The sequence below is a fragment of the Sphingobacterium deserti genome, from assembly GCF_000757725.1.
Lineage (GTDB): Bacteria > Bacteroidota > Bacteroidia > Sphingobacteriales > Sphingobacteriaceae > Sphingobacterium > Sphingobacterium deserti.
The window spans coordinates 1-115,343 of record NZ_JJMU01000022.1 but is presented as its reverse complement, the minus strand read 5'-3'; the positions used below and the strand labels follow the sequence as shown (position 1 = coordinate 115,343).

General features: G+C 42.8%; 108 protein-coding genes and 1 riboswitch (1 of these 109 running past the window's edge). Of the genes, 90 read left to right on the top strand and 18 right to left on the bottom strand.

What is annotated here, in order from left to right:
• The 3 genes in view from DI53_RS06920 to DI53_RS06910 are tightly spaced (each overlapping or abutting the next) and all read left to right on the top strand, a layout consistent with a single transcriptional unit that may run on beyond the window.
• Positions 1-727, top strand: partial view of a DUF4350 domain-containing protein gene (locus tag DI53_RS06920; RefSeq protein WP_052072154.1) — the 3' portion only. Its footprint begins 485 nt before the window's first position; 727 of the gene's 1,212 nt are visible here — the last part of the coding sequence; the start codon falls outside the window, past its left edge; the stop codon is at positions 725-727.
• Complete coding sequence (locus DI53_RS06915) at positions 724-1,719, top strand: AAA family ATPase (RefSeq protein WP_037497061.1); 996 nt, start codon at positions 724-726, stop codon at positions 1,717-1,719. The genes DI53_RS06920 and DI53_RS06915 overlap by 4 nt, the downstream gene beginning before the upstream one ends.
• Positions 1,719-3,047, top strand: a complete 1,329-nt coding sequence (locus DI53_RS06910; protein WP_037497059.1) for a DUF58 domain-containing protein — start codon at positions 1,719-1,721, stop codon at positions 3,045-3,047. The genes DI53_RS06915 and DI53_RS06910 overlap by 1 nt, the downstream gene beginning before the upstream one ends.
• A 60-nt stretch (positions 3,048-3,107) precedes the next feature.
• On the opposite strand, the gene metK is transcribed toward DI53_RS06910, so the two are convergent.
• The gene (gene metK, locus DI53_RS06905) at positions 3,108-4,361 is read right to left on the bottom strand and encodes a methionine adenosyltransferase (RefSeq protein ID WP_037497057.1); all 1,254 of its coding nucleotides are present in this window, start codon (positions 4,359-4,361) and stop codon (positions 3,108-3,110) included.
• A gap of 358 nt (positions 4,362-4,719) precedes the next feature.
• On the opposite strand from metK, the gene DI53_RS06900 reads away from it, so the two are divergent.
• The 25 genes from DI53_RS06900 (at position 4,720) to DI53_RS06775 (ending at position 30,193) form a co-directional block, all read left to right on the top strand.
• Positions 4,720-5,598, top strand: coding sequence for a diacylglycerol/lipid kinase family protein (locus tag DI53_RS06900; RefSeq protein WP_037497055.1), 879 nt, complete (start codon positions 4,720-4,722; stop codon positions 5,596-5,598).
• Between the two features lie 3 nt (positions 5,599-5,601).
• Positions 5,602-5,952, top strand: coding sequence for a translation initiation factor (locus DI53_RS06895; RefSeq protein ID WP_037497053.1), 351 nt, complete (start codon positions 5,602-5,604; stop codon positions 5,950-5,952).
• 435 nt (positions 5,953-6,387) lie between these two features.
• Positions 6,388-7,218, top strand: a complete 831-nt coding sequence (locus DI53_RS06890; protein WP_037497051.1) for a MotA/TolQ/ExbB proton channel family protein — start codon at positions 6,388-6,390, stop codon at positions 7,216-7,218.
• A gap of 100 nt (positions 7,219-7,318) precedes the next feature.
• Positions 7,319-7,972 carry an ExbD/TolR family protein gene (locus tag DI53_RS06885; RefSeq protein WP_037497049.1) on the top strand — a complete coding sequence of 218 codons (654 nt, stop codon included), beginning with the start codon at positions 7,319-7,321 and terminating at the stop codon, positions 7,970-7,972.
• A gap of 20 nt (positions 7,973-7,992) precedes the next feature.
• Positions 7,993-8,544, top strand: coding sequence for an ExbD/TolR family protein (locus DI53_RS06880; RefSeq protein WP_037497047.1), 552 nt, complete (start codon positions 7,993-7,995; stop codon positions 8,542-8,544).
• 19 nt (positions 8,545-8,563) lie between these two features.
• Positions 8,564-9,439, top strand: a complete 876-nt coding sequence (locus tag DI53_RS06875; RefSeq protein WP_037497045.1) for an energy transducer TonB — start codon at positions 8,564-8,566, stop codon at positions 9,437-9,439.
• 362 nt (positions 9,440-9,801) lie between these two features.
• Positions 9,802-10,746, top strand: coding sequence for a PstS family phosphate ABC transporter substrate-binding protein (locus DI53_RS06865; RefSeq protein WP_157836753.1), 945 nt, complete (start codon positions 9,802-9,804; stop codon positions 10,744-10,746).
• Between the two features lie 33 nt (positions 10,747-10,779).
• Entirely contained in the window at positions 10,780-12,519 is a 1,740-nt protein-coding gene (locus DI53_RS06860) for a tetratricopeptide repeat protein (protein WP_037497042.1), read from the top strand.
• 103 nt (positions 12,520-12,622) lie between these two features.
• Positions 12,623-13,003 (top strand): NADH-quinone oxidoreductase subunit A, encoded by a 381-nt coding sequence (locus tag DI53_RS06855; protein WP_037497041.1) that lies wholly within the window; start codon positions 12,623-12,625, stop codon positions 13,001-13,003.
• 73 nt (positions 13,004-13,076) lie between these two features.
• Positions 13,077-13,637, top strand: a complete 561-nt coding sequence (locus DI53_RS06850) for an NADH-quinone oxidoreductase subunit B (RefSeq protein ID WP_037497039.1) — start codon at positions 13,077-13,079, stop codon at positions 13,635-13,637.
• Complete coding sequence (locus DI53_RS06845; protein ID WP_037497038.1) at positions 13,630-14,133, top strand: NADH-quinone oxidoreductase subunit C; 504 nt, start codon at positions 13,630-13,632, stop codon at positions 14,131-14,133. Before DI53_RS06850 ends, DI53_RS06845 begins: the two co-directional genes overlap by 8 nt.
• A gap of 21 nt (positions 14,134-14,154) precedes the next feature.
• Complete coding sequence (locus DI53_RS06840; RefSeq protein WP_052072150.1) at positions 14,155-15,390, top strand: NADH-quinone oxidoreductase subunit D; 1,236 nt, start codon at positions 14,155-14,157, stop codon at positions 15,388-15,390.
• On the top strand, positions 15,383-15,907 hold the full coding sequence (locus DI53_RS06835) for an NADH-quinone oxidoreductase subunit NuoE family protein (RefSeq protein ID WP_037497037.1): 525 nt from the start codon (positions 15,383-15,385) through the stop codon (positions 15,905-15,907). The genes DI53_RS06840 and DI53_RS06835 overlap by 8 nt, the downstream gene beginning before the upstream one ends.
• 3 nt (positions 15,908-15,910) lie before the next feature.
• Positions 15,911-17,263, top strand: coding sequence for an NADH-quinone oxidoreductase subunit NuoF (nuoF, locus tag DI53_RS06830; RefSeq protein WP_037497034.1), 1,353 nt, complete (start codon positions 15,911-15,913; stop codon positions 17,261-17,263).
• Between the two features lie 35 nt (positions 17,264-17,298).
• Positions 17,299-18,312, top strand: coding sequence for an NADH-quinone oxidoreductase subunit G (locus DI53_RS06825; protein WP_037497033.1), 1,014 nt, complete (start codon positions 17,299-17,301; stop codon positions 18,310-18,312).
• An 11-nt stretch (positions 18,313-18,323) separates the two neighbouring features.
• Complete coding sequence (gene nuoH, locus DI53_RS06820) at positions 18,324-19,364, top strand: NADH-quinone oxidoreductase subunit NuoH (protein ID WP_037497031.1); 1,041 nt, start codon at positions 18,324-18,326, stop codon at positions 19,362-19,364.
• Between the two features lie 57 nt (positions 19,365-19,421).
• On the top strand, positions 19,422-19,946 hold the full coding sequence (locus tag DI53_RS06815) for a NuoI/complex I 23 kDa subunit family protein (protein ID WP_037497029.1): 525 nt from the start codon (positions 19,422-19,424) through the stop codon (positions 19,944-19,946).
• Between the two features lies 1 nt (position 19,947).
• Positions 19,948-20,445: an NADH-quinone oxidoreductase subunit J family protein gene (locus DI53_RS06810; protein WP_037497027.1), complete on the top strand. Its 498-nt coding sequence runs from the start codon at positions 19,948-19,950 to the stop codon at positions 20,443-20,445.
• Positions 20,445-20,774: an NADH-quinone oxidoreductase subunit NuoK gene (gene nuoK / locus DI53_RS06805; RefSeq protein ID WP_037497025.1), complete on the top strand. Its 330-nt coding sequence runs from the start codon at positions 20,445-20,447 to the stop codon at positions 20,772-20,774. Before DI53_RS06810 ends, nuoK begins: the two co-directional genes overlap by 1 nt.
• 34 nt (positions 20,775-20,808) lie before the next feature.
• Positions 20,809-22,728, top strand: coding sequence for an NADH-quinone oxidoreductase subunit L (gene nuoL / locus DI53_RS06800; RefSeq protein ID WP_037497023.1), 1,920 nt, complete (start codon positions 20,809-20,811; stop codon positions 22,726-22,728).
• 69 nt (positions 22,729-22,797) lie between these two features.
• Positions 22,798-24,243: a complex I subunit 4 family protein gene (locus tag DI53_RS06795; RefSeq protein ID WP_037497122.1), complete on the top strand. Its 1,446-nt coding sequence runs from the start codon at positions 22,798-22,800 to the stop codon at positions 24,241-24,243.
• A 14-nt stretch (positions 24,244-24,257) separates the two neighbouring features.
• Positions 24,258-25,643 carry an NADH-quinone oxidoreductase subunit N gene (locus DI53_RS06790; protein WP_037497021.1) on the top strand — a complete coding sequence of 462 codons (1,386 nt, stop codon included), beginning with the start codon at positions 24,258-24,260 and terminating at the stop codon, positions 25,641-25,643.
• Between the two features lie 196 nt (positions 25,644-25,839).
• Complete coding sequence (locus DI53_RS06785) at positions 25,840-28,332, top strand: DUF5686 family protein (RefSeq protein WP_157836752.1); 2,493 nt, start codon at positions 25,840-25,842, stop codon at positions 28,330-28,332.
• Positions 28,333-28,336: 4 nt separating this feature from the next.
• Positions 28,337-29,113, top strand: coding sequence for an enoyl-CoA hydratase/isomerase family protein (locus DI53_RS06780; RefSeq protein ID WP_037497019.1), 777 nt, complete (start codon positions 28,337-28,339; stop codon positions 29,111-29,113).
• Positions 29,114-29,149: 36 nt separating this feature from the next.
• On the top strand, positions 29,150-30,193 hold the full coding sequence (locus tag DI53_RS06775; RefSeq protein ID WP_037497017.1) for an AI-2E family transporter: 1,044 nt from the start codon (positions 29,150-29,152) through the stop codon (positions 30,191-30,193).
• Between the two features lie 6 nt (positions 30,194-30,199).
• On the opposite strand, the gene DI53_RS06770 is transcribed toward DI53_RS06775, so the two are convergent.
• Positions 30,200-31,780 (bottom strand): M20/M25/M40 family metallo-hydrolase, encoded by a 1,581-nt coding sequence (locus tag DI53_RS06770; RefSeq protein ID WP_037497015.1) that lies wholly within the window; start codon positions 31,778-31,780, stop codon positions 30,200-30,202.
• Positions 31,781-32,377: 597 nt separating this feature from the next.
• On the opposite strand from DI53_RS06770, the gene DI53_RS06765 reads away from it, so the two are divergent.
• From DI53_RS06765 to DI53_RS06740, 6 genes are all read left to right on the top strand, one after another.
• A complete protein-coding gene (locus DI53_RS06765; RefSeq protein ID WP_037497117.1) occupies positions 32,378-32,611 on the top strand; it encodes a helix-turn-helix domain-containing protein in 234 nt (77 codons plus the stop codon).
• Between the two features lie 233 nt (positions 32,612-32,844).
• The gene (locus DI53_RS20265; RefSeq protein ID WP_052072147.1) at positions 32,845-33,132 is read left to right on the top strand and encodes a hypothetical protein; all 288 of its coding nucleotides are present in this window, start codon (positions 32,845-32,847) and stop codon (positions 33,130-33,132) included.
• Between the two features lie 70 nt (positions 33,133-33,202).
• Complete coding sequence (locus DI53_RS06755; protein ID WP_037497013.1) at positions 33,203-34,060, top strand: M48 family metallopeptidase; 858 nt, start codon at positions 33,203-33,205, stop codon at positions 34,058-34,060.
• On the top strand, positions 34,026-34,568 hold the full coding sequence (locus DI53_RS06750; RefSeq protein WP_037497011.1) for a stage II sporulation protein M: 543 nt from the start codon (positions 34,026-34,028) through the stop codon (positions 34,566-34,568). The genes DI53_RS06755 and DI53_RS06750 overlap by 35 nt, the downstream gene beginning before the upstream one ends.
• Complete coding sequence (locus DI53_RS06745; protein WP_037497009.1) at positions 34,565-35,113, top strand: hypothetical protein; 549 nt, start codon at positions 34,565-34,567, stop codon at positions 35,111-35,113. The genes DI53_RS06750 and DI53_RS06745 overlap by 4 nt, the downstream gene beginning before the upstream one ends.
• 163 nt (positions 35,114-35,276) lie before the next feature.
• Positions 35,277-35,759 (top strand): hypothetical protein, encoded by a 483-nt coding sequence (locus DI53_RS06740; RefSeq protein ID WP_131555184.1) that lies wholly within the window; start codon positions 35,277-35,279, stop codon positions 35,757-35,759.
• Between the two features lie 81 nt (positions 35,760-35,840).
• Here DI53_RS06740 and pgi read toward each other — a convergent pair whose 3' ends face one another.
• On the bottom strand, positions 35,841-37,487 hold the full coding sequence (pgi, locus tag DI53_RS06735; RefSeq protein WP_037497004.1) for a glucose-6-phosphate isomerase: 1,647 nt from the start codon (positions 37,485-37,487) through the stop codon (positions 35,841-35,843).
• A gap of 130 nt (positions 37,488-37,617) precedes the next feature.
• Between pgi and prfB the strand changes: the two genes are divergently transcribed.
• Positions 37,618-38,701, top strand: a protein-coding gene (gene prfB, locus DI53_RS06730; RefSeq protein WP_117624860.1) for a peptide chain release factor 2 whose coding sequence is annotated in 2 segments (ribosomal slippage) — positions 37,618-37,677 and positions 37,679-38,701 — 1,083 coding nt in all. Because the reading frame shifts where the segments join, the coding sequence is not laid out codon by codon here.
• A 52-nt stretch (positions 38,702-38,753) separates the two neighbouring features.
• On the opposite strand, the gene dcd is transcribed toward prfB, so the two are convergent.
• Positions 38,754-39,290: a dCTP deaminase gene (gene dcd, locus DI53_RS06725; RefSeq protein WP_037497001.1), complete on the bottom strand. Its 537-nt coding sequence runs from the start codon at positions 39,288-39,290 to the stop codon at positions 38,754-38,756.
• A 173-nt stretch (positions 39,291-39,463) separates the two neighbouring features.
• Between dcd and DI53_RS06720 the strand changes: the two genes are divergently transcribed.
• A complete protein-coding gene (locus DI53_RS06720) occupies positions 39,464-40,111 on the top strand; it encodes a 4'-phosphopantetheinyl transferase family protein (protein ID WP_037496998.1) in 648 nt (215 codons plus the stop codon).
• Here the strand turns inward: DI53_RS06720 and DI53_RS06715 are convergent.
• Positions 40,101-41,213, bottom strand: coding sequence for a tetratricopeptide repeat protein (locus DI53_RS06715; protein ID WP_037496996.1), 1,113 nt, complete (start codon positions 41,211-41,213; stop codon positions 40,101-40,103). The two genes, DI53_RS06720 and DI53_RS06715, sit on opposite strands and share 11 nt — an antisense overlap.
• Positions 41,214-41,606: 393 nt before the next feature.
• Here DI53_RS06715 and DI53_RS06710 point away from each other — a divergent pair, with 393 nt between their 5' ends.
• Positions 41,607-43,727 carry a carboxy terminal-processing peptidase gene (locus tag DI53_RS06710; protein WP_117624859.1) on the top strand — a complete coding sequence of 707 codons (2,121 nt, stop codon included), beginning with the start codon at positions 41,607-41,609 and terminating at the stop codon, positions 43,725-43,727.
• 387 nt (positions 43,728-44,114) lie between these two features.
• Here DI53_RS06710 and DI53_RS06705 read toward each other — a convergent pair whose 3' ends face one another.
• From DI53_RS06705 to DI53_RS06690, 4 genes are all read right to left on the bottom strand, one after another.
• Positions 44,115-45,395, bottom strand: coding sequence for a sugar MFS transporter (locus DI53_RS06705; RefSeq protein ID WP_037496991.1), 1,281 nt, complete (start codon positions 45,393-45,395; stop codon positions 44,115-44,117).
• A 244-nt stretch (positions 45,396-45,639) separates the two neighbouring features.
• Complete coding sequence (locus tag DI53_RS06700; protein WP_037496989.1) at positions 45,640-46,068, bottom strand: hotdog fold thioesterase; 429 nt, start codon at positions 46,066-46,068, stop codon at positions 45,640-45,642.
• Positions 46,049-46,591 (bottom strand): DinB family protein, encoded by a 543-nt coding sequence (locus DI53_RS06695; RefSeq protein WP_037496987.1) that lies wholly within the window; start codon positions 46,589-46,591, stop codon positions 46,049-46,051. The genes DI53_RS06700 and DI53_RS06695 overlap by 20 nt, the downstream gene beginning before the upstream one ends.
• Positions 46,572-47,834 carry a sensor histidine kinase gene (locus DI53_RS06690; RefSeq protein ID WP_241462387.1) on the bottom strand — a complete coding sequence of 421 codons (1,263 nt, stop codon included), beginning with the start codon at positions 47,832-47,834 and terminating at the stop codon, positions 46,572-46,574. Before DI53_RS06690 ends, DI53_RS06695 begins: the two co-directional genes overlap by 20 nt.
• Before the next feature lie 77 nt (positions 47,835-47,911).
• Here DI53_RS06690 and gltX point away from each other — a divergent pair, with 77 nt between their 5' ends.
• Positions 47,912-49,432, top strand: coding sequence for a glutamate--tRNA ligase (gene gltX / locus DI53_RS06685; RefSeq protein WP_037496986.1), 1,521 nt, complete (start codon positions 47,912-47,914; stop codon positions 49,430-49,432).
• Positions 49,433-49,502: 70 nt separating this feature from the next.
• Here gltX and DI53_RS06680 read toward each other — a convergent pair whose 3' ends face one another.
• A complete protein-coding gene (locus DI53_RS06680) occupies positions 49,503-50,759 on the bottom strand; it encodes an NAD(P)/FAD-dependent oxidoreductase (protein WP_037496984.1) in 1,257 nt (418 codons plus the stop codon).
• Positions 50,760-50,886: 127 nt separating this feature from the next.
• On the opposite strand from DI53_RS06680, the gene flxA reads away from it, so the two are divergent.
• The 28 genes from flxA to flxY all read left to right on the top strand — a co-directional run bounded on the left by flxA (position 50,887) and on the right by flxY (position 77,227).
• Positions 50,887-52,404, top strand: a complete 1,518-nt coding sequence (flxA, locus tag DI53_RS06675) for a flexirubin biosynthesis tyrosine ammonia-lyase FlxA (protein WP_037496983.1) — start codon at positions 50,887-50,889, stop codon at positions 52,402-52,404.
• A complete protein-coding gene (gene flxB / locus DI53_RS06670) occupies positions 52,404-53,138 on the top strand; it encodes a flexirubin biosynthesis SDR family reductase FlxB (RefSeq protein ID WP_206538007.1) in 735 nt (244 codons plus the stop codon). The genes flxA and flxB overlap by 1 nt, the downstream gene beginning before the upstream one ends.
• Before the next feature lie 8 nt (positions 53,139-53,146).
• On the top strand, positions 53,147-54,373 hold the full coding sequence (locus DI53_RS06665) for a beta-ketoacyl-[acyl-carrier-protein] synthase family protein (RefSeq protein WP_037496979.1): 1,227 nt from the start codon (positions 53,147-53,149) through the stop codon (positions 54,371-54,373).
• Complete coding sequence (locus tag DI53_RS06660) at positions 54,366-54,620, top strand: phosphopantetheine-binding protein (RefSeq protein ID WP_037496977.1); 255 nt, start codon at positions 54,366-54,368, stop codon at positions 54,618-54,620. The genes DI53_RS06665 and DI53_RS06660 overlap by 8 nt, the downstream gene beginning before the upstream one ends.
• A gap of 9 nt (positions 54,621-54,629) precedes the next feature.
• Positions 54,630-55,517: an LpxL/LpxP family acyltransferase gene (locus tag DI53_RS06655; protein ID WP_037496975.1), complete on the top strand. Its 888-nt coding sequence runs from the start codon at positions 54,630-54,632 to the stop codon at positions 55,515-55,517.
• A 9-nt stretch (positions 55,518-55,526) separates the two neighbouring features.
• On the top strand, positions 55,527-56,432 hold the full coding sequence (locus DI53_RS06650) for a hypothetical protein (RefSeq protein WP_037496973.1): 906 nt from the start codon (positions 55,527-55,529) through the stop codon (positions 56,430-56,432).
• Position 56,433: 1 nt separating this feature from the next.
• On the top strand, positions 56,434-57,567 hold the full coding sequence (gene darB, locus DI53_RS06645; RefSeq protein ID WP_037496971.1) for a dialkylresorcinol biosynthesis protein DarB: 1,134 nt from the start codon (positions 56,434-56,436) through the stop codon (positions 57,565-57,567).
• Positions 57,567-57,995 (top strand): hotdog family protein, encoded by a 429-nt coding sequence (locus tag DI53_RS06640; RefSeq protein ID WP_037496968.1) that lies wholly within the window; start codon positions 57,567-57,569, stop codon positions 57,993-57,995. Before darB ends, DI53_RS06640 begins: the two co-directional genes overlap by 1 nt.
• Positions 57,995-58,456 carry a hotdog family protein gene (locus tag DI53_RS06635; protein ID WP_037496965.1) on the top strand — a complete coding sequence of 154 codons (462 nt, stop codon included), beginning with the start codon at positions 57,995-57,997 and terminating at the stop codon, positions 58,454-58,456. The genes DI53_RS06640 and DI53_RS06635 overlap by 1 nt, the downstream gene beginning before the upstream one ends.
• Positions 58,457-58,461: 5 nt before the next feature.
• Positions 58,462-58,866, top strand: coding sequence for a flexirubin biosynthesis protein DarG (gene DarG / locus DI53_RS06630; RefSeq protein WP_037496962.1), 405 nt, complete (start codon positions 58,462-58,464; stop codon positions 58,864-58,866).
• The gene (darH, locus tag DI53_RS06625) at positions 58,866-59,861 is read left to right on the top strand and encodes a BtrH-related acyltransferase DarH (protein WP_037496960.1); all 996 of its coding nucleotides are present in this window, start codon (positions 58,866-58,868) and stop codon (positions 59,859-59,861) included. Before DarG ends, darH begins: the two co-directional genes overlap by 1 nt.
• Positions 59,858-60,610 (top strand): ABC transporter ATP-binding protein, encoded by a 753-nt coding sequence (locus DI53_RS06620; RefSeq protein ID WP_037496957.1) that lies wholly within the window; start codon positions 59,858-59,860, stop codon positions 60,608-60,610. Before darH ends, DI53_RS06620 begins: the two co-directional genes overlap by 4 nt.
• Positions 60,603-61,883: an ABC transporter permease gene (locus DI53_RS06615; protein WP_037496954.1), complete on the top strand. Its 1,281-nt coding sequence runs from the start codon at positions 60,603-60,605 to the stop codon at positions 61,881-61,883. Before DI53_RS06620 ends, DI53_RS06615 begins: the two co-directional genes overlap by 8 nt.
• A complete protein-coding gene (locus DI53_RS06610) occupies positions 61,858-62,304 on the top strand; it encodes an acyl-CoA thioesterase (RefSeq protein ID WP_037496951.1) in 447 nt (148 codons plus the stop codon). Before DI53_RS06615 ends, DI53_RS06610 begins: the two co-directional genes overlap by 26 nt.
• On the top strand, positions 62,301-63,404 hold the full coding sequence (locus tag DI53_RS06605) for a beta-ketoacyl synthase N-terminal-like domain-containing protein (RefSeq protein WP_037496948.1): 1,104 nt from the start codon (positions 62,301-62,303) through the stop codon (positions 63,402-63,404). The genes DI53_RS06610 and DI53_RS06605 overlap by 4 nt, the downstream gene beginning before the upstream one ends.
• Entirely contained in the window at positions 63,398-63,997 is a 600-nt protein-coding gene (locus DI53_RS06600; RefSeq protein WP_037496946.1) for a beta-ketoacyl-[acyl-carrier-protein] synthase family protein, read from the top strand. Before DI53_RS06605 ends, DI53_RS06600 begins: the two co-directional genes overlap by 7 nt.
• A 53-nt stretch (positions 63,998-64,050) precedes the next feature.
• A complete protein-coding gene (locus DI53_RS06595) occupies positions 64,051-64,308 on the top strand; it encodes a phosphopantetheine-binding protein (RefSeq protein ID WP_037496944.1) in 258 nt (85 codons plus the stop codon).
• Positions 64,308-65,507: a beta-ketoacyl-[acyl-carrier-protein] synthase family protein gene (locus DI53_RS06590; protein WP_037496941.1), complete on the top strand. Its 1,200-nt coding sequence runs from the start codon at positions 64,308-64,310 to the stop codon at positions 65,505-65,507. Before DI53_RS06595 ends, DI53_RS06590 begins: the two co-directional genes overlap by 1 nt.
• Positions 65,504-66,565: a beta-ketoacyl synthase N-terminal-like domain-containing protein gene (locus tag DI53_RS06585; protein WP_037496938.1), complete on the top strand. Its 1,062-nt coding sequence runs from the start codon at positions 65,504-65,506 to the stop codon at positions 66,563-66,565. The genes DI53_RS06590 and DI53_RS06585 overlap by 4 nt, the downstream gene beginning before the upstream one ends.
• On the top strand, positions 66,559-67,332 hold the full coding sequence (locus tag DI53_RS06580; RefSeq protein ID WP_037496936.1) for a polysaccharide deacetylase family protein: 774 nt from the start codon (positions 66,559-66,561) through the stop codon (positions 67,330-67,332). Before DI53_RS06585 ends, DI53_RS06580 begins: the two co-directional genes overlap by 7 nt.
• Entirely contained in the window at positions 67,322-67,948 is a 627-nt protein-coding gene (gene lolA2, locus DI53_RS06575; RefSeq protein WP_037496933.1) for a flexirubin biosynthesis/transport protein LolA2, read from the top strand. Before DI53_RS06580 ends, lolA2 begins: the two co-directional genes overlap by 11 nt.
• On the top strand, positions 67,926-68,549 hold the full coding sequence (gene lolB2 / locus DI53_RS06570) for a flexirubin biosynthesis protein LolB2 (RefSeq protein ID WP_037496930.1): 624 nt from the start codon (positions 67,926-67,928) through the stop codon (positions 68,547-68,549). Before lolA2 ends, lolB2 begins: the two co-directional genes overlap by 23 nt.
• Positions 68,550-68,559: 10 nt before the next feature.
• Positions 68,560-68,940, top strand: a complete 381-nt coding sequence (locus tag DI53_RS06565) for an ApeI family dehydratase (RefSeq protein WP_037496927.1) — start codon at positions 68,560-68,562, stop codon at positions 68,938-68,940.
• 2 nt (positions 68,941-68,942) lie between these two features.
• The gene (locus tag DI53_RS06560) at positions 68,943-69,428 is read left to right on the top strand and encodes a hypothetical protein (protein ID WP_037496924.1); all 486 of its coding nucleotides are present in this window, start codon (positions 68,943-68,945) and stop codon (positions 69,426-69,428) included.
• 8 nt (positions 69,429-69,436) lie between these two features.
• Positions 69,437-70,618 (top strand): DUF2062 domain-containing protein, encoded by a 1,182-nt coding sequence (locus DI53_RS06555; protein WP_037496922.1) that lies wholly within the window; start codon positions 69,437-69,439, stop codon positions 70,616-70,618.
• Positions 70,618-74,286, top strand: coding sequence for a 1-acyl-sn-glycerol-3-phosphate acyltransferase (locus tag DI53_RS06550; protein ID WP_037496920.1), 3,669 nt, complete (start codon positions 70,618-70,620; stop codon positions 74,284-74,286). Before DI53_RS06555 ends, DI53_RS06550 begins: the two co-directional genes overlap by 1 nt.
• On the top strand, positions 74,255-75,799 hold the full coding sequence (locus tag DI53_RS06545; RefSeq protein WP_037496918.1) for a phytoene desaturase family protein: 1,545 nt from the start codon (positions 74,255-74,257) through the stop codon (positions 75,797-75,799). The genes DI53_RS06550 and DI53_RS06545 overlap by 32 nt, the downstream gene beginning before the upstream one ends.
• Before the next feature lie 120 nt (positions 75,800-75,919).
• A complete protein-coding gene (flxY, locus tag DI53_RS06540; protein WP_241462386.1) occupies positions 75,920-77,227 on the top strand; it encodes a flexirubin biosynthesis putative acyl-CoA ligase FlxY in 1,308 nt (435 codons plus the stop codon).
• Positions 77,228-77,241: 14 nt separating this feature from the next.
• Here the strand turns inward: flxY and DI53_RS06535 are convergent, their stop codons facing one another.
• Positions 77,242-80,118 carry a DEAD/DEAH box helicase gene (locus DI53_RS06535; RefSeq protein WP_037496916.1) on the bottom strand — a complete coding sequence of 959 codons (2,877 nt, stop codon included), beginning with the start codon at positions 80,116-80,118 and terminating at the stop codon, positions 77,242-77,244.
• Positions 80,119-80,212: 94 nt separating this feature from the next.
• Positions 80,213-80,998, bottom strand: a complete 786-nt coding sequence (gene dapF, locus DI53_RS06530) for a diaminopimelate epimerase (RefSeq protein ID WP_037496914.1) — start codon at positions 80,996-80,998, stop codon at positions 80,213-80,215.
• A gap of 216 nt (positions 80,999-81,214) precedes the next feature.
• Between dapF and DI53_RS06525 the strand changes: the two genes are divergently transcribed.
• From DI53_RS06525 to DI53_RS06505, 5 genes are all read left to right on the top strand, one after another.
• Complete coding sequence (locus DI53_RS06525; protein WP_037496912.1) at positions 81,215-82,765, top strand: Do family serine endopeptidase; 1,551 nt, start codon at positions 81,215-81,217, stop codon at positions 82,763-82,765.
• Between the two features lie 83 nt (positions 82,766-82,848).
• Positions 82,849-83,292 (top strand): low molecular weight protein-tyrosine-phosphatase, encoded by a 444-nt coding sequence (locus tag DI53_RS06520; RefSeq protein WP_037496909.1) that lies wholly within the window; start codon positions 82,849-82,851, stop codon positions 83,290-83,292.
• Between the two features lie 147 nt (positions 83,293-83,439).
• Positions 83,440-83,787: a hypothetical protein gene (locus DI53_RS06515; RefSeq protein ID WP_037497104.1), complete on the top strand. Its 348-nt coding sequence runs from the start codon at positions 83,440-83,442 to the stop codon at positions 83,785-83,787.
• A gap of 4 nt (positions 83,788-83,791) precedes the next feature.
• A complete protein-coding gene (locus DI53_RS06510) occupies positions 83,792-84,559 on the top strand; it encodes a peptidylprolyl isomerase (RefSeq protein WP_241462385.1) in 768 nt (255 codons plus the stop codon).
• Positions 84,559-85,323: an exodeoxyribonuclease III gene (locus DI53_RS06505; RefSeq protein WP_037496907.1), complete on the top strand. Its 765-nt coding sequence runs from the start codon at positions 84,559-84,561 to the stop codon at positions 85,321-85,323. The genes DI53_RS06510 and DI53_RS06505 overlap by 1 nt, the downstream gene beginning before the upstream one ends.
• 9 nt (positions 85,324-85,332) lie before the next feature.
• Here the strand turns inward: DI53_RS06505 and DI53_RS06500 are convergent, their stop codons facing one another.
• The gene (locus tag DI53_RS06500; protein WP_037496905.1) at positions 85,333-85,758 is read right to left on the bottom strand and encodes a 6-pyruvoyl trahydropterin synthase family protein; all 426 of its coding nucleotides are present in this window, start codon (positions 85,756-85,758) and stop codon (positions 85,333-85,335) included.
• 109 nt (positions 85,759-85,867) lie between these two features.
• Positions 85,868-87,037, bottom strand: a complete 1,170-nt coding sequence (locus DI53_RS06495) for an alpha-hydroxy acid oxidase (protein ID WP_037496902.1) — start codon at positions 87,035-87,037, stop codon at positions 85,868-85,870.
• 132 nt (positions 87,038-87,169) lie between these two features.
• A riboswitch (SAM riboswitch) is annotated at positions 87,170-87,274 on the top strand.
• A 73-nt stretch (positions 87,275-87,347) separates the two neighbouring features.
• Between DI53_RS06495 and metE the strand changes: the two genes are divergently transcribed.
• The 5 genes from metE to DI53_RS06470 all read left to right on the top strand — a co-directional run bounded on the left by metE (position 87,348) and on the right by DI53_RS06470 (position 96,387).
• The gene (metE, locus tag DI53_RS06490) at positions 87,348-89,660 is read left to right on the top strand and encodes a 5-methyltetrahydropteroyltriglutamate--homocysteine S-methyltransferase (RefSeq protein ID WP_037496901.1); all 2,313 of its coding nucleotides are present in this window, start codon (positions 87,348-87,350) and stop codon (positions 89,658-89,660) included.
• Between the two features lie 139 nt (positions 89,661-89,799).
• Complete coding sequence (locus DI53_RS20455; RefSeq protein WP_169741988.1) at positions 89,800-89,976, top strand: hypothetical protein; 177 nt, start codon at positions 89,800-89,802, stop codon at positions 89,974-89,976.
• 219 nt (positions 89,977-90,195) lie between these two features.
• The gene (locus tag DI53_RS06480) at positions 90,196-90,567 is read left to right on the top strand and encodes a hypothetical protein (RefSeq protein WP_037496899.1); all 372 of its coding nucleotides are present in this window, start codon (positions 90,196-90,198) and stop codon (positions 90,565-90,567) included.
• 124 nt (positions 90,568-90,691) lie between these two features.
• Positions 90,692-91,795 carry an efflux RND transporter periplasmic adaptor subunit gene (locus tag DI53_RS06475; protein WP_037496897.1) on the top strand — a complete coding sequence of 368 codons (1,104 nt, stop codon included), beginning with the start codon at positions 90,692-90,694 and terminating at the stop codon, positions 91,793-91,795.
• 29 nt (positions 91,796-91,824) lie between these two features.
• Positions 91,825-96,387, top strand: a complete 4,563-nt coding sequence (locus tag DI53_RS06470) for an efflux RND transporter permease subunit (protein ID WP_037496896.1) — start codon at positions 91,825-91,827, stop codon at positions 96,385-96,387.
• A 106-nt stretch (positions 96,388-96,493) separates the two neighbouring features.
• On the opposite strand, the gene DI53_RS06465 is transcribed toward DI53_RS06470, so the two are convergent.
• From DI53_RS06465 to DI53_RS06455, 3 genes are all read right to left on the bottom strand, one after another.
• Positions 96,494-97,180: a response regulator transcription factor gene (locus DI53_RS06465; protein WP_193790637.1), complete on the bottom strand. Its 687-nt coding sequence runs from the start codon at positions 97,178-97,180 to the stop codon at positions 96,494-96,496.
• Positions 97,181-97,199: 19 nt separating this feature from the next.
• A complete protein-coding gene (locus DI53_RS06460) occupies positions 97,200-99,017 on the bottom strand; it encodes a sensor histidine kinase (protein WP_037496894.1) in 1,818 nt (605 codons plus the stop codon).
• A gap of 396 nt (positions 99,018-99,413) precedes the next feature.
• Positions 99,414-100,376: an isopenicillin N synthase family dioxygenase gene (locus DI53_RS06455; RefSeq protein ID WP_037496893.1), complete on the bottom strand. Its 963-nt coding sequence runs from the start codon at positions 100,374-100,376 to the stop codon at positions 99,414-99,416.
• 286 nt (positions 100,377-100,662) lie between these two features.
• On the opposite strand from DI53_RS06455, the gene DI53_RS06450 reads away from it, so the two are divergent.
• The 7 genes from DI53_RS06450 (at position 100,663) to DI53_RS06420 (ending at position 108,695) form a co-directional block, all read left to right on the top strand.
• Positions 100,663-101,112: a MarR family winged helix-turn-helix transcriptional regulator gene (locus DI53_RS06450; protein WP_037496892.1), complete on the top strand. Its 450-nt coding sequence runs from the start codon at positions 100,663-100,665 to the stop codon at positions 101,110-101,112.
• 32 nt (positions 101,113-101,144) lie between these two features.
• Positions 101,145-103,571 (top strand): 3-hydroxyacyl-CoA dehydrogenase/enoyl-CoA hydratase family protein, encoded by a 2,427-nt coding sequence (locus tag DI53_RS06445; RefSeq protein ID WP_037496891.1) that lies wholly within the window; start codon positions 101,145-101,147, stop codon positions 103,569-103,571.
• Positions 103,572-103,618: 47 nt separating this feature from the next.
• Positions 103,619-103,978 carry a four helix bundle protein gene (locus DI53_RS06440; protein ID WP_037496890.1) on the top strand — a complete coding sequence of 120 codons (360 nt, stop codon included), beginning with the start codon at positions 103,619-103,621 and terminating at the stop codon, positions 103,976-103,978.
• Between the two features lie 157 nt (positions 103,979-104,135).
• Positions 104,136-105,308 (top strand): acetyl-CoA C-acyltransferase, encoded by a 1,173-nt coding sequence (locus tag DI53_RS06435; RefSeq protein WP_037496888.1) that lies wholly within the window; start codon positions 104,136-104,138, stop codon positions 105,306-105,308.
• Between the two features lie 50 nt (positions 105,309-105,358).
• The gene (locus DI53_RS06430) at positions 105,359-107,137 is read left to right on the top strand and encodes an acyl-CoA dehydrogenase family protein (protein ID WP_037496886.1); all 1,779 of its coding nucleotides are present in this window, start codon (positions 105,359-105,361) and stop codon (positions 107,135-107,137) included.
• 375 nt (positions 107,138-107,512) lie between these two features.
• Positions 107,513-108,064 (top strand): RNA polymerase sigma factor, encoded by a 552-nt coding sequence (locus tag DI53_RS06425; protein WP_037496884.1) that lies wholly within the window; start codon positions 107,513-107,515, stop codon positions 108,062-108,064.
• Entirely contained in the window at positions 108,054-108,695 is a 642-nt protein-coding gene (locus DI53_RS06420) for a hypothetical protein (RefSeq protein ID WP_037496880.1), read from the top strand. Before DI53_RS06425 ends, DI53_RS06420 begins: the two co-directional genes overlap by 11 nt.
• Before the next feature lie 42 nt (positions 108,696-108,737).
• Here DI53_RS06420 and DI53_RS06415 read toward each other — a convergent pair whose 3' ends face one another.
• Positions 108,738-109,112: a DUF3127 domain-containing protein gene (locus DI53_RS06415; RefSeq protein ID WP_037496877.1), complete on the bottom strand. Its 375-nt coding sequence runs from the start codon at positions 109,110-109,112 to the stop codon at positions 108,738-108,740.
• Positions 109,113-109,182: 70 nt separating this feature from the next.
• Here DI53_RS06415 and DI53_RS06410 point away from each other — a divergent pair, with 70 nt between their 5' ends.
• From DI53_RS06410 to DI53_RS06380, 7 genes are all read left to right on the top strand, one after another.
• Positions 109,183-110,343, top strand: a complete 1,161-nt coding sequence (locus tag DI53_RS06410) for a THUMP domain-containing class I SAM-dependent RNA methyltransferase (protein ID WP_037497098.1) — start codon at positions 109,183-109,185, stop codon at positions 110,341-110,343.
• A gap of 4 nt (positions 110,344-110,347) precedes the next feature.
• A complete protein-coding gene (locus DI53_RS06405; protein ID WP_037496875.1) occupies positions 110,348-110,998 on the top strand; it encodes an HD domain-containing protein in 651 nt (216 codons plus the stop codon).
• Positions 110,999-111,077: 79 nt separating this feature from the next.
• Positions 111,078-111,839, top strand: coding sequence for a glycerophosphodiester phosphodiesterase family protein (locus DI53_RS06400; RefSeq protein WP_037496872.1), 762 nt, complete (start codon positions 111,078-111,080; stop codon positions 111,837-111,839).
• A gap of 79 nt (positions 111,840-111,918) precedes the next feature.
• On the top strand, positions 111,919-112,752 hold the full coding sequence (locus tag DI53_RS06395; RefSeq protein ID WP_037496870.1) for an endonuclease/exonuclease/phosphatase family protein: 834 nt from the start codon (positions 111,919-111,921) through the stop codon (positions 112,750-112,752).
• A gap of 112 nt (positions 112,753-112,864) precedes the next feature.
• A complete protein-coding gene (gene pepT / locus DI53_RS06390; RefSeq protein ID WP_037496868.1) occupies positions 112,865-114,127 on the top strand; it encodes a peptidase T in 1,263 nt (420 codons plus the stop codon).
• A gap of 55 nt (positions 114,128-114,182) precedes the next feature.
• A complete protein-coding gene (locus DI53_RS06385; protein WP_037496866.1) occupies positions 114,183-114,746 on the top strand; it encodes a nitroreductase family protein in 564 nt (187 codons plus the stop codon).
• Between the two features lie 102 nt (positions 114,747-114,848).
• Positions 114,849-115,295, top strand: a complete 447-nt coding sequence (locus DI53_RS06380; RefSeq protein ID WP_037496865.1) for a copper resistance protein NlpE — start codon at positions 114,849-114,851, stop codon at positions 115,293-115,295.
• Positions 115,296-115,343 lie beyond the last annotated feature (48 nt).

The window sequence follows — 115,343 nt, the reverse complement described above, 5'->3', positions numbered from 1 at the left end:
CAAAGATCTGGACTATCCTGGATTGTTTTATGAGATTGATTCCGTGGGTATAAGTAGGGTGGGCTATTTTAAAGCTGAGGATCGTGAGATTCCCAATTTTGTGGAGGTTAAACGTAAGAAAGGACGATTTTTGCTGCATTTGGAACCTCTAATGTTTACAAACTACTACATGTTGAAACAGCAGAACTACAATTATGCCGCTTCGGCCCTAAAACTATTGAGTCGGCGCGAAGTTTTTTGGTATGATGCGCTGGCCAAGAGCAACGATTCGGCTCGGACACCATTACGAGTTTTATTGCAGAATGATGGCTTACGTCAAGCGTGGTACATCTTGTTATTTGGCTTGCTACTATTCTTGCTGTTCCGTAGTAAACGTGAGCAGATTGCTATCCCGATTGTCGAACCGGAGAAAAATCTGTCGAAAGAGTTTGCAAAGACCATCGCGACACTCTATTACGAGAGCGGAAACCCTGGGAATTTGGTGCAAAAGAAAATAGAATACTTTTTGTACGACCTCCGAGTCAATTTTCTGTTGGACACGTTGGCACTGGAGGAGCCTAGTTTTTCGAAACAGCTCGCCGCAAAAACGGGAGTTCCACTTGCAGATTGTATCCAAATTATAACACTTGTCATAAAGTACCGAAAAATTACCGCTACGACGGATCGAGAACTGATTGATGTAAATAAACAGATAGAAGAATTTAAAAATAAAGCCAACATATTATGAGTGAAATAGATAGTAAATATGCACCCGATTTCGAAAACAGGATCGACTTGACTGTTTTAGAGGCGAAGATGGCAGCGGTTGCATCGGAAGTGAAAAAAGTGATTGTGGGGCAAGATGATGTGATCCGTAAGTTGCTTATATCCATACTAGCGGCAGGCCATTCCTTAATAGAAGGTATGCCGGGAGTTGCCAAAACATTGACCGCCAAGCTAATTGCAAAGAGTATCCATGGGGATTTTAAACGAATTCAATTCACTCCAGATTTAATGCCATCAGACGTCACAGGATCGTCCATTTTGGATCTAAAAACAAATGAATTTCGGTTTATTAAAGGCCCTATTTTTGGAAACATCGTTTTGATTGACGAAATCAACCGATCACCGGCCAAAACCCAGTCGTCGCTGTTTGAATGTATGTCGGAATATCAGGTTACCGTTGATGGCACCACATATGTAGTTCCGCGTCCATTTGTCGTTTTCGCTACTCAAAATCCAATTGAACATGAGGGAACGTATCGTCTTCCTGAAGCACAACTTGATCGTTTTCTATTTAAGATAAATGTCGGCTACCCGATCTTTGAAGAAGAGATGGATATTCTTCGTGAACATCATGCGCAAAAGGCGAAGTCTAAGGAAGATCTTGTGCAGGCTGTCGTGAGTATTGAAGAACTTCTGCATTTTCAAGATCTGATCAAACAGGTTTTCGTGCATGAGGAGGTATTTACTTATATCGTCCATGTAATCTTTAATACACGGTCCAATCCAAATCTTACATTAGGAGCTTCGCCTCGGGCTTCTATCGCATTGCTGGAAGCTTCCAAAGCCTGTGCAGCGCTGCAAGGCCGAGATTTTATAACACCGGATGACGTAAAGTACGTTGCACCTAATGTATTAGGTCATCGCGTCATGTTGACTCCTGAAAAGGAAATGGAAGGCTTCACGAGCGATTATATCGTTCGACAAATTGTAGATAGTATAGAAATACCACGATAATGCGCTTCATACGGAACCTGTATATTACCAATCTATTTTTTTATGGCGTCTTATTCTTCGCCACATGTTTCGTATTGTCATTTTTTATTAAAGCGTTGTTTATTGTTGTCTCTATCCTTTTTTGGATTTTTATAGCAGCTTGCGCTTGGGATATTTTTGTTCTTTACGCGCGTAAAAGCGGTGTTGGTCTCGCACGGGACTACCCGGAAAAGCTGTCTAACGGCGATGAAAACGAACTCGCTATCATGGTGCAAAGCTTTTATCCGCTGAAAGTGGTGGTACGCCTGTTGGAAGAGTTCCCTGTGCAACTTCAGTTGCGCGATATCAGCTTTTCCTTCGCGTTGCCTGCGAAACGGGCAAAGCGTCTCAGCTATACTGTACGGCCTACTAGCCGCGGCATCTATGTGTTTAACCGTTGCCATGCCTTAGTAAAGCATTTGGGGCTTTTCGAGCGTAAATTTACGTTGCAGGAACCCCAAACGATAGCTTGCTATCCCTCATTCATACAGATGCGGAAGTATCAACTTCTAGCGACAACAGACCGTTTGGTTGAACTTGGGATAAAACGGGTGCGAAAAATAGGAGCGACATTGGAATTTGACCATATTCGCTCATACGTTAGGGGAGATGAATTTAGACACGTGAATTGGAAAGCTACGGCTAAACACAAAAAATTGCAAGTTAACCAATATCAGGAAGAACGATCGCAGCCTATATATGCCTTAATAGATTGCGGAAGGGTGATGCGAATGCCCTTTAACGATCTTACATTGTTGGACTACGCAATTAATTCGACCTTGGTGCTCGCCAACGCGGCCATAGTTAAGGAAGACAGGGCGGGCATGTTGACATTCTCAAAAGACATAGGAAACCATGTGCCGGCTGAAAAGCGGAATAACCAGATGCAGCTTATATCGGAAAAGCTTTACGGGATTGAAACAGACTTTCAAGAATCTGAATTTGGAAACCTCTACGCATTTTGCAACCGGCATATTAACAAACGCTCCTTATTAATGCTGTATACCAATTTTGAAACTACAGATGCGTTAGCCCGGCAAATGCCATATCTACGTATGTTAGCCAAAACGCATATTGTGGTGGTGGTTGTATTTAAAAATACGGAGCTTATTGCGATGTCGAAAGAGAATGGAACAAAATTAATCGACGTTTATAACCAAGTCATTGCGGAAAAGTTTGTGTACGATAAAAATCTGGTGATCCAGGAATTGAATAGACAAGGAATTCAAACTATATATACGTCTCCCGAAGATTTGACAATTAACGCTATAAATAAGTATCTAGAGATAAAGGCGCGGGGGCTATTGTAAGAATGAAAAAAAGCAAGGTCAGCGCGGTTTTCAGACGCTGACCTTGCTTACTTTACTTTATTACAGCGAGAATGCTGTCTTAATTTTTTCGACGTAGTCTAACTTTTCCCAGGTGAATAATTCCACTTCCACAGTTTTAGTTTCTCCAGTGGAGCTCTCGAAGGTTTTGCTTACTGTTTTCGGGGTTCTGCCCATATGTCCATAAGCGGCTGTCTCTGCATAGATCGGGTTTCGTAGACCAAGACGGGTCTCAATGCCGTAGGGAGTCATGTCAAAAATCTCTGCAATTTTAGCAGAAATTTCACCATCGGTAAGATCTACTTTGCTGGTTCCATAGGTATTCACATAAATTCCCATAGGATCCTTAACGCCGATTGCGTAAGAAATTTGCACTAGAATTTCATCGGCAACGCCAGCCGCTACAAGGTTTTTGGCAATATGTCTTGTGGCGTAAGCTGCAGAGCGATCTACTTTCGACGGATCTTTTCCTGAGAAAGCACCTCCACCATGCGCGCCCTTGCCACCATAGGTGTCGACGATAATCTTACGTCCGGTCAAACCGGTATCACCATGCGGGCCACCAATTACAAATTTTCCGGTAGGGTTCACGTGAAACTTGATGTCCTCACTAAACAAGGCTTGAAGCTCCGGTTTCAACTGCGCTTTTACGCGGGGGACCAATATGTTTTTTACATCTTCCGTTATCTTATTCAGCATTTCTGCTTCAGGAGCGAAGTCGTCGTGTTGGGTCGAGATAACAATCGTGTCTATGCGCTGCGGCTTATGGTCATCACTATATTCAAGCGTCACTTGCGATTTTGCATCAGGACGCAAGTAGGTAATCTCTCCATTTTCGCGACGTAAGGCCGCTAGCTCAAATAATAGACGATGTGCAAGGTCTAGCGCAAGAGGCATGTAGTTTTCTGTTTCGTTGTTCGCATAACCAAACATAATACCCTGATCACCGGCTCCTTGCTCCTGTTTTGTTTTACGATCGACGCCTTGATTGATTTCAGCAGATTGTTCGTGAATGGCCGATAGTACACCACATGAATTTGCCTCAAACATGTATTCTGATTTTGTATACCCAATTTTTTGAATGACAGATCGCGCGATCTTTTGAACATCCAAATAGATTTTCGATTTCACCTCTCCAGCTAACACCACTTGCCCGGTCGTAACCAAAGTCTCTATGGCTACACGGGAATCTTCATCCCAGGCCAAAAAATTATCGATCAAAGCGTCAGAAATTTGATCTGCTACTTTATCTGGGTGCCCTTCGGACACCGACTCTGAAGTAAATAAATATGCCATTAAGCGTTTTTTTAGATTGCGATAGCAGGAGAGATGCAACGAAAGTGGAAAAACAGAAATTTTGGTTTTAGCACTTTTTTACTGTGGTTGCAATCTCCTATGACATTTTTCAAATATGCCATACGCAAATCAGTCCACATTTTTGTAAGCAAAAATACAAACCTTTCCCTTATAAAGAAAACTGAAGACAAAAATGTTTTGTAAAAGCAGTGCCACATTTGGCGCCGCAGGATGCAGAAGTATGGCTCAGTTAATGTGCACATAGGATATAAGAGCTACGGAAATAAATAAACGGCAGACCTTTGTAAATTGATGGTAGCAATTCTATATCTTTATAACCTTAAAATGGAAGTATACGATGCGTCAGCGTAAACGAATTTTGTTTGTCGTAAATCCGATATCGGGCGGTAAGAAGAAGACTGCCTTTAATAAACAGGTGTTGGAAGTTCTTGATCTGGAAAAGTTTGATCCTACCTTTAAAATAACGGATCACCCCAATCATGCTTATGAACTGGGTAAATCTGCCGTAGTAGAGGGGTATGATGCGGTAGTCGCCGTAGGAGGCGATGGCACGATCAATGAGGTGGGCTCAGCTATTATGGGAACCGACATGCCGCTAGGAATCATTCCAGAAGGCTCTGGAAATGGCTTAGCACTGTACCTCGGAATACCGCTCAATGAATCGGCAGCACTTCGACGCATCAACAGATTTGAAACGGTAGACGTTGATACCGGCGAAATTAATGGCCGTAACTTTTTCAATATTGCGGGCTTAGGCTTTGATGCTTCTGTTAGCGACCATTTTGCGACAGAAAATATCCGCGGGCCGGTGGGCTACTTGCGCTCCATTATGAATGTGCTAAGTGACTTCAAGCCAAGCACCTATACACTTGTCATCGATGGGAAAGAGTATAAAAAAGAAGCTTTTATGATCAGCGTAGCAAACTCTCCACAATACGGTAACAACGCGTATATTGCGCCGCAAGCCTCTATTACAGATGGTATCTTGGACGTTTGCATCGTGCACAAGTTTCCCCTTTATTTGCTGCCAAAAATGGTGTTTCATTTGTTTACAAAAAGTGCGGATCAGTCCGAGTATGTGGAGATACTTCCCGGCAAGAATATTAAAATTATTAGGGATGAGAAAGGTCCTGTGCATGTCGACGGCGAGCCTGTAGAGATGGGCAAAGAGTTAGAAATCGCGATAAAGCATAAGTCCTTAAAAATTATTTGTTAAAACATGGCAAAACAAAAAAAGCAACGATTTGAAGGTATAGTCTATTCTACCGCAAGCGATTTTGACTATGTTGAATCCGCACCATCGGGTGAAGAGTCAACATTGCCGAACAATCAGCAGTGCTTGAAAGTCCTCCTCGATAAGAAGGCGAGGAAAGGAAAAATTGTTACAATTGTAGAAGGTTTCACTGGAAAGGACGAAGACTTAAATGATTTAGCAAAAGAATTGAAACAAAAATGCGGCGTCGGGGGTTCATCAAAGGATGGGGTGATCTTGATTCAGGGAGATTTTAAAAATAGAATATTTGAAATCCTGAAGACATCAGGATATGGCGTGAAATTGGTTGGTGGTTAATTAGTTACAACCGGTTGCTTTGATTTGTGCGATGTTATAGCTGTCGAATGGCGCGCATCGATAACTTTAGATTCGACACGATTTGAACCCTAAAAGGCCTAATTAACCACTAAGTGAACACTTACTTATTTTTGGCAGTTAATGATTTTTTAATTTGCATAAACCAAAAAAAATAGTTTTCATTGTAAAATATATCGCATTAAACGGCGTTAAAGCATGAGGCGACGATGTGTTAGGAAGGAGAGGAAACCGCTGATGGTTTATCTAATATGGAGCCTATTGAAAGATGTATAAATTAATGCAGAGAAAATTTTATTTTTAACACAAAACAGTATATTTGTTTTGCTTAACAGCAAGATAGATGGCAATACATTGCACAAATTGAATTAAACAGTAATATTAAACAACAGTAAAAATCTAAAAATTAGTAAAAAAATGGCAAACGCACCAAAAACTACTACTCCTGCTAAGAATGAAAGCGGAAATTCAGGTAATTTATTTGCGAGTTTAGCAATCATCATTTGTTTCATCGTCGGTTACGTGGTATGGGCATATGTTATGGGAAGCCCGTCAAATTTCTTGGAAGAAAACCCTGAAAACCAACCTAAACCAGGAAACTATTTGGGAATGGTTTATCACGCTGGTGTAATCGTACCTGTGTTGATTGGTTTATTCTTAATGGTATGGGTATTCTCTATTGAACGTTTCCTTGTTATTGGCAGAGCAGCTGGAACAGGTAACGTTGGTAACTTCGTTAGAAAAATTCAGTCATTAATCAATGGTGGTAACATTGATTCAGCTATCGCTGAGTGTGACAAACAAAAAGGTTCTGTAGCAAACGTTGTGAAAGCAGGTTTGTTGAAATACAAAGATGTTTCTGCTAATACAGGATTAGACGCTGAAAAATCAGTTGTAGCTATCCAAAAAGAAATTGAAGAAACAACTGCATTAGAAATGCCTATGTTGGAGAAAAACATGAACGTTATTGCAACGTTAGTTTCTATCGGTACATTGACAGGTCTATTAGGTACGGTAACAGGTATGATCAAAGCCTTCTCCGCCCTTGCAACAGGTGGTGCTCCAGATTCAGCTAAATTAGCAAACGGTATCTCTGAAGCCTTGATCAATACGGCTACAGGTATTGCTACTTCTACATTCGCTATCATTATGTACAACATTTTGACTGCAAAAATTGACAACTTAACTTATTCAATCGACGAGGCTGGTTTCTCTATCGTACAAACGTACGCTGCAAACCACAAGTAGGCACAAATGATTTTTTTTTCAAATTCTTTTATGGAATTTGTTTGGAAAGATCATCATTAGTAAAAGGAATAAGAATTGTTAATTAAAGAAGTAAACAAAAATGGGTAAAGCAAAGATTAAAAGAGCCAGTACCTCCATCGACATGACGGCGATGTGTGACGTCTCGTTCTTGCTTCTTACGTTCTTCGTATTAACGGCTACAGCTCGTCAACCCGAAGTGTTGGTAGTGGATACCCCACAATCAACTACGCCAGACAAACTACCAGACGATAACCTTGGTGTTATCTCGGTAGCTGAAGGCAAAATTTTCTTCGGCGTGAAAAATCCAACAGTACGCGAGATTACGTTAAAGAATATGTCGCAGAAGTACGGTGTTGCGTTTTCTGCACAGGAATATGAGAAGTTTAAACAACTAGACGAGTTTGGCGTTCCGATGAAGAATTTGCGTCAATTGCTTTCACTGCCGAATGAACAACGCAAGGAGAATATTCAGCCTGGTGTTCCCGTGGACAGTACGGAAAATGCATCGAATGAATTGTATTCTTGGGTTCAGGAAGCTCGGAAAGCTACAATTGAGTACAATCGTTCGCGTGAAGGAGAGAGAGATTTTGTCGATCCAGGACCAATGAAGGTTGCTATCAAAGCCGATGCAAATGAGAAGTATCCAATCGTTAATTTGATTATTGAAACGCTACGTAACCAAAAGCAGAACAAATTTAGTTTTGTAACTGGACTACGTGCTTCAGAGCAATAATCGTATCACTAAAATAGAAAATGGCAGAATTAAATCAGGATAGTGGTAAAGGAGGCAAGGGCGGTAAAGTAAGGGCCAAGAAAGCCGGTGGTAAGGTCGATTTGACCGCCATGGTAGACTTAGCATTCTTGTTGATCACCTTCTTCATGTTAACCACGTCATTAAATAAACCACAGGCGATGGACGTTGCGATGCCTGATAAAAATAAGATGGATGCGAATGACAATCTAGAGATTGCCGATAATCGTTCTATCACGCTTTTATTAGGATCCGACAACAAGATCTCTTGGTACTATGGACAATTAGCCAAGCCAATTTATCCACCAGTAACGGTAGATTATGGTAAAGAAGGCATTCGTCAGGTTTTGCTAAAAATGCAAAAAGAAGTACCAGCGCGTTCTGGCGGTAAAGATTTGATCGTCGTAATCAGACCTAGCGAGAAATCCGTACAACGTAATCTAGTCGATATTCTAGACGAGATGAAAATTGTAGACGTAAAGCGCTATATGATTTCTAAGATCAATAATGACGAAATAGAGGTGTTAAAACGCGATGGTCTATTCAACGACTAATTGCATAATAAAGTAAAATATGTTTGGTTCTAAATTAGATATATTCAAAAAAGAATGGCTTGACGTCGTTTTTGCGAATAGAAACAGAGAATATGGTGCCTACGATTTGCGCAAATACGCGCCAAAGGCGACCAATATCGGTCTACTCGTGATCGTTGCAAGCGTTCTTGTTTTGAGTGCTCCAAAAATGTTTAACATTAAGGTTTTTCCAGATAAACCTGTAGAGGAAGCTCCAGTCATTACGGAGGTTACCCTAGAGGATTTGGATATTCCGGAGCCAGAAGAAGAAGAAGAACCTCTTCCGCAGGAAGAAGAGCCACCTCAACGTATTGCTCAGGAACCGCCAGCAGAAGACTTGGTGCGTTTCCCAGAGCCGAAAGTGGTGCCTCAGAACCAAGTAAAGGAAGAGGTTGTTTCCCAAGAGGAAATTAAAAAGGAAAATAAAACACCTGCGCGTATTACGTTGAAAGGTACTAAAGGGGCTGCCGGTGTACCGACAGGTGAATTTGGACCTAAAAAGGTGGAAGGACAAATTACCGGAAGTGCGACAGGCGATCCTGACGGCGGAGCTAGTGATAAAATCTTTACCGCGGTAGAGGTAAATCCAGAGCCAATTGGCGGTCTTGCTGCCTTTCGTAAATGGGTAGGTGATAACTACACATATCCACAAGGCGCTATTGATGCCGGCGTGAAAGGACAGGTAGTTGTATCTTTCGTTGTTGAGCGCGATGGTAGCTTAACAGATGTAAAAGTGGTGAAGGATTTGTCATACGGTACAGGTCAAGCTGCGGTGAATGTGTTGAAAAAAGCGAAAAAGTGGAAGCCAGGTATTCAAAATGGTCGTCCCGTTCGTGTTGCTTACACATTGCCTATTACATTAAACCTTCAACAATAATATGAACGGTTTGCGTAACAGCACAAGAAAATTTAGTCAGAAATCGCCAACCCAGCGATTTCTGTCTATTTTAGGGCTAGCGATGTTTGCCTTTTATTTCACGCTAGGGATGCTGATCATCTTTTGGACTGGATTCCCTATCGAAATAGATCCCACCTACAAGAAATTATTCGGCATTCTACTTATCGTGTATTCCTTCATGCGTTTTGCGCGGTTATGGCAAAATAATTTTAGACAATAATCTTCCAAGCGGATTAAACTTTCTAGGGTTTTCGATAATCTAACTAGTAAGTGAGACAACCATCTTCGGGTTTGTATAGTTAATTGAATAACAAATTGGGTAATAGATAGACACAATGATCATGAAAAGCATCATAAAGGTATGTGTAGTTTTTGGGCTATTGGTAGCTGCGTGTTCTCCAAATAGGCAAGACCAAGATCGCTTGGCTGACCCGGGACGCACACGCGAGGAACAAAGTCAAGAAGACATTCTGGTTGGTACGCTTTCTGTCGCGGTAGACGAGTCTGTAGCACCTTTGTTAAAAGAACAGGAGGAAGTATTTTTATCGGCTTATCCAAACGCAAAGCTCAACTTCATTACTAAACCCGAAGTGCTGTCGATACGCGAATTGGTGTCCGGAAAAGCAAGCGTTGCGATTTTGGCTAGACCGCTAAATGACGAGGAAGAGGCCTCATTCAAACAGCGATCCATCACGCCACGTATCTTCCCCGTTTGGTCAGATGGAATAGTTGTAATCAGCAATACTAAATCAGCGGATACAAGCGTTACAATATCGTATTTAACAAATGCCATGCAAGGAAAGAGCTCGGATAACCGAAAGATCGCGTTTGATAATATCAATTCGAGCAGCTTTCGATTTTTGCGTGAGCTAGGTAAGATGGAGAAGGTTGCATCCAATTTCGTTGAGGCTGGAAGTGGAGCAAAAAGTGTGATGGAAGCCGTGGCACAATCGACGGATAAATTAGGTATACTGGGCTACAACGAATACAGAGATTTGATCGCATCATTTCCAAATAAAAATAATATTCGTATCTTGAGCGTGCAGAATACGCTTGGCGAGAAGGCTGATAACAGATTTTATTTACCAAATCAATCGACGATAGCCGCTGGACAGTATCCTTTGCAACGTACGTTTTATGTATTGAATTATCAGCCGAACTTGGGTTTGGGAATAGGATTCTCTGCTTTCTTAACAGGGGATCGCGGGCAACGTATCGTGCTAAAGGCAGGCCTAGTGCCAGCGACAATGCCAGGACGGGAGATCATCGTGCGGGATAATATTTAACAATAGAAGAATAAAATAGAACACAAATAGATTATGACAAACAGCAAATTATTTTTAAGTCTATTATTGGCTGGAACAATTGGTTCTGTAAGCGCCCAAAGCTTAAAAGATGCAAAAGCTGCGTTGACAGCTGAGCAGTACGATAAGGCAAAAGGGATTCTTCAGAACTTGGTGGAGAAAAAGGCAAAAGATGGGGAGAATTATTTCTACCTAGGCAAGGTTCACTTGATCAATGATAAAGTTGACTCTGCAGCTTATGTGTTCAACCAAGGGTTGACAAATGCTCCTAAAGAACAATTAAATAATGTAGGGTTGGGTATTGTTGACTTAATGAGCGGCAATCAAAGTGCAGCAGAGACAAAGTTCGCCACAGCGGTATCTGGATTAGGTAAAAAAGATTATTTGCCATTGTTATATATTGGTGAGGCCTACATCGATGCGCCTAAGCCGGACTATACAAAGGCGATCGAATACCTGACGCAGGCAAAAGCTAAAAATGCAAAAGACGCGACGATTCTAGTAGCTCTTGGTGATGCGTATGCCGGTTTAGGTGAGAGCAGCCAAGCTTACGTTAACTACCGTGACGCAGAATACATGGATCCGGCATTACTGGCACCAAAAATCGGTCAAGCGGTTATCTCTAGAAGAGCGCAAGCCTATGATGTTGTGTTGGAGCAGTTGACTGCATTGACACAAGAGCACGCAGAGTATGCTCCTTTATACCGGGAGTTGGCCGAGACGTACTACCTTTCATCGCTTAAAGCACCAGAAGAACAGTACCGCGAGATCAACCAAAAAGGTGTAGATAACTACAAAAAATACCTGGAATTGACAGGCGATAATTCTGTTGAGGCAAAAACACGTTATGCTGACTTTTTGGTTTACTCTGGTAACTATGCAGAGTTGAAAACCGTAGCAGAAGAGTTAGCAAAAGCACCAGGTGTAGATGCGAAAGTATACCGTTACTTAGGATACATAGCCTATAACCAAGATAAAGATTACGCGAAAGCAGCGGAGTATATGAATACTTTATTCTCGAAGGTTCAGCCAGAGCGCTTAATTCCTCGTGATTATTTATATGCTGGTTTAGCTAATTTAAGTGCGGGTGACGAAGCCAAAGCTACCGAGCTTTTAAAGCAGGCTGTGGAGAAACAAACGGAAGATGATAACTTGGAAACAGAAATTGCTGAATCGGCATTTGCTAACTACCAAGATGGTGACGTAGATAACGCAATCAAGATCTTCCGCGTGGTAGCTGTTGACACCGCTTCAGATTATTACTACGATGCAAATTACTACTTAGGTGTAGGACAATACCAAAAAGGATCTAGAATAATTTCTCCGGCAGAAGGTGAAGAAGTTACTCCTGAAGTAGGGCAGACAAAGTTAGCAGAAGCGAAGCCGCTATTGGATGAGGCTGTGAAGGCATTAGGCAATGTGACAGCTGCTACTAAACAAGAAGTAAAAGACAAATACCTTGTGAATGGTCTTTATTTCAAAGGATTATCGGAGTTAGCATTGGATAATGTGGTTTACGATCCGGAAAATGTAAAAGGCTTATACTTAGATTCGTTTAATCAATTATTGGAAGTTATTAAGGCTTCTGGTAAATCAGACGAAACGACGAACTCTTACATAGCAGATGCCAACAACTATATTGGTTACTACTATTATTTCAAAGGCGATAATGCGAAAGCAAAAACTTATTTCCAGGAGACGTTAAAAGTAAGACCAGATGACGAAATTGCAACGCAATTTGTAGATCAGCTATAGTATTAAAATACCATTAAAATTTAAAGGGACTGCTTGCAGTCCCTTTTTTTATTGGGAAAAAATGATATATTTGTTATTGAGAACAGATAATAAACTAGTAATTATGGAAAGTGTAAACCTAAGTAGCACTCCAGTAGATTATATACCTATTTTATTACAATTAGGTGTAGCCGTTGGATTCGGTGTTTTGACAATTATCGGAACCCATTTAATTGGGCCTAAGGTTCGTACAGAGAACAAACTAGGCTCTTTTGAATCAGGGATTGAGGTAGTTGGGAATGCTCGTCATCCTTTTTCTATTAAGTATTTTCTGGTTGCAATCTTGTTCGTCATATTTGATGTGGAGGTTATATTTATGTACCCTTGGGCGGTGAATTTTCGCGAATTTGGTTTCGAGGGCTTAATAGAGATGTTCATTTTCATGGGCTTATTGCTATTGGGCTTTATCTACGTTATCAAGAAAAAGGCATTAGACTGGGATTAAGTTCCCTGCTGGTCTGTTAAAAGGCCGTCCCCCATCCATTATAAACTGAAATATACATCTAAAAAGGAAAGCCATGAGTAAAGTGACATTGGCGGAAGCGCCTCCAGGCGTAGAGGGATCAGGATTTTTCGCAACAACATTGGACAAAGCTGTTGGCTTGGCAAGAGCAAACTCGCTATGGCCACTGCCCTTTGCTACATCCTGTTGTGGAATAGAATTTATGGCCACAATGGGCTCGACCTATGATTTAGCACGTTTTGGCGCAGAGCGGCCTAGTTTCTCCCCTCGCCAAGCAGATATGTTGCTCGTGATGGGAACCATCGCCAAGAAGATGGCGCCGGTATTGAAGCAGGTGTATTTGCAGATGGCTGAACCGCGCTGGGTAATTGCTGTCGGCGCATGTGCCTCCAGCGGTGGAATATTCGATACTTATTCTGTTTTGCAAGGAATTGATGAAATTATTCCGGTAGATGTGTACGTGCCGGGTTGCCCACCGCGGCCAGAAGCCATACTAGATGGTGTTTTAAAGCTACAGGATATTGTTAAAAACGAATCGTTGAATCGTCGGAATACGCCGGAATATAAAGCCTTGTTAGAGAAGTACGGTATTGCAACAGATAACGGAAATGGATAAACTGGATAACCACATTATACTCGACACACTTCAGCAAAGGTTTGGAGATGCATTTACAGTTTTAGGTGAGCCGCATGGTCTTTTAACAATTTCTGTTGCAGCAGAGCAAATCATAGCGTTCCTGGAATTTGTTAAGGATGATGCTACTCTTCGATTAAACTATTTGACGGATATTACGGCGGTGCACTACCCAAAGCAAGAAAAAGATTTCTGCATCGTCTATCATCTGCACAATATGTTGCATAATATGAGACTCCGTATTAAGGTATTGGTCTCTGGTCCAACGCCAACGGTGCCAACGGCAACCGTGCTATGGAATGGAGCCAATTGGATGGAACGGGAAACATATGACTACTTTGGAGTGGTGTTTGACGGGCATCCGGATTTGCGAAGAATTTTAAATATGGACGAACTCGAGGTTTTTCCGATGCGAAAAGAGTATCCGCTGGAAGATCCAAACCGTGTTGATAAAAAAGACTTTTATTTTGGACGTTAAACCTGTAATGAGACTGCAAAAATGAGTAAACCTATTACGAAGATCACTCCAAATGCCGATGTATTCTATGATAATGATCCGCAAGATGAGCTAATCACGCTAAATTTGGGGCCAACCCACCCAGCTACACATGGGGTATTTCAAAATGTCTTGCAAATTGACGGGGAGCGAATAGTAAGCGGTGTATCCACCATCGGCTACATACATCGTGCATTTGAGAAGATAGCGGAGCATAGACCCTTTTATCAAATAACACCTCTGACGGACCGGTTGAACTATTGTTCTGCACCTATAAATAATATGGGTTGGCACATGACCGTAGAAAAGCTATTGGAGATAGAAATACCGAAGCGCGTTCAATACATGCGCGTGATTGTGATGGAGCTTGCTCGCATTGCTGATCATATTATTTGCAATGGGATCTTGGGTGTTGATACCGGAGCATTTTCTGGCTTTCTTTATGTGATGCAGGAGCGGGAATTTATTTATGAGATCTTTGAAGAAATTTGCGGCGCTCGTCTTACCACCAACATCGGTCGTATCGGTGGCTTCGAACGTGATTTCAATGAAGTTGCCTTTCGCAAGATCCAAGAATTTTTGGAGCGTTTCCCTCCAGTACTTAAGGAATTTGAAAATCTTTTTGTTCGTAACAGGATATTTATTGAGCGTACTTCTGGCGTCGCTACGGTGACACCTGAAGAAGCGTTGAGTTACAGTTGGTCTGGGCCTATTCTTCGGGCCACAGGCGTTGACTATGATGTTCGGGTCGTTGATCCGTATTGTTCGTATGAAGAGTTTGAGTTTGATGTTCCAGTAGGAACATCTGGCGATGTCTACGACCGATTTATGGTTCGAAATGAAGAGATGTGGCAATCGCTACGTATCATTGAACAAGCGTTGGAAAAAATAGCAAAGGAGCCCAAAGGCGTTTTCCATGCCGATGTCCCTGCTTTTTATCTTCCTCCGAAAGAGCAAGTATATACTAATATGGAAGCGCTCATTTACCATTTTAAGATCGTGATGGGGGAATGGGAAACACCGCAGTCAGAGGTATATCATGCTGTTGAGGGAGCAAATGGTGAATTGGGCTTTTATATGATTCATGACGGTGGCCGGTCACCATACCGTTTACACTTCAGAAGACCATCTTTTATCAATTACCAAATGTTTGCCCCGATGAGTAGCGGCATGCTTATATCTGATGCGATAATTAACATGAGTAGTCTAAACGTAATTGCAGGAGAACTAGATGCTTAGTATCCAAGAAAATATGACGGTAGAATTCACACCGGCTCTGCTAGATAGCTTTGCTGATGTAGTATCTCGCTATCCTGAGGGAAAGCAAAAGTCTGCGCTACTGCCTATTCTACATTTGGTGCAAGCGGAGTTTGGTTGGTTGAGCATCGATGCGATGGACAAAGTAGCGTTGTTTTTGCGAATAAAGCCCATCGAGGTATATGAAGTTGCAAGCTTTTACACGATGTATTTTTTGCAGCCCAAAGGTAAATACGTTTTGGAAATCTGCAGGACAGGACCATGCTGCTTAGTTGGCGCAGAGCGAATTATGCAACATATTGAAAACAAGCTAGGTGTAAAGGAAGGAGATGTTACAGCAGATGGACTATTCTCTTGGCGAGGTGTAGAGTGTGTAGCTGCTTGCGGTTTTGGGCCTGTACTACAAATTGGTCCGGAATACACGTTCTATGAGAATCTTACAGAGGAAAGTATCGATAGTTTGATAGACGATCTGAAACAAAAGGCAAAAAATCAATAAGAAATGGCACGTAAGTTATTACTGACACATATTGATGTTCCCGGAATAAACACATTTGAGGTTTATAGGCAAAAGGGAGGATACCGCGCTGTTGAAAAGGCGTTGAAGACACTATCTCCAGACGATGTCGTGGAGGAGGTAAAAAAGTCTGGTCTTCGCGGACGAGGTGGAGCTGGCTTTCCTACCGGGATGAAATGGAGTTTTCTTGCTAAACCCGAAGGTGTGCCACGTTACTTGGTTTGTAATGGCGATGAATCCGAACCGGGCACGTTTAAGGATCGCTTTTTAATGACAAAGATACCGCATGCGTTGATTGAAGGCATGATTGTATCTAGCTACGCTTTAGGTGCGAACACATCCTATATCTATATACGGGGCGAGATGATGCCGCAGATAAGGATTGTCGAGCAGGCAATTGCAGAAGCAAAAGCTGCCGGATTTCTAGGCAAGAATATACTAGGCTCAGGTTATGACTTGGAGATCTACGTTCAGCCAGGGGGCGGTGCTTATATCTGCGGTGAAGAAACGGCGCTCTTAGAATCGCTGGAGGGCAAACGCGGAAATCCTAGGATAAAACCTCCGTTTCCTGCTGTTGCAGGTCTTTATGGATGTCCGACAGTAGTTAACAATGTGGAATCAATCGCTGCTACAGTGCCGATCGTAAACGATGGGGGCGAAGAATATGCAAAAATTGGGATCGAGCGCAGTACTGGGACAAAGCTTATCTCGGCTTCGGGCAACATAGTGCGCCCAGGAGTATACGAGATCGAATTAGGGTTGCCGGTAGAAGAATTCATATACTCGGATGATTATTGTGGGGGTATCGCAAACGGCAAACGCCTCAAAGCAATTGTTGCGGGTGGCTCGTCTGTGCCTATTTTGCCGACTAATTTGGCCATGACAACAGCCAAGGGAGAGGCGAGGCTGATGACTTACGAATCACTGGCAGATGGAGGCTTCGTTACTGGAACAGCAATGGGATCCGGCGGTTTTATCGCCTTTGATGAAGATCAATGTATTGTACGCAATACATGGAACTTTACGCGATTTTACCATCATGAAAGTTGTGGGCAGTGTTCGCCGTGTAGAGAGGGAACGGGTTGGATGGAAAAGGTGTTGCACAAAATTGAATACGGACATGGCGATATAAGTGATATAGAGCTATTATGGGATATCCAGCGAAAGATAGACGGGAATACTATATGTCCGCTCGGCGACGCATCAGCATGGCCAGTAGCAAGCGCGATACGCCACTTCAGAGACGAGTTTGAATGGCATATTTTGAATCCAAGAGAGTCGCAGACCCGAAATTTTGGATTGGCGCATTATGCAGATCCACTGGTACCTGTTGTTTAGTAAAGTTTTGTACATAGTAATGTAAGAAAGAAACGATGGCTGAAGAAGGAAAATTTAAAGTTACGATAGATGGCATCGCATTAGATGTGGCGCCAGGAACGACTATATTAAACGCTGCTCGTCAGATCGGAGGCGATATCGTACCACCAGCTATGTGCTACTATTCCAAATTGGAGGGCAGCGGTGGCAAATGTCGCACTTGCTTGGTGAAAGTATCTAAGGGGTCTGAGAAGGATCCGCGGCCAATGCCAAAGCTTGTGGCATCTTGTCGCACGACCGTGATGGATGGCATGGAAGTCCAGAACATCACATCGCCAGATGTGGTAGAGGCACGTAAGGGCGTGGTGGAGATGCTATTAATCAACCATCCACTCGACTGCCCGGTTTGCGATCAGGCGGGTGAATGTAAGTTGCAGGATCTAGGGTATGAACATGGTGCGGATCAAACACGCTACGAGTTTGAAAGACGAACATTTGAGCGGATAGATATCGGTGATAAAATACAACTGCACATGAATAGGTGTATTCTGTGTTATCGCTGTGTATATGTCGCGAATCAATTGACAGAAGGAAGGGAGCATGGTGTGATACATCGGGGTGATCATTCCGAGATTTCTACCTTTATCGAAAATGCACTTGATAACGACTTTATCGGGAACGTTATTGATGTTTGTCCGGTAGGAGCCTTAACGGATAAGACCTTTCGTTTCAAGAACCGGGTTTGGTTTACAAAACCAGTTGAGGCACATCGTGATTGTCCATCATGTTCGGGTAAGGTTACGCTATGGTATAAGGGTGAGGAAGTTTTGCGTGTCACTGGACGAAAAGACGAATTTAATGAAGTCGATGAGTTTATTTGCAATACCTGCCGTTTTGATAAAAAGAAGACGGCGGACTGGACGCTGGAAGAGCCTACGCCGGTTGATAAACAATCGGTAATAAATGCTAATCATTACGAAAACTTTGCACCGCCTGCGGTGATCAAAGAAGATGCGAAGCTACAAGCCGCTAATGTGGAGCAGCTTGCTCGGGTTGAACGGTTAAAATAAAATACAGGAACATGGAAGGAGCATTTATTTTAGAAAAATTAATTTTGGTGGTCATCGTATTTACCGTTTCACTCGTCATTGCCATGTATTCCACCTTGGCAGAGCGGAAGATCGCGGGGTTTATGCAAGATCGTTATGGCCCGAATAGAGCGGGCTTTGGAGGGATTTTACAACCGCTATGTGATGGAGGAAAATTTTTCTTTAAGGAAGAAATCATTCCGGCCGGAGCACACCGCTCATTATTTATTTTAGGCCCCACACTGGCTATAATTACAGCTTGTATCAGTTCTGCAGTTATTCCCTGGGGGCAAACGCTGGATATCAACGGCCGCCAAATAACCCTGCAGGTCGCCGATATCAACGTCGGCGTATTGTATATCTTTGGCGTTGTGGCTTTGGGAGTATATGGCATTATGCTAGGTGGTTGGGCATCTAACAACAAATTTTCCCTGTTAGGCGCTATTCGTGCAGCTTCACAAAGTATAAGCTACGAAATAGGGATGGGGCTATCTATCATTGCCTTGTTGATGGTTACGCAAACACTATCTATGGGTGAGATTGTCGCTCAACAGTCGGGGTTTGTAAACTGGAATATTTGGGTGCAACCGCTCGGTTTCCTGATCTTTATGACCTGCGCGTTTGCTGAGTGTAACCGTGTGCCTTTCGATTTGCCGGAATGTGAAACAGAGCTTGTTGGGGGATACCACACGGAGTACTCCTCCATGAAGCTAGGGCTTTACATGTTTTCCGAATATATCAATATGTTCGTTTCTTCGGCCCTGATGGCCGCACTTTATTTCGGGGGATACAACTTTCCTTTTATGAATGATCTTGGTCTCTCTCAAAATTGGATTACGATTTTGGGTGTGATTGCATTCTTTATAAAAATTTTCGGATTCATTTTCTTTTTCATGTGGATACGTTGGACGTTACCGCGTTTTCGCTATGATCAATTAATGAATTTGGGTTGGAAGATGTTGATTCCGCTCGCTATTGCTAATATCGTCTTAACAGGCGTAATTACGATAGTTAAAGACACATATTTTTCATAGGTGAAGGATAGCAAAACAGCAGTGAAGTAACGTTATGCAAGATTAAAAAAGATAACTATGCAGTCATTATCAAATAGGAAAAAGGTTCTCGAACAGAAACCCATGAATTTTTGGGAGCGCATGTATCTACCAGCGATCGCAAAAGGATTGGGGATTACGATTCGTCATTTTTTTAAGAAAATTCCGACCGTGAAATATCCGGAAGAAAAACGCCCTTACTCGAAGAATTTCAGGGGGCAACATTCCTTAAAACGTGATGAAGCTGGGCGGGAGCGATGTACAGCCTGTGGTTTGTGTGCCCTTTCTTGTCCGGCAGAAGCGATCACTATGATTGCGGCTGAACGCAAAAAAGGCGAGGAGACACTTTATAGGGAAGAAAAATACGCGGCCGTGTATGAGATCAACATGCTGCGCTGCATATTTTGCGGACTTTGCGAAGAGGCCTGTCCTAAAGAAGCCATTTATCTAGATGGTCCCCATGTGACAGCAGAATATCTACGTAAAGACTTTATCTATGGAAAAGATAAGTTGGTAGAGCCTGCGTTCGATATTAAAAAATTAATCCAAGATAAATCAAATTAGGATGTCTATATTTTATTTGGTGGCTTTTTTGGCTATAATTTTTGCACTGATGACCATATTTACTAAAAATCCAGTGCATAGCGTTTTGTATTTGGTCGTTACCTTCTTTACGCTCACCATCCACTACATTTTGCTCAACGCGCAGTTTCTAGCGGTTGTAAATTTCATCGTGTATATGGGGGCCATCATGGTACTATTCCTTTTCGTTCTTATGCTCTTAAATCTAAACGAAGAGAGCGAACCCATGAAGTCCAACTTGGTGAAAATCATGGGGGCGGTAGCTGGGATGTGTTTGATAGCTACTTTTTTGGGTGCGTTTAAAGTGATCACGCCAGATAATGAGATGGTTGTTGGAAATGCGGAGATTGGCTTGGTTAAAAACTTGGGTAAGGTATTATTTAATGAATTCTTGTTGCCTTTTGAGATATCCTCTATTTTGTTGCTTACCGCAATGATAGGTGCTGTTCTATTGGCGAAAAAAGATCCTAAAAAGGTATAATGGAAAATTTTGTCACGCAAATGCAGGGCGTACCGCTCAATCACTACATCATATTTTGCAGCATCATTTTCGCTATCGGGGTTACAGGTGTGTTGATCCGGCGAAATGTGATCATCATTATGATGTCTATCGAGCTGATGCTAAATGCTGTAAATCTACTTTTAGCAGCCTTCTCTGTGTACCGAGGAGACGCGAGTGGGCAGGTATTCGTTTTCTTTATTATGGCTTTAGCGGCAGCAGAGGTTGCCGTGGGTTTGGCCATCATCATTATGGTTTACAGAAATACGAAGTCTGTTGATATTGAATCGTTAAGCAAACTTCGTTGGTAATTGAATTATAGACTTTATAGCTTAAATAAATAGTATGTCTGAATTAATTTGGCTTATACCACTCCTTCCATTTTTTGGATTTGTCATAAATGGCTTCATAAGAAATCGTGCACCTAAGGCTTTGATCGCTTTGATCGGTTGTGGAACGGTCCTTGGATCTTTCGTACTGAGTGTGTTTGGTTATCTGGAGATTGCAAAAGCGCGCGAAGCTGGCGAATTAGCTGCAATCACTACTTCCTTGTTTGAGTGGTTTTCAGTGGGAAATATACAAATCGCGATATCCTTTCTATTAGATCCTTTAAGTGCGATTATGTTGCTAATTATCACTGGTGTGGGATTTTTCATTCACCTCTACTCCAGTAGCTATATGGCTCATGATGCAGGTTTTGGCAAATTCTTCGCCTATTTGAATCTGTTCATCTTTTTTATGACGATCCTAGTGTTAGGCTCCAATTATTTGGTGATGTTCATTGGTTGGGAAGGCGTAGGGCTTTGTTCCTACCTCTTGATCGGGTTTTGGTTTAAAAATTCTTCCTATGCTTCGGCAGCGAAGAAAGCTTTTGTGATGAACCGTATTGGCGATTTAGGATTCCTATTGGCGCTCTTCTTTATTTTGGAAACGTTTGGCAGCTTGGAGTATACCGCGGTATTTTCAGAAGCTGCCGGTATGGCGGTGGGCGACTCTACACTTCTCGTTATCACCTTGTTGTTGTTTGTCGCAGCGACTGGAAAATCCGCGCAGATTCCACTTTTTACTTGGCTGCCTGATGCGATGGCCGGCCCAACCCCAGTTTCGGCTTTAATCCACGCGGCAACCATGGTAACGGCGGGTATTTATATGGTTGTACGATCAAATGTGCTTTTTACGCTCTCCCCGTTGTCTATGGAAATTATGGCTGTGGTAGGGGCAGTTACCGCATTTGTAGCCGCGTTTATAGCGATTACGCAAAATGATATTAAGAAGGTATTGGCCTATTCAACGGTATCGCAGTTGGGCTACATGTTTTTAGGGTTGGGAGTAGGAGCCTTCACAGGCGCCTTTTTCCACGTCTTAACACATGCATTTTTTAAAGCGCTACTTTTTCTTGGTGCGGGCTCTGTTATACATGCTCTTCATGATGAGCAAGACATGCGAAAAATGGGGGGCTTGCGGAAGGCTCTACCGATAACTTTTGTCACAATGCTCATCGGGACCATCGCAATAAGCGGCATTCCGCCCTTCGCAGGGTTTTTCTCCAAAGATGAGATCCTTGCCCATGCATACCAACATCATCCTATATTTTGGGTGCTAGGCTTTATCACCGCACTCTTCACAGCTTTCTATATGTTCAGGTTGCTTTTCTTGACTTTCTTTGGGGAGTTTCGTGGCACAGAAGAACAAAAAAGAAAACTCCATGAATCGCCTTGGCAAATGACAACGGCTCTTTTGGTATTAGCCTTCCTATCGATCGTTGGAGGATTTGTAAATGTTCCTGAGGTATTAGGCGGTGGACAAAAATTGGCCGGGTTTCTTGCTCCAATTTTTGCGAACAGCGACACCCAAGCTACAGGTATGCACTTGAGTCATATGACAGAATATGTATTAATGGGCCTTTCTGTTTTGGCAGCCCTCATGATGGCATTATGGGCCTACGTGAAATATGTTAAAAACAATAAGGTGCCTATTGCCGACAATAGCCAACACGGAATACTTTACAAGCTTTCTTACCATAAATTATATGTCGATGAATTGTATGATACCGTTATCGTAAAACCCTTGCGCGGGTTGTCGCTTTTTTTCTTCAAATATGTCGATAGGATGGGTATTGACGGGTTTGTGAACGGCGTTGGCGATTTCTTTATCGGATCAGGTAAAGGGATTCGGCTGCTACAAAGCGGGCATATTGGGTTTTATATTATTATGATGGTTTTTAGTGCCGTCGCTATTTTGATTTATGGAATATTGCACATTTAAAAAAGAGGATTGCCTGAGCACACAAATAAAAATGCTTAGCTTTTAGACTTACACATTATGAACTTGTTGATGGATAACCTATTTATTTTATTGTTGATACCCATTGTCTCGGCGCTCATCTTAAGTTTTGTGAGACAAGCATTGCCAGCGAAATGGATTGCTTTAGCTACGTCGTTATTTTCGTTGGGGTTGTCTATTCCATTCCTCGTTTCATTTGTTTCTGATGCTTCGATTCAATTTGAGCAAAGTTGGACATGGATCGCATCATTGGGGGTAGATTTCCATATCGGTTTAGATGGGATAAGCATGCCTTTGCTTATATTAACAAATGGCCTTATTCCCTTGATTATTTTAGCATCATTTAAGAAAGAATACAAAGGTGGGTTCTACGCGCTTGTTTCTTTTATGCAGGCGGGCCTATTGCTGGTATTCTTTGCACAAGATGCATTCTCCTTTTACGTGGGATGGGAAGCAGCACTTATCCCTATTTACTTTATATGTGCCCTTTGGGGTGATGGTGATCGTATTCGCGTTAATCTGAAGTTCTTCATCTATACATTTTTAGGAAGTTTATTTATGTTGATAGCCTTGATTTATTTGTATAATCAAGGTACCGCACGGAGTCTCGAATGGGATGCGCTTACCTCATTGCAGCTCTCTGAAAATAGCCAGCGGTGGGTATTTTGGGGATTTCTTTTAGCATTTGCAATTAAAATTCCTATTTTTCCATTTCACACTTGGCAGCCTGATACGTATACACATGCACCCGCGGGCGGAACAATGTTACTCGCAGGTATTATGTTGAAGATGGGTGTCTACGGGTTAATTCGGTGGTTGCTGCCTGTTGCCCCTTTTGCCGTTTTATCATACAGTACAATCCTGATGGTTTTATGCGTTATCGGGATCGTGTACGCGTCAATTATAGCCTTTAAACAACAGGATGCAAAACGATTAATAGCTTACTCTTCTATCGCACACGTGGGGCTTATCTCTGCCGGAGTTTTCTCTTGGCATAGTGAAGGACTGCAGGGTGCAATACTGCAGATGGTAAACCATGGCTTAAGCGTAGTGGGGTTGTTTTATATTATCGATATAGTGCAGGAACGTACAGGTAGCCGTGAGCTTTCTTCCTGGGGTGGCTTAGCAATCCAGATGCCGAGACTAGCAATCGTTTTCCTCATTATACTAATGGGCGCTATTGGGCTCCCGCTTACAAACGGTTTTATTGGTGAGTTTCTGTTGCTAAAGGGCGTTTTTGATTTTGGGATTTGGTATGCTGCTTTCGGCGGGCTAACATTGATTTTAGGCGCGGTTTACATGCTGCGGTTCTATCAAAAATCTATGTTGGGCCCACAACATCCCGAGGGGAAAAAGGTGTCCGATATTGCAGGAAATGAATTACTAGTTCTCAGTGTAATCGCTTTTTTCACCTTGCTATTAGGTGTGTGGCCACAAGCAATATTAGATTTATCAGAAGCATCAGTTACCAGTTTATTAAATAACATTAAATTTTAGCGATTGAACGTACTATGGGAGCGATAATTACATTAGGTATATTGGGAATTTTAGTATTATATCTCGGACTCTACAAAGCTAAAAATGCACTGCTTCCGACGACGATCATCGGGCTTTTGGTCGCACTCGGATTCTCGTTGTCGTTATGGAACACTGATGCAACAACGCGCTATCATGGCATGGTGCTATTTGACCGCTATGCTATAGCGTTTTCCGCGTTACTCATCGTCGTGACAATACTAATTTTGCTCCTTTCAAAAGAATATTTTCGAAGTATCAGCGATAATATCGCCGAATATTATTGTCTGTTAGTCTTTTCGCTGATGGGCGCGTTATTAGTGGCTGCCTATCACAATTTTGCAATGCTTTTCGTTGGGATTGAAATTATGTCTGTAGCACTCTATATTCTAGTAGGGATACGTAAAAGCGATTTCGCGTCAAATGAAGCTGCCCTCAAATATTTCCTGATGGGTGCTTTCTCGACCGGTTTTTTATTGTTTGGTATTACCTTAATTTATGGCGCAGCTGGAACATTTGATCTAAGCGGACTACGAGAATATGTGCTGTCATCGACAACTCTGTCGCCGTTGTTTTATGCAGGAATATTGCTTATGCTTTGTGGATTATGTTTCAAAGTGGGGGCGGCTCCTTTTCATTTTTGGACCCCCGACGTGTATGATGGCGCACCGATATTGGTAACAACTTTTATGAGCACAGTAGTAAAAGTAGCTTCATTTGTCGGTTTCTTTCGTCTTTTCAGTATGGTCATGGTTCCGGTAAGCGAGTTTTGGACCCCCGTCCTGCTTATAATTACGATCATTACACTTTCCATTGGTAATATCACGGCGTTATTGCAAGTAAGCTTTAAGCGGATGATGGCCTATTCTAGCATTTCCCATGCAGGCTATATGCTTTTTGCGATCGTGTCGATTGGCCCTTCGTCGGCTTCTAGTATATTCATGTATGCAGTGGCCTACAGCTTCGCTTCAATCATCGCCTTCGCGGCATTAATTTTGGTTAAACGAAAAACAGGTTCTGATCAATTTGAGTCGTTCAACGGATTAGCCAAAAGAGAGCCGATGTTGGCAATTGTATTAACCATAGCCATGTTGTCGCTAGCCGGCGTACCGCTGACTGCAGGGTTTATCGGCAAATTTATGATGTTTAACAACGTGATGGGAAATTACAACATCATGCTATTGGTTATCGCGGTGATCAATGCGGCGATAGCCGTTTACTATTACTTGCATGTGGTGGTGAATATGTATTTCAAAACGGGTGAAGAGCAAAATCCAGATCGTATTGCCGTTTCCAATAGTTATACAATAGTGTTAGGGCTAGCTGCCGTTCTCACGATCGTATTTGGGGTCTATCCGGACATTATCATTAGCCTGATCTAGTGAGATTACGCGTAGCTCGTTAAAATAATCATAGGTACTTATAATTTGCTCACTTCGGTGAGCTTTTTTATGCGCTATACGTTGAAATTGGTTTTTTTCTGTTTTTTGTAATTTCATTTCTATCTTATATTACAAATTGTATCTTTATACGGGGCCACTTTTAATTATGCGGATATACAGGTTATTAGCGATTGTTATGTGTTTGTTTTGTACCTGTGTTACGCAGGTGCAGGCGCAACAGATGATCGAAGGTACCGTGTCTGATAAGAGCAGTGGAAGCATGATAGCGTTGGCAAGCGTTTCTATCGTTGGTGTGGCAGAAGGCACCTCCTGTGATTCCAGCGGTCGATTTCGATTAGTGACAAATAGGAAACCGCCGTTTCAACTTCTCATCTCCGCTATTGGGTATAAGGATGCAATTGTAGACTACAAAACTGCCCAACACCATCTTCGCGTCGAGCTGGAAAACAATGAGCAAGTAATTGACGCGGTTGAAATATCGCGAAAGGTAAAATACAAAAATCGTAATCCAGCCGTAGATCTCATTCAGCAAGTGATAAAAAACAAGCGTCTTAATCGTTTGGAAAATCAGGCGCCTTTATCCTTCAAGCAGTATGATAAATTGCAGTTCGGCATGGTCAACCCTCCACAGGGATATAAAAAAGGGTTGGGCCCTATAGGTTTTGTTTTTGACAATGTCGATACCACAACTTTACCAGGCAAGAAATTGCTGACCATTTTTATGCAGGAGCAGCTTAGTGATGTGTATTCTAAAAATAGTCCAAAGGCGTTTAAGAAGCGTGTGAAATCTATCAAGCAGACTGACTTCGATCCGCGTTATATAAATAACCATAATATACAATCGTATTTATCCTATCTTTTTCAGGATGTAGAGATATATGATGAGAATATTTTTATGATTAACAAGCTGTTCTTAAGTCCCATCGCAAATAACGCTCCGGTTTTCTATAAATATTACATTACCGATACCGTTCAAACTGCCGAGGGACGTTTTATTCAGCTTGCTTTTGAACCAAGAAATAAGACCGACCTGTTATTAAGTGGAAAGCTACAAATCACTATGGACGACCGTTTTGCGGTACAGCTTGCCGAATTGCGAACGAATAAAGAGTCGAACCTTAATTGGGTAAATGATGTAAAAATTGAATTGATTTATCGTCCAAACCAGCAGAGACACATGTTTCTGGAAAAGAGTCATGTCAATATTATTTTTGGAACCGGTAAACGAGATGCGGTTTATGGACAAAAAACATCTTTAAATTACGATTATGATTTTTCTCCGACCCTTACCGATGACGTTTTTACTGGCGCTCCGACGGAGGTGCTACCGTCTGCAAAGCAAAATGATGGGCTGGTTGCTCAGCAACGACCAATACAGCTTTCACCAGTCGAGGGGCGCGTATACAGTAACATCGATTCGCTCAATAATAACAGGACCTTTAAAACGATGCTTGCAGTGGGCTACTTGTTGGGGCTTGGCTATTACCCGGCTGGCCCTGTGGAGTTTGGTCCGTTGGAATACGTTTACTCCCGAAATAATATTGAGGGAAACCGCATTCGGATAGGTGGTAGAACCACGGCCGCACTTTCCGAGAAAGTGTTTATAGAAGGATATTTGGCCTATGGCATGCGAGATAGAGCATTTAAATATTTTGTGCGGCCTTCTGTATCACTAAATGGCGAATCGGTAGCAAAGTTTCCTGCACATTATATTCAAGCTGCCGTGCAGCGTGATATATTTGATCCGGGTAGAAATCTTGGCTTCAGAAAAGGGGATAGCTTTTTTCAGTCTATCCGTAGAAATCGACCGACTAAATGGATGGATACGGAGGCTTATCAATTAACGCATTTGATTGAATTCGGCAATCACATCAGTTTATCCAGTTCTGTTATCCATCACCAGCGCCGTGCTATTGGTGATTTGCGGTTTATCTCATCGTCTGATGCTGCTGTGTCTATGCCCGAAATAAATACCAACGAATTGCAATTTATTTTGCGTTGGGCACCGAATGAGAAATTTTACTACCGAAACCTATCACGTAACACTATTATTGAGAAGTATCCAGTCTTTAATCTACAGTACAACCGGGGGCTGGATGGTTTCCGTGGAGGCGATTATGCTTTCGATGCATTACGTGCATCTGTCTCGAAGCGGTTTTTCCTTAAGCAGTTGGGTTTTGCTGACTTCACTTTGGCTGGGGGAAAGATTTGGGGGACGCTTCCTTATCCGTTATTAGAAATTCCTGATGTCTTTCGAGAAGAGGATCGGCATGTGATCGATTTTACGTTGATGCGCAGCACGGAGTTTGTCGCTGATGAATACGTTAGGCTTTCGGTAGAGCATAAATTGGAAGGCTTTATTTTTAATAAAATTCCGTTGATCAAGCGCCTAAACCTCCGCGAGATCTGGGGCGTGAAGATGTTTTATGGAAAATTGGCAGATAATAATAATCCTTATGTAAGCGATGACGTCATTCGATTTGACCAAAATGCCGAAGGACAGACGTTAACGCACGTCATGGATAAGTCGCCATACTGGGAAGGAAAGGTCGGAATTGATAATATCTTCCGAATATTGCGCGTTGAATATGTGAAGCGGCTAAACTATTTAGATTTGCCGGATGTGCAACGCGATGCTTACCGTGTTAGTGTGCACTTTAACTTTTAAACGAATGGAAAAATCAACAAATTTTTTATTGGATATAGCAGATAAAACAGCTTATCTGACAATCAATAGACCAGAGAAACTAAATGCTTTAAATAGGGCAACATTAGAGGAATTGGCAACGATTTTGGCGAAGCTAAAGGGAGACAGTAATGTCCGTGGCGTGATCTTGACCGGCGCCGGCGAGAAGGCTTTTGTTGCGGGGGCTGACATTGCTGAATTTCGTGACCTTTCTGCAGACGACGCACGTCATTTAGCTGCTAGCGGACATCACGAAGTTATGGATGTAATTTATAATTTTCCGAAACCCGTGATAGCGGCGATAAACGGGTTTGCGCTTGGCGGCGGTCTTGAGCTCGCTTTAGCATGCCACATAAGAGTGGCCAGTAGCGCAGCGAAAATGGGATTACCAGAAGTATCCCTCGGCTTGATTCCTGGCTACGGTGGTACGCAAAGGCTTCCGCAGCTTATCGGTAGAGGTAAAGCACTGGAAATGATTCTGACTGGGGAAATGATGTCCGCGGAAGATGCGCTGCAGTGTGGGCTGGTGAATTACGTTGTCGCCCCAGAAGCATTGGTAACTACCTGTGAGCAGCTGTTGAAGAAAATTTACGCTAAATCATCTACTGCAGTTTCGGCTGCAATTTCTGTTGTAAATATTGGCTTAGTAAAACCTGAGGAGGGCTACCTGGCCGAAATTGATGCGTTTGGAACGGCCTTTTCAAGTTTGGATTTTGAGGAAGGGGTTTCTGCATTTCTGGAAAAGCGAAAACCAAATTTTTAAGCATTTGTTCATATAGTTGATAGAGCTATTAACTATATGAACCATCCTGTATTTTCCCAAAAAGAGCGCAATATTATAATTCTTATAATCGTCATTGCGTTAGGTTTGATTTTACTTTACGCCACGCGAGGTATATACGGTGCCTTCCTCGGCACGTTGGTGATGTATACGCTATTTAGAAAGCTCAATATCTTTTTGATAGAGAAATGGCGATGGCCAAAGCCACTATCGTCAGTTGCAATTATTCTGGTATCTATCGTCATCATCATTTTGCCGTTTTTTGGCATAGGTAGTATGCTGTTAAAGAAGGCCATAAAACTGCAGCAAGATCCGGCCTGGATTACACAAATGATTGATGCCATAAATGGCTTTGCTGGGGATAAGCTCGGTAAGCCCGATCTCGTAAAAGAGCAAATCGAGGCGAGTGCAGCTTTCTTCGGTGGTTTATTAACATCGGTTTTAGGGGGTGCTGCAAATATCTTTATTGAAGTCACCGTTATGTATTTCATTTTGTATTTTTTATTTGTCAACTACCGTGGTTTTGAACGAGGAGTTATTCATTACATGCCTTTTGATGAGCAACAAGCGTCTATATTTGGTACGGAGCTCAAAAACATAACCTATTCCAACATTGTTGGGCAAACAGTTATTGCTATTGTACAGGGAGGTTGTTTAGCTTTAGGTTTTTGGTTTTTTGGCGTGCGCGATGAATTATTTTGGGGCGTGATTTGTGCGATATTGTCGTTTGTCCCTTTATTGGGGCCGCCGCTTATTTTCGTTCCTGCCGCATTGATACTTCTTTCGCAAGGGCAAAGCTGGCAAGCGGTAGGTTTACTCGTTTGGGGGTTTGGGCTTGTGATTAATATCGACAACGTATTGCGATTTATCATAAATAAGAAGGTGGGCGATATCCATCCATTGATAACCGTTGTTGGCGTCATCATTGGCTTACCTTTGTTTGGGATAATGGGTTTGGTATACGGTCCGTTGTTGTTAGCGTATTTTCTGATCGCGGTTAAGATCTATAAAACCAACAAGCGCCTTTCTTTGAGAAAGGCGCAGTTGGAAGATAGGCAGTAGTCTAGCTTAGTAGCCCACACCTGTACGGCGCGGCTGACGTATTGCTGGCCAGGTGTTTTCACCCCGCGTGCCGCCCGTAGGCATAACACGTTGTTCTCTATTGACAAGTTCATCCTCTTGTGCCGCCATATAAGCCATCACCGCCGTTAGAACGACGTTGTAGCGTAAATCATCAAAGACAAGCTTATCATAGGTATCTAAATTTGTGTGCCAAGTGTTATTAAAGTATCCCCATGATAACGAGCTGAGCATAAAAGCCGGAATTCCGGCTGCCACAAAAGAGGCATGATCAGAGCCACCACCACCGGGATTTCCGGGGAAAGTGGTCTTAATATCCTTCGTGATGTGGTTAGGAACGGCTTGCATCCAGCGACCAATAAAGTCGTAGGCATGAACAAAGCCAGAACCATTTATATTCTCCACGCGTCCGGTACCATTATCGAGGTTGAAAACAGCCTGTGTTTTTTCTACAATTTCAGGATTATCTAACACAAAGGCTCTTGAACCGTTCAAACCTTGTTCTTCACTACCCCAAAGGCCAATCAAAATGGTACGTTTCGGATTTGGGAATACTGCTTTTAGAACACGGGCGACTTCCATCATAGCGAGTGTACCTGTGCCATTATCAGTTGCGCCGGAACCACCTTCCCAGGAGTCTAAATGCGCAGATAATATGACATATTCATTTGGCAGCTCTGTGCCTTTAATCTGCGCGACAGTATTAAAAGATGGAACGTTTCCTAGATCTTTCGAGCTGGTCTCGATTTTTACTTTTGGAATGATTCCGTTCTGCGCCAAGCGATAAAGTAGGCCATAATCTTCTAATGATATATCTACGGAAGGCACCTTTTTGGTTCGTGCGCCAAAAATTTTATTTGCACCAAATTCTCTAGACCAAAAGCTAGAAAGGATGCCTAAAGCTCCGGCATCTTCTAGCTTCGCCGGGATAGAATTAGCAGAGTACCCTGTTTTAGCGATATTGGCGTTGAAGATGCGGACCAAAGAATCACGCTCATGTTTCATTTGCTCGAACGATTCTGGCCGGGCATACTTTTCCCAATCGTGATCCGGCCTTCCTGTTGGTTGGTACATGGAAGTCATCACATACTTTCCCTTCGCTTTGGGGAGCCAAGCTGCGAAGTCAGTGGAGTCTTTGAATGTAGGTAAGACGATCACCTCACCTTCTATTGCCTTGCCCTTAGTGCTTGGACTCCAGGCAAGCTGTGTACCTGCAAGCGTTTTTAAGCGAGGGGATGTCATGTCGATATGCGATATACCGCGTTCCCAGCCGCGCCATTCGCCAAATTGCTGTTTCTCTGCCTCGATACCCCAACTTTGAAAGGTTTTTACTGCCCAATCATTGGCTTTGTTCATTTGTGGTGTTCCTACAAGCCGAGGGCCAACAACGTCCAGTAATTGGAAGGCTAGATTCTCTAATTGCGAGTTTTCGTTGGCTTCTTTTACAATTTTTTGAACAATTGGATCGAGCTGCTGCGCTTCTTGCCGGCCGTATTGCCCGAAAGATGAGCCGCTAGCAAGTAAAGCAAGAGCGCAGAGAGTAATTCGCAATTTTTGATGTGTTATCATGAATGTGTTGATTAGTTGTCGCTTTAAATCTCGCTATTTTTTGTGAAAAATGCGTTCTGTGACTAGATTTTTACGATCCTATAATAAGATAGCGCGCGTTCTGTACACTAGAGCAACCAATTCTTACGCAAATAACTTGATAATGTGGGATTCTAAAATTTTAGCTTACCAAGATCACTTAACGAGAAATAGCCAAGTTTAGGACGGTGTTATAATTAAATTTTTGGTTCGCTATTTAACAAGATCATTCGCATCCGTGTTTTGACCAATTAGGTTAACCAAAATGTCTTTTGTCTTCTTCGTTGATTTTTATTGGCGGAATATTAAGTAGAAAATATGTTGAATTATTTTGCTGAACTAATTCTTATAAGATAATTAATTGACTTAATTGCTATTTTTCGCTATATTTAGTTCATTGGAATTTACTCGTTTAACTCTTGCTTGGTTTGTGTGTGCGGTATGTTGAATGAAATGCTTGGTAATAAAGACATTTCGTAAACTGATTTATCGCACCAGCGAAGCAGATAGAAAACAAACGATTTTTATCTCAGAAACCCGATTGCAGAAGTGTGAATAGCCAAACGCAAATACTGAATTATGAATAAGCAAGATAAGAATTGTATCAACAATAAAATTGCGGCGACGATCCGTGTTGAGCGTTTTAGGAGAGGCTATAGCCAAGAATTTATGGCTTTACAACTGCATATTTCTCAGAATGCCTACTCTCGAATAGAACGTGGGGTAACGAAGCTGGATATAGAACGGCTAGATGCGATAGCAGCACTGCTCGGCGTTACTATCGAGTTCCTCTTAAAGGAAGGCAAAAATTAGGGTTTTCTTACAGCCCTTTATACCATAAAAAGTGATTCAACATCATCGATAATCCAACTGGAAGCTAGGAGAGCAAGGAGAATAGCAGCGTCGTAAAGTGTTAACCATATTTTGTTTAATTTAAAACCATAGGGTTTAGAGGTTTTTCTTATTTCTTTTTATTCTTGTAGAGTCAACTGCGCAGAGTGGCATCGAGTTATTAACAGAGTTCGTTTATTTTAAGTTAGATAAAGATGAAAAAGAATTTTAGGAATATTTTCATGCTTTTAGCACTCATAGGTGGTTTGGGATATGTGTCTAAAGGTCAGCATACCACAAATCTCGGATTAGCTGTTGTAAAAAAGGTTTTTCAGTCTGAAAACGAGTATGCGAAAACAGCCGGCACTGCAATAGGAGGTGGGGCAGGTGCTGTCGCAGGAGCTTGGGCCGGTACTAAAGCTGGGGCAGCAATTGGAATGATAGGAGGTCCTGCAGGAGCGGCAATAGGTGGCGTTCTTGGAGGCACGGCTGGAGCACTATAAATCATTAAGCCGCTACGAAAAGCAAGGATTGTTCGGTTCTTGCTTTTTGTAATGTTCAACAGCTCATAGTATGCAATTTATTATTGAAATAAATCTTGTTATTCTTATTGTTTCCGTTTTTACCCGGCTCATGTTTTTAGTGCTCAACCCACATGAACGTGTTGCCACTTTTTTTAGAAAGACTGCACTAATCAATCTTGTAATAGAATTCTTCTTTAATTTATTTGCGTTATGTGTTTTGATTTCCTGTTGTAAGCTAGTTTCGTCTGTTTTTGCCCTCTCTTCCGAATTCCAATATATCCTCTATTTGAGTGTGGTGTCAGTTATTGTTCACTTTTATTCCTATTTTTTTTATTATACAATTGACACCTATCTCAACAAAAAGAAGGAAATAACGGGGCTCTTTTTGGAAGCAAATTTGGTTAACCGTAACATCAGCGTATATGAATACGATGACAAAGAATTTAACGCCTATTCTACCGGGGTGTTTTCTAATACAAGGCAGATCCTTTTTTCTAAAAAGCTATACGAGTTATTAAGTAAAGAGGAGCGATATGGAATAATTATGCATGAGGTTGCTCATTTCGAACATCATGATTTGCTTAAGAGGTATATGTTACAAGTGGGATTAACAATGGTGTTTGCTTTTTGCATGTATTTCGCAAACCAATATGATGTAATAGACGAATATTTGCTGACAGCCATTATGGGGGGATTGTACGGTGGATTAAACGTCGTCCTAGTCGGTCTGATTTCGAAGAAACAAGAGCATGCAGCAGACATGTTCTCCCTTCAATCAACCGGTAAACCTTATGTAATAGACGCCTTAAAGCGGATAAATACAGCTACTCAAGGAATGTTAAACCAAAAATCATTAAGCTACCCAACCCTAGATGAAAGAATTCAATTTATTAAAAAATATTCCTAAAACGTCGATTAGCTTTGTTTGTATAATCTTCGGAATATTTTTAGGTAATCAATTCCGATTAAATGATCAAGTCGTTTCGGTCAACCAAAATATATCTGCTGACGATTTAGGCCTTATTCGGACAGTCAATCTTTTCTTGAAAATTTTTTTAACAAATTTAACTCTACTTTTGGTTACTATATACATCGGCTTTTTTACTGGAGGCCTCTTAACTTTGGTAATATTAATTTTTAATTCTATCAATTTGACTTTTGTTGCTAACGAAGCAAAGTTGGTTATGTCTAATACGGATTTACTAGTCAAATTTCTTTTTCATGGATTGTTGGAGGTATACACATTTCTAGTTGCAGCAAATATTAGTTTTGGTGGCTGGCAATACTATCGTAGAGCTGTTGAAAACGATTGTTTTGATAAAGATCTGTTGCCAAGAAATAAGTACACATACATTTTGATAGGGTTTGTATTTGTTTCAGCTTTTTTGGAGGTTATCAATATTAACTATTTATGATAAAGCAAGGATTGGGTACTATTGCATTTTTCATACTGACATCGATGGGGTCGATGTTGTATAAAAATTACTTGATCACCGAAACAATTGCAGAATCTGACAAGCTTATACACGTTATGGCAGCTTTTAGTTCTTTCTTTACGGTGTCATTTGCTTGCATTTTTTATGTTCTAATACTCTTCCTAGGTAGATTGGGTACAAAGTTATGTGGGCAAAACATAGCAAAAGGCGACCTTTTTGAAGTATTGGTCAGTTTTTTTATAGTTTTGAGTAGCTTCGAGATCTTTAAGATTGCTGTACATCATACATGGCTCAAAGACAGCTTAAGATTTATCGTCCTCGATGAAGCTTTTAAACACGACTTGGCAGCTACAACATGGGGTATGTATTTAAAGTTGACTCAATTATTTTCTTTAATTTTTTTAATAATTGTTTGTTATGTAAGGCTTAGAGAACTTAATTACTCTGTAAAAGTGTCAGCTATCTTTATTTCTTTCATCATGTTTGGGTTAGGTGTTTATTCAATACCAGATTTTTTTATATAGAGGTGATTGGCTGAGCGCCCCGTAACACGATATCCTTTATCGGCATTATCTTTTGCATAAGACGGGCAGTACTATGACTAACAACAACCCGGGTACAAGAGTACATAGCAACTAAAAGATAACTTCAATATCGAAAATAGTAAGTAGGATTAAAAGTAGAACAATGAAAAGAACACCACTAATTTTTTTACTATCCCTGATGTCGCTCAGTATATTTGCACAACATCGGAAGTTTGGCTATGTTGAGTTAGGTGGCACAAGTGTTTTTACTTCGCTGAATTTCGACATGCGATTTAATAAAGAGAACCCGGATGGGTTAGGCTTTCGTGCGGGAGCAGGGAGTAGTTTTGGCGCATTTGATATTGATAAGATTTATACTGTTCCGGTAGGGATTAACTATGTCATTGGCAAAGGAAAGAGCGGTTTTATCGTAGGGGGAAATAGTGTTTTTGCAATAAATGGTGAGCCGAAGGGAAGAAAATCCGAAAATTTCAAATCCGTTATATTTTCTGCGGATGTCGGTTATAGATATACCCCTACGGGTAATGGTTTCGGCTTCCAAGCTACGTACACGCCGCTTTTTAATACAGTGGACGGCACAATGCCTTTTTGGATTGGCGTAGGGATAGGGTATTCCTGGAATTAAAAAGAGGGCTATCTGCTTAGAAGCAGATAGCCCTTATTGCCAAATACAAAAATAGACTTTTATAATAGGGAAGATAATAGTTTACCGCCAAGCCTTATACTGGTTGATCAATCCATTGGTAGAAGCATCATGTGAGCTTACGTCATTTTCATCAACAAGTTCTGGAAGGATGTTGTTGGCTAGTTGCTTACCCAATTCTACACCCCACTGATCAAAACTGTAAACGTTCCAGATGACGCCTTGGACAAAGATCTTGTGCTCATAAAGGGCGATAAGTGTACCGAGCGTGTAGGGCGTTATTTTTTTGATAAGGAAAGAGTTTGTCGGCCTATTGCCTTCAAAAACTTTGAAGTTCTTCAATGCCTCGATTTCTTGTGCAGATTTGCCGGCTTTTTGCAATTCGGCTACTACCTCCTCTTCATTTTTTCCATTCATCAAAGCCTCCGTTTGCGCGAAAAAGTTAGATAAAAGGAGTTGATGATGGTTTCCTAAAGGATTAAGTGAAATTGCTGGAGCAATAAAATCGCATGGGATCAATTTTGTGCCCTGATGGATAAGTTGGTAGAAAGCATGCTGACCATTTGTACCGGGCTCGCCCCAAATGATTGGTCCTGTTTGATAGTCGACCCGATTGCCGTTCCTGTCGATGTATTTACCGTTACTTTCCATGTCGCCCTGTTGGAAGTAGGCTGCAAAACGGTGCAGGTATTGATCGTAAGGTAGGATAGCGTGGCTTTCAGCGTCAAAGAAATTGTTGTACCAAATGCCTAGCAATGCCAATACAACGGGGATATTTCTCTCGAACTCGGTATTTTTAAAATGCTGATCAGCGGTATGAGCTCCTTTTAACAATTGTTCGAAGTTTTCAAATCCAATTCCTAGCGAGATTGATAGTCCAATGGCAGACCATAGCGAGTAACGGCCACCTACCCAATCCCAGAACTCAAACATGTTTTCCGTATCAATACCAAATTCGGAAACCCCTTTCTCATTGGTGCTCAAAGCTGCGAAGTGCTTCGCAACATCTGTCTGTTCGGCACCGGAGGCTAAAAACCACGCCTTTGCTGAAGCCGCATTGGCCATCGTTTCTTGTGTAGTGAACGTCTTTGAAGCAATCAAAAACAGGGTTGTTTCAGGGTTCAATCCCTTTAATGTTTCTGCGATATGCGTACCATCCACATTGGACACGAAATGCAAGTTCAATCGTGTTTTGTACGATTTCAAAGCTTCTGTAACCATCACGGGACCCAAGTCTGAACCGCCAATACCGATGTTCACCACATCCGTGATTTCTTTGCCCGTAAAACCTTTCCAACTGCCGGATAGGATTCTGTTGGTAAAATCCTTCATATGGGCCAAAACAGCGTTGACTTTTGGCATGACGTCTTCGCCATCCACTAACACAGCATCGTTGGATTGATTACGCAATGCTGTGTGTAGCACTTGCCGACCCTCTGTTTTGTTTATTTTCTCGCCGTTGAACATGGCGTCAATAGCTTTATCTAATTGACATTCTTTTGCGAGTTGAATAAGTAGTGCGAAGGTTTCGTCGGTGATTCTATTTTTAGAAAAATCGAGTAAAATGTCTTCGAGTTGGGTAGAGAATTTTTGAAAGCGATCTGGGTCTTCTTCGAAAAGTTGCTTTAAAGATTTTTCATTGACCGAAATGTAGTGATCGGCTAAGTATTTGTAAGCTTGTGTGGTCGTAAAGTCTACGTTTGGAAACATGATTGATGATGTTGTTTGTACCAAAGATAAGTATTGAAACAGTCAAATTTAAATTTTATGGGAATAGCTTGTATGTAAAGATAACCAACGCGCGATTACGTTTTTCCGTTTTTACTTTCTATTTTTGGCTATGACCAAAGAACAGATTCAGGACTTGAGGGATAGAGTTACGTCCCTAAGGAGGCATCTTTGACATTGATGCCAAGAAAGAAGAAATAGCTAAGAATACAGAGATAACATTACAAGCCGATTTTTGGGATGCTCCAAAGGCTGCTGAAAAGGTTTTACATGAGATAAAGAACCTGAAAGTATGGACGGAGCATTTTGATGAGGTTGCAGCAGCTGTGGAAGATGCCGGCGTGATGTATGAATTCATGCAGTCTGGTGATGCTACGGAGCAAGATGTAGAAGGGCAATATCAAGATGCTTTGCATCAAGTAGAAGAACTGGAGTTTAAAAATATGCTCAGTGCTGAGGAAGATCAGCTTGACGCGATCCTGCAGATCACAGCGGGTGCCGGCGGTACCGAATCATGCGACTGGGCGGCAATGCTGATGCGGATGTATATTATGTGGGGTGAAAAGCATGGGTGCAAAGTAACGGAGCAAGATCATCAGGAAGGCGATGTGGCCGGTATAAAGACGGTAACATTACAGTTTTCGGGCAATTTTTCCTACGGCTACTTGAAAGGGGAGAACGGCGTGCACCGGTTGGTGCGAATCTCTCCGTTTGATTCGAACGCTAAACGTCATACCTCATTTGCCTCTGTATATGTTTATCCACTGGTAGATGATAACATAGAAATAGAGGTTAAAGATTCCGAAATCGAATGGGATACGTTTCGCTCGGGCGGCGCAGGTGGACAAAACGTCAATAAGGTAGAAACGGCTGTTCGACTACATCATAAGCCTACTGGTATCATTATCAAAAATCAGGAGTCGCGTTCTCAATTGCAAAACAAAGAGAATGCACTTCGATTGCTGAAATCACAGCTTTATGAAATAGAGATGCGGAAACGGCAGGAGGCTACAGCTGCAATTGAGGGTTCTAAGAAAAAAATAGAATGGGGATCGCAAATCCGCAACTATGTTTTACATCCCTATAAGCTAATCAAAGATCTACGAACAGGTACGGAAACATCAAATACGCAAGCCGTATTAGATGGCGATTTGGATGAATTTTTAAAATCTTACTTGATGGAATTCGGCGGCTAAAGCCTTATAGCCTAAGAGTAGCGGTTTGCTCGACAAACCGCTACTCTTTATATTAAAAAGAGTTTTTCCACATCATGCTTTCGACAGGGCGGATTGTCTTATTATTATACTTCGCATTTCCCTTACTGTTGTATGGCGTTTCAATGTCACCTTCAACAACAAAGTAAATGAGCTGTCCAATCGGCATTCCCGCATAAACACGTACAGGTTGTGCAGCAGAAATTTCCAATGTCCATGTGTTGCAAAATCCCACATCACCCTTGCCCGCTGTAGCATGTATATCGATGCCCAAACGTCCTGTACTGGATTTTCCTTCCAGAAAAGGAACATGAGCGTGCGTTTCTGTATACTCCAATGTTACACCTAGATATAGCGTTCCGGGCTGGAGTATATAGCCTTCCTCAGGTATTTCAAAGTGTTCAATTTCGTTGTGTTTTTTTGCATCTAGTACCTCACTTTTGTAAGTCGCCAAATACTTTCCTAGATGGACATCGTAAGAATTTGTTCCTAAGCATTTTCTGTCGAATGGCTCAATAACGATCATTCCGTTATCAATCTCTTCTAAAATTCTTTTGTCTGATAATATCATGTGTAATACGTCAAGATCCTCGCTCTCAGGTTATGAAAGAGGACTTCAAAAATACACTATTGCTTCAATTTCAGCAACTTTAACTGTTAATTTTGTAGCATCGATTTCATTCCTACGAATCTTCGGATTTTTAAACATATATTGGTCTTTAAATCATTAATAACACTTTTTATATGGGGCTAGTATATCTCCGGGAGTTGAATAGCGATACGAAGTTTGCCATTTGGAAAATTGAAGAAACAGTTGAGGAGCTGTTGTGCCGAATACAACTTGATGAAAGGGAAAGGGCGAAACTCGAAAGTTTATCTAAAGGCAAGCGCACGTTGCATTGGTTAACTACGCGTGTTTTACTCCGTTATCTGTTAAAAACAGAAGATTACATCTCTTGTCCCTCAGATGAAAATGGAAAGCCTTTTTTGCCGGACTACCCCTTTGAGATTTCCTTGACACATTCGTATGAATATGCAGGGGTATTGATGAGTGGAAAAGGTAAATGCGGTATAGATTTAGAAATCATAAAAGATAAGGTACTGCGCATTAAAGAAAAGTTTCTAAAACCGACTGAACTCGCTTTCATAAAGGAAGATAATGTGGAGCAACTGTATGCCTGTTGGTGTGCAAAAGAAGCGGTGTACAAACTTCAGGGCAACAAGGGCGTGTCATTTTTGGATGATATGACGATACTGCCATTTCAATACAAACCACAAGGTGTCATGACGCTTCTGTTACGAAAAGAATCGAAATCTTTCGCCTTCCAAGTCTATTACGAAAAGTTCCAAGACTACATGCTTGGCTACGTTGTTGAAGGTCTTAATCCTTAAATAATTCCAGGCGGAGATTTTGGTACCGCTCAAGGGCATCTTCTGCTTTATTCAGATCAAGCTGTTGCATGTATATTTGGCCTAGCTTATCTGCTATTGCCAATTGTAACAGCTTATTATCTTCTGTTTCGGCTAGGGCGTTCGCTTGGATAAACTCTTTCTGAGCAACCCTATAGTTTTGCTGGTTAAATTTGGAGAATGCTAACATGTATTCAATCTCCGCTAATTCACTCATGTAATTTTTGCTCTTAGCCAAATCTCTTGCTTGAATTAAAAACCACTGCGCCTCCGTATGTTTATTTTGCATTTGGTAAATTTTTGCCAAGCTTTCCCAGGCGATAATCTTTCTGTCGTATGCTTTCGCCCGATTAAGCAGTGGTATTGCTTTGCGAATGATATTGTTTTCGGCAGAGCGGTAATCCTTATCATGTGCCTGTATCAATGCAATTTTGACTAGTGAGTTCGCTTGCTCGACAATGCTTTGTTGTTTCATAGCACTTTTATAAAACGCTTCTTGAAAAAACCCAGCTTGTTGTATATTTTTATCAAATAGATAGAGATTACCCAGATTATACTGTATGATAGCAATGTCTACAGTATTTGTTGTTTTTTGTGCATGCTGTAGTGCGGTTTGCAATAACCCGAGTGTCTGCGGAACAGATCCATCGCGAAGTGACGCCGCTGCATAGGCATGTAGAATTCCATAAGCGGTATTATAATTCCCACGCTTTAATTCCTCTTGGATAAGTGTGTTCCAAGCTAAGGCTGAAGAGGGCTGTGGAGTCAGCAAATATTGAATATTAGAGAAATTACTGGTCGGTTTAAAGTCCTCCAAAAGTCGTTGAAAATCTAGCGCGCGGTCGATACTATCTTGAAAGTCTACTTTGGCTGCGTAGGAGTCTGTCAATAATTCCTGTCTGGTACGAGGCGCGGGCAGTACGTACACAGCCGGACCAACCCCATTGAATTTCGTGTCGTATTTCGTGATGTAGCCTGCCGGATCCAAAGGCACACTTTGTTCCTGTGAGATGGCTGGTAAAGCTACCGTAAGTAGCAGCATGATAGAAGATATATGGATGGCGTATTTCACGAATGATTGCATAGTAAGATCTTTTGCTGTTTTTTCAAATGTATAAAAAGTTTCTTACAGCAGTTGTGATCAATACGGGCAGTTCCATAAAAATCAGCTAGATTAGCCGGCCAGTGAGCATGCCGGTCGCAAATGGAGGAGGGATTTAACTTAGTTTAACATCTAGCGGATAGGAAGAAAAAAGGGGCTTAACACTGTTGTAATCGAATATTTACACAAAGTTTGGCTAGATATTTGGTTATCTGAACGTAATTTAATTCGAAATCGGTATCTTAATGAAATTATTTTAAAAGACAGCCGTTATTTTATAGTTCGTTTTCAGTATTTTTAGCGGAAGGAAAGCCCGGTTAAGGGGCTTAGATACTGAAAATATTGCAGTAAATGTGTTTAAATAAAATCTCTTATATGTTTAAGAATATTGTATTTGGTCTGGCATTGATTTCTGTCGTTGCCTGTGGATCAAAACCCCGTGTGAATTTGGAGGAAGGGATGTTGGAATTGAAGCCATCTGCCCAGCATCAGGTGATTGCTTCGGAAGTGGCTAATCTTTTAGAGAATTACAGCTACAAGAAGGTGCCCATGACAGACTCACTGTCGCGTATTGTCTTTGCTAATCTGCTAAAGTCGATGGATCAAGGGCGCAACTACTTGTTGCAATCTGATGTAGATGATTTTAAGCAATTTGAAAATACCATCAGTCAGGATTTTAGAAAGGGAGATTTATCTGCTCCGTTTTATATCTTCAATGTTTACTCCAAGCGTTATTTGGAAGCGATGGAATATGCGCTCACCCAAATTGATGCGAAGCATGATTTCAATGTGAATGAGAACTATGTCGCTTACAGGGAAAAATTGCCTTATTTCAAGAGTGATGCAGAGTTGAAAGATCAGTGGCGCAAGCGAGTAAAATATGATTTATTAAACCTTCGTTTGACAAGCACGGAAAAGGATTCCGTGGATGTGGAAAAACATAAGGAAACATTGCGTAAGCGTTATCAAAATATTATATCGCAGGCAAAGAAGACAAATTCCAACGATGCTTTCCAGCTCGTCATGACATCGCTAACAGATGCTGTTGATCCACATACCACGTATTACAATCCATCATTCGCGCAGGCATTTAATGAAGGCATGTCCAATACGTTTGAAGGCATTGGGGCGCGACTGCAAATGGAAAACGAAATGGTTACTATCAAGGAAATTATTGCTGGCGGTCCGGCATTTAAAGACAAAAGCTTGAATGTCGACGATCGGATAATTGGCGTCGCACAGGGAGATGGCGAATTTGACGATATTATCGGCTGGCGTTTGGATGCTGCGGTAGCAAAAATTAAAGGACCAAAAGGAACGACGGTACGTCTTAAGATTATTCCGGCCGGAAAAGAGTTGACAGCACAACCAAAAATTGTGGACCTAAAACGGGAGAAGATCGTGTTGGCTGAAGAATCTGCTCAAAAAGAGATCAAACAGATTAAGGGCGAAGATGGTAAAACCTACAAAGTCGGTCTTATCAAGTTACCCAAGTTTTATATCGATTTTGATGCTTACCGGAAGCGTGATCCTAACTATAAAAGTACCACACGGGATGTGCGTCTGATTTTAGACACGCTTCGTCAGGAGAAAGTTGATGCTGTTGTGTTGGATTTACGCAACAATGGTGGAGGTTCTTTACAAGAGGCCATAGAATTGACCGGATTGTTTATTGATAAGGGGCCTGTCGTGCAAGTCCGTGACGTGCGCGATAGGGTTGAAATAGATAGTGACGAGCAAGCCGGGGTTTCTTGGGATGGTCCATTCGGTGTGATCATTAATCGTTTTTCGGCGTCGGCATCTGAAATTTTCGCTGGAGCGATCCAGGATTACGGAAGAGGTGTTGTACTTGGTTCGCAATCGTATGGTAAAGGTACGGTACAATCGGCCATTGAGATGTCTCGTTTCATTAGCGCTACCAATAAATTATTATTGAAAGCGAAAGGCGAAGATAAAGATCCAGATACCCCTAATGGAGCGCCGGAGTTTGGACAAATTAACATCACGATGGGTAAGTTCTACCGAGTGACAGGTAGCAGCACGCAACACCGAGGCGTAACGCCGGATGTTGTCTTCCCAACGCAGTACACAGCAGAAAAGTTTGGCGAAAGCTCGGAACCATCTGCACTGCCTTGGGATCAAATTAAGCCATCCTCTTTTAAACGGGTGGCAGATTTAGCGAGCGTGAATGAAAAGCTGAACAGCATACATCAGGCGAGAATGAGTAAATCACCTGAGTACAAATATCTGTTGGAAGATATCGATGAATTTACAAAACTTGACTCTCTTCAGGAGATCAGTTTAAACCAGGTTGAATTGCAGAAGGAACGCGATAAAGCAAAAGCAAAAAACCGATCACGAATCAATCAGGGGCTTCAATTACGTAATCTTCCACTTTGGAAAGAGGGAGAACCACAGCCGAAAACAGATTTTGATTTCGTATTGGATGAAAGTATGAATGTCATGGCCGATATGATAAATTTGGTCAAAAAATAATATTCTGTTGAAGACGGAGTTATATTAAAGGGAGTTGCGCGAGCAGCTCCTTTTTTGCAGGTGTACACATCCTATGGGAACTTGTAGAAGAATAGTGATAGCCCGCAGTGCCCACACAACTATAAATAGACCTTGTAAAGTTCACACACGAATGCTTCTGGTTTAGTATTGAAGCCGAGACCAATGCCCTACATTTCTTCACATCTTTTTTTAGTAAACACCCACATTTGCCCACTGATTTAAACTCTTGGAAATGGTATATCGGGTGTTTAGCAGGGAAACTTAGGGAAGCATTTGTGGCAATGCAAATGAAAACCCGATGTGCTAAGCTTCAAATCACTAAGCGCATCGGGTTAATTTTAGCACATCTAGAATATTATTGCAGGTTTACTTTCCCGCTTTGTGGCCTTTTACTGCGAAAAACAGAATGTATAGATACGCTGGTATCATGGCGTAAAGAAAAGCATGTTGAAAATCGATCTGTAAAGAATCTTTTAAATATCCATAAACTAATGGCCATATAGCGCCACCTGCGATTCCCATAATCATAATGGCTGATCCTGTTTTTGTGAATCGCCCTAATCCTTTAATTCCTAAAGGAAATATTGCGGGCCACATCAGGGAGTTCGCGATACCCAATAGAGCAACGAAAATAAAGGATATAGTGCCGGTCGTAAACACGGAGATTGCCGTGAAGAGAATTCCCACGATGGTACAAATACGAAGCGCAAATTGCTGCGATACATATTTCGGGATGGCGATAATACCAACAATGTACCCCACTAGCATACAGACAAGAGTAAATGCAGTAGCATAGGTTACAAAGAAACTGCTCACATTTAATTCTCTGCCATATACCCCGATAATATCTCCGGCCATAACTTCCACCGCAACGCAGAAGAAAATCGCTAAAGATCCAAGGAACAGATGAGGAAATTGAAATACACTAGTTTTTCGAACCACAGCAACCTGTGTTGGATCAACCTCTTCTTCCGCATCTACATCAACCTCTGGTAAATTGGTGAATTTTAGGAATACGGCAAATGCCACGAATATTACGGCCAAAGAGATGTATGGCGTGTGTACTCTTGCTATAAGCACATCCAGAATAGCGTTCTGCTCTGCTACGTTTGTCACAGCTTCTAGTTGTGCCGTTACCTTGCCTGCATCTTTCAGGAACAATGTGCCAAAAAGGATAGGCACAATAATACCGGCCGTTTTATTAAAAAAGCCGGCAATTGAAATGCGCTGTGCAGCGCTATCGATCGGGCCAATAATGCTTAAATAAGGGTTGACAGCCGTTTGTAGCAGCGCCATTCCCGAGCCTTGTATAAAGATGCCTGCAAGGAAAAGCCCGTAGCTTCTGTTGTCTGCCGCAGGTATGAATATCAAAGATCCCAGTCCTAGTATAATCAAGCTGACAACCAACCCATTCTGAAATCCAATTTTTTTGATAATCCAAGAGCTTGGTATCGCGAGGAAGAAATAGGCGATGTACGAAGCAAAAGTGACGAAAAAAGCTTGTAAATCCGTTTCTAGGTTACAGGCAATTTTCAGAAATGGAATCAGTGTACCATTAGCCCAGGTTATAAAGCCAAGAATAAAAAAAAGTGCACAGCAGATCGCCATGGGGCGGAACTCAGTTTTTCCGGTAGGTGTTGAACTCATTTTTTAATTTGTTAGTCTTTGTGTGTCGTGATACGGTAAGTGCCTACGCACTTTTTGTTTATACAAGACTAACAAAATATATTGACATTTAGAATAGGGAGCGATGATCAAACGGTTGTTCTATGTAAAAAGTTAGAGAGACTACGTTGGGCGGAGTCTCTCTAAAACCTAAACCGTATCATAAAACCAATTAATGGTATTTGTATATAGTACAATGATGCAGCTAATATTGTTTTAAAAAAAATTATTTTTTTTCGATGATTGCTACAGTCAGCCGCGATACACAAATTAAGCTTTCTTTTTCATCTTTTATTTTGATATCCCATACATGACTTTTTTTTCCCAGATGCAGCGCTGTGCAATACGCAAATAAGGTGCCTTCACTAACGGATCTGAGATGATTTGCATTAACTTCCATGCCTACACCAGCATAGTTTTCACCCTCTACGACGAGGTTAGATGCTACGCTTCCCACGGATTCAGCTAGTACGACAGATGCGCCGCCATGTAAAATGCCAAAAGGCTGCTTTACCTTGTCTGTTATGGGCATACTTACCACCAACATATCATCGTGTATTTCGGTAGCTTTTATCCCTAGATAACCGGTCATGTAGGTGTTGAAAATAAGATTGATCTCCTCGATCGAATGTTCTTTAAACCAAATTCTCTGCATGCTCTTTGCTTTCGTTGTTTAAGTATCGCTCCTGAAGGATGATGCGGTGATGCGTAAGATGTCCCGCAATGACATACAGGAAAGCTTTTACTGTAACTAGGCGGCCAGATGCCATTCCTTTCCGGGATAGTTCAGTTTCGTTGAAAGTGTCGAACAGGAGCAGATGGGATTTGCGTAAAAAACTAAACTCTTCTTTTATGCTCTCGAAAGAGCGTTCATTGTGCCGCGCATTTTGCACAAATTCGTCCTGTTCAAACGGAGCAAGTTCAGTCATGTCATTCCGGGCAAAGCGTAACGCGCGGTACGCCATGACGCGTTCGGTGTCAAGAATATGGCACAAAACCTCCTTGACGCTCCATTTTCCTTCTGCGTATTTGTAATCACCCTTGTCTTCAGGTATTCCTTGTATAAATTCTGGGAAAGTCGTCAGCTGTTCCTCAAGCTCCTCTATTACGGAGCCGACTACATTTTCAACGTAATCTGTGTATATGGTTGGATATTCATCAGACTTGAGTGGGTTCATATCGAAGATTGCTTTTAAGTATAATTCTAAATGTTGTTCCTTTACCTAGTTCTGATTCCTTTACAAATATTTGGCCTTGATGATAGTCTACCATGCGCTTTGTTAAGCTAAGACCCAATCCCCATCCGCGTTTTCTTGTTGTAAATCCGGGTTGAAAGACAGTGTCAAAATTAGATTTTGGAATACCTCTTCCCGTATCGCTAATGTCTATAAAAATTTCCTCTTTTGCAATGTTATCGATAATGTTAACCGTTATTTTTCCTTCGGACTCAATTGCATTAACAGCATTTTTCAATAAATTTTCGATTATCCAGTCGAACAAAGGCACGTTTAGTTTCGCCTCCACGGTTTGGTCGCCCGTCAGTTGGAAGGTGATTTTTTCGCTTGTACGAACGCGGAAGTACTGTACAAAATCTTGTATGACCGGGAAGACCATGTGGCTATTTAGAGTTGGCGTAGAGCCGATTTTTGAAAATCTATCGGCGACGATCTCTAGTCTTTTTACATCCCGTTCCATTTCGTTCAGTATACTATCATTTTCCGCATCAAACTTTGTTCTTACAAGTTCCAGCCATCCCATCAGGGATGAAATGGGCGTGCCTAGTTGGTGAGCAGCTTCTTTTGCCATACCCACCCAAACGAGATTTTGTTCTGTTTTCTTAATGGAGTTAAAGACCGTGTAGGCAATTATTAAAAATATAGCGATTAGCGATAATTGCAAATAAGGGAAAATCCGGAGCTGCCTCAAGGCATCAGAATCGCGGTAATAAACCGACCAAATTTCCCCGGTGTCAAGATGAAGATCTATCGGCGCATGGTTGCGCTTCATTCTCGCAAGCTGCTTTTCAAAATAGATCGGATCGTAAACAAGTTGATGATCTGCGGAATCTTGCAATTCCTTAATATTCGTTTTTGTGGAATCAAGACCGCGCCAAAATATGATATTGCCTTTCTCGTTAGTAATAATTGCCGGTATAGATAAACTATCCCGAACAGCATAGACAAAACTTATAAATTGGTCGTCAACATCGGGCATGGTAACAATGCTTCGTGTGCTCATTGCCCAGACCTCTGCTTTTGTTCTTTCCGATTGAGAGAGGCTTTTCACAAGGTAATTCGTATAAAACATGGAAGCACCAGCAATCAGGGCCGCAAATGTGAAGAGAAATACCTTCCACCTTTGCCTGGCCTCGTATTGATAAAGACGGTCCTTATTGATGATCATGGCATGCAAAATAGACATTTTTTAGGATTCCAAAAAGAAGAGGATGGATTAAGTGTGATGTTCTCTTTCAAGTAGAATTGTGTAGTTTTGTGTTTATGAGTTTGCAAAGAAAAGTTAGGGTGCGTTTTGCACCTAGTCCAACAGGCGGTTTACATCTGGGAGGTGTGCGCACCGCCTTGTTCAATTATCTTTTTGCGCGCCAGCATCATGGCGATTTTATTCTGAGAGTGGAAGATACGGATCAGACACGCTTCGTGGCTGGTGCAGAAGCATATATCTCCGAATGTTTAAGTTGGTGTGGGATGACGCCAGATGAGAGTCCTGAAAATCCGGGCCCATACGGCCCATATCGCCAGAGCGAGCGAAAGCCTTCTTATCGACAATATGCCGAACAGTTGGTAAATGCTGGCTATGCTTATTATGCTTTCGATACCGCAGACGAACTGGATGAACAACGTAAGATACAGCCCAATTTTCGCTATTCACATGAAAATAGATTGAGTTTGCGAAACTCGTTAAGCTTATCTTCCGAAGAAACAGAAACGCTACTACGTGCAAATACGCCGCATACCATCCGTATTAAGATGCCGATCGATGAAACGGTGTACTTTGATGATTTGATCCGCGGTCGCGTTTCTTTTGAAACAAATCTCGTCGATGACAAGGTGCTTTTGAAGGCTGATGGAATGCCGACGTACCATCTGGCCGTCGTCGTAGATGATAAAGCAATGCATATTTCACACATTTTCCGTGGTGAAGAATGGTTGCCTTCGGCGCCCGTTCATATCCTCTTGTGGGATTATTTGGGCTGGAAAGCAGAAATGCCGCAATGGGCGCACTTGCCACTAATTTTAAAGCCCGATGGAAATGGTAAATTAAGCAAACGCGACGGCGATCGTTTGGGATTTCCCGTTTATGCGATGAATTGGGCGGATGCGAAATCAGGAGATCTCATAAAAGGCTTTAGAGAGATGGGATTCTTGCCACAAGCCTTTGTGAATATGTTGGCGTTGTTAGGTTGGAACGATGGAACCGAACAAGAAATCTTTAGCATGGAGGAGCTTATCGAGAAATTCGCTATCGAACGGATCAGCAAAGCGGGAGCAAAGTTCGATTTCGAGAAAGCGAAGTGGTTCAACCATGAATGGATAAAGCAAGCCACAAATGATCAGCTCTTACCACAGATCAAAACAATTGTTGCCGAACATAGCGACAAAGATGTGTCTGATGATTATTTGGAGGCTGTTCTTTCTTTAATTAAAGAACGATTGACGTTCGTTGAAGATTTCTGGACGCAAGCGTCTTTCTTTATCGATAGGCCTGCATCTTATGATTTAGATGCCGTAAAACCAAAGTGGAATACAGAGAAAACGAGTTTTTTTGAATCGTTAGCACAAGCGTTTGAGAAACTTGAAACGTGGGAAGCTTCGGAGATTGAAAAATTTTTCAAGGAAAGAGTTTCGGCTTCAGGAATTAAACTCGGCGAGTTGATGATGCCTTTCCGAATCATGTTGGTTGGTGGGAAATTTGGACCCGATGTGTTTAACATCACGCAGCTACTAGGTAGGGATGAAGTTGCCGCACGTATATCTTTAGCGCTGCCTCAATTGCGGTAAAGAAATTTCATGCTTAAATAAAAAAACCGCGGTGCTTAAGTGCCGCGGTTTTTGTTTGTTTTGCATCCATCTAAAGCATATCATGCGAAAACGTCTCGTTGTTTTCTAGCATGTAAGCCATCGTGCGGATGACGCGATCATGTTTTTTAACGAATGGGTTTTCTTCGTTCCACACATAACCCGCGAGAACGGCACAGATCTTTCTTTTTACATCTTGGTTTTCGGGTCGATGAAAGAATAAGGTCTGCAAATTTCCCGTGTACCATTCTCGTACATAGGTCGTAAAGACATCAATACCGCGCTGCATATAGTCTGCAAATTCTACTTGCCAATCAACAGTTTCTCCGTTGAGCTGCCTGTACGCCAGTTTTGCCGCCAGAATCCCTGATTCTGTAGCGAAGCATACGCCAGAAGAGAAAACAGGATCTAAAAACTCCGAGCTATTGCCCGTAAGGGCGAATCCTTCGCCAAACATTTTGCTCACCGCCGCCGAATAGTTCTTTAAGTGAATAGGCTCGAATTCGAAGTTGGTATCGGCAAAGCGTTTTACATAAAAATCGGAAAGAAGAATCGCTTTTTTCAGTGCCTCCTCGGTTCCGGAATCCCCTTTTAGCTTTTCTATAAAGTCTGTATGCGCCACTATGCCTAGGCTTGTAAGTCCATTTGAAAATGGAATAACCCATAGCCAAACCTCGGTGTCTAACACATCAAAAGATATTTGTGTGCCTTCCACACCTTTTGGACGATTGATATCTTTTACGTGGGAAAAAATAGCAGAATGCGGATTTAGCTGCGATGGTTTATCCAGCTGTAGTAAACGAGGTAGCACGCGACCATAACCACTGGAGTCGATCACAAATTTCGCACGAATCTTCGCCACGTTGCCTGCTTTATCTACGGTGGTTGTTAAGGAATCACCGCCCTTAAATTCTATTGCCGTCACGGTTTGTTCAAAAGCGATATCGACACCCCTGCGCTGTAGCTCCTGTGTCATAGCGTGATCAAAATCAGCTCTAGGGATTTGCCAGGTGTAATCCCAGCCATCTCCAAATTTATTGCTGAAGTCAAAGATGCTGATGACTTCTCCACGGATAAATCGTGCTCCGGGTTTTTTCTGGAAATTTTGCTCTTGCAATGCCTCGATGAGCCCTGCTTCTTCAAAGTGGTCCATTACGCGAGGTATAAGGCTTTCACCCACGACGAGCCGGGGGAATTTAGATTTCTCGATAACCTTCAAACGCACATCTTTTTGCTGCAGATAACCCGCGGCAACGCATCCAGAAGGACCAGCGCCGATAATTAAAATATCTACTTCCTCGATATTCATATAGGTAACAGATTACTATTAAATTATATTACTTTTGCAGGTGTCTAAATACCACACAAATGTAAGAGTTATATTTGTGCTTTTTTTGGACGATAATCTAAAAAAATAGAAAAGAACCAGCAATCAGATGATTTCAGTTGATAAAAAACTTACCTTATCTCAAGTTTATGAGGTGCTATTTAATGATGAACCGCTTCGTGTACATAATGAGGTAATCGACGTTGTTGAAAAGAGCCATTTGTTTTTAAAGGAGTTTGCTGCGAATAAAATAATTTATGGCGTAAATACCGGCTTCGGCCCAATGGCACAGTACCGTATTAAGGATGAAGATACGCATCAATTACAATACAATTTAATTCGTAGTCACGCCGCTGGAACAGGCGATTTGCTTTCGCCACTTCAAGTGAAAGCCGCCATGTTGACACGCCTTACTAATATTTCGAAAGGAAAAAGCGGTGTGCACAGAAGTGTCATCGATTTACTGCAGGAATTTATAAGCCAGGATATTACTCCGGTTATTTTTGCGCACGGCGGTGTAGGGGCGAGCGGCGACTTAGTGCAACTTGCTCATTTGGCCTTGGTTTTAATCGGCGAAGGCGAAGTATTGTATAAGGGCGAGCGAAAACTTACCTCGGCAGTTTTTGAAGAATTAAATTTAACGCCGATCGAAGTTGTGGTTCGCGAAGGGCTTTCCCTAATTAACGGAACCTCTGTAATGACGGGGATTGGTTTGGTAAATTTCTTTTATGCACGAAAACTTTATGATTGGTCTATCTGGCTAGCTTGCACAATGAATGAAGTTGTAAAGGCACATGATGACCACTACTCTAGCACACTCAATGGGGTAAAACTTCACCAAGGGCAGCAAGCGGTAGCTGCGGCTATGCGTGAACATCTAGCGGATAGCGCGCTTATTAAAAAGCGAGAGGAAGATCTATATTCGGGAAATAACCAGGAGGAAATTTTTAAAGACAAAGTGCAGGAGTACTATTCTTTGCGCTGTGTACCGCAGATTTTGGGTCCGGTATTGGAAACCATAACACAAGCAGGGCAAATTCTAGAAGACGAATTGAACTCTGTTAGTGATAACCCTATTATTTCTGTCGATGATAAAAACGTATACCACGGTGGGAATTTCCACGGTGATTATATTTCGCTGGAAATGGATAAATTGAAGCTTGCTGTTACCCGTTTGACGATGTTGTCTGAACGCCAGCTAAATTATTTGATGAATAGCAAGATAAATGAAATTTTGCCGCCGTTCGTGAATATGGGCAAGCTCGGCTTCAATTTCGGCATGCAGGGCGCTCAATTTACTGCTACTTCCACCACAGCTGAAAATCAAACGCTTTCTACTTCGATGTACGTCCATAGCATCCCGAATAATAATGATAATCAGGATATCGTCAGTATGGGAACAAATGCCGCTATAATTGCGCACAAAGTCATTGTCAATGCCTTTGAAGTTTTAGCTATTCAAATGATATCAGTATGTCAAGCCATTGATATATTAAATTATCAAAATTTTGTATCTTCAAAAACGAAAATGGTTTATAATGATGTTAGAAATATCATTCCTGCGTTTTCTGATGATAAACCGCTTTACCCAGCAATACAGCAGGTAAAAGAATATTTGATGAAATAATGATGAAAAGTGCATTGGTAACAGGGGGATCGCGTGGCATAGGTCGTGCAGTTTGTCAGAAATTAGCTATCGAACTAGGCTATCACGTGCTTATAAATTACAAAGGAAATGATGCAGCAGCAACAGAGACTTTGGCTTATATTCAGGCCGCAGGCGGTTCTGGAGAACTTCTGAAATTTGATGTGAGCAATGCGAAAGAAGTGACCGATGTACTCGGCACCTGGTCAGAGCAGAATACGGATGGTATTGTGGAAGTGATTGTTAATAATGCAGGCATTGCGAAAGATGGCCTATTTATGTGGATGACTCCGGAAGACTGGTCTTCCGTTTTGCAGATTTCTCTACAGGGCTTTTACAATGTCACAAACTTTTTTATCCAAAAACTGTTACGTAACAGGTATGGTCGTATTATCAATATTGTGTCTATATCGGGCGTGAAGGGTACTGCGGGTCAGGTAAACTATTCTGCGGCGAAAGCCGGAGTGATTGGCGCTACGAAAGCATTGGCACAAGAAGTCGCTAAGCGTAACATCACCGTGAATGCGGTAGCGCCGGGCTTTATCCGGACAGATATGACGCAAGATATGGACGAAAAAGAGCTCACCAAAATGGTTCCGCTGAACCGCTTTGGGGAAGCGGAAGAAGTTGCTGATCTTGTCTGTTTTTTAGCATCAAAAAAATCAGGATATATCACAGGCGAGGTGATTAATATAAATGGTGGAATCTATTCATAAGATAGCACATGAATAAGCGCGTGGTGATTACGGGGATGGGGATCTATTCCTGTATCGGAACAAACTTAGAAGCAGTTAAGCAGTCCCTATTCGATGGAAAGTCAGGGATTGTGGTTGACCGGGAGCGCTTAGATTTCGGATTTAAGTCGCCTTTAACCGGTATGGTACCCGCCCCTGATCTGAAGAAAGTTTTAAGTAGGCGACAGCGGATAAGCATGGGCGAGGAATCTGAATATGCTTATATGGCCACAGTGGAGGCACTCCGTAATGCGCATTTGGACGATGAAAGTATTCTTAAGCGCGAAGTGGGCATTCTCTATGGGAACGACAGCGTGTCAAAAGCCGTAATTGATGCAACTGACATCGCGCGGGAAAAGAAGGATACACAGCTGATCGGTTCTGGCGCTATTTTTAAGTCAATGAATTCGACGGTCACCATGAACTTGGCAACTATCTTTGGGCTATCTGGTGTTAATATGACGATTAGTGCAGCCTGCGCAAGCGGCTCACATGCTATAGGTTTAGGTTTTATGTTTATCCAGCAAGGATTGCAAGATCTTATTATCTGCGGCGGCGCACAAGAAATTAATCCCTACGCTATGGCAAGTTTTGACGGGCTCGGCGTGTTTGCAACAGATATTGATCACCCTACGCAAGCCTCGCGACCGTTTGATAAAAAACGGACAGGGCTGGTACCAAGTGGGGGAGCGGCAACCGTTATTCTGGAAAGCTATGAGTCTGCCGTCGCGCGCGGCGCACCGATTATAGCGGAGGTGCTGGGCTATGGTTTCTCTTCGAATGGCGGACATATATCTACGCCAAATATCGAGGGACCGGCGAAGGCAATGCGAAGAGCCCTAGAGCAAGCCAATGTAAAACCGGAAGATGTCGATTATATCAATGCGCATGCTACTTCTACGCCAATCGGCGATGCCAACGAAGCAAAAGCTATATTGGAAGTTTTTGGGAGTAAACCTTTCGTAAGCTCGACAAAGTCAATGACGGGGCACGAATGCTGGATGGCTGGATCATCAGAGATCGTTTATTCGACACTTATGATGCAGCATGGCTTTATCGCACCATCCATCAATTTGGATGAACCTGATGATGATTTGAAAGATATAAATTTTGTTTCGCACACAATAAAACAAGAATTTGATATATATTTGTCTAACTCATTCGGATTTGGAGGAACCAATTCTGCGTTGGTAGTCAAGAAATTTAATAATGAATAATAAGGTGAGCATACATCAAAAGATAAACGAAATATTGATTGAGGAGTTTGAGGTTGATGAGGAGGTTATCAATCCTGATGCATCTTTGAAAGAATCGCTTGACCTAGATAGCCTAGACTATGTTGATTTAGTTGTTATAATAGAGTCTAATTTTGGCGTAAAGCTCGTTGAAGCTGATTTTGCAGAGATGGTGACATTCCAGGATTTTTATGATGTGGTAGATCGTAAAATAGCGGCAAAAAACTAACAATTTACAATGAGCCAATGGGACGGAAAATCTAAAGGAACACTCCTAGGCTATAAGATATTTGTATTTCTCATAAAAAAGGTAGGTGTCAGGGCTGCATATGCACTCCTGCTCTTCGTTTCCCTTTATTATTTTCTCTTTAATCCCAAAAGTTTCCGAGCTGTATACTATTACCTTCGCCACCGCCGGGGCTACGGTTTTTGGACTGCATTTTGCTCTGTTTATCGGGTGTATTTTGTGTTTGGTCAGACCATTATTGACAAAGTGGCTATTTCCGCAGGACTAAGGAATCACTTTACATACGAGTTTGATGGTATTGAAACATTAAAGGATGCGCTGGATGACAAGCGTGGTGGTATTTTAATATCGGCGCACGTTGGCAACTTTGAAATAGCCGATAAATTCTTCGCCGACATTGATTTTAATTTCCAAATCAATTTGGTGACGGTTGATCAAGAGCGGACGATCATCAAAGATTATCTGCAAGGTATAAACGGCGAATCATCGGTGAAATTTATCAATATCAAAAACGATATGTCTCACGTGTTTGAAATTGCTGATGCTTTGTCTAACAATGAGCTGATATGTTTCACCGGCGATCGATATTTCGAAGGCATGAAGACACTGGAAAGTAGCTTTTTGGGTAAGGAAGCATCGTTTCCGGCAGGCCCTTTTCACATTGCTTCCCGTTTAGCCGTGCCGGTAATCTTTGTGTATGTGATGAAAGAAAAGAATTTACATTATCATCTGTATGCACGGCGCGCCGAGGACGTAAAGCGTAGAGATCCACAGTCTTATCTAGATGCCTACCGAGTTAGTGTGGAGCAAATGTTAGAACGATACCCACTACAGTGGTTTAACTTTTTCGATTTTTGGTCATCGAATAGGAGCAAGTAAAAAAGAACAATGAAAAGGGTGCTTTTTATTTATTTTTCCCAATCTGGACAACTTGAAGAGATTGCAAAATCTATTGCGAAACCTTTCCTTGCGGATTCGACTGTGGAGGTAGACTTTTATGAAATAAAAATGGTGCATCGCTTTCCTTTCCCGTGGACATCTGATGCGTTTTTCAATACCTTCCCAGAAACATTTGCCCAACTTCCAGAGGAAATACATCCGCCCGCGGCCCACTTCCTTGAAACATCCTATGATCTGGTTATTCTTCATTACCAAGTTTGGTATTTGACGCCGTCTATTCCTATTAATTCATTTTTGAAAAGTGGCTACGCAAAGCAGATGCTGACAAACCGGCCGGTAGTGACCGTGAGCGGAAGCCGAAATATGTGGGCTTTAGCGCAAGATAAGATTAAGATATTACTGCAGGATAACGAAGCGCTGCTGGTTGGCAACATTGCCTTGACAGACCGCCATCATAATCTCGTATCTGTTATTACGATTGTAGATTGGATGTTTTCCGGGAAAAAAAGAAAGGCTTACGGTGTTTTTCCGAAGCCAGGCGTTTCCGAAATAGAAATACAGGGTGCAGATAAATACGGGAAAGTAGTATTAACATTCCTAAAAAAAGGTATTTTTGAAGGTTTGCAAAAGCAGTTGGTGCAACTGGGCGCGATAGATTATCGGTTTTTTTTGGTCTCCATGGATCAAAAAGGGAACAGAATGTTTAAAATTTGGTCTTCCCTAATTCTCAAAAACCCGAAAAAAAGACGTCGCCTGATCAGCCTATTTAAATACTATGTGGTGTTTGCCATCTATGGAATTTCCCCGATAGTTTATCTCATAGAGCTGTTACTTTATCCACTTTTATACTTTTTGAAGTACAGAAGGGAAAGACAGCATTACGAAGGAATTTAAAATGAACGAAGTTTACATAAATAAAATAGCGAAATTTCTACCTAACGCTCCTGTTGATAATGATGGCATGGAAGCTTTTTTGGGGAAGATAAATGACCGCGAATCTAAGGCCAGACGAATTGTACTGCGCAATAACGGTATAAAAACCCGCTACTATGCACTAACAGAAGCCGGCGAACCCACGCATACAAATGCAGAATTGACCGCAGAAGCGATCAAGGCGCTGTTTGATGAAGAATTTAAAGCTACAGATATGGAATTACTATCCTGCGGCACATCTTCACCGGATTATTTAATGCCGTCGCACGCTGTCATGGTTCACGGTGTTCTGGGAAATCGAAATGTGGAAGTAAACTCTGCCGCAGGAAACTGCTGTGCAGGAATGAATGCACTGAAATTTGGCTTTCTATCCGTAAAATCTGGGAATACTAAAAACGCCGTTTGTACAGGTTCGGAGAGAATGTCTTCATGGATGGTTGCGGATCATTTTAACAAAGAAGTAGAAAATCTAAAGCAATTGGAGCAACAGCCCATTATCGGCTTTAATAAAGATTTTTTGAGGTGGATGCTTTCTGATGGAGCGGGAGCTTTCCTTTTAGAGAATGAGCCGAAAGGTGAGATGTCTCTTCGGATTGACTGGATGGAGGGGTACTCTTACGCTCATGAATTGGAGGTGTGTATGTATGCCGGGGGCGATAAAACCGAAGATGGTTCCTTGAAATCGTTTTCTGACTATACCTCAGAGGAATGGCTGTCGAAATCGATATTTGCAGTGAAGCAGGATACCAAGCTGTTAGATAAGCATATCCTAGCCAAGGGTGTCGATAGCATGAAACTGGCCATGGAAAAAAATGGCATAAGCCCTTCAGATATTGACTACCTATTACCACATGTATCGTCACAATATTTTGTGGACGGCTTATACCAAGGCTTTGCCGAGGCAGGTATTGAGATAGAGCGGAGTAAATGGTACATGAATTTGCGTGATGTGGGCAATGTTGGCGCTGGATCAGTGTATTTGGTGTTGGAGGAGCTTTTCCGCAGTGGCAAATTGAGAAAAGGGCAACATATCATGTTGTGTGTACCAGAGAGTGCCAGATTTACGTATGCTTACGCTTACCTAACTGTTTGCTGATGAGCTTGCCGTTGACCGGGCCTACGCTCCTAAACCTTATTCCGCAGCGCCCACCCATGGTGATGGTATCTAGTTTGGAATCGTATTCCGAATCTGATCTTACCTCAAGTTTTCTGGTCGAAGCCGCCAATATACTGGTAGAGGAAAACGTATTGGTGGAGAGCGGTTTATTGGAACATATGGCGCAATCTGTAGCATTGCACACGGGCTATGGATATTACTTGCGCGGCGACACAGCTCCTGTAGGGTATATAGGCGCCATGCAGCAGGTGGAGATTTTAGCTTTGCCCGCAGTGGGACAGCGAATTTACACGGATGTACAAATCCTTCAGGAATTTATGGGTGTCACTTTAGTGGAAATAATTACTAAATTAGATGAAGTGATCATTGCCAAATCGCAAATGAAGACGGTAATCGCAGGAACATAATGGCTGAATACGTATACAATACCCTTATTCATATCGAGGATTTTCTTCCGCATAGGCCGCCCATGCTTATGGTTGATTCTATTTTGGATATTTCAGAAAACCATGTGGTCTGCAGCTTTGTTGTTCAGTCGGATAATATTTTTTTGGAAGACGGTTTTTTCCAAGAAGTGGGTTTAATGGAAAACATGGCACAAACCTGTTCTTCCATTGTTGGGCAGCGCTTTTACAGCGCGGACTATGACCCGATTTCTGACAAGAGAATCATAGGGTTTATCTCCGGAGTGAAAAACATGACCATTCTAAAACTACCGTTAGTTGGCCAAAGGATTTTAACCGAGTCAACGCTGACATCCAAATTTGATGGCGATGATTACTCCATTTGCACGATGGTCGTTCAGGCAAGGCAAGAAAGTGAGTTACTGTCGACAGCAGAGATAAATTTATATTTAAAAAAGCAGTAATAGCGATGAAAAAATCAGAAGTACCTCAAGACAATGGGCGGGTGTTTGAAAAAGGATCGAGGGAGCTCTATTATGCGCTTGATGAAGATGGGCAATATACCACGCAGTTGAGCACGGGCTGGGATGCAAAAACTGTTGTTCAAGATCAAACAATGCTCGTGCTGCAGGAACGTATTGACAAAGCTCAGCAAGATGTGCGCGACGGTTTGGTAAGCCCTATCGTATATTTTATGGAGCTGCGACGTATGGACTGGCAGTTGTTGTCCGATTATACCGGGTTTTGGAAATGGCGCGTGAGACGCCATGCTAAGCCGTCCGTATTCCACAAATTGAATGATCGAATGCTTGCTAAATATGCGGACACATTCGATATTAGTATAGAAGAATTAAGAAATTATAAAGGCGATTAATGCAACTGAATTTTGAACACCAAATAACGGCGCATTGTGAAAACGGCGTTGCATCCAATCTACTTAAAAATAAAGGGCTTCCTATTAGTGAACCCATGGTTTTCGGTATCGGATCTGGACTTTTCTACGTGTATCTACCCTTTCTAAAGGTCAATCACGCTCCAGGTTTAAGCTATCGCCCTGCTCCGGGCTGGATTTTCAACCGCTTGGCAAAAAGATTAGGACTTAAGATCAAAAGGCTCAAATTCTCTGACAAAAAAAAGGCGCAGCAAGCGCTGGATGAGAACCTGGCCAATAATATCCCCAGTGGCTTGCAGGTAGGGGTTTACCATCTCCCGTATTTCCCGGAAGACTACCGTTTTCATTTTAATGCCCATAATCTTGTGGTCTATGGGAAGGAAAATGGAAACTACCTGATTAGCGACCCGACAATGGAAGAGGTGCACACGCTTACGGAAGCGGAATTGGAGAAAGTCCGTTTTGCTAAAGGAGTACTCGCACCAAAGGGTCATATGTATTACCCGATATATATTCCAGCGGAGATAGACTGGGAAAAGGCTATAACAAAAGCCATAAAAAAGACCTGCAGCGACATGTTAGCGCCGGTACCGATCATCGGCGTTCGCGGTATGCGCATGGTGGCTCGTGCCATCAGAAACTGGCCGAAAAAAGTAGGGGTAAAAAAGGCGAACTACTATTTGGCACAAATGGTACGTATGCAGGAAGAAATCGGAACAGGTGGTGGCGGCTTTCGCTATATATATTCAGCATTTTTGCAGGAAGCTGGCCAAAAGATAAACAAGCCTGCTTTGACGGTGCTTTCGCAGGAAATGACAAATATTGGTGATTTGTGGCGGGACTTTGCTGTAGCCGCTTCTCGCGTGTATAAAAACAGAAGCAATCAGGACGATGTATACAACAAGCTTTCCAATGATTTGCTGCATTTGGCAGATTTAGAGGAAGCGTTTTTCAAAAAATTGAGAAAGGCAGTTTGAGCGAGGCCGTTATACATATCGACAAACTTTCTAAAAAGTACCGCGGTGCCGACAGTTTCGCCTTGGAAAGCTTAAGCTTAGATATCTTTCGCGGCGAAGTTTTTGGGCTATTGGGACCCAATGGTGCCGGAAAAACAACCCTTATCTCTATTCTTTGTGGTTTGATCAGCCCGAGTTATGGTTCATTTACGATCCAGGGATTCTCCTATGGGAAATCTGCGACACAGCTTAAAGCATCAATAGGCATAGTACCGCAGGACTTTGCATTGTATCCATCGTTAACAGCGAAGGAAAATTTAATGTATTTCGGTGCTATGTATGGCCTTAAGGGAAGGCATTTGTCGACAGATGTTGATCATGCCCTTGAAAGCTTGGGACTTACCGCGCATAGCAATAAAAGAGTAGAGACTTTTTCTGGAGGGATGAAAAGAAGGGTCAACCTACTCGCAGCCGTACTGCACAAGCCTGCCGTGCTTTTTTTGGACGAACCAACCGTTGGTGTAGATGTTCATTCAAAAAAAGCTATTATGGACTACCTCCAAAGGCTGAATGAAAATGGAACAACTATAGTTTACACATCCCATCATTTGATGGAAGCGCAGGAATTCTGTACCCGTGTGGGGATCATCGAATCCGGGCAATTGTGGCGTATCGGTACGCCAGATAGCTTGATCTCATCTATTCCCGGGGCGAAGAGTTTGGAAGATGTGTTTATCGATCTTACGGGAAAGGGCTTTCGCGATGTCTAAGTTCCTTATGTCTATCCGCAAAGAAATGCTTTTGTTAGCGCGCGATGCCGGTGGTATTGTGATTCTTTTCGTTATGCCCATGATCCTTCTTTTGGCGGTTACTATGGTACAGAGCGGCTCCTTCGATTCGCTTTTAGGCAGTCGTATGGAAGTGCTGTTGGTTGATAATGACGGCGGGGATATCGCTAAACGCATCCAAGAAGACTTTAGTGAAGATGAAAATTTATCTTTGGTAACCATACTGGATGGAAAACCCATCGAAGAGTCGGTTGCAAAACAGCTCGTACATGAGGGGGTTTATCAGCTAGCAATTGTTTTGCCGCAGAATTTAAGCAAAGACCTGCATGTACACGTCAAGCAAAACGTCGATAAAATCTTAGCGGAGTTTGATTTCAGCGCTGATAGTACTGTAGCAAAGCCTAGGGCGGTAGTAGCAAAAGAAATCAAGCTATACTTTGATCCGGCAACGCAGGCTTCCTTTAAAACGGCGGTTAAGATGTCCATCGACAAGATGGTGTCTAACATTGAGTCACAGTCGATCTATAGTACCTTTCAGAATGAGCTGGGCGAGAGTGATCATACGCATTTTCAGGAACAGCAATTCATCTCGTTCAAGGAAGTTACCGATGCTGAAGATGATGTTAAAACCATTCCCACTGCTGCTCAACATAACGTACCAGCTTGGGCTCTTTTTGCTATTTTTTTTATTGTTGTCCCCCTTTCCATCAATATTGTGAAGGAAAAATCTCAGGGAACGATGGTACGTCTCAGAACGAGCCCAACGTCCTATGCACTTTTTCTATGTGGGAAGACGGTTAGCTATGTTTTAATAAGCCTGATACAGTTTTATCTGATGCTACTTGTCGGCATTTACGTTTTTCCATATATCGGGCTGCATCCCTTCCTGGTAGAGGGTCAATTTTTCTTACTAAGTCTTATTGCGCTCTTTAGCGGTTTAGCTGCTGTGGGTTTAGGTATATTAATTGGTACAATAGCAAGCACGCAAGAGCAATCTGCTCCGTTTGGAGCCACGCTTACCGTAGTTTTGGCTGCTTTTGGTGGTGTTTGGGTGCCTGTATTTTTAATGCCTTCAATTATGCAGAAGCTCGCCGTGTTATCGCCAATGAATTGGGGTTTGGGTGCCTTTTACGATGTCCTACTCCGGCAAGGTGGTTTAACATCAATCTTTCCTGCCATAATTTTACTATTTTCGTTTTTCGTACTGACCCTACTTATTGCCGTAACCTATGATAAAAAGAAGAAAACCATATAATGTAAAAACTGCGTTGACGGAAAGCGTTACCATTCCCGTGCGCTTTAGTGAGGTAGACTCCTTAGGTATAGTTTGGCATGGGCATTACATTTTATATTTTGAACAAGGTCGCGAGGCATTCGGAAAGAAATACGGGATAGACTATCTGACCGTTCAGCGGATGGGCTACACGACCCCCATCGTAAAATCTACCTGCGAGCATAAATTACCACTTCGCTATGGAGAGCAAGCGCGTATTGTAACTTCTTTCTTCGATACCCCAGCGGCTAAGTTGATTTTTTCCTATCAAATTTTTAATGAGCAGAATGACTTGGTTTGTCAAGGGGAAACCGTACAAGTATTTTTGGATCACGATAATAACTTGGTTTTAAATACGCCGGACTTTATTGGCGACTGGAAAAGAAAGGTGGGTTTGCTTTGAGTTTTGGAAGCGCCGTATATATCCATGATTTCAATTGCTTCACCGCATTGGGGGAGGATGCTGAGGCGAACTGGGCATCGATTTTGGCAGGCAATGGCGGAATCAAAGCCCATAATATTGGGTTTCTAAGCGAAGTGTACGCGTCGAAGATCGATTTTTCTACGATTGCAGTGGACGAGGCAAGTGAAGAAACCCGGTTGGAGTATATATTGTCGCAGGTTATGGCTCCCATTTTAAACAATCACAAACCCTCGCGACGGACGGCATTGGTATTGTCATCCACAAAAGGGAATATCAGCTATTTAGAAAGTGGCAAAAAAAAGGAGGCTGAACTTTATCGATTGGCAAAGAAGCTGTCGGTAAAAGCCGGCATAGTGACGGAACCGATCTTGGTTTCACACGCTTGCGTTTCAGGCGTCCTAGCTATTTCTGTGGCGAAAAGGCTGATCCAAATGGATCAATATGACGAAGCTATTGTTTTGGCCGGTGACGAATTGAGCGCATTTGTGCTGTCGGGATTTCAAGCGTTTCAAGCAGTAAGCCCATTTCCTTGTAAGCCTTTTGATGCAGATCGCGCTGGCGTTTCATTGGGGGAAGCAGGGGCATGTTTATTCCTATCGCGTGATTCAAGTATGTTTAAAATCCTCGGCGAAGGGGCAATCAATGATGCGAACCATATTTCTGGTCCATCCCGTACAGGTGAAGGCTTGTTTAGAAGTGTTCAGGCCGCACTGGAAGAAGCGAATGTAGAGGCTGATGCAATAGAATTTATTGCGGCACATGGTACAGCAACAGCCTATAATGACGAAATGGAAAGCATCGCTTTTAATCGTTTAGGACTATCAACGGTTCCTCTAAACAGCTTAAAAGGATATTTTGGTCACACCCTTGGTGCTTCTGGCCTACTGGAAACAGTGATCACGCTAAAAAGTATGCAGGAAGGGGTATTAATTCCTACGTTAGGCTTTGAAAAATTAGGGACGTCCCAACCGCTCAACGTTGTCGAACGGATAACGAAAAAAACGGTTAGACGTGTGTTGAAAACAGCTTCTGGTTTTGGCGGGAGTAACGCCGCAATACTGATCGAAAAGACATGGTAGAAGAAACTTACATAGAAAAAGTGTGTATCGTGCGCGCGAATAGCATTGTCGTAGATACAGTGCCGCGTTTTTCTTCCGATGACTCACTGTTTGCGGAATTTTCCAAACAGGCTTTCCGACAGATAAACCCGGAATATCCAAAGTTTTTTAAAATGGACTCCCTCAGTAAACTTGCTGTACTAGCGGCGGAATATCTGCTAGAGGGGCAGCCTATAGATGATTTGGCTTTGGTTTTGGCAAATCGATCTGGAAGCTTGGATACCGATGTACGCCATCAGGAATCTATCCAAAATGAACAAGAATACTATCCGAGCCCTGCAACATTCGTGTATACATTAGCGAATATATGTGCCGGCGAGATAAGCATACGGCATGGATTGCAAACGGAAAATGCTTTCTTTATTGCCGAAGACTACCCCATTAATACCGCGCGATCATACACCGAGTACCTGCTAAAATCAGGGAAGGCAAAGCGTGTGCTATGTGGCTGGGTCGAATTTTTTGAAGAAAAGTATGATGCTGTTTTGTATATTGTTTCCCCTAAAGGGACAAATAAACACAGCGCAGAAAATATTAAAAAGCTGTTTGAATAGGCCGATTTAAATCGGTTATTCCACAGCCGAATGACATTATTTATAGATTAGAAATGGCAGAGTTAAAAGAAGAATTAAAAGGGAAGATCATTGAAGTGTTGAATCTTGAAGATATCGCTGTTGCTGATATTGCCGATAGCGACCCATTATTCGGCGAAGGCTTGGGTTTAGATTCTATTGACGCATTGGAGTTGATCGTGTTGATGGATAAAGAATACGGCATCAAGTTATCTGATCCGAAGCAGGGTAAATCAATCTTTCAATCGATTGATACCATGGCGGCCTACATCGCAGAAAATCGTACCAAGTAATGGCGGTAGCGGGCGTTGCCATCACTGGAATAGGGATAATTTCGTCGATAGGAAAAACTATCGAAGAGAGCCAACATGCACTATTATCTGGTACACATGGCATATCTCGTATTAAAAATGTAGAGACCAAGCAGAAAGAACGTATTTGGGTAGGGGAAATTAAATATTCCAATACGGAGCTTGCCGATCTTTTGCATCTACCGGCAGGCCATAATTACACGCGAACGGCGATGCTCGGTTGCTATGCCGCAAAAGCAGCAGTAGACGCTTTGGGAGGTTGCGATATGGGCGCTTACAAGACTGGTCTCATCTCCTCCACAAGTGTAGGAGGAATGGATTATACAGAACGTTACTTCTACGATTACTTGGAAAATCCGGCCTTGTACCCCTACATCACGACGCATGATGCTGGCGACTCTTCCCACAAAATTGCAGACTATTTGGGAATTCAAGGTTTGGTGACGACAATAAGTACAGCCTGCTCATCGGCCGCTAATGCCATCATGATGGGGGCACGCTTGATAAAAAGCGGTCGGTTGGATCGGGTAGTTGTTGGTGGAACTGATGCATTGAGCAAATTTACAATCAATGGTTTTAAGACCTTGATGATCTTGACCGATGAGCTATGCCAGCCTTTCGACCAAAATCGTAAGGGCCTAAACTTAGGAGAGGCTGCCGCTTATCTTGTGTTGGAATCAGAAGATGTTGTGCAGAGAGAGCATCGTAAGCCATTGGCTTACCTGACTGGTTATGGCAATGCAAACGATGCATTTCATCAGACGGCATCCTCGGAAGATGGGGAAGGGGCGTTTTTAGCTATGCGAAAAGCGCTTACCGTTGCGGATTTGGCTCCCTCGGACATCGATTACGTGAATGCGCATGGCACAGCAACGCCCAACAATGACCTTTCGGAAGGACGAGCCTTACAACGTATTTTCTCAGCCAATATGCCGCTCTTCAGCTCGACGAAGGCTTTTACCGGGCATACATTGGCCGCCGCCGCTGCTATCGAGGCTGTTTTCTGTGTATTAGCACTACAGAAGCAAATCATTTTTCCAAACCTTAATTTCAAGACACAGATGGAAGAGCTTGATTTTTCTCCGCAAACAGAAGTGTGCCAAGCGAGCTTGACGAATGTATTATCCAACTCATTCGGTTTTGGCGGTAATTGTTCATCCTTAATCTTTTCAAAGGCGTGAAAAAAAGTAGATACATCAACGGAATAGGAGCGGTGACAGCGCAAGGAATATGGCGAACAGATTTTTTTACCGAATCGCAGCCCTTACAGCAAGCTGTTAATGCCGCACAGCAGCCATCCTATAGAGAGCTGATTAGTCCAGCTATGGCGCGACGCATGTCAAGAGGAATCAAAATGGGGATATATGCTGCGCAGCAAGCACTTGATGAAGCGCAAATCGATATCCCTGACGCGATTATCACAGGTACGGGGTTAGGATGTTCCGAAGACTCGGAAAAGTTTCTGCGAAACATACTGGATAACGATGAAGAGTTTTTGACGCCTACTGCTTTCATTCAGTCCACGCATAATACGGTAGCGGCTCAAATTGCTTTACGTTTAGGGTGCAAAGGTTATAATTTTACTTATGTCAACCGTTCGGTATCTTTTGAATCTGCATTGTTAGACGCTTCCATGCAGCTGCAAGATGCGGAAGCCACTGATATTTTAGTAGGTGGGGTGGACGAGGTCTCAGATCATACCTTTCGTCTTTTGCAGCTTGTGGGACATATTAAGCCATCGGATGTGCATGAAACGATTCATGATAGCAACAGTCCAGGAGCAAATTACGCGGAGTCCGCCACATTTTTCACGCTGTCACAACAGAAAACGGCATATTCTTATTGCGAAGTTCAGGATATCAATCTTCAAAATAAATTATCGCAAGGAGATCTTGCTGCGTTCACAAAGGAGTTTTTAGAACGGAATGGCTTGCATGCTGGTGATATAGATGCGCTTGTACTGGGCTATAATGGTGATAAGGAATTTGATGGATGGTATGATATTTTTGAATGCATTTTCCCGTCAATCCCCTCCATTTACTACAAACACCTTATCGGGCAGTGTGACACCAGCTCCGCTTTTGCAGTAGCAACAGCCGCCAAACTGATAAGGGAGCAGATTATACCAGCAATTATTCAACGAAATCAAGTGACGTTAGACAGGCCCCTTCGAAACGTGTTGCTTTACAATCAGTTTCGAGGTGAAGACCACTCCTTGGTACTTCTACGATCATGCTAAGGCATAGGGTTCTATTTCCCTTTTTCGTCATTTCTAATGGAGTTGCTTTTATTTATGGAATAGCGTCGGGAATATGGTGGGTGTTCATTACCACGATTTCATTGGCACTTGCTGTCACGGCATGGGGCGCTTTCGACATCCGTTTAGGTTACTTCATCGCAACGAAATTCCGAAAAAAAAATCCACCGAAAAAGGTAGTTGCATTAACATTCGACGATGGTCCATCGCTTTACACGAGCGAAATCCTCCATCTTTTAGCCCTTTACAAAGCAAAAGCTACTTTTTTTTGTATAGGCCAGCAGATCAAGCAACATCCCGATATTTTTAAACAGATTCTGAATGAGGGACATAGTATTGGAAACCATACCTACAGCCATCCGCAGCGTTTTGGCTTTTTAAACGCAGAGCAGATAATCGATGATATAAAAAAATGTGATGCCATTATGGCGAAGTTAGTGGGCCATACGCCCGCCTTATTCCGCCCACCATTTGGCGTCACTAATCCTTCGGTCGCAAAAGCAGTCGAATTACTGAATAAGCAGGTTATCGGCTGGAGCAATCGTTCTTTGGACACCGTTATTGCTGATGGGGAAAAAATCTATGAACGAGTGAAGTCGAAGGTTCGCTCTGGCGATATTATTTTATTGCACGATACGTCGCAGCGCACTGTTTACGCATTATCGAAGCTCATGATGTATTTGAAAGCTGAAGGTTATGCCTGTGTTTCTGTGGATGATTTGTTAAATTTGCAACTGTATGAAGACTAGCGTATTTTATTTTTTTCTATTTATCGCTCCATTTTTTCTGAGTGCACAGACACGACAGATGACCGCGTCGGAGGTAAACACTTTTCAGCAAAAGCTTAAGAAGACGGCCGAGGTGAAAAGTTTGTCTGCTGATTTCATTCAGTATAAGCATATGAGCTTTATGAAGAAGCCTGTGGAATCTGCAGGGAAGGTATACGTGAAGCAACCAAATAAACTAAGTTGGGCTTATGTCAGCCCGTTTCAGTACAAAATGGTGTTTAAAGACGGGAAAATTTTTATCAATGATCAAGGGGATAAGAAAACACTCGACCTTGGCAATAGCAAGCAATTTGAAAAAATCAGTAAGTTAATCTCTTCCAGTATGAAGGGGAGTGGCTACGATGAAAAAGAGTTTGTCGTAACGTATTTCAAGAAAGGTAATGCAGACATGGTCAAACTACGTCCGAAAATGAATGACGCGAAAAAATACGTAAAAGAAATCGAGCTTTTATTCTCCACAAAGGATGAGCAGGTAGAAGAGGTAAAACTGATAGAACCTTCGAATGACTATACGCGCTTTGTTTTAAAAAATCGAAAAATAAATACAACAATTGATGATGCGGTTTTTAATTTATAGTGTAGCCCTTCTTGTTTTGTCAAGCTCCTGTGCGACATTTAAATTTCCAAATGCCGTAGGTATGCGTGAATCGACGCAACAAGAGTTAAACAACTTCTACTTAGACACTACACAAACCTATGTGTACCGATTCAAGATGCAGGCGTTTAAGCAAGCGCAAAACGGAAATTTATTAATAGAAGCAGTATCGCCAGAAACGCACCGAATTGCTTTGGTAAGCGATTTCGGTCAGACACTTTTTGATATGAGCATCTATCCTGAGCGGTATGATGTGCATTATGTGATGCCTGACATGAATAAGAAGTTGCTTTTGAATGAGGTGGCTGATATCTTTCGAACGTTGACAACTCGCCGCTACGCAGAGTCAGCACTTTTGTTTATGGACAAGCAGCATTTTCCGGTGTATGTGGTAGGCGATAGCTATTATACCCTACAGGAGAGACACGTGGCGCAGATCTTGCAAACGAAAAATGGCAAAGAACGATTTAAGGTAGCCTTTTTAAACGTGGAGCAACGTATTGCAAAAAGTATCCACGTTACGCATAGCAAATATCCTATCACACTGGATTTTGAATTAGACAGGAAACAAAGTAATTTATAAAACGCAAAGCATGAGTTTACTACAAGGATTCTATGAAATTGAGCAATTTGTCGAGCAAGAAGCGGGTAAGCATGTGGCATCAGTGCGTCTAAATCCGCATCATGCTATTTTTCAAGGTCATTTTCCCGGAAATCCAGTAACGCCGGGAGTATGTATGATGCATATTATAAAAGAGCTCAGTGAACATATTGTAAACCGGCCGCTATTTTTAAGCAAATCTTCCAACGTTAAATTTATGGCGCTCATTAATCCGGAACACAATCCGCTGTTGCGCTTGGAGCTAGATCTTAGCGAAGGAGATGATGGTACATTAAAGGTAAAAAACGTGACCACCTTTGGCGATACTGTGGCATTGAAATTGACAAATGTCTACAGAAATAAGGAAGCATAGCCATGAAAACGATATTGATAGCTTTTCTAATGATGGTATCGAGTGGGGCGGTAGACTTAACTGCTGTAAGGAAGAACTTTGAAGAAGCGAAGGGATCCAAAGCAGCAACAGACAACCTATACAATTCGCTGCACAGCTATCGCGAAACAGATCCGTTGCTTATTGGGTACAAGGGCGCTTCGCTTACGCTGAAGGCGCGGTATGAACAGGAACGTTCCGAAAAGCGCGCGATGGTAGCGCAGGGGATAAGGACATTGGAAGGGGCTATAAAATCAGCACCGAACAATATAGAGCTTCGTTTGATACGGCTAGCCGTACAAGAAAATTCTCCTAAAATTCTGAAGTATAAAATGAATATGCAGGAAGACAAACAATTGATATTAGCTCATTATGCCGCACAAACTGTGGAAGTAAAGTCTATAATCAAGCGTTATGCTAAGCAATCCACGTTTTTTACCGCAGAAGATGGTCAAAAATTAACGAAATAGCGTATCTGATGAGCGAGGGAGTGGTAATAGAATCCAAGAAAGAGCAAGCTGTTGTCATTATTGTACCTACCTATAATAATGAGAAAACGCTTACGCGCGTTTTGGATGGTATTCTTTCTTTCACAGATAATATTATTGTCGTCAATGATGGTTCTACAGATAACACCGCTAATATTCTTCTTCGGTACAAGCAGTTGGATGTCATTGCGTTTACGCAGAACAAGGGAAAAGGAGCCGCTTTACGGGCGGCTATCGCACGCGCGCGAAAAGAGGGGTACGATTACGCCATTAGTATAGATTCTGACGGGCAGCACTTTCCGGCAGATATTCCTGCGTTTCACGACGCACTACAACAGGCCACAGAACCTGTACTATTAATTGGTAGCCGAAATATGAATCACGACTCGGTTCCACGTAAAAGCAGCTTTGGCAATCGATTTTCAAATTTTTGGTTTTGGTTCGAGACAGGAATAAAACTTACAGATACGCAATCGGGATTTCGTGCATACCCACTGCATGCTATTTCCAAGAAGTTCTATACCAATAAATTTGAGTTTGAAATAGAGGTCATCGTGCGGGCGGCCTGGCGTGGTATTGAGGTGAAGAATATTCCTATCCAAGTGCTCTATGATCCTGCAGAACGTGTTTCACATTTTCGGCCTTTCAAGGATTTTACGCGTATTAGCATCTTGAACACCGTGCTGGTTTTTTTAACCTTTTTCTACATTCTTCCGCGTAACTTTTTTAGAAACTTCAAAAAAAAAAATCTAAAAGATTTTATTAAACAGAATATTTTGGGAAGTCAGGACTCCCCAGAGAAGAAGGCGCTTTCAATAGGCCTTGGTGTTTTTATGGGTATTGCTCCTGTATGGGGCTTCCAAACGGCACTCACCATCACATTGGCGGTATTTTTACGATTAAATAAAGTATTGGCGTTCGCTTTCTCCAATATCAGCTTTGCTCCATTTATTCCTGTCGTTATTTATGCTTCATTGCTTGTTGGCGGTTTACTTTACCCATCCGACACTACGTTGGATTTGGATCGCATCACATTGGACACCGTGAAATCCCACCTTTGGCAATACATCGTTGGCAGCATCTTATTGGCCGCGGGCATGTCCTTATTGATCGGCTTCTCCAGCTATTTTTTCATGCGTGTTAATCAGCAACGTACGATTTCAAGCCGATAATGGAGAAGGTATTTTACCATATTTATGCAGCCGTACAACGGCGTAAGGTTCTTTCCGGGATTTGTGCGCTTGTCTTTTTGATGGGCTGCAGCCTATTGGCTGCGCAGATTCGCTTTGAAGAAGATATCACGCAGATACTTCCAAAAAATGAAGATTCGGACGATCTTTCCAGAGCGTTGAAACAACTCAATTTTTCCGATAAAATTACGGTCATTTTCGAAAGGCTCCCTTTATCGCATACCAACAACCTTTCAGCGATGGCAGGCTTGTTCGTAGATTCCTTATCGAACGATAGCACGTTTGTGAAAGGTATCTCGGGAAAAGTCGGCCAAGATGAGATGGAAGAAAGCTACGATTTTTTATACCGAAATCTGCCGTTTTTCTTAGATACAGCAACGTATCTGACGATAGAAGGGCGTTTACAACCCGACTCCATAGCGCACCGGACGGCGGCAAACTATCGCGCCTTAATATCGCCTACAGGCTTCGTCACAGGGCGCTTTGTACAAAAAGATCCCTTGGGGGTAGGCTTTTTGGCGTTGGAAAAGCTAAGACGCCAAGGTATAGGCGAACATTTTATCCTTCTTGATGGCTACGTGGCCAGCAAAGACAGCAGTAAAATTTTGCTCTTTCTAGACCCTATTTTTCAAGGTGCCGACACGGAGCACAATACAAAGTTTGTGACCTTCCTCGAGTCACTTCGAGAAAGCCTAGAAAGGAAATTTGAGGGACAATCCATAGCTTACTATGGTTCCACCTTTGTCGCCGTGGCAAATGCCAAACAAATCAAACATGATATTACCACGACAGTACTCATATCTACGGCTGTTCTTATGGTCTTATTGGTGTTTTTCTACAGAAAGATATACATCCCTATCCTGGTATTTATACCAACAATTTTTTCCGTCGCCTTTGCATTGGCCTGCCTGTACTTATATAAACCTGTTATCTCTGCAATATCACTAAGTATCGCCGCCGTGCTGGTGGGAATTACGATCGATTATACCCTGCATGTGCTTACGCATTTCAAGAAATCTGCAGATGTCAAGGCGCTATACAAGGAGCTGACACGGCCATTGTTGATGAGCGGCGCCACCAATGCAGTAGCCTTTATCTGCCTGCTTTTTGTTCACTCGTCGGCACTTATTGATCTCGGCATATTCGCATCGATCTGCATTTTCTCATCTTCCCTATTTACATTGCTGTTAATTCCGCACCTCTACCGACCAAAGAAGGAACTGCGATATAATTCGCTGATCGATAAGATTGCCGCATTTTCGTTCGAACGGAACAAACCGCTTATCGTGACCTGTATCGTGCTATTACTCGTCAGCGTCTTTACAAGCAGCCGAGTGGGTTACAATAACAACTTAGCGGCATTGAATTACATGCCTGAAAATTTGCGGAAAGTCGAAGCAAAACTGGATTCCCTCATGAATACCTCGTCCAAGTCGCTTTATCTTGTGGCCGCTGGTGGTAGCTTTCAAGAAGTAGCCGCGAAGGCCGATCAACTTCATCTTTCTTTAGCAGCAGCGCAAAAGGCCGGGGAAGTATTAAATTATTCGGGTTTGACAGCCTTGCCGCTTTCTGAAGACTCCCAACGTAAGCATGTCCAAGTTTGGGAGTCTTTTTGGACAAAAGAGCGGATTTCCACCCTTCGATCACACCTTATTGCCTCCGGTCAGCAATATGGCTTCACACCAGATATGCACGACGAATTCTATGCACGCCTTAGCAACAAGCAGCCAAAGCTGACGTTTGATGGCTTGATGGGAACTAATTTTTTGGGGGCAAGCGAGTTTGTTGCTGCTCGGGATGGCTTTTACACGATATCTACTTTAGTAAAGGTAGAACCTGATAAGCGAGATGCATTCTTAAAAGAAGTCGAAAAAAACAATGATGTATTAGTTATCGACCGACAAAATCTAAATGAACGGTTCTTAGGGCAGTTACGAGACGACTTCAATCGGCTTATCGGCTACTCCTTCATTGCCGTACTACTTATCCTTTGGGTGTTTTTCCGCCGTGTAGAATTGGTGTTGCTGAGCGCCATCCCTATTGCGTTGACAGGTTTGATGACTGCGGGGCTAATGGGCCTTTTTGGTTTGGAGTTTAACATCTTTAGTGCCATTGTGTGCACGCTTGTTTTCGGACACGGTGTCGACTTTAGCATTTTTATGACGGCGGCGCTACAAAAGCAGTATAGCACCGGCGAAGATGAATTGCAAACCTACCGAACCTCTATATTACTGGCAGTACTGACGACGGTACTGGCTATCGGCGCGCTAATATTTGCGAAGCATCCCGCTCTATTATCTATAGCATCGGTATCCCTTATCGGCGTCTTCGCGGCAGTGGTCATCACCTTCGTCTTTTACCCGATCCTGTTCCGCTTCTTTATATCAAATAGAGCCAAGCAGGGCAAATCCCCCTTTACGATCACAACGCTACTTTTTTCGATCATTTTTTTCGTGTATTATGGTGTTGGCACAATAATTCTTTCGTTTTTATGTCGGACACTTTTAATGGTTCTGCCCATATCGCCGCAACGAAAAGACCAGACTTTTAGAAAAATAATGGCACTCTTTATGAAGTCCGTCTTGTATATGGATCCGCGCACAACCCATAAGATCTGGAATCCATACAACGAATCATTTAGCAAGCCAGCGGTAATTATAGCAAACCACAGCTCTTTTTTAGACACCTTGTCGTTGGGGATGCTTATCCCGAAAGGAATTTTTTTAGTAAATGATTGGGTTTGGAACTCACCGATTTTTGGCCGAGCTGTAAAAGCTTTAGGCTTCTATCCCGTAAGTCAAGGTTTGGAAAACGGGAAGGATGTTTTAAAAGATAAAGTAGCAGCAGGCTATTCACTCATTGTATTTCCTGAAGGCACACGGTCGTATACGAATGTGGTGAAGCGTTTTCATAAAGGAGCATTTTATCTTGCACAGGAATTTAATCTTGATATAGTTCCTGTTTATTTATTAGGAAATGGCGATGTATTGCCTAAAGGCGACATCATGATTTTTGGGGGCGCCCTCAATCCCGTGATTGGTGAACGTATTTCGCCAAACGATCCACGTTTCGGAAAAGGCTACGCGAGTCGCACCAAAAGTATAAATCGCTACTTCCGGAATCAATATCCAGAATGGCGTTACAAGATCGAAGATGCTAGTTATTTCAAAAAAAGGATACTACTCGCGTATTACTTTAAAGACGAGGATATTTTGGATGCTGTAAAGACAGATTTTGCGCAGTATGCGGCGTGCTACCATACGCTTCGCGCACTCGTTCCCAATCAAATTAAAATTGCCCACTACTCGGATACCTACGGACATTTTGACTACCTGCTATCGCTGCAACATGGTTTGCGAAAAATTCAGGGACTTATTCAAGACGAGGAGAAGCGTTCCGTCGCGGAGAGTATCTATTGGAGGCAGCAACGGCCGGTGAAGTTTTCAGCTGTGGAGGCGTGCGATGCACAGCTATTGGTGGTACATCCTGATGCAGATCTATCAAATTTTCCGATTGTTCTATTGGAAAAATTTCAAGAAATATATACTTTTAAGGAAGAAGCGTTGCTACAAAACGAGGGCTGGAAATCGGTAAGCCTAGATGCGACGCTGATACGCTATGAAAAACAATCCGGATCAAGAGAAGTATGATGTCGTCATCGTTGGTAGCGGCTTGGGTGGCTTGGTCACGGCGGTCACGTTAGCGAAAGAGGGTAAGCGAGTATGTGTACTGGAAAAAAACAACCAGTTTGGTGGAAACCTGCAGACTTTCGCTCGTAACAAAAAGCTATTTGATACAGGTGTACACTACATCGGCGGACTTGCTCCCGGACAAAATCTCTACCAGTATTTTTCTTATTTGGGCATTATGCCGCATTTGCAAATCAAGCAGATGCCTGTCGTTTTTGACCATGTTGTATTTGGCGACACGCCTATTCGCTATCCCATTGCTCAGGGCTACGCCGATTTTATAGATGCCCTTGCCGCTTACTTTCCGTCTGAGCGCGATACGCTTATTCAGTACGTTGAAGATTTGCAATATACCTGCCATGCCTTTCCATTATATTATGTAGAAGATGGAGAAGGGTATAAATCAGCGGTCATGCAGCAGAGCGTGAAAGCTTATATGGAGGAGTTGACAAAAAATGAGACACTGCGTGCGGTGTTGATTGGGAATAACTTTTTATACGCTGGAGATGACGATAAAACGCCTTTTTATGTGCATGCGCTTGCTGTAAACTCTTACTTGCTTAGTGCATATCGTTGCGAAGTCGGCGGAAGCCAAATCAGCAAACTGCTTGTTAAAGAATTGCGGAAACTCGGTGGAATGGCTTTCAAACGGGAGGAAGTTTTATCTGTGGAGTTGGACCAAGGAAAAATTACGAGCGTGACCACACAATGTGGGAACCGCATTAATGCAGATCTATTTGTGATGAACATCGATCCTAAGCGTGCGTTGCAGCTCATCGGAAGATCTCATTTCAGAAGCAGCTATTTTGACCGTATTCAGAACCTGCCAGTTACCACATCTTGCTTTAGTTTACATCTGGTCCTCAAACCGAAAGAACTGCCATATCAAGCACAAAACCTGTATTATCATGCGAGCATCGCTTCCGTGTGGAGAGCCACGCGCTACGAACAAATAGATTGGCCGAACATGTTTATGCTGTCCATGACGGCAGATCCGGCGGAGCCTGATTACGCCGATACGGTGACAATCCTTACCTATATGCATTTCGACGAGGTGAAAGCATGGGAGCATAGTTTCAATACCGTGGTGAGCCCTAGTTGGCGGGGCAGAAGCTATGATGAATTTAAGGAGAACAAAGCACAACAATTGTTGAATAAAGCCAAAGGCTTTGTGCCGGGCCTGAGCGAAAGTGTTGCCCAGCAGTACATCTCAACACCCTTATCTTATCGGGATTACATTGGTGTGCATAAGGGAAATTTATATGGCCATGAAAAGGACGTAAATGACCCGTTAAAGACCTTTATATCCCCTAAAACAAAAATAGAAAACCTCTATATGGCAGGCCATGCTGTGTATATGCATGGGATACTCGGCGTCACGGTGGGCGCTTTGGAAACCTGTTCAGCGATATTGGGAAAGTCATATCTATTGAAAAAAATCAAAGCAGTAACAAATGGCGAAATAGATATGTAATTATGCGCACGGAGATTTTTGGTATGATGTATATAAGAAGATTTTTATATCTTCACGCAGCATGTGTTTAGCGGGTTTTTGATAAAAATCCTGAGCTTCATGCCCAGGCTAGCAAAAAAAATGAAAATGGAAGAAATGGCGATGGAGAGGCAAACAGCTGTTGAGATAAAAGCTTATCAGGAAGAACTGTTGCGTAGGCAGCTACACTATCTGAACGAGAAATCGCCGTATTACCAGGCGCTTTTTGCTATGCACGGGATTGAGGTGTCGCGTATCCAGACACTCGAAGACCTCTCCCGTATCCCTACAACAAGCAAAGACGATATTCAGCAGCATAACGATCAATTCTTCTGTGTGGATGCTAGCGAGGTGATTGATTATTGCTCCACATCGGGAACTTTAGGGCGCCCCGTTTCCTTTGGGCTTACAGAACACGATTTGGAGCGTTTAGCCTACAACGAAAGTCGTTCCTTTCGAACAATAGGGATTCAAAAAGGAGACATTGTGCAGCTTATGACAACAATGGATAGAAGATTTATGGCCGGACTGGCTTATTTTTTAGGCCTACGTAAGCTGGGAGCAGGCATTTTGCGTGTGGGATCTGGTGTTCCACAGATGCAGTGGGATTCTATTTTGCAGTATAAGCCGCGTTTTCTGATTGCCGTTCCGTCTTTTCTGCTGAAGATGATTGAATACGCAGAACAGCACGGTATAGACTATCGTAATAGTAGTGTTGAGCGTGTGCTCTGCATCGGCGAGTCTCTTCGCGACCAGCATCTTCAAGACACCGTCTTGACGAAGCGTATTCAAGAAAAATGGCCAATACAACTACATTCCACTTATGCTTCTACAGAAATGGGGGCTGCATTTACCGAATGTGAATTTTTTCAGGGCGGACATGTGCACGAGGATCTAATCATTACCGAAGTGCTTGACGAGTTTGAAAATCCCGTCCCCGATGGCGAGAGCGGCGAGTTAGTGATCACCACGCTGGGTATTCAGGGAGTTCCATTGCTGCGGTTCAAGACCGGTGACGTGGTAAAGCGTTACAGCGAGCCTTGCGGCTGCGGACGGAATACCTACCGTATCGGCCCAGTCGAAGGGCGTAAACAGCATATGGTTAAGTATAAAGGCACCACGTTATATCCTCCGGCCATGCATGATCTTTTAGCAGGATTCCCGCAAATCGAGCAACATGTTATTGAGATACTAGGCAATGATATTGGCACGGACGAGATTGTTGTTTATATCAGCGCAAAAAATCAGTCCGAAGAACTGCTATCTGATATAAAAGACCACTTCCGCGCAAAGCTTCGCGTTACGCCGCGCATAGAGTGGCGTGGGGCGGAAGAATTACAAAAGATTATATTCAATCCGTTAAGCCGGAAGCCAATCACGTTTATTGACAAACGACAACTCGACGCTTAGATCAAAGCGCGGTCTTATCTCAGCAGTTCTTGTATATCCTCTGTAGAAAGCGATTTGACGAAGCTTTCTTCCGTTGTTATCAGTGCAGATGATATCGCTTTTTTTCTGTTTTGAAGCGCTAATATTTTTTCCTCCACGGTATCTTTACTGATAAATTTATAGATGAACACGTTCTTCGTTTGGCCGATACGGTGTGAGCGGTCTACAGCTTGCTGCTCTACCGCTGGATTCCACCAAGGGTCCAAGATAAAAACATAGTCGGCTTCGGTGAGGTTGAGGCCTACCCCACCCGCTTTGATAGAGATCAAAAAAAGATTGGTGCCCGGCTTCTCTTTGAACGTGGAAACGGCCTCGGCGCGATCCCGAGTGCTCCCGTCAAGATAAGCGTAAGGCATGCTTTTATCATCGAAATACGTTCTAAATAAATGCAGGTGCTTCACGAATTGAGAGAAGATCAACACTTTGTGCCCTTCTGCCGAAACAGAATTGATCATCTCGATCACGGTTTCAAATTTACCTGATGAAAGGGTTTCATTCTCGCCGATCATGTTAGGGTGGTTCGCAATTTGCCGTAATTTCGTTAACCCCTGTAGCAAGATAATTTGATTGCCCTTTCCATTTTGCTTCAACGCATTGTCGAGTATGGCGTTGCGGTATTCCGATTTCGTGCTTTCATACAGCTCCGCTTGTTCATCGAGCATCTCGCAGTAAATCGTTTGTTCCGTTTTTGGAGGCAGTTCTTTTGCTACCTGGTCTTTCGTACGACGTAAGACAAACGGCTTGATAATCGCTTGCAAACGAGTAGCTTTATCTTCATCCTTCTTTTTTTCTATCGGCGTCACAAATTCCTTCTGAAAATAGCTGTACGATCCCAACAAACCAGGGTTGGCGAAATGCATTTGCGACCAAATGTCGCCCACAGAATTTTCTATTGGCGTACCACTCAGTGCTAGCTTGTTGCGACTTTTTAAAGCTTTTATCGCTTTGAACGATTTAGATGTTGGGTTCTTGATATGCTGACTCTCGTCCAGAATGATGTAGTTGAAAAAAAACTTGCTAAATAGTTGCTCATCACTACGTGCGATACCATACGTGGTAATGATTAAATCAAAATGAGAGAAACCGAATGGATCGCGTAACCGATTGCTGCCGGCATGTATCAACAAGCGAAGGCCGGGCGCAAATCGCTCCGCTTCTTTTTGCCAATTGTAGATGAGGGATGTAGGGAGGATCAAAAGCGATACTTTTGTATGTTCAGTTTTTTGCAACATCTCCTTTTGTTGTTGAAGCAAGGCCAAAGTCTGGACAGTCTTTCCTAAGCCCATATCGTCCGCAAGGCATCCTCCAAATTTATAATGCTGTAGAAAATGAAACCAGTTGTATCCGGCTCGTTGGTAGGGGCGTAGTTCTCCTTTAAACGACTGTGGGAGCGGTGCTTCATCGATCTGATCAAAATTTAGTAACTGCTCCAACTTCCGATGGAACGAAATCTGCGTATGTTCGGAGATTTCGTACAGCAACCCGATATGGGTTTTGCTCAACTTTAAGCTGTCCTTTTTTGTGGTAAACTGAAAAAGGTGCTCATACTGCGAAAACCATTCTTCAGGGATAATAGCGATTTCGCCAGTAGGCAGTTTAAACTCCCGAATTTTATTGAGGATATGTTCTCGCAACTCAATAAAGGGTACCTCATGTATGCCGAAAAAGGCTACGGCGTGAATATCAAACCAATCATTGCCCTCTTCAATGCTAATCTCAAGTGTAGTCTTTCCAATGATGATACGTTTGTCGCCCTTTGCCTGCTTGATGAGAAAGCCTGCAGCGAGCAATTGTTCTTCATGGGTATTAAGCCATTCTAAAACACTGGTTTTTTCTTTTGGGAATATGTAGCTGCCGAATAAGGCATCCTTTTTTTGCAAGCCCATCTGCTCAATGTAGCTGATCTGCTTTTGCTCCCAAGCCAACGATCGCTTTATGCGATGGAAAATGTAATCATCCGTTTCCTCAAGATGCTCTAGCCTTACGGTGACCGGGTGTTCGGCGCCGGATGAAAATTCATAAGGGCCGTAGAAAAAAGAGAGTTGCACAAACGATTCTCCTGAAGCCACATAGAAGAGTTTCAAAAGCGGTGTTGCATTTTCCTTGTGGGTTTTTATCGTAAACCCCTCCGCGTAAACATTATGCTTTTCAATCAACCCTGTGACAAAGGTTTCAAAGTATTTTTTCTCCGTCGATCGCGGCACAGCAATGTAACGTTTGTTGAGAAATGGACTTAGTTTCTTTCCATCAATTTCTTGATCAAAATGATACAAAGTATTTTCTACAAGCAACCAAGCTTGTTTATTTACGATGACCTGCGCCCCTTTATACATGAAATCCAGACGGTTCTCCTCATGTTTCAAAGTCGGGAAGTAACGTGTTTCCTCTTCATTCCGGCGAAAGTGGAAAAGCACAGAGGTGGGTTGTGTTGCGATCTGTAATGGCTGATCTGCCGGGTATCCATCCTTACTCATTAAAAAAAGTGGTTTTCCCGAAAGTAGCTGCAATACAGCAAGCATCTTTTGCTCAATTTTAGGGCGAATAAAGGCAAAGATTTTTTGATCAAATATTTTTCCGAAAAAGTCCACGGGACGCATGGCCTTTTTATTGTAGCGCTTGATGATGTTCGTCTGTTCGATCTCATCAAGCATTTTAATCAGTTGATAATCCGTCTCATCCAATGCACTGGCAAAGTCCTTCGCGGTGTTGGTAAAGATACGCTTATAGCTCAACGAGTACGATCCATTAGGATTTAACTGGACAATGTGTGGTTCGATCAAAAACCCCAAGTAGGGATGTTCTCCTAAAGCGTATACTAATTTGAATGGTAATTTATTATCAACCTGTTGCATTAAATAAAATAGAGCCCCTAAAAAAAGGCTCTAATATACATAATTTGGCGAAAAATGCCTGCTACTTTTACTAAAGCAACGCATTTTTCCGATGTTACCGTACTATTTCTCCATTAAAAACAAAATCTGCCGGACCTTTCAAACGTACGTTGGTAAAATACGACCCTTCTTTTCTGAAACTGATGTACAGCTGCCCACCAAGCACACGAATAGGTATTTCCATATCGCCTTCCAATTGGTTGTGCACCGCGACAGCCATCGCAGCCGCGGTGGCCCCTGTGCCACAGGCTAGCGTTTCATCTTCCACGCCACGCTCGAATGTACGCACGAGGTAACCATTTTCCTCTGCTTCAATAAAGTTGACGTTGATGCCTTCTTTTCTGTAGTTGTCATTGTTTCGGATGGCGTAGCCTTTAGCATAAACGTCCATTTCACCCAGGTCATCGACGAATGAGACATAATGAGGAGAGCCTGTATTGAGAATATAGGCTTCGCCATCTTGCTTTACTTCTTGCACATCGATCATGCCTAGATCCACTTGACTCGCGGATATTTTGGCATCGTGGGTTCCGTCTACTGCCATAAAGGCAGTTTTGCTATCTATTATGCCAAGATCTCTGGCAAAAGCGACGATGCAGCGGCCACCGTTGCCACACATTGTCCCCTCACGACCATCCGCATTGAAGTACAACATTTCAAAATCAAAATTTTTTATATCTTGAAGAAGCATTAATCCGTCCGCTCCAATCCCAAATTTCCGATCGCACAGTTTTTTTACAAAATCTATATCTTTAGGCCCGAAAACATCCGATCTATTGTCGATTAGGATGAAATCATTGCCAGCTCCCTGGTATTTTGAGAAATACAGTTTTCCACTCATTTGCTTGAAATTTTGGATTAAAATTAATATTCTTGTTACAAAAGAAGTTTAGATTGTTAAATCATGTTAAAAGATTCATGTCAGCGTCTTAGTTAACATTTTTTAACTGCCAAAAGTTGACACGGCATTTCTAATGGTATTACATTTGACCTAACCTTTTAAGCAACGTAAAATTAAAGATTTTTTTTAATATAAAGATTTATAGCAAATAGTAACATGAAGAAGATAGGAGTAAGTTTATTGACTGCTTTCGTCGGTGGAGCGGTAGCAATTGGGGGGTATAAGATTTTTGAGAATAAGCAGATGGAGAAAATGACTTTCGAAGACCAACAGAAAGTCTATTTTGCGAACAATCCAGGAGCAGAGATTTTGTCATCGACGGGAAACCCTGATTTTACGCAGGCAGCCGCTGCGGTGTCTCCAGGGGTGGTTCACCTTAAGGTGACAATGTCCGCGCGCAACTCGCAGCGTGGTGGGGGCGGAGGTTCGCCATTTGATATGTTTGAAGAATTTTTTGGGATGCCGCAGCAGCGTCGTGCGCAGCCTCGCCAGGCTATGGCTTCCGGTTCAGGCGTATTGGTATCTCCGGATGGGTATATCGTTACCAACAACCACGTCGTGGAAGATGCTGATAAAATAGAAGTGCAGTTGACTGATCAGCGGACTTTGGAAGCGAAAGTTATAGGTCGTGATCCAGACTTCGATTTGGCGCTAGTGAAAGTTAACGCGAAAGATCTGCCCTTTGTTAAATTTGGCGATTCGGACAATGTCCGGATCGGGGAATGGGTTTTAGCGGTTGGTTATCCATTAAGCTTACAATCTACAGTCACCGCTGGTATTGTTAGCGCGAAAGGCCGTCAAATTGGAATCTTAGGCGAGCAGGGGCAAGGCCAGGGGTCACCTTATGGTTACGGGCAACCGCAAGAGCCTTTGGTGCGCACAGCGGTAGAATCGTTCATCCAGACAGATGCCGTGATCAATAAAGGGAATAGTGGTGGTGCATTGGTGAATGCACAAGGTGAACTTATCGGTATTAACGCCGCGATTGCATCTCCTACAGGTGTATATGCGGGCTACGGCTTTGCGATTCCGGTGAATTTAGTTAAAAAGATCGTTAACGATTTCAAAAAATTCGGAGCAGTACAGCGTGGCTATGTAGGCATTAACTTCCGCGAGATGGATGCTAGTATCCGTAAAGAATTCAATTTAGAAGATGTTAACGGCTTGTATGTTTTTGATACCGTAAAAGAAGGTGCAGCTGCGGCGGCAGGGATCAAAAAAGGCGATATCATTACTAAAGTTGATGGCGTAATGATCCGGTCTTCAGCAGATTTACAAGAACGCGTGGCAAGATTGAGTCCAGGCGACAAATTGAAGCTAACCTACAAACGCGATGGTAAAGAGAAGGATGTTAACCTAACGTTGAAAGCGCAAGAGGCGAAGAAGTCTGCCGAAGACGAAGCCAGCAGTAAAAGCGCAACGGAGATTTTCAACAAATTAGGAGCAAGCTTCACGCCGGCGTCTGATGCGCAGAAAAAGAAATTTGGTGCTAATTCGGGTGTGGTTATTACGCAGGTACACCGCGGTGGCATGTTCGAATATTTCGGCGTAGAGAAAGGATTGGTGGTGACACATGTTAATGGTAAACCGGTGAACAACGTTGACGATGTGGAGTCGGCATTAGCCAGTACAAAACGTAACATCGTGCGTATTACAGGCGTCTCCGAAAGCGGAACAGTAGAATTTAACTTTCCCATTGAATATTAATTGAAGATTTGGTTGATTAGATTAAGGGTAGATCGCGCGAGTGGTCTGCCCTTTTTATTTCCAGAATATACTAATTTAGGAGAATGAAAATTTTAATGGTTTGTTTAGGTAATATTTGCCGTTCACCGCTTGCTCATGGTATATTGGCGCACATGATTCACGAGAATGGTTTGGATTGGACGGTAGAGTCTGCGGGTACCGGTGATTGGCACGTTGGACAAGCGCCAGATAGGCGATCTGTCAGCGTCGCCAAAAAATATGGTGTAGATATATCCGCGCAGCGCGCAAGGCACTTTGCTCAAGCTTTCTTCGATCAATACGACTATATTTTTGTTATGGATGACAAAAATTACAGCGATGTGCGATCACTAGCTCGAGACGAAGCAGATCTTAAAAAGGTAAAAATGTTTTTGTTGGAAGGGATTGTTCCTGATCCTTACTTTGACGAAACCCAATTTGAACCTGTTTACCAACTTATTGCAGACCGCTGTCAAGTGCTTATTAACGAGCTGCAGAGCGAGAACTAGGTAGTAGCAGGGTAAATATGACGAAGATCCGGAATCTTTCCTGTCGAGTTCGTCGTGTCTGCTCGCATGTGACGGTCGAAAGTCTTTAATAATTTCCTACTTTTGTTTGCAGCCCGCTGTATTGGGGAGGCTATAGGAAGTGAAAAAATGAAAATAGCAGAAGTAAATAAAAAATGGAGCGAGTTGCAGCGCACATTAGCGACGGAATTCGATATGGATACGCCAGATTTAAAGGTCGTCTTGTTTTTAATTGGCGTGCAAGAGCTTGGGAAAGGTCCACAAACCTTTTCAAAGCGGGAGAAGGAAGAGCTTATGCATATTGCAACCTGCAGACTGTTCAGTGCGATGGGTTTTTATGAACTCCGGGGATTGGACGAAGAAGGGTGGCCGCATTGGGAACTTGTTAAACCGATTCCGAACTATACGCTGCTGGAGCAGGAACTTATTATAAAATCATTGATAGTCGACTATTTCGAAGATACCTATACCTTTTAAACAAATGATGAATCAGCATTTAAGAAAAATTTTAACCTTCGTTTTTACGCTGCTTGTTGGAGGCGTAGTCTTCGCAAAGACCCCTGTTTTTCACTATGTAGTGATTAAGACGGATAAGGGTACTTGCTTATTGAAGCTATATAACGAAACCCCTAAACACCGCGACAACTTCGTTAAATTAGTTGATAGCGGATATTATGATAGCCTTCTTTTTCATCGCGTTATACACAACTTTATGGTGCAGGGTGGCGATCCCGACTCCCGATATGCTGCTGAGAAGCAAGCGCTAGGAAATGGAGGGCCAGATTATACTATACCGGCTGAAATGCAGGAGGGCTTGATCCATAAAAAAGGGACTATCGGCGCGGCGCGCGATGATAATCCTGCCAAACAATCATCTGGATCACAATTTTACTTCGTGCAGGGGCGTGTGTTCAGTAATGCTGCGCTTGACTCCTTGGAGCAATTCCGGCTAAAAGGAAAAAAGCTTAGTGATGCGCAACGCAAAGCATACACCACGGTTGGGGGCACGCCACACTTGGATGGAAACTATACCGTTTTTGGCGAGTTGATGAATGGGGTCGAAACTATAGACAATATCGCCGCGGTAAAAACGGATGAAAAAGATCGACCCATCCGGGACCTGCGTATGTCGATGAAGTTGTTAACACGCCGGGAAGCACTGAATCTAGAACGTGAAGCCGCTGGCTTGCCGGCAAAGACTGGTGTGCTTACGCGATTTTTTGATCTATTTTCTTCAAAAAGATATTAATGAAAGTTATTACCTATAACGTCAACGGCTTGCGCGCTGCTTTGAAAAAAGATTGGCTAGGCTGGGTGAAGACGATAAATCCCGATGTTATCTGCCTGCAGGAGATTAAAGCGACTCAAGATCAAATTCCGGAAATCCTATTTTTAGAACAAATGGGGTACGAGCACTATTGGTATCCGGCGCAGAAAAAAGGCTATAGCGGTACAGCTATCTTCACCAAGATCGCGCCAAATCATGTGGAGTATGGTTGCGGTCATGAAGACTACGATTTCGAAGGCCGGATGATTCGTGCTGATTTTGATGATGTCTCCGTGATGAGTGTGTACTTCCCTTCCGGAACGACCGGCGATACCCGACAAGACTTTAAATATAAGTTTCTAGCAGATTTTCAGGATTATAGCGATAAGCTTCTAGTAGACAAGCCTAATCTCGTGATTTCTGGAGATTATAACATCTGTCATCGGGCTATCGATATCCACAATCCAAAATCAAATGCCAATAGCTCGGGTTTTTTACCTGCGGAACGCGAGTGGATGGAAAATTTTATCAATTCCGGCTATGTTGATTCCTTTCGACATCTACATGAAGATCCACACCACTACACCTGGTGGAGTTATCGTGCAGGGGCTAGAGCGAGAAACTTGGGTTGGCGCATTGATTATAACATGATCTCCAAGCCCCTTCAGGAGCGTTTAGTTGCTGCGGAGATTATACCCACCGCAATACATTCCGATCATTGCCCAGTGTTACTCGAGCTTAGATAGCTCGAGCCGTTATAAGCTGCGTGTATACGTGGCCGAGCATTTTGCTGTTTCTTCAACCTTGCACGAAAGCAAAGTCACGGCATGGGGCTGTAGTTGTTGCGGGCCAATTTCTTCAACAAGATAACGCGCTATATTTTCCGCGGTAGGGTTAAAGGGAACAATCACGAGGCTATCTTCCGTAAGTGCTTGCAGCTGCGGTAGTAGCTCATCTTCCTGCCAGATTAAAAATTTATGGTCGAAATGTTCTTCGAGCCATGCGCATAATGTTGATTTTATCACAGAAAAATCAACCACTCTCCCAACTTCATCCAGTTTTTCTGCGGCTACCGTAAAATGTATACGGTAGTTGTGTCCGTGTAGAAAGCGGCATTTTCCTTCATGCCCCACTACACGGTGTCCACAGGAAATATCGTGGTATCGTTCAGCAACTATCATGGTGCAAAGATACAAATAGATTTTTAGGGGTGGGGATACAAAAAAACAGCATGTATACGAAATATCATCATTCGCATACATGCTGTCTCCGTTCTAGGAATTCCTATAGCTATTTTTGAATAAGGCGGCCCGGAAATTGACTGATATTTTCCAGAGTCAATTGTTGCATCACTTGGTAAAGTTGTGCTTTAAAAAGGTTGATGGTATGTTCTGCACCTTCATCGCCCAGGGCACCTACGCCATACATAAACGGCCGCCCCATAAAGTTAAAGTCAGCCCCAACTGCATGTGCTCTTGCTAAATCCACGCCCGAGCGTATGCCACCATCCAACATGATTTTCGTTTTGCCAGTATACAATGGGTTTTGCGCCAATCGAATTAACGAATTGATGGAAGATTCACCGGCATCAATCTGTCGCCCACCATGGTTTGATACAATAACGCCATCCACGCCAATATCAATAGAAGCTTGCATATCTTCTTCTGTCGTGATACCTTTCAATACCAATGGGCCTTTCCAAATATCGCGTATTGCCTTCACTTTCTCGACATTTACCTTCCCAGTGAAGGTGCGGTTCATAAATTGGCCCAGCTGACTTAAATCTAGCCCTTTTTCCATGTATGGTTTCAATGTCGCAAAAGACGGAATGCCGTGTTGCAGGGTTTTGATGCCCCATAAAGGTCTTAGCATAGCTTGCACCACATTTGCTATATTCATTTTGGGGGGCATAGAAAGTCCGCTTTTTATCTCCCTGTAACGTAATCCAAAGGATGGAACATCTACCAGCACTACCAATACCGGACATTCTACCTCCTTCAAGCGACGGAGGATGTCATCCCGCAACCTGTCTTCAGTAGGATGGTAAAGCTGAAACCATGCTTTGCCATCTGAAACTTCTGCAATGCGTTCGATGCTGCTTGTAGAAACCGTACTTAGCGTGTATGGGATGTCATGTTTAGCCGCTGCTTTTGCTAGGATTTCCGGCGCATTAGGCCACATCAGCCCTTGGAGGCCGATGGGTGAAATCCCAAATGGGGCGCTGTAGCGTCGTCCGAACAATTCCACGGACATGTCAATGTCGCCCGCTACGTGTAAATATTGTGGTTTAAGTAAGATGTCGTCAAAATCGCTTTCGTTTCTTACGAGGTTCAACTCTTCATTCGCCCCGCCTTCCAAATAGTCAAATGCAAACTTAGGAATGCGCGATTTTGCCTTGATTTTTAGATCTGCAATGGATGGATATCTTGGATTGTACTTATAGAGAATCTTCTTACTCATGTAAACGACGGTTTAAATTATAGGAGCCGAATATACGTACTATTCATGAAAATACCATCCTGTACAGGTCGGTCTTCCCTGATTTCGATAAATATTTTTTGTTATATTGAAATTTAATGTATATCTTAGCACCGCTTATAGAGAAAGGCCGAGGGAATAGACCCGCTGAAGCCTTAGCAACCTGTCACTAGACAAGGTGCTACATTCTACTCCGGATAAGCTGGGGAAAGATAAGCTGAGATCACTAGTCCTAGTGTCCTTCTCTCCAAGCAGCAATATTTAAGGAAAGAAAAATTTAACAAACACATTTATGTTATTAACAAACAATTTAGGATATCCTCGCGTGGGTGCTTTCCGCGAATTGAAGAAGGCTAATGAAGCATATTGGGCGAAGAAAATCAGCGCTGAAGAATTATTGCAAGCTGCGCTTAAAATTCGGGAGAGCAACTGGAAAACACAGCAAGATGCAGGTATCGACCTGATCCCTTCCAACGACTTTTCGTTTTATGATCAAGTATTGGATTTGTCGTTGACAGTAGGGGCTATTCCAGCACGTTATAACTCGCTATTGGATAAGATCGACCGTCAGTATAATTTGGACTTGTACTTTGCAATGGCGCGTGGTTTCCAAGAAGAGGGTGTCGATGTTACGGCGATGGAAATGACTAAATGGTTTGACACCAATTACCATTACATTGTTCCGGAGTTTACGAAAGGTCAAACGTTCAAATTAACATCCGAAAAGTTTTTAAACGAGTATAAAGAAGCAAAATCATTAGGTATCGAAACGAAACCGGTATTGATTGGCCCAATAACTTACCTTTTATTAGGTAAAGAAAAAGAAGCTGACTTCAACAGAATCGATTTAATAGATGCACTATTGCCTGTTTACGAAGAGATATTGGCAAAATTGGCAGAAGCAGGTGCACAATATGTGCAGATAGATGAGCCTTTTTTGGCCTTGGATATCGATGCGTCAACGCGCAGCCTTTACGCTACAGTTTTCGAAAAATTGGCAGCAGCAGCGAAAGGTGTGAAATTAATTGTTGCTACCTATTTCGAAGCTCTTCGTGATAACGAGGAAACAGCATTAAACCTTCCTGTTCACGCGCTTCACCTTGATCTTGTCCGCGGTGAAAACCAACTGGACAGCGTTTTAGCGAAAGTTCCTGCGTCATTAACGCTTTCTCTAGGTGTCGTTGAAGGTCGGAATATCTGGAAAAATGACTATGAGAAATCGTTAGGAAAAATTAAACAAGCTGTGGATGCTTTAGGTGCTGACCGCGTTTGGGTTGCGCCTTCATCATCGTTGTTGCACGTGCCTTTCGATTTAGATAATGAGGATAACGAAGAATCATTACCAGCAGAGGTAAAAAACTGGTTAGCTTTTGCGAAGCAGAAATTAGCGGAAGTTAAAGATTTAGCTGTATTGGCTGATGGAGAAGTTGACGCAAAGACAGCTGAACGCTTTGAAGCAAATAAAGCAGCTGCTGAAAGCCGCCGTACTTCACCTTTAATCCACAAGCGGGAAGTAAAAGACCGTGTGAGCAATATTACCGATGAGGATGCGAAACGTACCTCCGTTTTCGCCGCACGTAAAGAAGCGCAACAAGCGAAATTTAACTTGCCATCCTTTGCGACAACTACTATCGGTTCATTCCCACAAACCAAAGATGTACGTAAGTGGAGAGCAGACCTTAAAAAAGGTGCTATCAGCCAAGAAGCGTATGATAAAGAAATTGCGGAAGAAACAGAAAGAACGATTCGTTTACAAGAAGAACTGGATATCGATGTATTGGTACATGGGGAGTTCGAACGTAACGACATGGTGGAGTACTTTGGAGAGCAATTAGCCGGCTATGCCTTCACCAAAAATGGATGGGTACAGTCGTACGGTTCACGTTGTGTTAAACCGCCGGTAATTTATGGCGATGTTTACCGCCCAGAAGATATGACCGTTCGTTGGTCTGCTTATGCGCAATCATTAACTAGCCGCCCTGTAAAAGGAATGTTAACAGGTCCGGTTACCATCTTACAATGGTCATTCGTTCGTAACGATCAACCGCGCTCTACGACAACATACCAAATTGCTTTGGCGATTTTGGATGAGGTGCAAGCTTTAGAAAAAGCAGGGATCAAAATTATTCAGATTGATGAGCCTGCAATCCGTGAAGGTCTGCCATTGCGTCAAGCAGATCAGCAAGATTATTTAAATTGGGCGGTTCGCGCTTTCCGCGTTTCTTCGTCCAATGTAGATGACGATACGCAGATCCACACGCACATGTGTTATTCCGAGTTTAACGATATCATTGAAGATATCGCGGCTATGGATGCTGATGTAATTACCATTGAGACATCGCGTTCCCAAATGGAGCTGTTGGATGCATTCGCTGCTGATTTCAAATATCCAAACGATATCGGACCGGGTGTTTACGATATTCACTCGCCACGTGTGCCTAGCACCGAAGAGATGGTAGATTTATTGCGTAAAGCAAAAGCTGTAGTTCCTGCAGAGCAGCTTTGGGTAAATCCAGACTGTGGTTTGAAAACCAGAGCTTGGCCAGAAACCAAAGCAGCGTTAGAATCGATGGTTGAGGCTGCAAAAATCTTGCGCGCGGAATAACATCGGAATTAGTATTTATAAAATGAGCAACAGCCTGAAGTTTTACCTTTCAGGCTGTTCTTTTTTTTTATATTCGATACAAATAACGCTTTCTGTGCAACATTTTGCCTTTGCCGTTGTTCTTTATAAAAAAATTACGATGAAAAGATTCTCTTATTTTACGGTGTTTGCTTTTGCAATCACGATGTTAACAAGTTGTCAACTTATAGGCGACATTTTTAAAGCAGGAGTTTGGTCTGGGGTTATCCTAGTGGTCGTGGTCATCGCGGTTATTATTTGGATCATAGCGAAAGTTGCCGGCGGCGGAAAACGCTAATAACAACTAATTCAAACAGCAGCACTACTAGCCCACTGTTGAAACGTTATGTTTCGAATCTCCCACCAAAGCAAAAGTCAGCATAAGTCGTGGTTGTCAGGATTATCTAGACCGGACAACCACGATGTAACATTTTTTTGACTCATCCAGTCTCCTTTTAACAGGTTTTTTACAAATAGACGTTGCTAGCTTGCGACAGGCTTATTAGCTTTGTCAAGCATGTTACACAAATTGATTCATTATTTGGTTTTGTTGAGCTATTTAAATATCCTCGGATATGAAGCCAGCGCAAATATTCCCGAAATTGAAGATGATTATCTTTTAAACGGTGAATCACTTTTGGAATTCGTGTTAGATGACGTCCTAGACCTGCCTGTCGATAAAGAGACGGATGACGTAGAAATCAGGTACGAAGAATATCGTGCTATTCCTTATTCAGATTATATCCTCCCTATATTTGTACTTATTTTGGGTACCCTGTTTTTGTTCAGGCCGCCTACCCAAGATCAGAAACATCCTGTATATGATGCGAAAAAGCGTCAAATAATTCCCGGTTATTATGCCTTCCTGTATCGGTTAAAACCATTCTAATCACGTGCTATTCCGAATAGTTTCCTAATTCTAGGTTTAGCTTTGAACGTCAGCGTAGAAAGCTGGGTTTGAATTTTTTGGGTTTGATGCCCTGTGTGATTACATGTTTTAACAAAAAAAGTAAATGAATAAATATTTCTTGTTTTTCCCTGTGGTGGGGATGTTTTGGCTATTAGCCGGTTGCAATGGAAAAAGTGCTGAAAATAAATCTACGTCTTTACGCGAAGTACCCGTAGGTGGTTTGATATCCATGGATACCACTATCTATCAATATTATATAGCCGATATACAGGCCGCCCGCAATGTGGAGGTTCGATCTCGATTAAGCGGCTTTTTGGAAGAAATTTATGTCGATGAAGGCCGGATGGTTAAAGCTGGGCAGGTGCTATTCCGGATGAATGATGAAGAGTATAAAGCTGATCATGCAAAGGCACAAGCTGCTTTAAATACAGCAATCGCTGAAGCGAAGAAGGTGGAATTAGAAAAAGAACGCACGAAGAAGCTCGTCGAAAAAGATATCGTCTCGACAACGGAGCAGGAGCTTATCGCTGTGCAATACAAAGCGGCACAATCCAAAGTGGAGCAGGCAAGAGCCGTAGTTAACCAAACGGGGACTCGACTGGCGCGGACGCTGATTAGAGCTCCATTTAGCGGCCGGATTAATCGGATTTTGCTTAAGGCCGGATCGTTGTTAGAAGAAGGTGCGCTGATAACAAGCCTATCTGACGTCAGTGATTTAAATGTTTATTTCGATATTTCTGAAGCTGAATACCTTGCACTCGCTACCGACTCAACATTTAGCAGTAATACATTTAAACGTAAGGTAAAGCTAGCTTTAGCCAATGGGCAAGAATATCCGCATACGGGCGAGGCGCGTTTGGTGGATAACGAATTTGAGCCGACAACAGGGTCAATTTCGTTGCGGGCGAAATTTCCAAACGAAGCGGGGCTGCTTAAACATGGCGCTTCCGGTAAAATTGGGGTGCCGATTTCCACGGGGCTTACCCAGTTCGTTCATCAGAAGTCGGTTTTCGAGATTCAGGATAAAGCATATGTATACGTTGTGACGGACGATCAAACAGTAAAAATGAAACCATTTATTGCCGGCCAGCGCGTAGGACATTATTATATCGTTGCGGACGGTCTTGATAAAAATGACCGTATCGTTTATGAAGGCGTGCAAGGTCTTCGCGATGGTATGAAAATAAAGCCTATAGCACAGAAATAGAAGGTTACACATTTTACGAGTTTTAGTCTATGTTCGAAACATATATAAGAAGACCAGTATTATCACTGGTTATATCCATATTTATTACTTTGCTGGGCTTACTGGCGTTGTTTAGTTTACCTATTACCCAGTTTCCCGATATTGTTCCACCCTCTGTCGTTGTCACAGCAAATTATACAGGAGCCAATGCCGACGTAAGTACAAACGCGGTCGCCATTCCGCTTGAGAAGGCGATTAATGGTGTTGCGGGGATGACCTCCATGAACACCGTAACAACAAATAATGGTACAACACTGATTCAGGTTGCTTTCCAAGTAGGGGTAGATCCCGATATTGCGGCGGTGAACGTGCAGAATAGGGTGACCACCGTGTTGGATGAACTTCCTGAGGAAGTTATTCGAGCGGGTGTGACCACCGAAAAGGAAGTAAATAGTATGCTGATGTATCTGAATATTTATACGTCAGATGAGACGGCCGACGAACGCTTCATTTACAACTTCACGGACATCAATATTTTAAAGGAGCTGAAACGTATTGAAGGTGTGGGTTTTGCCCAAATCATGGGGATGCGCGACTATGCCATGCGCGTTTGGCTAAAGCCAGATCGCTTGGCAGCCTATCAAATTTCTACCGACGAGGTGATTGCATCTTTGCGTCGCCAAAATATAGAGGCCGCTCCAGGACAGACGGGTATTAGTTCAGATAAGACCACGAACATGCAGCAGTATGTACTCCGTTATCCCGGCAAATTTTCCGAGCCGGAGGAGTATGCTAATATCGCTATCCGTGCAAATACAGATGGATCCATCATTCGCGTGCGGGATATTGCCGATGTAGAGTTTGGGTCATTAGATTACGAGATGGTGTCAAAAACAGATGGACGTCCGTCTGCCTCCATCATGGTGAAACAGTTGCCCGGATCCAATGCGCAGGATGTTATCCAGCGTGTGAAGGATCGTATGGAAGAGTTGAAGACAACAAACTTCCCGTCAGGCATGACATATACGATGGGCTATGATGTATCCCGTTTTTTGGATGCTTCAATTTCAAGTGTTGTGAAAACCTTGATCGAAGCATTTATCTTGGTATTCCTCGTTGTTTTTATATTCCTGCAAGATTTTCGCGCAACAATTATTCCCATTCTTGCCGTTCCAGTCAGTTTGATTGGCGCATTATTTTTCATGATGATGATGGGTTTCTCCATAAATCTGTTGACATTGTTTGCACTGGTTTTGGCCATCGGGATCGTGGTGGATAATGGAATTGTGGTTGTGGAAGCAGTATATGCAAAAATGGAAGAAGAGCATCTCCAACCGATGGAAGCAACCTTAGCAGCGATTAAAGAAGTGGGCGCAGCAGTTATTGCTATTACGTTGGTCATGTCCGCCGTATTTGTGCCCGTAGCCTTTTTATCAGGCCCGGTTGGGATATTTTATCGACAATTCTCCTTAACGTTGGCATCGGCTATCGTCATTTCTGGAATCAATGCATTAACGTTAACGCCGGCTTTATGTGCCATAATTCTTCGTTCTCCACACGATAAAAAAGAGTCAAACAGCTTATTGTCACGATTTTTTAGACGATTCAACGCCGCCTATGATAAAACCGCTGGACGATACCGTAGCCTTTTAGCAAAGATTGTCGGCAGGCGAGTAATAACGATAGGTCTATTGGCCACTTTTTTTATTGCGACTTGGGGTGCCAGCAGCGTTTTGCCATCCGGCTTTATCCCTACGGAAGATCAGGGTATGATTTACGTTAGCGTGACGACGCCGCCAGGCGCTACTGTTGATAGGACGGAGAAAGCACTGGACGAGGTCGATGTCATTGCAAGAAATTTGGAAGCTGTGGAGACCGTGTCCACTTTAGCGGGGTACAGTATCCTGACGGAGGTTTCCGGAGCGTCTTACGGAATGGGAATGATCAATCTAAAAGCTTGGGATCAGCGTACCCAAACAGTCGATGATATGATCAACGAGCTTCGGCTCAAAACGGCACACATTGCCGATGCTGAAATTGAATTTTTTCCACCGCCTACCGTTCCTGGGTTTGGTAATGCTTCTGGATTTGAATTGCGGTTATTGGACCGAAGTGGAAATGAAGATCTGGGAAAGACAGCGGAAGTATTGGATAAGTTTTTGTCAGATCTGGCTGCGTCGGATGCGATAGAGAGTGCTTCGTCCGGGTTTGACGTATCATTTCCGCAATACATGTTAAATATAGACTATGACTTGGCGGCAAAAAAAGGAATCTCCGTGGAAAATGCGATGAATACATTGCAAACCCTGATGGGTAGTTTTTATGCCACTAATTTCATACGCTTCGGCCAGATGTACAAGGTCATGGTACAGGCTGATCCTAACTACCGGCAGACACCAGAGGACGTCCTCAAATTGTATCTGAAGACCGCGGATGGCGAAATGGTTCCGTATTCTTCCTTCATTACGATGAAAAGAATTTATGGACCAGAACAAATCACACGATACAATATGTTTACATCGGCCATGATCACGGGGCAACCTGCACCCGGATTTAGTACGGGGCAAGCTATTGAAACGGTTCTTAGCATCGCAGAAAACCTTCCTCAAGGCTATTCAATAGAATGGTCAGGGATGACACGTGAGCAGGTAATTTCTGGCGACCAAGCCGTCTATATCTTCGCGCTTTGTCTGGTTTTTGTCTATCTGTTGCTTTCTGCCCAATATGAAAGTTTCCTATTGCCACTACCCGTCATTCTATGTTTGCCGGCTGGGGTCTTTGGATCTTTCTTATTCTTGAAGCTTTTTGGTTTGGAAAACAATATTTATGCGCAAGTAGCTTTAGTCATGTTAATTGGTCTGTTAGGTAAAAATGCGATACTTATTGTAGAATATGCTGTATTGAAGCAAAAGCAAGGGATGGGAATAGTTCAAGCATCCATTGAGGGCGCGTATGCTAGGCTTCGCCCAATCCTGATGACGTCATTTGCCTTTATTGCAGGTCTGATTCCGCTGATGCTTGCTTCGGGTGCTGGCGCCATCGGTAACCGTACAATCGGTACCGCTTCTGTTGGCGGGATGATCATCGGTACCCTGTTAGGTGTAATTATTATTCCGGGATTATTTGTCCTTGTTTCTAGAGAGAAGAAGAAAAAGAAAAATATTCCAGCGGTTGCCACTATTTTACTTCTCTTGGGCTTCTTCGTATCCTGTAATGTTCCCAAACAATTGGATAAGCCGCAGGCACAATCGCTGCCGAAAGGCTTTTCCCATGATAGTCTGGCTGCAGATATGGATAGTGCTACGGTTGCGCATCAGCCTTGGGAGGCGGTGTTTTCTGATGTAAACTTGAAAATGCTTATCGATTCAGCATTGATTTACAACTATGATTTGCAGCAAGCGATTAAGCGGATAGAGATTGCGCAAGCCAGTTTCAAGCAGCGAAAGGCAGCACTTCTGCCCAGCTTAGATCTTGCCGCAGAGGCTGGCTTACGGAAGTATGGATTTTACACTGAAGCAGGTATTGGTAACTACGATTCCAATTTTTCGGAAAACCTGCGGGATGATGAGAAAATCCCCGAGCCAGCAGTTCCAGATTATTTCATTGGCGTGCGAGCGTCTTGGGAGCTGGATCTCTGGGGGAAACTAAAGAGCCAGAAAAATTCTGCATTCAACTCATTATTGGCAGAAAATGAAGCAAGAAGGCTCATTGAAACCGAGCTGGTGACCAACGTTGCATCGGCTTATTACGACTTGTTAAGTTTAGATGCCAAAATTAAGGTGTTTGATAATAACATCGAGCTGAATGAGCGCGCGTTGGAGATCTCTGTTTTGCAAAAAGAAGCTGGAAGAACATCGGAGTTAGGTGTTCGTCAATTTACCGCGATTGTGGCTGGCGCAAAAGCAGAAAGAGAGAAGGTAAAGCAGGAGATTGCGATATTAGAAAATCATATCAACTATTTGGTAGGCCGCTATAATCAGCCTGTTGAGCGTTCAGCGGATGGCTTTGCGAATAAGCGATTGTTTGAGAAGCTGGATGTTGGTACCCCGTTTCAGATGTTGGCCTCACGGCCAGATATTAGGGAGGCATCTTTTCTATTGTTGAGCGCCGAGCAAGATGTCAAAGCTTCCAAAGCTTCGTTTTTGCCTACGCTAGTTTTGTCGCCTTATATGGGCTTGCAAACATTTAGTTTCAGTAAATTGGTTGATTTCGATAAGTCGTTAACCTATGGCTTACTTGGCGGATTGACGGCGCCTCTGTTCAATCAACGGCAGTTGAAAAGCCAGTATGAGACCTACAAAGCGACTTACGGACTAAGTTTCTTGGAATATGAAAAGCGCGTTTTGCAAGCGTATAATGAAGTTTCTAATGCGGTGAATACACAGGAGTTTATCCAAAATAGAGAGCAACATATCGAGGATCAGGTTCTTGCGTTACGCGGAGCGGTGGATGCCGCGAATGAGCTATTTATAGCGGGCAGGGTTTCGTACCTGGATATTATTACGGCACAGAAAGACGCGATCGTTGCAGAGATTGATCAAGTTGAAATCCAAAAGGAAGAACTCTTGAACGAGATCGTGATTTATAAAGCACTCGGAGGCGGTTGGCGATAAGTCATAATAACAAAAATGAGCGCGGTTTTTTGCCGCGCCCATCTTTCGTTTATTTTTTATAAATAGGGATCTCAATAGTTCCTATTTCTCATTTTGGACTGTTCTGTTAGCTTACCAAAAGCTTATAACCCTTTCCATGTACATTGACAATTTCCACATTAGGATCTTCTTTAAGGTATTTGCGAAGCTTACTTAAGAAAACGTCCATACTTCTTCCCGTAAAATAGTTATCATCGTGCCAGATTTTTACCAACGCTTCTTCGCGAGTCAGTACATCGTTCTTATTCAGACACAGCAGGCGCAATAGCTCCGCCTCTTTGGTTGATAGCTTCTGTTGCTGCCCTTTATAGGAAACGATTTGGCTGGTGTAATCGAAATAGTATTCGCCAATCTCAAATTTATCGGCCACTTCCTCTTCTTTGTCTTTTGAAACTCTCTTTAGCAAAGCATTTATACGGAGCAGCAATTCTTCAACGCGGAAAGGTTTGGTGATATAATCGTCACCGCCAAGCTCAAAGGCTTGTGTTTTATCTTCCATCATTCCTTTTGCTGTTGCATAAATGATAGGAACTTTTTTGTCCATTTTCCGGACGTCTTTGCCTAGAGAAAATCCGTCCTTCTTTGGCATCATCACATCAAAAATGCACAGCTCAAAAGTTTCTTTGCGGAAAGCAGCGAGTGCCTCGTCGCCATCTTGGCATAACGTAACATCGAATTTTCCTTTAAGTTCCAAATAATCTTTAAGAAGTTCACCAAGGTTTGGATCGTCTTCCGCTAATAATATTTTTTGCATATAAATGTTCAATTTAAGCCTAATTCAGCGTAGTCCCTTTCAAAGGAAAGGATAGCTCAAAGATTGTGCCCTTGTCTTTTTCGCTCTTCACCTGAATTTTGCCATTAAGTCGTTTTACAATGTCATTAACATAACTTAAGCCAAGACCAAATCCCTTCACATTGTGCACATTCCCTGTTGGGATACGATAGAATTGGTCGAATATCTTTTCTTTTTGATCCTTTGTCATTCCCATTCCTTTGTCGGCAATGGTTATAACAATGTTGTTTTTGGAATTAAAAGTTTTTACCGTTATGTCCGGAGTTTCTCTGCTGTATTTGATGGCATTGTCAACTAAGTTAAAGAATACGTTTGAGAGATGCAATTCATCGCCTGTAACTAAATCGTTAACTGCGGCCATATCGGTTGTTAACGTTCCGTTTGCTTTTTGGAGCTGTAAAGCCATACTATCTAAAACGCCAGATACCACCTCGTTTATATGTACATTAACTTTTTCGATTTTTAGATTTTCTTTTTCCAAGCGTGCGATATTAAGAACGCGCTCAATATGATTCCCTAAGCGCACATTTTCATCATAAATAATATTAGCCAAACGATTCACGCGGCGTTCGTCCGATGATATTTCGGGGTCTCGTAACGATTCACTGGCAATCATTATGGTCGCAACTGGCGTTTTAAACTCGTGCGTCATATTATTCATAAAATCCGTCTTCATCGCCGAAATTTTCTTTTGCTTGAAAATAATGCTTAGCGTATAGGCGAATGCTCCAATCAACAGGGCCAGTAGCGCTATCATGGGCAGTAGAAGATAGCTGATGTTGTCCCGTATTATAGAAGGCTTGTCAGGGAAATAAACTGTTACACGCCCCGGCGATCTTCCTAAATCATTTTCAAAAAGACGCGTGCTGTAATTAGCTCTTGCGGCGTTTTTTGCGCCTTCCTTTTCACGCCAGGTTTCGTATACCAACAAGCTCCGATCGTCCCTTACCTCCAAATTAAAGGGCGCATGGATATCTCGCTTGCTGAGTTCATTCTCCATTTCATTCTTTAGGTAGGTAAAGTTCACGCGGTCTCGAAAAGGGCGCTTTGAAAGTTCTTCCGCCGCAGCTACACTGGTTACCAATTCTTTGTTTTTCCCACCCATCACAGCTACACTATCGATTAATGTTTGCGCGGTGTTAAGCGCCAATTCCTGTTCTAGCGCATGGATCCGAAAAGAAATCTTTAGATCCGCTCTCGGTGGTAGTACACGAACAACCCAGTTAATATCATTATATGAATTTAAGAAAGCAAGATACCGCGTGCTATCGTCCTTCGCAGGAATCATGGGTATTTTTTTTGTCGCATACACTTCAACAACGTTGTTTTGTATGTCGCGGTCAATTTCTCCTGGAAGAATGCGTATGGTTACAAAATCATTATAGCGTGTCCTTTTGATGTATGTTTCATAAAACGAGTTTTCAATGTATGCAATAAGTGGATAGCGGGATCGTAACAGGTCTTCTTCATCCTTAAACTTTTGTTCTAGTTCATACTGCTGTATGCGAAGTTCTTCGATACGTTTTTGGAGTGCTAACTGTTTGGCGAGCGTTTTCTGCTTAGCCTGCTCTTTCCTGTATTTTTCGCGATCAATCTTTTGCTGCTCCTTTACAAAATCATACACCTCACGTTTTTCAATTTTACTCGCAACGGTGAGAAGGGAGGCAGTCACCGCCTCATCAAAGAGTTGTGACTTCTGTTTGTAAGACTCACGCACAAAATAATATTGCATAGCCATTACCCCAAGTAGAGCGATAGACATTAACCAAATTATAAGCGTGATGCTCCGTTTTTTCATGTGTTACAAAAATAGGTATGTAAAAGCTTCTAAATGTGCATTTAACACAATTTAACAGCTGATTTTAGGCATTCGATATCCGCAATAATAATGAATATAAACGATCTAAACATCTACATTTCATGCATGCTGTATACGAATACTCTCTCCCTGCAGCAGTGCAACTTTTTGGCGGATAGGCTAAAAGTATTTTTTGATAGTCGAAATCAAACGGGAGGTTATAGGTTTCCAGTTGACTGTCAGTTGATTGGATATTGTGGTTTTGATGTTAGCTGCGCTTATGGTTTAGCGTTGCCAAGGCAAACGCAGCCTCTGAAAATAGTAATATGATTAGCCCTTGTAGTTGCGGCAAGGCAGTCCGTTATTGGTATGAACGGACTGCATGTCCAGCTTTTTTTACATTTTCAGTCCGATTTCGCGAAGTCTTTCGTCTAGGTATTGTCCGGCCGTGTAATCGTCGTAAGCTTTCGGATATTCTTGCGATATGCAGGATTCCAAGCTAGCTAAATTCATGCTCGCCTTTGGATGTAAGAAGAATGGAACGGAAAATCGAGACGTGCGCATCAGTTCTCGAGGCGGATTTACCACACGGTGCGTAGTGGATTTCAATTTGTTATTTGTGAGACGCTGAAGCATGTCGCCAACGTTAACGACAATGTCTTCACCTTTTGCCTTAATAGGAAACCAATCACCGTCCTTCGTTAACACTTCAAGACCATCAGCACTCGCGCCAATCAACAGCGTGATCAGGTTGATATCTTCATGTGCCCCCGCTCGAACAGCATCCGGAGAAATAGTATCTGGATTTTCTATAGGGAAGTAATGTATAGCGCGAAGAATAGAATTGCCATTAATTACAAATTCTTCGAAGTAATTTTCCTCCAATTTTAGATAGGAAGCAATAGCTTTTAAAAGGCTTCGGCCTGCATCTTCCAATTTTTTATATACTTCAGCAGTCACCTGATTAAAGCGCGGGAGCTCATCGGCCAAAATATTGTCTGGAAAATCCGCTTTGGAGTAATCCTCGCCGACAATCGTTTGGCCGCGTTGCCAGAATTCTTTTAGATCTGGCGTGTTCGCATCTTTGGCTTTCTCTTTTCCTTTCGATGTATAGCCGCGTTGTCCCGCAAGTTCAGGGTATTCGTATTTTCGCTTTACGGCGTCAGGAAGCTCGAAAAAAGACTTCACTACTTGGTATAATTCGTCGATAAGCGCTGGGCTTAATCCATGGTTGGCTATGGTAACAAAGCCTGTTTCGTTAAAAGCTTTACCAATGTCTTGGACAAATTGGTCGCGCTCCACGCTGGAGCCTTGCGCGTATTTCAAAAGATCTAAGCGGGGTATGTTCACTAATGCCATATGCTTTTTTATTTGCTAACAAAGGTAATGTAATAATCAATGCATCACGATGCCTTTTGTTTATAATCTGCCTTGTATATGTTTTAAAGATAAGGAAATCAGTTGGTAAAAGTTTTCCACATTTTAAAAAGAAAACGCGAGCTGTATCGTTATATAGCCAATGATTATGAAATCGGCCTGAATACGAGATAGTGGGCATTGGTAGCGAAAATCGAAAAAAAGAATTGTTTTTATCGATTCAATAGTTTAGATTTGTTATGCTTGCATAGTAAATGTAGATCAAGTTATGAGCCAGGAAAATACAATTGATTACTTTTTAAAGACCAGTTGGCAGACAGTAGCCAATAAATATAACGTTATAGCCTCCCAATTTGGGTTTACTCAAGCGGCCGGCTATATCCTCATTAATATACATAAAGAGGGTACCTCTGTATCGCAGATTGCCAATTCAACGGGGGTAAAAACCACATCACTTTCTCGGGTTTTGAACAATTTGGAGTCATTGGGCTTTATTTACAGAGAAATTAATGCATCTGATAAACGATCTGTAAAGGTTTACCTCACCCCATTGGGGCGTGAAAAGAGACAGATAGCGAAGAATGTCGTGCGCGAGTTTAATGAATTTTTAGATGCGCAAATCCCTGCGAAGGAACGGGAGCAGCTTCTTGAATCGCTGCAAAAGATTAATTCGTTGGCGGCGAGTTATGTTCCAAACGTAGAGCAAGATGTTAAATAACAGTTAGTATAAACTAAATAAAATAGGATGACATGAATAGAAATATTAAAAAGGTAGCTGTTCTGGGTTCCGGTGTGATGGGGTCTCGAATAGCCTGCCACTTTGCCAATATTGGGGTAGAGGTTTTGCTTTTAGATATTGTCCCTCGCGAGCTCCTTCCTGCGGAAGAGTCGAAAGGGCTGACGCTTCAAAGCCCGGCTGTCCGTAACCGGATAGTTAATCAGTCGCTCGACACAGCGCTGAAGACCAACCCATCTCCCATCTATAGTAAGAGCTACGTCTCTCGCATTACTACGGGTAATTTCGAGGACAATATGAAGGAAATCGCAAGCTGCGATTGGGTTATTGAGGTCGTCGTAGAGCGTTTAGATATCAAAAAGAAGGTGTTTGATCAGGTAGAAGAGCACCGCAAAGCCGGCACGCTGATCACCTCCAATACTTCCGGTATTCCTATACACTTGATGGCGGAAGGCCGTTCAGCAGATTTCAAAGCAAATTTCTGTGGAACACATTTTTTCAATCCTCCACGCTATCTCGAGCTCTTTGAAATCATCCCAACTGCAGATACCGATGTCGCTGTTGTTGATTTTCTGACGCATTTTGGTGATAAGATGCTTGGAAAAACAGTGGTGCTATGCAAAGACACTCCGGCTTTTATCGGTAATAGAATAGGGGTGTACTCCATGCTCGCACTGACTCACTTGGTTGAAAAATTGGATCTTTCTGTGGAAGAGGTTGATAAATACACCGGTCCAGCCATGGGGCACCCAAAATCTGCAACTTTTCGGACAGCGGACGTTGTGGGATTGGACACGCTCGTGAATGTAGCAAATGGACTCGATCAGAATGCGCCAAATGACGAGGCTAAGGGAGTTTTTCAATTACCGGCCTATATCAATAAAATGGTAGAAAATAAATGGCTGGGTGAGAAAACGAAGCAAGGTTTTTATAAGAAGGAAAAGGATGATAAAGGCAATTCCGTCATTCTATCGCTGGATTTGAAAAGCCTTAGCTATAAAGAACAGGAAAAAGTTAAATCGGCAACGCTGGAAGCGACCAAGCCCGTGGATGACATTCGCAAGCGGATGAAAGTGTACGAGGGCGGAACAGATAAGGCGGCGACGCTTTTCCGTGCGATGCACTATCCGCTATTTGAATATGTTTCTAACCGCGTGCCTGAAATCACGGAAGAGTTTTACCGTATTGATGACGCTATGCGTGCCGGTTTTGGATGGGAACTAGGCCCTTTTGAGGTATGGGACGCTTTGGGCGTGCGTGAGACAATCGCGAAAATACAGACCGAAGAAAAACGCCTGCCCGGTCAGCGCGGGGAAGTTGCTGCTTGGGTGCATGATATGTTAGCGGCGGGCTGTGAAACCTTTTACAAAGTCATCGACGGCGTGAAAAACTTCTACGATATCGCTTCCAAAAGTTATGCGCCTATTCCGGGAGCTGAAGATCTGATCGTGCTTGACCACATCCGTGATGAACATACCGTCTGGAAAAATTCAGGAGTCACGATCACCGACTTAGGAGATGGCGTCATCAATTGTGAGTTTCATACTAAAATGAATACGATTGGCGGGGATGTCATCCAGGGGCTTAACAAGGCGATAGATTTAGCCGAGCAGCAATACAAAGGACTTGTCATTACTAACGAGGGCAAGAACTTTTCGGCCGGCGCGAATATCGGAATGATATTTATGATGGCGGTAGAGCAAGATTACGATGAGCTGAATATGGCGGTGAAGATGTTTCAAAATACAGCCATGCGAATTCGCTATTCGTCCATTCCGGTCGTGGTAGCCCCGTTCCAACTTACGTTAGGCGGTGGTTGTGAATTTTCTATGCATGCTGATTTTGTGCAGCTGCATGCGGAAACCTACATGGGTCTGGTTGAATTCGGTGTCGGCGTTATCCCGGGGGGCGGTGGTTCCAAAGAGTTCGCTTTGCGTGCTTCCGACGAATATCAACCCGATCAGATCGTGCAGAACACGTTGAAAGAGCGATTTCTGACCATCGGACAGGCTAAAGTTTCTACGTCGGCAGTCGAAGCGGCAGAACTTGGCTACCTACAAGAGGGGAAATACGCGATCACCATGAATCGGAAGCGCCTCCTGGCCGATGCGAAGGCAAAAGTGCTTGAGCTAGCTAATGCAGGTTATGTGCAGCCAGCAGCACGTAAAGATATCAAGGTGCTTGGAAATCAAGGTTTAGGTATTGTATATGTAGGTGCATCGTCTATGCGAGCCGGTAACTATATCTCCGATCACGATAAAAAGATTTCTGAGAAACTAGGATGGGTGATGTGTGGCGGCAATCTTTCCGCTCCCACCGAGGTGTCTGAGCAGTACCTGCTCGATCTGGAAAGGAAAGCCTTTCTAGAGCTATGCGCCGAACGTAAAACGCTAGAAAGAATACAGCATATGCTGACTAAAGGAAAGCCTTTGAGAAATTAGGGCGTATAGCGTAGTGAGTATTGCGTTAAGCGGATTAATAGAGCGATATGCATAAATTTCAAGATTTGAAAGTTTGGCAAAAGGCGATGGATTTGACGGTAGATGTGTATAAGTATACGGATCACCTGCCACAATCGGAACGTTTCGGCCTTTTATCACAGGTAAGAAGAAGCGCAGTTTCCATTTGTTCAAACATCGCGGAGGGCGCGGGTCGAAATTCTGAAGGTGAATTTATCCAATTTTTAGGTATAGCCAATGGTTCTGCCAATGAGTTACAAACGCAAATTGAATTGCTTGATAGATTGAACTACCTAGATAATACGTCTAAGATCGCTTTGTTAGATCGCGTTGACGAGATACAAAAAATGCTATTTAAATTAATGAAAGCATTAAAAAAAATAAGCTAAAGCGTATCGCATTGCGCATTACGCACTACACAATACTAAATACTAAAAAACTGATGAGTTCATTGTCTCAATAGGCAATACTCACTACTAAATACTAAAAAAGCTGATGAGTTCATTGTCTCAATACGCAATACTCACTACTAAATACTAATTAAAAATGGAAGCATACATTATAGCAGGATATCGTACCGCGGTGGGCAAGGCCCCGCGAGGAGTTTTTCGTTTTATGCGTGCCGATGATTTGGCCGCAGATGTTATAAAGCATATGGTTACTACAATTCCAAATTTGGATGTAGAGCAGATAGATGATGTTATCGTCGGCAATGCGATGCCAGAGGCCGAACAGGGTTTAAACGTCGGGAGGTTAATTTCCCTGATGGGCTTAAACACGGATAAGGTGCCTGGTGTAACCGTTAACCGGTATTGTGCCTCTGGTTTGGATACTATCGCCACTGCTGTGGCGAAGATCAAATCGGGTATGGCTGATTGCATTATTGCTGGCGGTGTGGAAGTAATGTCGGGAATGCCGTTTGGGGGATGGAAGATCGTTCCAAATCCGGTCGTTGCGAAAGAGCATCCAGACTGGTATTGGGGGATGGGCCTAACAGCTGAGGCCGTGGCGAAAGATTTTAACGTGTCTCGCGAAGACCAAGACGCTTTTGCACTAAAATCGCATCAAAAAGCCGTTGCTGCCCAGCAAAACGGTCACCTGCAGGCCGGAATTGTGCCGATTAAAATACAGGAAACCTATATCAAAGATGATAAAATAGCAACCCGTGATTATATCGTTGACAAAGATGAGGGGCCACGTGCGGATTCATCTGCAGAGGCACTAGCTAAATTGCGGCCGGTATTCGCTGCCGATGGCTGTGTCACGGCGGGTAATTCTTCTCAAACGTCAGACGGAGCGGCCTTTGTGTTGGTGGTATCCGAGAAGATGTTGAAACAATTGCAGGTAGACCCTATAGCACGTTTGGTAAGCTACGCCGTTGCTGGCGTTCCGCCACGCATCATGGGGATTGGCCCTGTAGCGGCTATTCCAAAAGCGCTAGCACAGGCGAATCTGCGCAAAGAAGACATCGATCTTATCGAATTGAACGAAGCATTTGCGTCGCAGTCATTAGCCGTGATTCGGGAGCTGCAACTGGATGAATCGAAGATTAATATCAATGGCGGTGCTATCGCATTAGGCCATCCGCTGGGCTGCACAGGAGCAAAACTTACTGTCCAACTTTTAAATGATCTGAAAAGAAGAAACGAAAAGTATGGCATGGTAACCATGTGTGTCGGAACAGGGCAGGGTGCTGCGGGTATTTTCGAAATGCTGTAGTACCAACATGTAACAAAATAAGAGAGAATAAAAAAGCTAAATAAAGAGATATGAGCAACGCAATAAAAGGAGGGGAGTTCGTTATTCGTGAGACTCCATATACCGATGTATTTATTCCGGAAGAATTTGATGAGGAAGCCAAGATGATTCGGCAAACCTGTCGAGATTTTTTGGAGACTGAGGTCTTAAACAAATTAGATCGCATCGATTCCCAAGAAGAAGGCCTTATGCAGAACTTGTTGGAAAAGGCCGGTGATCTGGGCATGCTTGGTGTTTCCATTCCGGAAGCATATGGCGGCTTTGGAAAAAACTTCAACACCTCAATGCTGGTCACTGATGCTGTGGGTGGCGGCTATTCTTTTGCCGTAGCACTTTCCGCGCATACGGGTATAGGCACATTGCCTATTCTGTATTATGGAAACGACGAGCAAAAGCAAAAGTACATCCCTAAATTGACGACTGGAGAATGGAAGGCTTCCTACTGCCTTACAGAACCCAATGCTGGTTCTGACGCCAATTCTGGGCGCACATCTGCGAAGCTGAATGCGGAAGGTACCCACTATTTGATCAATGGTCAAAAGATGTGGATCACCAATGGCGGCTTTGCTGATATTTTTATTGTGTTTGCCAAGATTGATGACGATAAAAACCTAACAGCGTTTATCGTGGAGAAAGACTTTGGAGGCATCAATATGAACCCCGAGGAGCATAAACTGGGGATTAAAGGATCATCGACCAGACAAGTTTTCTTCAATGACTGCCCGGTGCCGGTAGAAAATCTGCTTTCCGAGCGCGAAAACGGATTTAAAATAGCCGTAAATATCCTCAATATCGGACGCATTAAATTGGGCGCGGCAACGATAGGCTCTTCCCGGTCTATCATTACGCAGGCGGTCCGTTACGCTAACGAGCGGTCGCAGTTTAATTTACCTATTTCCAAATTTGGCGCTATACGGTATAAACTTGCCGAGATGGCTACCCGGCTCTATGCAACCGAGTCAGCAACATATCGTGCAGGTCAAAATATTGATGATGCCTACGAAGCTTTGGTAGCTTCGGGGATGGACGAAGCCAAAGCAAAGCTCAAATCGGTAGAACAATTTGCGATCGAGTGTGCAATTATCAAGGTTTGGTGCTCCGAAATGCTAGATTACGTGGTGGACGAAGGGGTGCAGATTTACGGAGGTATGGGCTACTCGGCAGAGGCGCCTATGGAGCGCGCTTATCGAGATTCACGGATCAACCGCATCTTTGAAGGCACGAATGAGGTCAATCGCTTGCTCATTGTCGATATGCTGTTGAAGCGTGCTATGAAGGGTGAGATAGATTTGATGGGGCCAGCTACCGCTGTCGCTGGCGAGCTTATGGCTATCCCTGATTTCGCGGAAGAGGTGCAAGCCCCTTTCGCTGCAGAGAAAAAGATCATTGCTAATTTGAAGAAGGCAGGTTTACTGATCGCTGGAGCGGCAGTACAGAAACTGATGATGTCTTTGTCAAAAGAACAGGAGATCCTGATGAACATTGCGGATATAATTGGTTACGTATATATTGCGGAATCTGTTCTGCTAAGAGCTGAAAAACTTTACCACACGGTAGGAGCGGAAGCGGCTGAGCTGCCATCAGATATCGCGCGCGTATATTTATATGGAGCAATTGATAAGATTCATGCAGCTGGAAAGGAAGCTTTGTATTCATTCGGTGAAGGCGATGAGTTAAAAATGATGCTAGTCGGATTAAGGCGATTTACAAAAGCGGAACCCTTTAATGTGAAAGATGCACGACAGCGTATTGCTAAAAAGCTAATCGACGAGAATCGGTATACCTTTTAAGGCGTTATATATTTTTGGAAAGCCTGTTACAACTACGTGACAGGCTTGTACATTTCTCGTGCCATCTTCGTCAATCAAATCTCCTATAAATTCCAATTAATAGTGAACTAAGAAGGCTTTCTAAAGTTTGTGCTGGTGTAGCTGGGCCATCATTTAGCATTTCTTCTAAACGGGTGGTGTACATTGTGCATCAGCTTAAGAAACTTCGTTTGGACTTTGCAGTCAGCACCATTGGTTAACCTCTAGATTACATTGTTTCTTGCCTGTGTTTGTTCCAGTAAGTTCAGGAGTTTTTGATATGTTTTATCCAAAGTATTTAAACATTTTGTATGGATTTTGTTAAATTGAAGCATCTTATTAGTGTAGAAAAATAGTATGAACGAGAAGGAGTTGTTACATGACTATAGGCGGACAGGCGATGTAGAAACGTTGGGCAAATTATATTCGCCCTATATGTCGTTGCTGTATGGTGTGTGCTACAAGTACCTTCAAGACCAAGAGGCAAGTCAGGATGCTGTGATGCAGATCTTCGAGCAATTAATTGAAAAATTGCGTATTCATGAAGTGGATAGCTTTAAGAGTTGGCTATATGTATATGCGCGCAATTACTGCCTCATGGAATTACGCAAGGGGAAGGCGCGCACGTTTGTCGATATTGAAAATCACCTGCTCGAATCGGAACAAAAGCTGGGTGCTACAGTGGGCGATGAACGTTGGACGGATCAGGATTTCGATAGCATGCAATCTTGTTTAGCTACGCTTCAAGAAAAGCAGGGCCTTTGCGTGCGGATGTTTTATATCGAGCAGAAATGCTATAAAGATATCGCGGAAGAGTTAAAAATCGATTTAAATCAGGTGAAAAGCCATATTCAGAATGGGAAACGTAACCTGAAAATATGTATGGAGAGTAGAAAAAATGGAAAATAATTACCAATTATCAAGGATACATAACTATATCCATGGTTTGATGAGTAAGGAAGATATGCATGCACTTGAACGCGAAGCGTTGGACGACCCATTTTTGCAGGATGCCATTGACGGCTATAGATTGCAGAACGGCGTGGATGCCAAATCGTTGAGTTTATTGCAGCAAAGGCTGGAGCGTCGCTTGCAGGCAAATGCCCAGCGGAAGAACAGTTATTTTTTCGGTTGGCAGCGTTTGGCAATAGGTTTAGTTGCCGCCGTGATGTTTATTACCGTATGCACGTTGGTACTCATGCGGTACCTGCCTAAGCGGGGTGCAAATACCGTTACGGAAGTAGAGTTGATGGATGATAAGCTACACTCCACTGTGGTTGTTCGCCCGCTTTCAGGAGCAGATGCTGTCCCCAATGGCGGATGGGAAGCATTTTCGGAATTTGTAGCCGACAATCACAACGTTGATAGCAAAGAAAAACGCGTAGCGGTGTTTTTTAAGGTGGATGCGGCAGGGAAAGCCTATGATATAAGGCCACAAGTAAGTGATGCTGCGATGCAAGAAAACGTTGTTGATCTTTTAAGGAGGGGGCCGGAATGGAAAGGGAAAGAAGGATATATTGAAATTGTCTTCTCCGATTAAAGCAAAAAAAAACCTTGACTTTCATCAAGGTTTTCTTATTTCTTAGAACGGCAAGTCGTCGTCATCAGCTCCAGATGATGTAATATCTACTGGAGGCATATCAGCATAACCCGGTGCGGAAGCTGCTTGCGCAGTATTAGCTAATTTTGTGACGCGCCATGCAACAAGTGAGTTAAAATAGGTGGTAACACCATCTTTGTTAGTCCAAGGACGGCCGCGTAAATTGAATGAAACCTCAATTTCATCGCCAATAGCTAAGTTGTCAAATATATTTACACGATCTTGAGTAGATTCAAAACGAATGTATTCTACAAATTGTGGGTTTTCTGCGTAAGCAACAATTAGATCTCTCTTTTTGAAAGATTCTGTAACCTGTTGCGTTGCGCCTATCTCGTGAACTTTTCCTCTTATTTCCATATCAAAACGTATTAAACTGTAAAATTAAGCATTTTTTGCTAAGCAGAATAAGTAACTTTGCAAAAATATGATGGAAGTTTTCAACACCCCCAATAAGGTAATTATAACCTGCAACCGACGATTATCTCCGTATTTGGAGCAGGAAGTCAAGGATTTAGGCTTCACTATCGTCCGTGCTTTTAATACCGGCGTAGAAATAAAAGCCTCTGTAAATGAGTGTATTCGATTGAATCTGAATCTTCGTGTTGCCAGCCAAATTCTTTACGAAATTAAGTCGTTCCGTGCGAAGGATCCAAACGAGCTTTACCAGAACTTGCTTTCGATCGCTTGGGAAGAAATTATCCCCTTTGATAGTTATTTTACTGTAACATCTACCGTGCATAATGAGACAATTACGACGCCACTTTTTGCCAATGTAAAAGTAAAAGATGCTATCGTTGATCGTATCAAAGATAAGAAAGGTATGCGCCCGAATAGTGGTCCTGATATGCACAAGTGTGTCGTCCATTTGCACTGGATGGAAGAGAGGGCTGAGATTTTTATCGACACCTCAGGAGAAACGTTAGCCAAGCACGGCTATCGTAAGCATCCTGGCAAAGCGCCCATGTTGGAGGCCCTTGCTACATCGACCATATTGGCCACCGGTTGGGACAAAAAATCACCTTTCGTAAATCCGATGTGTGGTTCGGGGACCTTAGCTATCGAAGCTGCCCTGCTTGCCCAAAACCGCGTTCCGGGCTTACAGCGCATGAACTATTCCTTTATGCATTTCATCGGCTATGACGAGGCTGTGTTTTTCGAGGAGCGTCGTCGTATCAAAGAGATCACCGAAAAAACGAATCTTCCGCCGATCATCGCTTCCGATATCTCCGCCGAAGCCATTGAAATATCAAAATTAAATGCACGGACGGCTGGTGTCGAACATCTGATCACCTTTGAAGTTGGTGATTTTGCAGATACTACCGTGCCTGAAGGGAATGGCGTCGTGATGTTTAATCCAGAATATGGAGAACGCTTAGGTGTACATAGCAAACTGGAAGAAACGTATAAGCGAGTAGGCGACTTTCTCAAGCAGGAATGCAAGGGCTATCGCGGCTATGTCTTTACTGGAAATCCAGACTTAGCAAAGAAGATAGGCTTGCGTGCATCACGCCGATTTGAATTTTTCAATGGTAAATTGGATTGTAGATTGCTTCAGTACGAGCTATACGAAGGAACAAAGGAGAATTAATACGATGCAGAACTCCATTATCGAACAGACGGTCACCTTCGTTAAAGAGCGTTTGAAGCATGCGGAATCCGGGCATGATTGGTGGCACATTGAGCGGGTGTGGAATAACACGAAACTGCTATTGGAAACGGAGTCTGCCGACAGGACGGTTTGTGAACTAACAGCCTTGCTGCATGATATCGCAGATAGCAAATTTCACGATGGCGATGAGCAGCTCGGCCCGCGTATTGCTGGGGAGTTCCTGACGGGTATTGGGGTCGACAACGATATTGTGGAGCATGTCCAACATATTATTCTTCATATGTCATTCAAAGCATCCTTCGGTGAAGTTACATTTCATTCCAAAGAGTTGGAGGTGGTGCAAGATGCCGATCGTTTGGACGCTATAGGCGCCATTGGCATAGCCCGTGCCTTTAATTACGGCGGGTATAAAAATCGAGAAATATACAATCCGCACATTCCCGTGGATGAACATTTAACAAAAGAGTCTTATAAAAATACCCAAGCGCCGACCATCAATCATTTCTATGAGAAGCTACTTCTTTTACGAGATAAGATGAATACCGCGTCAGGAAAGAGAATTGCTGACAGCCGCCATCACTTTATGGAGTTGTTCCTGCAACAATTCTATGGCGAATGGAATGGGGAGCGTTGATTTAATATTAGGTTAACTTGAATTCGGTATCTTCGTTTTGTAAAAAAAAACGGATATACACTAATAAAAGTAGGTAACAATGAAAAAATCACTGGTTCTATTAACACTTTTTTCGGCTATGAGCTTAGCATCCATTGCACAGACACAGATGATTGCGCACCGGGGCGCTTGGAAAAACACGAAGGTGCCTCAAAACTCGCTAGCTTCGCTACAGGAGGCTGTAAAGCTGAATGCCTGGGGAAGCGAATTTGACGTACATATCACGAAAGATGATGTATTGGTGGTGAACCACGATAACGATTTTTACGGATTGGATATCGCGACATCAACCTATGATGAGTTGTTGACAAAAAAGCATCCTAATGGAGAATCTATCCCTACAGCGGAAGCTTATTTAAAAGAAGGTCTGAAACATAAGGGAACAAAGCTTATTTTCGAGTTAAAAACGAATAAGCTGGGTACGGAAAGAACACTAAAGTCTGCAGAGTTATCTGTCGCCTTGGTAAAAAAGCTGAAAGCAGATAAAGCAGTTGAATACATCGCTTTTAGCTATGATGCTTGTGTAAAATTAAGAGCGTTGGATAAGTCGGCGATGGTGCATTATCTGACGGGTGATAAAACGCCAAAAGAAATCAAAGACGCAAAATTAAGTGGTATCGATTATCATCTTTCCATCTATAAAAAAAATCCTACCTGGATTAAGGATGCAAAAGATTTAAAATTGAAAACCAATGTGTGGACGGTGAACAAAGAAGATGATATGCGTTATTTTATCGAAAACAAAATTGACTATATCTCCACCGATGAACCGGAAGCTTTGAACAGCTTGCTGGGTAAATAACAATTCCTGAAATTTATTTGAAACCTGCCTCGACTTGAGAAAAGCAGGTTTCTTTTTTTATAACACTACATTTAATCCTATGAAAAGTACAATATTGTCCGCAATTCTATCCGTCTTTCTGCTTTGGGCACAGGCACAGGAGATGAACGTCGCTTCCTTTAATATCCGCATGAAGACAAATTCTGATACCGGAAATCTATGGGATGACAGAAAAGTAGCTTTAACCAATTTGGTCAAATACCATGAGTTTGAGATCTTCGGGATTCAAGAGGGTTTTTATGCGCAGGTGCAAGATATGAAACAGCAGTTGCCAGGTTTCAACTATGTGGGGGTAGGGAGAGATGATGGCAAGCAGGAAGGCGAGCATTCTGCGATTTTTTATAATGAGAAGCGTTTTACGGTGATAAAAAGTGGTACCTTCTGGCTTTCAGCCACAGACACTGAAAAGCCAAATAAGGGTTGGGATGCTGTTTTACCCCGCATTTGTACTTGGGGAGTGTTTAAAGATAAGGAGAGTGGCAAGCAGTTTATCTTTATGAATACGCATTTTGACCATGTCGGCGTTGCCGCTCGTCGTGAAAGTGCCAAGCTGATTCTTGCTAAAGCAAAAGAATTTGCAAAAGATCTTCCTTTGATTCTGACCGGAGACTTCAATGTCGACGAGAATAATGAAGCTTATTTCACCTTAGCGAAGAGTGGTATTGTACAAGATGTACATGACTTAGCACAAATCGTATACGAGCCAAATTCTACATTTAACGGCTGGGGGAAAAGCCTGTCTCCAAAAGGAAGGATAGACCATATCTTCATTACAAAACCATTTAAAGTCCGCAAATACGGAATCCTTACAGATACTTATCTAGACAAGTTTCCCTCCGATCATTTTCCAGTCGTGGCGGAGTTGACGTGGTAAATTTCGATACGGATGCGCGGGGCAGCAATGCGTCACTTCAACAAAGTTGTACAATACTAGCAATGGAGAATGCAGAAGTTGTTATTTTTGGAAGATCAAAAAACAAATAAACATGAGTTCGTTCAATATAAATGCAATAAAAGATTTTGAGGTGGCAGAACGCTTCATGCGCTACGTACAGGTAGATACGGAATCTGATCCAAATTCTACCAGCTTTCCCTCAACGGAAAAGCAAAAAAAATTAAGCCGTATGCTGGTTGAGGAGTTGTTGAAAATCGGTGTAGCCGACGCACATCTAGACGAGTATGGCTATGTATATGCAACTATTCCTTCCAATACAGATAAAGATGTACCGGTAATTTGCTTTTGCTCGCACGTGGACACATCGCCCGACTGTTCAGGCAAGGATGTGAAGCCGATTATTCACGCAAACTACCAAGGACAGGATCTGGCATTACCCGATGATCCTTCTGTACTGATCAAGTTTAATGAACATCCGGATCTCAGCAACCAGATCGGGAATGATATTATAACCGCAAGTGGCAACACTTTACTGGGTGCTGATGATAAAGCCGGCGTCGCCGAGATTATGGATGCGGCTCGTCTACTGATGGCAAACCCCGAAATTAAGCACGGCACCATCAAGATACTCTTCACGCCAGATGAAGAAATCGGGAAAGGTGTAAACCATGTAGACCTAGATAAACTGGGGGCCGACTTTGGATACACTATGGATGGGGAGAAAGCTGGTACTATCGAAGACGAAACATTCTCTGCCGATGCTGTACGCATCCGCATTCACGGTGTTTCGGTACACCCTGGCTTTGCAAAGGGTAAGATGCAGAGTGCGATAAAGGTAGCTTCGGAAATCATTCAGGCTTTGCCGAAAGACCGTTTGTCGCCCGAAACAACTTCCAAAAAAGAAGGGTTTGTCCATCCTAACCATATACAGGGTGGCGTTGATAAGGCGGAAATCGATTTTATCATTAGGGACCACGTTACCGCTCACCTACAAAAACACGAGGACGAGCTGCGCGCAATTGTCGAAAGTGTAGTTTCTAAGTACCCCGGCGTAGCGTATGATTTTACGGTTAACGAACAGTACAGAAACATGAAAGAGGTGCTGGATCAATATCCAGAAATTATGGATGTAGGATTAGAAGCCATCACGCGCGCCGGTCTATCCGCGGAGCGTCGCAGCATAAGGGGTGGCACAGACGGTTCGAGGCTATCATTTATGGGGCTACCCTGTCCCAATGTTTTCGCTGGTGGGCATGCATTTCACGGTAAAATGGAATGGGTTAGCCGTCAAGACATGGAAAAGGCGGTATGCACCATATTGCACATTGCCAGTATTTGGGAAGAGCGTGCGTAGCAAGCTCGTAAAATCTTTACACATAAAAACTTAAGTAAATAGTAATATATAACATATGACAAACGACGTATTAAAAGCTATACAATATAGAAGAACGGTGAATCAAAACAGTTTTACCGATCAGGACATCAGCAAAGAAGATCTTTTAACGATCCTAGAGGCCGCAAATGCCGCTCCTACACACAAACGCACACAGCCGTGGCGCTTTGTCGTGTTTCAAAAAGCAGGTTTGAACCGCTTAGGTGCAGAACTCAGTCGCATCTACAAAAACATAACACCCGCGGAAAAATATTCGGAGGCAACCGAGATCAACATGGGCAAGAAAGCTACAACCGCAAATGTAGCCATCGCTATCGTGGTCAATTATACCGGAGACCTTCCCGAGTGGGAAGAGCTTGCTGCAACTTCTTGTGCCGTTCAAAACTTATGGCTTGCGGCGCATTCCATAGGAATCGGTGGTTATTGGGCAACACCAGGACTTATCAACCACCTGGGAGAGTTTTTAGGACTTGAGGCCAATCAGAAATGTATAGGTCTCTTCTACCTTGGACATCATGAGAGTGAAGCCCGCGAACCGGCACGCTCCCCGATTGAGGAAAAAATTCGCTGGGAAGAGTAAAATAAAAACACGAGAGTACTGAATAGCTGCTCTCGCGTTGTTTGCAACCAAGATTGAACGGTTTACTGGCAAACAATTTGCAGTTGAAATGAAAAAGCAATTATGAAAAAACTACTTGGTTTAGTTATGGTTTGCGTGTCTTTTATATCCTGTGGCGGATCTACTTCCACAGATAGTACGAAGACGACAGACACCGTTGCGGTAGCGCCGCAGGCTGCATCAGCACATAACTCGCAAAATTCACTCGACTGGCCTGGAACATATGAAGCGACACTGCCCTGTGCCGATTGTCCTGGGATAAAAACCCGGATCGTGATCAACGAGGATGAAAGCTTCCAGATTACCAGCGATTATCTGGAAAGAAATTTGAAGACGGAAGACAGTGGCAGGATCATGTGGCATGACAATGGGTCTGTAATACATCTGAAAGGGAAGGACAGTGACTTAAAATTAAAGGTGGGGGAAAACCAGCTCTTTCAGTTGGATCAGGATGGGAAGGTTATCGAAGGCGAATTAGCCGCTCATTATATCTATAAAAAGAAAGTATAATGTCAAATTAATACGGAAAGCCTGCTTCATATTGCAGGCTTTTTCTTT

Coding starts and splice junctions, on each gene's coding strand:
- DI53_RS06915 (WP_037497061.1), top strand. CDS start 724: ATGAGTGAAATAGATAGTAAATATGCACCCGATTTCGAAAACAGGATC.
- DI53_RS06910 (WP_037497059.1), top strand. CDS start 1,719: ATGCGCTTCATACGGAACCTGTATATTACCAATCTATTTTTTTATGGC.
- metK (WP_037497057.1), bottom strand. CDS start 4,361: ATGGCATATTTATTTACTTCAGAGTCGGTGTCCGAAGGGCACCCAGAT.
- DI53_RS06900 (WP_037497055.1), top strand. CDS start 4,720: ATGCGTCAGCGTAAACGAATTTTGTTTGTCGTAAATCCGATATCGGGC.
- DI53_RS06895 (WP_037497053.1), top strand. CDS start 5,602: ATGGCAAAACAAAAAAAGCAACGATTTGAAGGTATAGTCTATTCTACC.
- DI53_RS06890 (WP_037497051.1), top strand. CDS start 6,388: ATGGCAAACGCACCAAAAACTACTACTCCTGCTAAGAATGAAAGCGGA.
- DI53_RS06885 (WP_037497049.1), top strand. CDS start 7,319: ATGGGTAAAGCAAAGATTAAAAGAGCCAGTACCTCCATCGACATGACG.
- DI53_RS06880 (WP_037497047.1), top strand. CDS start 7,993: ATGGCAGAATTAAATCAGGATAGTGGTAAAGGAGGCAAGGGCGGTAAA.
- DI53_RS06875 (WP_037497045.1), top strand. CDS start 8,564: ATGTTTGGTTCTAAATTAGATATATTCAAAAAAGAATGGCTTGACGTC.
- DI53_RS06865 (WP_157836753.1), top strand. CDS start 9,802: ATGAAAAGCATCATAAAGGTATGTGTAGTTTTTGGGCTATTGGTAGCT.
- DI53_RS06860 (WP_037497042.1), top strand. CDS start 10,780: ATGACAAACAGCAAATTATTTTTAAGTCTATTATTGGCTGGAACAATT.
- DI53_RS06855 (WP_037497041.1), top strand. CDS start 12,623: ATGGAAAGTGTAAACCTAAGTAGCACTCCAGTAGATTATATACCTATT.
- DI53_RS06850 (WP_037497039.1), top strand. CDS start 13,077: ATGAGTAAAGTGACATTGGCGGAAGCGCCTCCAGGCGTAGAGGGATCA.
- DI53_RS06845 (WP_037497038.1), top strand. CDS start 13,630: ATGGATAAACTGGATAACCACATTATACTCGACACACTTCAGCAAAGG.
- DI53_RS06840 (WP_052072150.1), top strand. CDS start 14,155: ATGAGTAAACCTATTACGAAGATCACTCCAAATGCCGATGTATTCTAT.
- DI53_RS06835 (WP_037497037.1), top strand. CDS start 15,383: ATGCTTAGTATCCAAGAAAATATGACGGTAGAATTCACACCGGCTCTG.
- nuoF (WP_037497034.1), top strand. CDS start 15,911: ATGGCACGTAAGTTATTACTGACACATATTGATGTTCCCGGAATAAAC.
- DI53_RS06825 (WP_037497033.1), top strand. CDS start 17,299: ATGGCTGAAGAAGGAAAATTTAAAGTTACGATAGATGGCATCGCATTA.
- nuoH (WP_037497031.1), top strand. CDS start 18,324: ATGGAAGGAGCATTTATTTTAGAAAAATTAATTTTGGTGGTCATCGTA.
- DI53_RS06815 (WP_037497029.1), top strand. CDS start 19,422: ATGCAGTCATTATCAAATAGGAAAAAGGTTCTCGAACAGAAACCCATG.
- DI53_RS06810 (WP_037497027.1), top strand. CDS start 19,948: ATGTCTATATTTTATTTGGTGGCTTTTTTGGCTATAATTTTTGCACTG.
- nuoK (WP_037497025.1), top strand. CDS start 20,445: ATGGAAAATTTTGTCACGCAAATGCAGGGCGTACCGCTCAATCACTAC.
- nuoL (WP_037497023.1), top strand. CDS start 20,809: ATGTCTGAATTAATTTGGCTTATACCACTCCTTCCATTTTTTGGATTT.
- DI53_RS06795 (WP_037497122.1), top strand. CDS start 22,798: ATGGATAACCTATTTATTTTATTGTTGATACCCATTGTCTCGGCGCTC.
- DI53_RS06790 (WP_037497021.1), top strand. CDS start 24,258: ATGGGAGCGATAATTACATTAGGTATATTGGGAATTTTAGTATTATAT.
- DI53_RS06785 (WP_157836752.1), top strand. CDS start 25,840: ATGTGTTTGTTTTGTACCTGTGTTACGCAGGTGCAGGCGCAACAGATG.
- DI53_RS06780 (WP_037497019.1), top strand. CDS start 28,337: ATGGAAAAATCAACAAATTTTTTATTGGATATAGCAGATAAAACAGCT.
- DI53_RS06775 (WP_037497017.1), top strand. CDS start 29,150: ATGAACCATCCTGTATTTTCCCAAAAAGAGCGCAATATTATAATTCTT.
- DI53_RS06770 (WP_037497015.1), bottom strand. CDS start 31,780: ATGATAACACATCAAAAATTGCGAATTACTCTCTGCGCTCTTGCTTTA.
- DI53_RS06765 (WP_037497117.1), top strand. CDS start 32,378: ATGAATAAGCAAGATAAGAATTGTATCAACAATAAAATTGCGGCGACG.
- DI53_RS20265 (WP_052072147.1), top strand. CDS start 32,845: ATGAAAAAGAATTTTAGGAATATTTTCATGCTTTTAGCACTCATAGGT.
- DI53_RS06755 (WP_037497013.1), top strand. CDS start 33,203: ATGCAATTTATTATTGAAATAAATCTTGTTATTCTTATTGTTTCCGTT.
- DI53_RS06750 (WP_037497011.1), top strand. CDS start 34,026: ATGAAAGAATTCAATTTATTAAAAAATATTCCTAAAACGTCGATTAGC.
- DI53_RS06745 (WP_037497009.1), top strand. CDS start 34,565: ATGATAAAGCAAGGATTGGGTACTATTGCATTTTTCATACTGACATCG.
- DI53_RS06740 (WP_131555184.1), top strand. CDS start 35,277: ATGAAAAGAACACCACTAATTTTTTTACTATCCCTGATGTCGCTCAGT.
- pgi (WP_037497004.1), bottom strand. CDS start 37,487: ATGTTTCCAAACGTAGACTTTACGACCACACAAGCTTACAAATACTTA.
- dcd (WP_037497001.1), bottom strand. CDS start 39,290: ATGATATTATCAGACAAAAGAATTTTAGAAGAGATTGATAACGGAATG.
- DI53_RS06720 (WP_037496998.1), top strand. CDS start 39,464: ATGGGGCTAGTATATCTCCGGGAGTTGAATAGCGATACGAAGTTTGCC.
- DI53_RS06715 (WP_037496996.1), bottom strand. CDS start 41,213: ATGCAATCATTCGTGAAATACGCCATCCATATATCTTCTATCATGCTG.
- DI53_RS06710 (WP_117624859.1), top strand. CDS start 41,607: ATGTTTAAGAATATTGTATTTGGTCTGGCATTGATTTCTGTCGTTGCC.
- DI53_RS06705 (WP_037496991.1), bottom strand. CDS start 45,395: ATGAGTTCAACACCTACCGGAAAAACTGAGTTCCGCCCCATGGCGATC.
- DI53_RS06700 (WP_037496989.1), bottom strand. CDS start 46,068: ATGCAGAGAATTTGGTTTAAAGAACATTCGATCGAGGAGATCAATCTT.
- DI53_RS06695 (WP_037496987.1), bottom strand. CDS start 46,591: ATGAACCCACTCAAGTCTGATGAATATCCAACCATATACACAGATTAC.
- DI53_RS06690 (WP_241462387.1), bottom strand. CDS start 47,834: ATGTCTATTTTGCATGCCATGATCATCAATAAGGACCGTCTTTATCAA.
- gltX (WP_037496986.1), top strand. CDS start 47,912: ATGAGTTTGCAAAGAAAAGTTAGGGTGCGTTTTGCACCTAGTCCAACA.
- DI53_RS06680 (WP_037496984.1), bottom strand. CDS start 50,759: ATGAATATCGAGGAAGTAGATATTTTAATTATCGGCGCTGGTCCTTCT.
- flxA (WP_037496983.1), top strand. CDS start 50,887: ATGATTTCAGTTGATAAAAAACTTACCTTATCTCAAGTTTATGAGGTG.
- flxB (WP_206538007.1), top strand. CDS start 52,404: ATGATGAAAAGTGCATTGGTAACAGGGGGATCGCGTGGCATAGGTCGT.
- DI53_RS06665 (WP_037496979.1), top strand. CDS start 53,147: ATGAATAAGCGCGTGGTGATTACGGGGATGGGGATCTATTCCTGTATC.
- DI53_RS06660 (WP_037496977.1), top strand. CDS start 54,366: ATGAATAATAAGGTGAGCATACATCAAAAGATAAACGAAATATTGATT.
- DI53_RS06655 (WP_037496975.1), top strand. CDS start 54,630: ATGAGCCAATGGGACGGAAAATCTAAAGGAACACTCCTAGGCTATAAG.
- DI53_RS06650 (WP_037496973.1), top strand. CDS start 55,527: ATGAAAAGGGTGCTTTTTATTTATTTTTCCCAATCTGGACAACTTGAA.
- darB (WP_037496971.1), top strand. CDS start 56,434: ATGAACGAAGTTTACATAAATAAAATAGCGAAATTTCTACCTAACGCT.
- DI53_RS06640 (WP_037496968.1), top strand. CDS start 57,567: ATGAGCTTGCCGTTGACCGGGCCTACGCTCCTAAACCTTATTCCGCAG.
- DI53_RS06635 (WP_037496965.1), top strand. CDS start 57,995: ATGGCTGAATACGTATACAATACCCTTATTCATATCGAGGATTTTCTT.
- DarG (WP_037496962.1), top strand. CDS start 58,462: ATGAAAAAATCAGAAGTACCTCAAGACAATGGGCGGGTGTTTGAAAAA.
- darH (WP_037496960.1), top strand. CDS start 58,866: ATGCAACTGAATTTTGAACACCAAATAACGGCGCATTGTGAAAACGGC.
- DI53_RS06615 (WP_037496954.1), top strand. CDS start 60,603: ATGTCTAAGTTCCTTATGTCTATCCGCAAAGAAATGCTTTTGTTAGCG.
- DI53_RS06610 (WP_037496951.1), top strand. CDS start 61,858: ATGATAAAAAGAAGAAAACCATATAATGTAAAAACTGCGTTGACGGAA.
- DI53_RS06600 (WP_037496946.1), top strand. CDS start 63,398: ATGGTAGAAGAAACTTACATAGAAAAAGTGTGTATCGTGCGCGCGAAT.
- DI53_RS06595 (WP_037496944.1), top strand. CDS start 64,051: ATGGCAGAGTTAAAAGAAGAATTAAAAGGGAAGATCATTGAAGTGTTG.
- DI53_RS06590 (WP_037496941.1), top strand. CDS start 64,308: ATGGCGGTAGCGGGCGTTGCCATCACTGGAATAGGGATAATTTCGTCG.
- DI53_RS06580 (WP_037496936.1), top strand. CDS start 66,559: ATGCTAAGGCATAGGGTTCTATTTCCCTTTTTCGTCATTTCTAATGGA.
- lolA2 (WP_037496933.1), top strand. CDS start 67,322: ATGAAGACTAGCGTATTTTATTTTTTTCTATTTATCGCTCCATTTTTT.
- lolB2 (WP_037496930.1), top strand. CDS start 67,926: ATGATGCGGTTTTTAATTTATAGTGTAGCCCTTCTTGTTTTGTCAAGC.
- DI53_RS06565 (WP_037496927.1), top strand. CDS start 68,560: ATGAGTTTACTACAAGGATTCTATGAAATTGAGCAATTTGTCGAGCAA.
- DI53_RS06560 (WP_037496924.1), top strand. CDS start 68,943: ATGAAAACGATATTGATAGCTTTTCTAATGATGGTATCGAGTGGGGCG.
- DI53_RS06555 (WP_037496922.1), top strand. CDS start 69,437: ATGAGCGAGGGAGTGGTAATAGAATCCAAGAAAGAGCAAGCTGTTGTC.
- DI53_RS06550 (WP_037496920.1), top strand. CDS start 70,618: ATGGAGAAGGTATTTTACCATATTTATGCAGCCGTACAACGGCGTAAG.
- DI53_RS06545 (WP_037496918.1), top strand. CDS start 74,255: ATGAAAAACAATCCGGATCAAGAGAAGTATGATGTCGTCATCGTTGGT.
- flxY (WP_241462386.1), top strand. CDS start 75,920: ATGAAAATGGAAGAAATGGCGATGGAGAGGCAAACAGCTGTTGAGATA.
- DI53_RS06535 (WP_037496916.1), bottom strand. CDS start 80,118: ATGCAACAGGTTGATAATAAATTACCATTCAAATTAGTATACGCTTTA.
- dapF (WP_037496914.1), bottom strand. CDS start 80,998: ATGAGTGGAAAACTGTATTTCTCAAAATACCAGGGAGCTGGCAATGAT.
- DI53_RS06525 (WP_037496912.1), top strand. CDS start 81,215: ATGAAGAAGATAGGAGTAAGTTTATTGACTGCTTTCGTCGGTGGAGCG.
- DI53_RS06520 (WP_037496909.1), top strand. CDS start 82,849: ATGAAAATTTTAATGGTTTGTTTAGGTAATATTTGCCGTTCACCGCTT.
- DI53_RS06515 (WP_037497104.1), top strand. CDS start 83,440: ATGAAAATAGCAGAAGTAAATAAAAAATGGAGCGAGTTGCAGCGCACA.
- DI53_RS06510 (WP_241462385.1), top strand. CDS start 83,792: ATGATGAATCAGCATTTAAGAAAAATTTTAACCTTCGTTTTTACGCTG.
- DI53_RS06505 (WP_037496907.1), top strand. CDS start 84,559: ATGAAAGTTATTACCTATAACGTCAACGGCTTGCGCGCTGCTTTGAAA.
- DI53_RS06500 (WP_037496905.1), bottom strand. CDS start 85,758: ATGATAGTTGCTGAACGATACCACGATATTTCCTGTGGACACCGTGTA.
- DI53_RS06495 (WP_037496902.1), bottom strand. CDS start 87,037: ATGAGTAAGAAGATTCTCTATAAGTACAATCCAAGATATCCATCCATT.
- metE (WP_037496901.1), top strand. CDS start 87,348: ATGTTATTAACAAACAATTTAGGATATCCTCGCGTGGGTGCTTTCCGC.
- DI53_RS20455 (WP_169741988.1), top strand. CDS start 89,800: ATGAAAAGATTCTCTTATTTTACGGTGTTTGCTTTTGCAATCACGATG.
- DI53_RS06480 (WP_037496899.1), top strand. CDS start 90,196: ATGTTACACAAATTGATTCATTATTTGGTTTTGTTGAGCTATTTAAAT.
- DI53_RS06475 (WP_037496897.1), top strand. CDS start 90,692: ATGAATAAATATTTCTTGTTTTTCCCTGTGGTGGGGATGTTTTGGCTA.
- DI53_RS06470 (WP_037496896.1), top strand. CDS start 91,825: ATGTTCGAAACATATATAAGAAGACCAGTATTATCACTGGTTATATCC.
- DI53_RS06465 (WP_193790637.1), bottom strand. CDS start 97,180: ATGCAAAAAATATTATTAGCGGAAGACGATCCAAACCTTGGTGAACTT.
- DI53_RS06460 (WP_037496894.1), bottom strand. CDS start 99,017: ATGAAAAAACGGAGCATCACGCTTATAATTTGGTTAATGTCTATCGCT.
- DI53_RS06455 (WP_037496893.1), bottom strand. CDS start 100,376: ATGGCATTAGTGAACATACCCCGCTTAGATCTTTTGAAATACGCGCAA.
- DI53_RS06450 (WP_037496892.1), top strand. CDS start 100,663: ATGAGCCAGGAAAATACAATTGATTACTTTTTAAAGACCAGTTGGCAG.
- DI53_RS06445 (WP_037496891.1), top strand. CDS start 101,145: ATGAATAGAAATATTAAAAAGGTAGCTGTTCTGGGTTCCGGTGTGATG.
- DI53_RS06440 (WP_037496890.1), top strand. CDS start 103,619: ATGCATAAATTTCAAGATTTGAAAGTTTGGCAAAAGGCGATGGATTTG.
- DI53_RS06435 (WP_037496888.1), top strand. CDS start 104,136: ATGGAAGCATACATTATAGCAGGATATCGTACCGCGGTGGGCAAGGCC.
- DI53_RS06430 (WP_037496886.1), top strand. CDS start 105,359: ATGAGCAACGCAATAAAAGGAGGGGAGTTCGTTATTCGTGAGACTCCA.
- DI53_RS06425 (WP_037496884.1), top strand. CDS start 107,513: ATGAACGAGAAGGAGTTGTTACATGACTATAGGCGGACAGGCGATGTA.
- DI53_RS06420 (WP_037496880.1), top strand. CDS start 108,054: ATGGAAAATAATTACCAATTATCAAGGATACATAACTATATCCATGGT.
- DI53_RS06415 (WP_037496877.1), bottom strand. CDS start 109,112: ATGGAAATAAGAGGAAAAGTTCACGAGATAGGCGCAACGCAACAGGTT.
- DI53_RS06410 (WP_037497098.1), top strand. CDS start 109,183: ATGGAAGTTTTCAACACCCCCAATAAGGTAATTATAACCTGCAACCGA.
- DI53_RS06405 (WP_037496875.1), top strand. CDS start 110,348: ATGCAGAACTCCATTATCGAACAGACGGTCACCTTCGTTAAAGAGCGT.
- DI53_RS06400 (WP_037496872.1), top strand. CDS start 111,078: ATGAAAAAATCACTGGTTCTATTAACACTTTTTTCGGCTATGAGCTTA.
- DI53_RS06395 (WP_037496870.1), top strand. CDS start 111,919: ATGAAAAGTACAATATTGTCCGCAATTCTATCCGTCTTTCTGCTTTGG.
- pepT (WP_037496868.1), top strand. CDS start 112,865: ATGAGTTCGTTCAATATAAATGCAATAAAAGATTTTGAGGTGGCAGAA.
- DI53_RS06385 (WP_037496866.1), top strand. CDS start 114,183: ATGACAAACGACGTATTAAAAGCTATACAATATAGAAGAACGGTGAAT.
- DI53_RS06380 (WP_037496865.1), top strand. CDS start 114,849: ATGAAAAAACTACTTGGTTTAGTTATGGTTTGCGTGTCTTTTATATCC.